We start from the raw sequence: 115343 nt of genomic DNA, 5'->3' as shown, positions 1-115343 counted from the left end.
GATCACCCGGATCACCTGTGGCCCGAGGTCCGACGCCTCACCGGCGGGCAGCTCGAGGATCACCACGCAGGTGCGCCGGCCGACCACGCTGGGCTCGCCGCCGAAGCGGCGCGACAGATCGATCACTGGCACCACCGTGCCGCGCAGATTGATCACCCCGCGCATGAAGGCCGGCATCATCGGCACCAGGGTGATGGGCCCGAATTCGATGATCTCCTTCACCTGCTCGATGCCCATGGCATAGACCTCGCCCTGCAGGGTGAAGCTCAGGTACTTGTGGGTGCCGGAGAGGGCCCCGCGGTCACGTTCGGCCAAGGCTGTACTCATCGCAACCCCTTGTTCAGAAACGCACGAAGTCAGGGCCCGGCGAGGTGATTGCCACCGCATTCCGGCGCAGCGCAGGCACCACGGCCGGGCGGGGCGTAGCGCGGTTCTCGGGCGGCTGTGCCGCAGGCGCGACCTCGCTGGCACCGAGCTTGAAAAAGGCCATCAGGCTTTGCAGTTGCTCGGCCTGGGAGCTCATTTCCTCGGCTGTGGCGGCCAGCTCTTCGCTGGCCGAAGCGCTTTGCTGGGTGGTCTGATTGAGCTGGTTGACGGCGGTGTTGATTTGGGCGACACCGGTGTTCTGCTCTTCGCTGGCTGCGGCGATCTCTTTCACGAGGTCCGAGGTCTTGCGGATCGATGGAACCATCTCCTCCAGCAGCTTGCCTGCCCGTTCGGCCTGCTCGACCGAGTTGGTGGCCAACTCGCCGATCTCTTGTGCTGCCTCCTGGCTGCGCTCGGCGAGCTTGCGCACTTCGTCGGCCACCACGGCAAAGCCCTTGCCATGTTCACCGGCCCGCGCGGCCTCGATGGCCGCATTCAGTGCGAGCAGATTGGTCTGGTAGGCAATGTCGTCGATGATGCCAATCTTGCCGGCGATGCTCTTCATGGCGCTGACGGTCAGCTTCACGGCCTCGCCGCCCTCACCGGCATCCCGGGCCGCGTGGGCCGCCATGCCGTCCGTGACGCGCGCGTTCTCTGCGTTTTGCTGGATCGAGGCGCTGGCCTGTTCGATGGTGGCCGACATTTCTTCCACGCCGGCCGCCTGTTCGGTGGCACCCTGAGACAGCGACTGTGCGGTCGACGAGACCTGTTCGGATGCGCTGGACAGGCTGTTGGAAGCGGCGCGCACCTCCCCGATGATCTGGGCCAGCTTGGCCACCATCTCGCCCATGGCCTGGAGCAACTGGCCCACCTCGTCGCGCCCACGCACCTCGATGCGGGCGCTCAGATCGCCCTCTGCCAGACGGCGCGCCGCTGCCGTGGCTTCGCCCAGCGGGCGCGTCACGCTGCGGGTCACGCCATACGCCACGGCCAGGGCCACCAAGACCGAAGCCAGCGCGAGGATGGCCATCAGCTCGCGGGTGGCTTGGTACTGGGCATCGGCCTGCTCGCCGGCCTTTTTCACCATGCCCACCTGGTATTGGATCATTTCATTGACCACCCCTTCGTACTCGCGCTGGGCATCGCGCATCTCGGTCACCATCAGCACGGTGGCTGCGTCGAATTTGCCGGCCTCGACCAGGCTCAGGTACTGAACCAGGCCTTGGCCGAACTTGGCGCGTTTCTCCTTGATGCGCGACAGGAGCATCTTGCCGGTCTCGGTGCTGATGCCCTTGTCGAGGGTGTCCAGCAATTCGGTGAAGTTGCTGCGGATCTTGGCGATCTTCTCCAACTCGGCCTTGACCACCGCGGGCTCGCGCGACAGCACGATGTTGCGCATGGCCAGGTTGGCCACATTGAGTGAATCAATCAGCGCGTTGGCTGTGATGGTGTTCGGAAAGCGTCGGTTGACGATGGTCTGCATATCGTCATTGATCTGGCTCATCTTGAAGACGGCCATGGCCACCGTGGCCAGCAACACGGCGATCACCAGGAAGAAGCCCAGGCCCATGCGCAGGCCGATGCGAAAATTGTTCAACATAAGGAATGCTCCGAGAATCAATGGGTTGAAAACACGGAGCGGGCCTCTTGCGAGGCGCTCCATGAGGCCTGGTTGACCAGGGCCGGTATGTCCAGCATCAGCGCTACTTCGCCGCTGCCCAGGATGGTTGAGCCCGAGATACCGGGCAAGCCCTCCATCAAGGGCCCGAGAGGTTTGATCACCGCCTGGAATTCGCCCTTGAGCTGATCCACCACCAGGCCGGCCTTGCGGGTGCCGAGTTGAACCACGACCACGTTCTCGCGCCGCGTCGCCCGGCCCGGCAGCCCGAAATGGCGCCTCAGCCGCAGCAGTGGCAGGACCTCGCCGCGCAGGTTTGTGTAGTCGTGCGCTTCGGCGCCGAGTTGCACGCACTCCAGCACCGCATCCAGTGGCACCACGTAATGGGCTTCGCCCACGGCCATCAGAAAGCCGTCGATGATGGCCAGGGTGAGCGGCAGGCGGATGCGGAACAGCGTGCCCCGGCCCGCCACGCTGTCGATGTCCAGCGTGCCGCGCAAGGCCTCGATGCTGCGCCGCACGACGTCCATGCCAACACCTCGTCCCGACAACTTGCTGATCTGCTCGGCAGTCGAAAAACCAGGCTCGAAGATCAGCGCCCAGACCTCGGCGTCGCTGAGGTGGGCCTCGCTGGTGACCAGGCCCTTTTCGCGTGCCTTGGCCAGGATGCGTTCGCGGTTCAACCCGGCACCATCGTCCGCCACCTCGATCACGATGCCGCCCGCCTCATGGCGTGCCCGAAGCTCCAGCCGGCCGGCCGCAGGCTTGCCGGCCGCCAGTCGGTCCAGGGGGGCTTCCAGGCCGTGGTCCATGGCATTGCGCATCAGGTGGGTCAAAGGGTCGCCCAGGCGATCCACCATCGACTTGTCGAGTTCTGTGTCGCCGCCACTGATGTGCAGCTCGATTTCCTTGCCCAGGTCCTTGGACACGTCGCGCACCACGCGGCGGAACCGGTTGAAGGTGTCGCCGATCTCCACCATGCGCAGGCGCATCGCGCCGTCGCGCACGTCTTCGGTCAGGCGCGACATCACCGACACCGCTTCGCGCAGTGCACGGTCCTGGTTGCGTGTGGCCTGCACACTCACCGAAGCGCTGGCAATGATCAGCTCGGCCACCCGGTTGATCAGCGCGTCGAGCTTGTCTGAGTGCACGCGGATCATCTTGGCTTCTTGCGACTGGCGTTGGCGCAGTTCGTTCTGGCGCCCGATGGCGCCTTGCACCAGTTCGGCTTGCACCGCGCGCTCCTCGACCAGGATCTCGCCCAGCGGGGCCCGCTCTGCGTCGGGCTCTGCCTGTTGCTCCGCCAGCGCCCGACTCAGCTCGTGGGCAGTCAGTGCACCGCAGGCCTGCAGGATTTCGCCCAGGCGCAGCCGGTCGGCCGGCAGGGCCTCGATCAGGCGCAGGTAGTCGTCGACCCGGCTGTCGGGCGGCAGGATGCGAAGCTCGCAGTCCTGGCTCACGAACTCGAACACCGACTCGATCTCAAGCTTGCTGGCGGCGCTGGCCAGACGGATCTCGAAACCGAGGTAGCAGGACTCTGGGTCCATCGTCTCAAGCGCTGGCAACTGGGTGCTGAGGGTGCTGATGTGCACCACGCGACCCAGGGTGCGCAGGTGATGAATGAAGGGGGCGGGGTCGAAGCCTTCCTGGAACAGGCCGGTCGAGAAGCGCAGCGACAGATGCCACAGGTCCTGGTCATTGCGGGTGCTGGCTTGCGCCACGGGGGGGGCGGTGCAGGTCGGCGAGGCGGCCGCGTCCAGCGGGGCCAGGGCGTGCAGCCGTTCGACCAGGGCCAGGCCCAGCATCGGCAGACCGTCGTCGCGTTCACCGGCCGTGTCGCCAGCAACGTCGATCAGGCGGTGAATGTGGTCGCCGCACTGCAGCAGCAGGCTGACCATGTCACCCTGCAGGTTCAGACTGCCTGAGCGCACCCGGTCCAGCAGGGTCTCCACGTGGTGGGTGAAGCCGACGATATCGTCCAGCCCGAACAGCCCAGCCGAGCCCTTGATGGTGTGGGCGGCGCGGAACACCGCGTGGATCGCCTCCGCATCGCCGGGCTCGCGCTCCAGGCTCATCAGCGCGCTTTCCATCTCGCCGAGAAGGCCGCGACTCTCGGCGAAGAAGGTGTGCAGCACATCGTTGAATTCCATGGGGTCCCTTTCTCAGCGCCGGCCAACGGCCTCGCCATCGGTGCCCGCCAGTGGGTCGCCAAGCCAGTCTGCGAGGTCGTACAGGGCGATCAGCGAAAGCACGGCCGGGCTATGCCCACTCAGGCGCAGTGACTGGCCACCCAGGCGGGCGAAGTTCTTGGCCGCCATCAGCACCTGGAGCCCGGCAGTGTCGAATTCGGTCACCGCCGACAGGTCGAGCTCCAGCTCCGCCTGTTCGCGCAGGCGTTCCAGCAAGGTGCTGCGCAGTTCACCAGCGCTGTAGATGTTGCAGTCGCCCTGCAGGCGCAGGCGCAGCGTGTCTGCACCGGCTTCGGCAATGATGTCCATGCCGCGCTCCTCAGGGCAGGATCAGCTTGGCCACGGCGGCCAGCAGCTGATCGGGGCGGAAGGGCTTGACCACCCAGGCCTTGGCGCCACCCTGCTGGCCTGCCTGCTTTTTGGCCGCATCGGTTTCGGTGGTCAGGATGATCACGGGTGTGAACTTGTAGGCGGGCAGCGCCTTGATGTGGCGCAGCAGGGTCAGCCCGTCCATCTGGGGCATGTTCACGTCGCTGATGACGAGGTGGATCTTGCGACCGTCAAGCTTGCGCAAGGCGTCGTGCCCGTCGGTGGCCTCGACCACCTCGTAGCCTGCGCCGCGCAGCGCCATGCCAACCACCTGGCGCACGCTGATGGAGTCATCCACGATCAAGACTGTCTTTGCCATTGCCTATCCGCTCCCTCAGAAAAAAGTGATCTCTTCGCCGGCCGGTGCGGACGCGACAGCGCCGCCACCCTGGCCGTGGTTGTCCAGTTGGTCCTGCATCGTGTAACTGCTCCGCGATTGGTCCAGCCAGGCCTGCGGGTCCAACCGTGTGTCGGGGTGCAGGGCCCGGGACTGCAGGTCAGACTCCAGCCGCTGCAGGTCGCCTTGCACGTGGCGCAGGATCTGGCCCGTGCGGTCCTGGAACTGCAGCGCCACCATCACCTCGCTGATGTCGCCGTCGATGGCCGAGGTCTCGTGCTGCAGCACGTCGTTGCGCTGCTCCAGTTGTTGAACCGCGCCACGCAATTGGGTCAGCACGCCTTCGATCGTGGCCTCGGAGCTTTGCAGCAATTGCTTGTCCCGTTCTGCAAATCGGTCCGAGGCCTCGATGATCTGGCCAATGGCCTGGCCCACCGAGCCGACCTTGCTGGTGATCTGGCGGCCGGTGTCCGCCGACAGGGCTGACAGGCGCCGCACCTCGTGCGCCACCACCGCGAAACCTCGCCCCTGCTCGCCGGCGCGGGCCGCCTCGATGGCCGCGTTGATGGCCAGAAGATTGGTCTGGTGGGCGATTGAGCCGACCAGTTCTGCCATCTCGCGCAGCTCGGTGGCAATACCGCCCAGGCCTTGGATGCCTGAAAGCATCTCTTCCTTGGCCTGCATCGCCAGTTGCAGGCCGCTGGCCATCTGGCGCAGTTCGCTCTGGGCTGAGGCGAACACGGCCGCGCTGCCCCCGTCTTCGCCACCGGTCTGGGTAAACAGGCCCAGTGTCTGCTGCAGGCGCTCCTTGATGGCGCCGAACTGGCGTGCCAGTGCGCCGATGGCCACCTCGCTTTGCGAGGCCGAACTGTCGATCTGTCGGCTCCAGATCGGCAGGGCCTGCGCACAAAGGGATTCCAGGTCCCGCAAGAGCTCTTGTGCCAGCGGGGGCGGTGGGGGTTGGCGCAGCACCCGCCAGCCTCCGCCCACGCCGAGCAGGCCCATCAGCACGAGGCCCCCTGCCCACAGCGGCCGGCCCAGTTGCAGGCAGGCCAGGGCGCCGATGGCGCCCACGATCAGGGGCCAGGCCAGCCAGGCCAGGGCGCCCGCGCCCAGACCGGGCAGAGTGTTTCGAGAAGGTTCTGGCTTCATGCAACCGATGCTAGGGAGGACCGGTTGGCGGCGCTATAAGGCGAGGGCTGCTCATGTCCTCAGAGCGCGCTGAAATCGCGTCAGTAAAACCTGACCCCGGACCGGGCGAGATGCCGGCCCGGGGCCTCGGGCATCAGGCCTTGTCGCGGCCCAGCATGTCGGCGAGCTTTTCCAGCAGTTCGTGTGAGTCGAAAGGTTTGCGCAGAAAGTGGCGCACTCCCATCTGGCGCGCCGATTCGGCGTCGATGTACTCGCTGTAGCCGGTGCAGATGATCACGCCCAGCGAGGGACACAGCGCCTGGGCGGCCTTGAACAGCGCCACCCCCGACATGCCGGGCATGGTCTGGTCGGTGATCAATGCTGCCGGCGGTGCCGCGCCCTGCCCTGGGCGCAGTGCCTCGCCCAGTGCCGCCAGCGCCTGGCGTGGATCGGCAAAGGCCGACACGGTGAAGCCGTGTTCGCGCAACAGCTCGCTCAGGAACACCAGCACTGCCGGATCGTCGTCGACCACCCAGATAGCCTCGCCGGACACGAACTCGAGTGTCGGGCGTGGCGCCACTTCGTCCACTGGCACATCCTGCGCCGCCGGCAACAGCACCCGCATGGCGGTGCCATGCGGCGTCCTGTCATGCACCTGGATGTGGCCGCCGGCCTTGTGCACCAGGCCCACCACCGAGGACAGCCCCAGGCCGGTGCCTTTGCCCACGCCCTTGGTGGTGAAGAAGGGGTCAAAGATCTTGGGCAGCACCTCGGGTGCAATGCCCGGGCCGTCGTCGGTCACCTCCAGTACCACGAAGCGGCCGTGGGCCATTCCCTGGCAGTTGCTGCAGGATTCCGCGGCCAACTGGGCGTTGAGCAGGCGGATGTCGATGTGGCCGCTGGCCCCCAGCGCATCGCGCGCGTTGATCACCAGATTCATCACGATCTGTTGCACGTCGACCGCCGAGATGCGCACCGCGGGCAGGGAGTGATCGGCCTTGTAGCTCAGCAGGATGCCACTCGGAATGGAGGACTTGAGCATGTCGAACATCTCGCTGACCATGGCGCCGAGTTGGCGCGGCGCCACGTCCTCGGGTTCTTCGGTGCGCACGTAGGCCAGCATCTTGGCGACCAGATCGCGCCCGCGCTCGCTGGTACGCACGATCTCGCGCAAGTAGCCGGCCAGCTTGCCACCAGGATCGCTGACATAGCGCTCCAGCCCCAGACTGGCCAGGCCCATGATGCCAGCCAGCATGTTGTTGAAGTCATGTGCGATGCCGCCCGTGAGGTGACCCAGCGCCTCCAGCTTTTGCGATTGCATCTGCTGCTGTTGAACAGCCTGGCGCTCGGCTTCGATGCGGCGCTGCACCGTGAGGTCTTCGCTGATCGACCACAGATAGGCCTGACCGCCGAGTTCGATGCGAACACCATTGAGGCGTACCGGGACGCGACTGCCGTCGGCGCGAACGTATTCCTTGTCGTAGGGGCCGTAGCGTCCGATGCGTGCCACCATCTTCAGCTGTTCGGCCTCGGCGCGCATGTACTCTGACGGTGTGAGGTCCCAGTACGAAAGGCTTTGCAAGGCCTCGGCGCTGTACCCGGTCAGGGCTCGGTAGGCTTCGTTGAACTCGACCAGGTTGCCGTCGAGTGTGCACAGCGCAATGCCCAGCGGCGACAGCTCGAACAGCGAGCGCAGCTTGTCTTCGCTCTCGAACAGGGCCTGCTCCGCACGTTTGCGCTCGGTCAGGTCGCGCACGGTTCCAATCATGCGCACCGGCGTGCCCGCGGCATCCCGCAGCAGTTGGCCCCGCGACAACACGTCGACCCAATGGCCGTGCTTGTGGCGCAGCCGGGTTTCGATCTCGAAGCGTTCATCGCTGCGCCCTGCCACCACGTCGCCCAGCGCCAGGTGCAGTGCGAGTGCATCGGCGGGATGGATCAGGCGCGAGGCGGTCTCGGCGTTGACCCTCAGTTCGCCCTCCTGGTAGCCCAGCATTTCCTCGCAGCGTGGCGAAAGGTAGACGCTGCCGTCGATCAGGTTGCGGTCCCACAGTCCGTCATTGGTGCCGCGCAATGCCAGTTCAAAGCGCTCCTCGCTCTGCCGCAGTGCCTGTGCGGCAGCACGGCGCTCGGACAGATCGCGCACAAAGACAAAGAAGTGCCCATCGCCCAGCGGCGAGCGGCTGGTGGTGATCTCTACCGGCCAGTGCTCGCCGCTTTTGCGCCGGTGCTGGGTCTCAAAGCGGTCATGACCCGACACCAGTGTGATCTGGATGTGGCGGCTCACATGGCCGGGCTGGTCATCGGCATTGACGTCGGGAATGCGCATGCGCAGCAGTTCGGCGCGGCTGTAGCCCGACATCTGCACATAGGCGTCATTGACCTCGAGAAAGCGGCCGTGTTCGTCACAGATCCAGACGCCATCGAGTGCGGTGTCCATCAGCGCTCGATAGCGCGCCTCGCGCTCGGCAAGTGCTTTTTGTACCTGCACCCGCTCGCTGATGTCACGCATGAAGCCGATGAACACCGAGCCTTCGCTCAGGCGTGCCTCGCCGACGGTGAGTTGCACGTGCAGTTCGCGCCCGTCGCGCCTGCGCGCTTGCATGTCACGGCCCACGCCAATGATGTGGCGTTCACCCGTGTCCATGTAGTGCTGCACAAAGCCGTCATGCTGGCGCGCCACCCCGTCGGGCATCAGCAGGTTGACATTGGCGCCCAGCAGTTCGTCGCTGCTGAAGCCAAACATTCGTTCCACCGCGTGGTTGACCATCTGGATGTGGCCCTGCGCGTCGATCACCACGACGGCGTCGGGGGCCGAGCTCAGGAGGGCTCGCATGCGTTCTTCGCTGGCGATCAGTTCCCGCTCGACCCGATGCCGCTCGGTGATGTCGTCGCCCAGGATCACAAACCCGTTCAGGTGGCCTTGTGAGCCCCGCATCGGTGTCACGCTGCGATCATCGAGGTAGATGCTGCCGTTGTGGCGCCGCACCTGAACCTGTCCCTTCCAGGGCTGGGCCTGGATCATCGCCTCACGCATCTGGGCCCAGGCCTGCTCGTCGCCAGCCACCCGCAGCACGTCGAACTCGCGACCCAGCAAGGCCTGTGCTTCGTAGCCGGTGACCTGTGCAAAGGCCGGGTTCATCCAGACGATGGTGCCGTCCTCATCACAGATCAGGGCCGGGTTGAGTGTGGCTTGCAAGGCGTCGGCAATGCCGCCGGCCGCTTGCAGCGGCTGGCGCACGGCCAGCAGGTAGGCCGCGCGGGTCAGGTAGCCATAGGCCGCGATCTTGGCGATGTGCCCCAGTGCATTGAAGATGTCCGTCGGGCTGCTGTAGGTGGCAAAGCAGCCTTCGGCGATGGCCGAGAGGACCGCCGCGATGGCCATGGCCGTCATCGGTACGCCTGCGCCGCGGCGGCCGAGGTATTCCAGGCGCAGGGCCGTTGCCAGCAGCAGTGCGATCAGGGCCATTTCGCTGCCGACCTTGGCGGCGGTCAGGCCCTGGCCGGATTCGAAGGTGTGCGGCAGCAGATCGGGCCAGAAGAGGATCAGGGCGCTGCTGAGCGTGACCAGACAGGCCACCAGGCCCAGCGACAGGCGTGGGTATCCGCGTTGCGCGCGTGTGGCTGGCGGGGTGATGGCCATCACCACCAGGCCGAAGGCCACCAGCGCACGCCCGGCCAGCCAGAAGGCGATGCTTTTTTCCACCCCTGAAGGGGTCACCAGAGGCGGCATGCCGTCATAGGACAGCATGTGAAGGAAGTCCAGCACAGCTGCTCCACCCATCACGGCCGCCAGCAGCACGGAGGCAGGCCGGCGGGGGCTGTCGGGGGCCATCCAGAGCAGGCCGAAGCTCAGCGAGGCCAGGACCACCGCCGCAACTTCCGCGCTGGTATGGGCGGCCAGAAAGCCCATTCGGGCAAATTGGGGCAGGGCACTCAGCGAGGTCTGCTCCAGCAGCCAGACCAGGGGGATCAGCACCAGCAGGGGCAGGGCGCGCCGCCATTCGGCACGGGAGTTGGCAATAAAGACTTGGAAGGTCGGCATGGATGGCTAAAAGTCGAGGAAAGCGGGCCGCACGGGCTTCAGTTGCGGCGTGTCATGCTGGCATACAGCCGCACACCCAGGTCGTCGTTGGCCGGATCGGCCTGTGGCGTGCTCATGCTGGCCAGTTCGGGGTGCCGCTGCACCAGGTCGAGGAAGCGGCGCGTCATGTAGGGGTCACGCCAGCCGCGTTCGGCCTCCTCAGCCAGGATGGCCGATGCGTGCTCGGAGCTCATGCCCTCTTTGTAGGGGCGTGGCGATATCAGCGCGTCGTGGATGTCGACCAGTTGGAACACCCGCGCCAGCAAGGGAATGGATTCACCGGCCAGGCCGTCGGGATAGCCGCTGCCGTCCCAGCGCTCGTGGTGGTGCCGGATGATCGGCGCGGTGAGGCGCATGCTCTTGAGCTGCGACACCAGTTGGTGGCCGATGGTGGTGTGTTCCCGCATCACAACCCATTCTTCTGGCGTGAGGTGGCCTGGCTTGAGCAGGATCGCGTCCGGGATACCGAGCTTGCCAATGTCGTGCAGCACGCCGCCGCGGCGCAGCGCCATCAGCTCGGCCGCTGACAGGCCCAGCTCCAGTCCCAGCAACACGGCCTTGTGCGCCAGGCGTGAGCAGTGATCGCCGGTGTTTTCGTCCTTGGCCTCGACCATGCGGGCCAGGGCGAACAGGGTGGATTCCGTGCTGTCGAGCTGGTCGGTGATGCGCTTGCGATGCACCGCAGCCTGCACGCGGGCGCGCAACTCCATCGGGAGGTAGGGCTTGCGCAACAGGTCGTCAGCACCTGAAGACAGGCCGCCCATCAAGTCTTCGGCCGCCGTGCTGCCGGTGATCATCAGGATGGGCTGCACCGCCAGGCCGAGCTCGCCACGGACCCGGCGGCAGAACTCGTCGCCGTCCATGCCGGGCATGCGACGGTCGGTCAGCACCACGTCGAATTCGGCCCGGCGCAGCCAGTCCAGGCCATCCAGGCCGCCCGGTGCATAGGTGAGATGGTATTGCGGCGGCTCCAGGATCTCCTCGATCAGCAGTCGTTGCAGCGGATCGTCGTCGATCATCAGCACCCGATAGGGATACTCGCCCGACAGCCGGCGAATGAGTTCGTTCTGATCCATGGGCATTCCTGGGGTTAGGGCTGGGGACCTGATGTGCGCACAGGGCCGCCATGCGGCACGCTACAACATCCGATGCTGCCTGAGCCTGCCGGGGTGGTCTGTCGGGGCTGGCCTCACGCCCCGTTCAGTCATGCCGGATTCGCTGTCGGGAAATCCTGACCCCGGCCTCAGTGGCTGGTGATGCCATGGCGCAGGGCGTACTTGAGCAGGTCGGCATTGGTCTGCAACGCCAGCTTCTGCATCAAGCGCATCTTGTGGGTGCTCACCGTCTTCGGGCTCAGGTGCAGCGCGTCGGCGATCAGGCCCAGGGGCTGGCCGGCGGCAATGCGCTCCAGAACCTGCAGTTCGCGCGGCGACAGCTGTTCATGCGGAGAGTCGGAGCCCGGGTTGAGGGCGCCGTGGAAGACCACAGAATCGACCAGGGCCGGATCAATGTAGCGGCCTTTGGCCGCCACTTTGCGCACCGCGCCGATCAGGGCGCTGGGCTCGCAGTCCTTGGTCACGTAGCCGGCTGCGCCGGCGCGCAGCACCCGGGCCACGATCTGCGCCTCAACGTGCATGGACAGCACCAGCACCGGCAGGTCCGGGTGATCGAGCTGAAGCCGCTTGATCAGGTCAACCCCGCTCAGGCCGGGCATGGACAGGTCGAGCAGCACCACGTCGGCACGGGTGTGGCGCAGCAACTCCAGCAGCGCATGGCCATCGGCGGCCTCGCCGGCCACCCGCAGGTTGGGGGCACTGCTGAGGAGCTGGCGCAAACCGCTGCGCACGATGCTGTGGTCGTCGGTGACGATGACGTCGATCGGGTTCATGAATCCAGACTCCTGCCGATGTTGTAGCTGATGTCGATGAGGGTGCCGCCGGAGCCGGACTCGATTTGCAGCCGGGCGCCCAGCGCGTGCATGCGCTCGCGCATGCCCAGCAGGCCCAGGCCGCCGCCACGGCGCGCAGCCACCTCGGCCAGGTCGAAGCCGCAGCCGTTGTCGCTCACGGACAGGCGCAGTTGTCCCGACTCGCAGGACAGTGCAATCACCACCTCAGTGGCGCGCGCGTACTTTGCGATATTGGTCAATGATTCTTGCACGGCCCTGAACAGGGCCAGTGAGGCTGCCTCGGACAAGCTGCTCAGGTCCCCTTCCTCCGCGCGCGGCAACTGCAACTCGCACCGGGTTTCCCAGCGCAGCGAGAAGTCTTCGGCCAGCCACTCGATGGCGGCCACCAGGCCGAGGTCCAGCGCCGCCGGTCGCAGATTGGAGGCGATGTGGCGCACCACCTCGGTCATGGTGACCATGGTCTCGCGCATCTGGGCGGCGCGCTGGGCGCTGGCGCCCCCGGGTTCCAGCTGGCCGCGCAGCATCGACAGGTCCATTCGCAGCGCCGTCAGCAACTGGCCCAGCTCGTCATGGACCTCGCGCGCGATGCGCTTGCGCTCCTGCTCGATCACCTCGCTCTCGTAGGCCACCAGTTCGCGCAGCCGCTCGCGCGAATCGCGCAGTTCAGATTCGATGCGCTTGCGCTCGCTGATGTCCTGCATTGTTCCGCTCATGCTCATCGCCCCTTGTGCGCGCTGTACTGTGCCGTGCATGTGCACGATCAACTCGGGGCCTCCGCTGCGGATCAGGCGCATGTCCAGTGCCAGGCCCCCACCATGGCGCCACGCCTGATCCAATGCCTTGGCCAGGCTTGTTCGGTCATCCGGGTGCACGTGGGCCAGCAATTGCTCACGCGAGAGTTCGCGGGAGGCGGCCAGGCTCTTGTCCAACATGCGCAGCATCTGATCCGAGCAGCTGAACTGGCCACTTTCCCTGTCCCACTGCCAGTCACCGATGCCGGCCAGCTTCTGCGCCGCTGCCAGGCGCAGGTGGTTGCTGGCCAGCTCTTCGGCATTGCGGCGTCGCTCATCCACATCGAGCACCTGCACCAGCACGCGGTCTTCCTCGCCCAGGGTCGCTGGCAGTCGGCACACGATCAGCAAGGTCCAGCCCAGGCTGCCCCCCACCCGGTGCATGCGATGTTCGCTCACATAGGTCGGCAGTTCACCACGCGCTACGCGCGCGATCAGGTTCTTCTGCAACAGCGCATCGTCGGGCTCCAGGCAGCTGTGCAGCACATCGGCCCCAGCGTCCGGTCCGATCAACAGGTTCCAGGCCAGGTTGTGGCGGAGCACCCGGCCAACGGCATCACACAGTGCCACGCCGACCACGCCAGCGTCCAGGATGCGCTCCAGCAGGTCATGTGCGGCGCGGGCTGCCAGCTCGCTGCGGCGTAGCGAGCTCAGGTCCTCGTCGATCGCGATGGCGCCGATCACCTCGCCTTGCGGGTCGAACATCGGGCTGGCGGTGGTCAGCAGGCTGCGCCGTTCGCCCGGTGTACGGTCAAAGTCGACCAGTCCGCTGTCAAGCGTGCCGCGCAGCACCACTGCGCGGCGCATCAGCGAGTCGTGTTGTATCGGCAGCGCTCCGGAACCGCGCCAGTCGGGCGTCTGCTGTGCCGAGTCGCCCAGCCACAACTGCCGGGCGGCCGGGTTGGTCTGTGTTGTCTGGCCGTGCAGATCGCCGATCCACACGCCCACCGGCAACGCGTCCAGCACGGCGCGCAGGTGCAAAGCGTGGCGAGTGGCGGTCTGCTCTGCATTCTTGAGCGCGCTGATGTCTTGTACGCTGACGACGAAGTGCAGCAGTGCGCCCGAGTCATCCCGCACCGCCGAGATGCTTACCAGGGTCGGGATCTCGCTGCCGTCACGGCGCAGGTGGCGCATTTCACCCTGGACACTGCCTCCCAGCTCGGCCCCGCGCCGCAGGCGTGTCATGGTTTCCCAGTGCGAAACCGGCACGTGCTGGCGCACTGGCTGGCCTACCAGTTCCTCGGGGCGGTAGCCCAGCATGCGGGCATAGGCAGGATTGACCAGTTCCAGCACCGGCCTCGGGCCGACCGAGCCAATCACCACGCCCCAGCCCGAGTCCTCGAACACGCGAGTCCAGCGCCGCATGGTGCGCGCAGCGTCCAACTCAGCGCGAAGATCGCGCAGCATGACCAAGATGCCGCGCCGCCCGAGCAAGGTGTAGCTTGCCAGCAGCACCTCAACCGGAACACGCTTGCTGTCTGCCGTCAGCAGATCCAGGTTGTGGCTTTGTGAGGTGCCGTCTGCCAGGGGGCTGAGGTCGATGCGGCGTGGCCAGTCGGGCAGCAATCCAGCCACCGGCAGGCCCAGCCAATGCGACGCCGGCGTTCCGAGCAAACGCTCGGCCGCCGGATTCACCCGGATCACGCGCTGTTGGGCATCCAGCACCAGCGTGGCCAGTGGCAGGTGGTGCAGCGTGGCCTGAGACTGGGCATGGGACAGGTAGAGCTGGCGCAGCCGCGGCAACTGACGCCAGTAGCTCCATGCGGCTCCGAGCAATGCCAGGCCACTGAGCAGCAGCATGGCCAGCAACATGGGCCCACCCACAGAGCGGAACAGGCTTGCGGCGCCGACACGCAGCATCAGGTAGCTGCCTTCGTCGCCGATCGGCGCCAGTGCCCCCAGGCCCAGTCGCTGACCCTCACTCGACAATTCGACCAGGCGGTGGCCTTGCTCGCGCCAGCCTGGCGCTGCAATGGTGAAGCGTTCGGCGGCAGCCGGTGCACCATCGCTGCCCGGATCAAACTCCGAGCATAAAAGAAGGTCTTGCTCACCGGCCTGGCAGATCAGCAAGGGCTGCTGCAGCTGTCGATCACTCTCCGTTCGGCTTTCACCCGTTTCGGACCACAGTTGCAGCTGCACTTGCAGACCACTTTGGCGCCCCTTGGCGGGCAGCTCGATGCGCACCCGGCCATTGGTCAGTACGCTGGCCGTGAGTTCCGCCGTGCGCAGAACCGGTGCTGCGGTGGCCCAGTGTCGACGGACTGCCTCTCGGGCGTCTGCTGCCAGTTCGATGTGCTCACCCTGGCTCTGCAGCGTGCGGAGAAAACCGCCCCGATCCCAGCCCAAAGTGGTGGTGGCGGCTGGTTGTGCCCAGGCTTGCTGGTACGCCCCCGAAACCAGGGCGGCGGCTCGCCCCACGTGGCGTTCCAGCACCCGGGCCTGGCGTTCGGCCCGGGCTCGCAGGCCCTCGGTCAGCAGGTCGGCCGACTGCGCCGACACCACCGCCGCGGCGGCCAGGCCAGCCAGCACGCTGGTGGTCAGCAACAAGCCCAGATTGCGCGCGAACACCCAGCGGTAGCCCTGGTCGGGCGCGGACCGGCCTTGGCGGTCGATTTCGCCCAAGGCGATCATCACCAGCGCCAGACCGAACCACAGCAGCGCCAGCAGCACCGGCAGGCTGAACAGCAGCGAGGCCCCGGGGACGTCGCCGAAGACCAGCCAGCAGGTGAGGGTGAAAACGGCCAGGGCACTGTCGCCCATGCTGAGCAGGGCCAGCAAAGACAGCGCCACGCTCAGCCGGGTGTGGCCCGGGCGCTGCAAAGCCCAGGCGGCCAGGCCACTGAGCAGCAGCCAACCTGCCAGCACATAACGACCGGCCATCGAGACCCCATCGACCACGCTGTTGGAGAGCAAGACGGCGCTGTCCAGCCGCAAGCCCCATTCCAGCAACATCAGCCCGACCAGGCCCAGGCCAGCCTGGATCGCAAGGGCCGCAAGGCGCGGCGCGTGCGGGCGCAACACCTGGGCCAGCGGAGGCAGGCCGAGCGCCAGCAAGGACACCGGATTCAGTTCGGGTGCCGCCAGCGCGGGCCACAGCGCGCGCAGCGACGTGCTCAGCTGGAGCAGCATCAGCACCACGATCCAGAGCAACGCGGCCCAGGCCCCGATGTGACCGAGCCGGCCCAGCAGGGACATCTTTCGCAGGTCGAACACTCGCGCCACTCGCTTATCTATTTGTTAGCAAAAGTGTCAATTATGTCGCCCACCTGAGCGACTGAGTGACCCCATGCTCAGGCTTTCCTGAGTCGGGATCAGAGCGGGCTGAGGCTCGAATCAGTGCCGCACCGATACCGTTCGCCAGCGGGTGTCCCTAGGATGCTGTCATGTTTGATCCATCTGCCGCCCCCCGGCCCAGCCCGGCCCGGGCTGCCCAGGCCCCTGACCTGCCGACGGCGGACAGCCAGCGCCGGCTCGAGGCTGTGGTGCAGCTTGGCCTGTGCACCCAGCGCGTGGCTGAAGGTGCTGCCGCGGTCGATCTGGCGGCGCTCAACGCCATGCTGAGCGCGCATCAGGCCCGTCGCAAGGCACGCGGCTTTCGCACCGCGGCCGCACAGATGCGGGTTTTCTCGACCGAATTGGCCAGCCTGATGTTGCGTGTGGCCGCCGCCGTGGCCGAGTTGAGCGACGAGGTAGGGCGGCTGTGCCAGCGTGGGCGCCTGGAAGGCCAGTTGCGCCAGGCCGCGGCTGGTCTCGAACGGCCTGATGCGCGGCTGGTGGCGCTCGTGAGCGTCATGAACCGCGACGCGGCCCTGACCCGCGAGCGCCTGGGCCGACAACGTCAGGGCCTGAACCATGCGGTGGCTCGGGCCCTGCACTTGTGCGACGCCGGACGCAATCTGGCGCGCTGCGCCCTCATCGAAGCGGCCCATGCCGAAGACATGGCCCCCCAATTGACCCAGGTGGCGATCGACCTGGGCCAGGCCGTCGCCGGCATCATCGACGTGCTGGGCGGCATGAAAACACCTCTGGAGAATCTGGCGTCATGAAGCGAATGGAAACCCTTTTTGAGCAAGGCCCGCACCGCTGGGCGGTGATCGCGCGAGATCCGGAGCGCGCTTCGGCCCTGATCGACACCAACGAATACCTGTTCAGCCACGGGCGCGAGTCCTTGCTGACCGACCCGGGTGGCATGGAGATCTTCCCGGCCGTGTTCGCAGCGCTGGCCAATGGCGCTGACGCCAGCACGTTGCGCTGGATCTTCTCTTCGCACCAGGATCCCGACGTGGTCAGCTCGCTGGCCTTGTGGCTGGAGTTCAACCCGGCGCTCAAGTGCTATGCCTCGAAGATCTGGCATACCTTCTTGCCGCATTACGGCGGTGATGCGGACACTTTCATCTGCCTGCCAGACGAGGGCCAAACGCTGCAGCTGGGCACCCTCACGCTGCAGGCAATGCCGGCGCACTACCTGCATTCGTCTGGGAATTTCCATCTGCATGATCCGGTGGCCCGCATCCTGTTCACGGGTGACGTGGGTGCGGCCATGCTGCCGCCCGAGGAAGACACCCTGTTTGTGCAGGACTTCGATCGACACTGCCGCTATGCGCGTGGCTTCCACCAGCGTTGGATGGGTTCGCGCGAAGCTGTGCTGGACTGGTGCGAGCGTGCTAGCGCGCTGGGCCTGGACATGCTGTGCCCGCAGCACGGTTCAATCTACCAGGGCGCTGATGTACAGCGCTTCATCAACTGGTTTTCCGAGCTTGAGGTTGGCACCGGGCTGGGGCGACGCGCTCTGGCGTCAGCCTGAGACCCCAATCCTGACAGGGGTGCGGGTCGGGATTGCTGAATTGCCCGTGCCGGCTTGGGTTGGGGGCGCCCCGAATGCGGCCCATTCGATACCGTACAGACGAAAAAATACCCCTGCTAGAGGGGTATCTTCAATTCACAGGCCATAGGCCTAGTGTGAATTAGTAGCTGTTGCCGCCGCCGTAACCGCCGCCGCCGCCACCACCGTAGCCGCCGCCACCGCTGCGGCCACCGCCGTAGCCGCCGCCACCACCGCCGCCAAAGCCACCGCTACGGGGCGGGCGGGGTTCCATCGGACGGGCTTCGTTCACAGTGATGCTGCGGCCACCCAGGGATTGTTCGTTCATGCCGTTGATGGCGGCTTGCGCTTCAGCGTCGCTGCCCATTTCGACAAAGCCGAAGCCCTTCGAACGGCCGGTGTCACGTTCCATCATGACCTTGGCGCTGGTGACAGTGCCGAATTCGCTGAAAGCTTGTTCCAGATCGTTGTCACGAACCTGATAAGGCAGGTTGCCGACATACAGTTTGTTGCCCATTTTGGGACTCCTAAAAAACACATTGACAAAGCGATGGAGTCCCGAAAAACGCACAAATCAGACGAAAACCTGGCCATTCACCGCAAGCTGCTTGGATTAAAAATCCGCGCCAACCGATTAAACGCGCATACGGCACCAAAAAACCATCAACCGGGGGTCGCACACCTTTTTTTTTTTCATTCCATGATTTTCAACAGGGTTTGTGGATGGAAAAAGACGAAAACGCACTGAATTGGGGCGGTTGGGCTTGGCAAGGCCACGGCGTGGGGGCCCCAATCCGCCGTGTTGGCCGCCTCAGGCGCTCAGCACGGCCCGGAATGCGCCCTGTTGGACCACCACCCGAAACGCCAGGCCGTTGCTTACTTGCAGGGCCATCACCTTGATGGTGTTGGCGGTTGGGTCGGAGTCGCCTGAGCGGTGCCGCACGCCATGTGGCCTTGAACTTGAGGCCCTGGCGGTTCAGGCCGCCGCAGATGACCCGGTCGAAGTGGTGGCCCGCCACCAAACAGATCAGTACCGAGACCCATTGCGGGGCGCGGCTGAAGTTGCCCAGGAACGACCCGTTGGCCGAAACGGTGGTGGTGTCCGCCAACAGATCCGCCAACAGTCCGGCGATCTGCGTTACGATCAACAACCCGAAGGTGAGGATGATCTTGGCTCGGATGGTGAGGCTCATGTCAGCACCTCTGCGCGTGAACGAATGGCAAGACGGCCATGGGGAGGAGGCGTTCGTTTACTCAGGCCCGGCCAAGACCGCCCGGCGTGCGGGAGGTCATTCTTTGGGCCACCCAAAGGGCCACAGCAGCCAGCAGAATGGGGGCCACCGGCAGCAGCAACCACTGCGGGGCGGGCAGTTCGCTGGCCACAAAGGCGCCCATCAGGCCCGGGCCCAGCACCGATCCCAGGCGGCCGATGGCCGCACTCCACCCAATCCCTGCCGTGCGCAGGGCCGGGGGATACAGGCTCACCGCCAGCGCGACCTGTCCGATGGTGCCCGCAATCAGGCAGGTGCCCACTACCACGATCAAGGCCAGAAGCAGGCCTGGCGTTGCGGCCTGAGACCAGGCCATCACCAAGGCGACGGCGCCCAGCAGCGAGCAGGCCAGCAGGATCTTGCGCACATGGAAGCGAAAGCTCAGCGGGATCAAGCCCAGTGCGGCCACCACGCCACCGATGCCCATGGCCGCCGAGCCGAAGGCCACGCCCGAGGTGTCAAAGCCCAAGCGATGGAGCATGGACGGAACCCAGAAGGTCAAGGCATAGACGGCCGTGAAAATCAAAAATGAAAACGCCCACAGCAGCAGCGTCTGGGGCGCCAGGCCCGCTCCGAACAAGGCGCTGAGTCGCGCGGCGTGGGGGTGCCCCGCAGAGCCAGCCGGGGTCGGGGCATCTGCGGGCAGGTGCGCCCAGAGCGCTGGCAGCAGCAGAAAGGGGGCGATGCCGCCCAGCATGAACACCGAGCCCCAACCCCAACTCAGGATCAGTTTGCCGCCGATGGCGCCCCCCAGCGCAGCGCCCAGGGACAAGCCGGACGTGACGCCCACCGTCACGGATTCTCTGCGCTCAGGTGCCGTGCTGTCCACGGCCAGCGACACGACCGCCGGGATGGCCGCGCCCAGACCGATCCCCGACAGCAGCCGTATGGCGGCCAGAACGGGCACCGATCCGGCCAGTGCGGCCAGGCACGAGCCCAGCGCAAACAGAAACACCGCGCCGAGCACGATGTCACGCCGCTGCAGGCTCACGGCCAGGCGGCCACTGAGTGCATAGCCCAGGGCCGCGCCCAGGCTGGTGGCCACGAAGACCGGGGTGAAGGCCGACAGCGGAAGCTGCCACTGAGCTGCCAGGGTCGGGACGACAAAGCCGATGGATGTCGTGTCGAAGCCATCGACCAGGATGGTCAGGAAGGCCAGCAAGCTGATCTTGCGCATGGGTACTCCGCAGAAGGAAGGGGATGGGGGTCAGGGGGCAGGGTGGGCAGGCACCGGGGTCATGGCGACCCGGCAACCTGCTGCAGCCCCGTGTGGGGGGCGAAGTGCAGGCGTTGGATCGGCTGATCCGCTTGCACTGCAGGCCAGTCGGGCAGGGTCTCGGCTGCGGGGCGCCCATCGCGGATGAAGCCGAGGAAGGCCTGACGCATCGGGCGGGAGATCTGCTCGAACGCTTCTTCCTCCAGTCCCCCCAGCATCGGTGCCGTCGCAAAGGCCTCGCGGTTGCCGAACACAAACGGCAGTTCGATGCAATGCGTGGCACCCACCGTCTCACCGCCGGGGGTGTGGTCGAAGCGGTAGACGTAGGCCCCACGCCCGGCTTCGGCTGCCTGGCGTGCCCACAGCAGGGACGGTGCTTCAAACACGTGCTGGGTCATGGCGTCGTGCTGGCCGCGCGCAAAGAACGCCGTTGATTCATCGCGCGTGGTGCCGATCATCACGTCGACCCGGGTGGCTGCTTGCGCCAGCGCAGCCTGGAGCCCGGACGGTGTGGGCAGGAGGGCGCCATCGGCCACCGGAACAAATGGGGGTGCCACATCGCCCGCCTTGGCCTGGTTCTCGATGAAGAATTGGGCTGCAGCACCCTGCGCCGCCATCAACTGGCCGGGCTGCAAGTCCGACTGCAGCCGAAAGGGTTCAAGCGACCGCGCATAGGCCGCAGCCATGGGCGCTGCGTCCTGGGGCGTACCCAGTTCCAGGCCCAGGGGGGCACTCATCATGATGGCGCGCTGTATCGGCAACTGGGGGTAGGCACACAACAGCAGGGCGATGGATAGCCCGCCAGCCGATTGCCCCATCAGCGTCAGATGTTCGGGGTCTCCGCCAAAGGCCGCGATGTTGTCCTTCACCCACGACACCGCCAGGGCCTGGTCCATCAAGCCCAGGTTGCCGGGTGAGACGCCGGGGCCGCACAGAAAGCCCAGGGCGCCCAGGCGGTAGTTCACACCCACCACCACGATGTCGCCTTCGCGGGCCAGACGGGCCCCGTCGTACCAGGGCAGGTCGCCTGCCCCCGTCATGAAGGCGCCGCCATGCAGCCAGATCATCACTGGGCGCCGTTTGCCATCGGCCGCCGGGGTCCACACGCTCAGGCGCAGGCAGTCTTCGGAGGCCGGGCTCTGAAAGTCACCCATGACCCGGCTGAGGCGGGAGGGCGCTTGCAGCGAGATGGCGCCCGCGGCGCAGGCCTGTGCGGGCAGGATGCCTGCAGGCCGCGGTGCCGGCGGCTGAAAGCGCAGTGCGCCCACAGGGGCTTGGGCGTAGGGCAGGCCGCGGAAGGCCTGAACGCCCTCCAGGGCCAAGCCTTCAAAGGTACCGCAAGGGGCGTGGGCAAGGGGATGGTCAACAGTAGACATGGGTGCAGGGCGGTGATGTGTGATGGAGAAACCGGCCGGCCCGCAAGGGCCGGACGCAGGGAGATCAGAAGGTGTGCCGCATGCCGATCAGCACCGAGGTGCCGGGGTTGATGCCTGTGACCCGGTCACGCAGCAGCGCCACATAGACGTCGGTGCGTTTCGACAGCCACTGGTCGTAGCCCAACGACACCGTGGTGCGGTCTTGGCTGGCTTTGGCGCTTTGTGTCTGGGCGGTGCGTGCCACGGAGAACAGCACCCGCCCGGGGCCTGCGAGCACGGAGGTTCCGAGCTGCGAGGTGTTCAAACGGGCCTCGGCCCCACTGGCGGCGTCGATGCGTGATTTCAGGTTCTGGGCATACAGCTTGGCCGGCCCCAGGTCGTAGCTGGCCCCGGTCTGGAGGTTCTGCACGCTGCTGGCTGTGATCAACGGACGGGCCGCGGTGGCCAGCGGTGCCACAGGGGCACCCCAGTTCATGCTCATCTGGTCCATCTTCTCGTAGACCACCCCACCATAGAACGCACCGTGGGTGTAGCTCAGGCCCGCTGTGTTGCGCTTTCCTGTGGTGCCACCCTGGGCCAGGGCGCTTTGAACGGTGAAGCGCCAGCCGCGCATGTCACTGCTGGTGAAGGCCACGCTGTTGGACCAGGCCGAATCGCTGGCGCCTTCACTGGTCATGAAGGGCTGGGTCACGCTCGGCAGGTAGGTGTGCATGATGAAAGGACCCAGACCCGACGCCGAACCAAAGGGGTTCAGTCGGATGGCCATCAGAAAGCCCGGCGTCACGGCACGCCCCAACTGGAGCACACCCCAAGGGTTGGAGAGCCCCACCCAGGCGGTGCGGGCCCAGTAAGGGTCTGCGCTGCTGCGACCCGCCGAGCCGTTGTTCACCCGCATGAACGACTCCATCTGCGAGAGGGCGCCCCAGCCGCCGCCCAGATCCTCCTGGGTCTTGATGCCCCAGAACGAGGTGGTCATCGATCCATTGAACACACCGGCCGTCTTGGCGGCCCCCGCCAATTGCGTGCTGCCTGCGCTGACATCCAGCAAGCCATATATTTGAGCCTGCGATTGGGCCTGGGCGGGGCTGAATAATCCACCAAGAGCCGTGCCAGTAATGATTCCCAGAGTCAGTTTCTTCAGAGGGTATTGCATGGTTTGTTTTGTGATTGGGGGTGACGGCTGAATATAGTTTCAGTATTTGTCGAGCGTCGATGGGGTTTCGTGGAACGCTCCGTCCCAAAGCAAACTTGTCATTTTCTTGTGATGTCGGGCCGTTTATCTGGCATGAAAGCACCGCACTGGGTTGGGGCTTTGTATTGGGGTTTTCACGGACTGAGCTGCCCTTGAAGTCTTTTTCTGGTCAGTCTGGTGTACGCTCACCAACGGCTCCAAAAGCCGCGCCAGCTTTGAGGATGGCCGTGGTCGGCCTGTAAATCAGGCCTTTGCCGGGTTCCCAATCCGGGTAATCCCCAGTTTTTTGGGGCCGCAGTGTTTCAATTCCCTGATGGGGCAGTGGTTAACCGGCTTCTGATCATTGCGAGTGAGCCGGGTCTGTCCGCTGGTGAATGCCACACCTTGGGGCGTGAGATGCACGATTTTGGAGTCCGCTGCCATTCAAATATAAATACTGCGCTGAATTGGTGCGGTAAGCGAGTGCTTTTTGGCGATTTTCGAATGCTTGGGTTGATTTTCAGATGGCACGAATTTGGCTCGGTGTCTTTGAATAGGGCGGGATAGGCCTGTTGACATCAGAAACCCGATTTTGAAAATGCTCTTACTGGAATTGAACGTACATGAATGAGCAAAATTCCGTGTTGCACCACCGCCTGTGTGGCGCATTCACCGATGTGTCCGGCGCTCAGGATTGGATGCGGCGGGTCTGTGGCCCGCATGATCTGATGGTGCAGCCAGGGCGTTCCCTGCGTTTTGTCCATGCGGGCGACCGCCTGGGCGCCCTGTCCACGGCCATTGGCTGCATCGAATACGGGGCCGATGTGCGCATCGGCATCAATGACAGCCGCCCCCTGGACAGCTACAGCATCAGCCTGCCTCTGATGGGCGACCAGGAGCTGCGCATTGGCAGCGCGGTGTTCGGCTCCGACCCCGAACGCGGCCTGATCATCGACCCCTCCGCCTACCAGGAGCTTTCGATCAGCGGCGATTGCCGCAAGCTGCTGGTGGCCATCGATCGCGGCGCCATGCGCACGGCCCTGGAGCAGATGCTGGGCCGGCCGGTGCAGTCACCGATCACCTTTGAGCCCAGCATGGCGCTCGACCAGGGGGCGGCGCTGACCTGGTGGCGCTGGGTGCGATTGCTGTGGGAGGACATGGGCCATAACGGGAACCTCCTGCACTACAACGGTCTGGCCCAAGGGGTTGAGACCTCTTTGATCCGCGGTCTGCTGAGCTTTCAGCCGCACAACTACTCGGCCGAACTGGCCCATCAGGGCTCGCCAGTGCTGCCCCGGCATGTCGACAACCTGAAGAACGCTCTGATGGAGCGCGCCCGCGAGGCGGTGGACGTCGACGCCCTGGTATCTGCCCAGGGCCTCAGCCCACGGCGCATGGTGGCCGACTTCCGCACCCACCTGGGCCTGACGCCAATGCAGTTCCTGCGCCAACACCGTCTGCAGCAAGCCCGCCTCGACATTGTCCGCAACGCTTCCACGCGTTACATCTCTGAAATTGCATTGGCCTGGGGCTTCAGCCACCTGGGCCGCTTCGCCGAGGCTTACCGCGAGACGTTTGGAGAGTCACCATCGGCCACGGCGGAACGGCACCGGGCCAAAACCTGAGGCCTGACCCAGCTCAACTCTGGGATTCCGTGCGGCCGTCCACCAGCGCCTGCAAGGCCGGTTTGGCCCACTTCAGGAACTCCTGTCCTGCCAGGCTGAGCCGACGTCGCGAAGGGTACAGCGCATAGATGGTCATGGGCGCCAGTGACCACCGCGGCAGCACCTGGCGCAGGCTGCCTTCTGCCACGCTGACCGCCGCGAGTGCCGTCGGCAGCCGGGTGATGCCCAGGCCCGCGACAGCTGCCTCCTTGACGGCCAGCAGGTTGTCGGTCACGAAGCGCACGGACAGGCGCAGTTCCTCGGTGCGGCCTTGCGGGTCTTGCACGGTCCAGCAAGTCTGGGATTCGCCCGAGTTCCAGCCGATCGACTCCAGCCCGGCCAAGGCCGAGGGTTCGTCACTTGTTTCCCGGCCCTGCAGCAGCTGAGGCGATGCATACAGGCCATAGGGCGCCTGGATCAATTGCTGGGCTACCACGTCCGAGTCGGGTAGCCCCTGGGCGCTGGGGTGGATCACGATGTCGAAGTTCTGCGCCAAGGCCTCAGGCGTGCCCCGGGTGGTGCTCAGGAACAGGCGCACGCGTGGGTACTGGCACCCGAACTTGACGGCCACCGAGCACACTAGCAGCGTCGACAGCGCCATGGGGCAGGCAATGCGCAGATCCCCGGCCGGCTCCTTGGCGTTGTCCTGCGCCACCGAGACCGCCGCATGGGCCGCCTCGCGGATCTTGAGGCCCTGCTCAAACAGCTGGCGACCGATGTCGGTCACTTCGAAGCGCCGCGAATTGCGCATGATCACGCACACGCCCAGGCGATCTTCGAGTGCCGCCACGCGCCGGCTCATGCTGGACAGCGGGATGCCGGTGCGCTCGCTGGCGGCCCGGTAACCCCCGGACTCCACCACTTCGACCAGCAGCAGCAACTCCTCGACCGTGGCCATCAGGCCGGGCGCGTTCTTGGCCAGGTCGGTGCCGCCGGATTTTTCTTTTGCAGCCATGGGGTTCATGCAGAACATACCGGTTGACGGACCGTCCGCGCCCAGCGTTGCCAGGCGCTTTCACTATAGGGGGCAAACAGGCCTTGGTGCAATGCAGGGCAGCAGGGCTTCTGGGGGTCAGGCACCCGGCGTGAAGCGCTCGATGTGAAAGCCGGCTGGTTGGCACGGTGCGGTGGCCAGCCAGTCGTTCAGGGCCAGCACCATTGGTGGCGGACCGCAGACATACATGTCCACATCGCCCTGGTTCAGCAGGGTCGGCTGCAGATGCGTGACCAGATGCCCGCGCAAGCCCTGCGTGGATTGCGGATCCGACACGCACACAGTGAGCGTCAGTTGCGGCAATCGCGCTTTCAAGGGGGTCAGCAGGTCCAGCACGGGCAGGTCCTTGTCGTCGGCCAGGCCCAGCACCAGGTGGCAGGGCGGCACCTTGTCCGGCGCCTGGGCCAGCAGCTCCAGCATGGCCAGCATCGGGCCCAGGCCCGTGCCACCGGCCAGCATCAGCAAGGGCCGCTGCGGGGGGCGCAGGTAGAAGCTGCCATAGGGGGCCGTCAGCTTCAGGGGGTCGCCCACCTGCGCCGTATCGCTCAACCACTGGCTCATGCGCCCGTCCGGCAACAGGCGCACCAGCAAGTCGACCTGGCCGGGTTCGCGCACCAGCGAGCTGAAGGAGTATGCGCGGCTGGCGCTGCCGTCGGGCAGCCACAGGCGCAGGTACTGGCCGGGCAGAAAGCGCAAGGCCATCAGATCCGGGTGCTCCAGCGTCAACGAGACCATGCGCGGGCCCAGGCGCCTCAGTGCGCCGATTCGCACGGTCTGCTCAAGCGGCTTGTGCAGGCAGGCCGATGCGTCGACGGGCACGTGCACGACACCGCTGGAACGGGGGCGCATCTGGCAACCCAGGGCCCAGCCGAGTCGGGCGTCTGCGGTGGTCAACGCCTCTTCGGCGCAGTCCCCCGGGTCGTAGCTGCCGGATTCCACCTTGCAACGGCAGGTGCCGCAGGCACCCTCGCGGCAATCCACCGGGAAGCGCACCCCCTGGCGGATGGAGGCGTCCGCCAGGGTCTCGCCCGAGCGCACCTGGATGAAGCGTGTGGCACCGTCGTCAAAGCGAAGGCCAATCTGATGTTCCATGGTCTCGCCCTTGATCACAGGTGGTAGAAGTCCAGCACCGCATTGATCCGATCATTGAGCAGCAGCACATGCTTGCGCAGGATGCTGAAGCCGGCGCCAAGCTGGCGCAGCTCGTAGCTCACTTCGCCGAAGTAGCAGTCGGCCTGGCCGTGGCGGGTGTAATGCGTGTTCCATTTGGCACCGACCTGAAGCAGCCCCTGACCGCGGTCCTGGATGCGCACATTGCTGATCTGGTGAAGCGTGCGCGGCATGGGTTGGCTGGCGGCTGATTTGCCGGTGCGCAGACGGAAGATGCGGTCTTCCAGGCCGCCCCGGGTGGCGTAATAGATCATCGACATCTCGCGCTTCGGATCGGTGGTCGCCACGTGCTCCGAGTCCCATTGCGGCACATGGAATTCGGCCGTCGGGTCGAAGCAGGCCAGGTACTCATCCCACTGCTGGCGATCGCACAGCTCAGCCTGGGCATACAGGAATTGTTCGACAGCGTGTTGCAGCTCGAGGGTGTTCATGCTTGCACCTCCTTCTGGGCGGATGCCTGCTGGGACAGTCCATCCAGCATCAGCTGGCGCCAGGCACTGTGCTGGTTCACGAACAGGCCCTCGTGGGTGATCTCGGTGCCGGTGAGCACAGGCTGGATGCCCAGGCTCCTGGCGTTGCCGGTCTGTTCGCGGGTCCAGGCCTGGCAGCCCCGTGAAATGTCGTTCCAGGGCTCGGCACGGCCCTGGAAGCCGCGTTGCGCTTCGCGGAACTCGACCAGGTCGTCAGGCGTGCCCATGCCGCTGACATTGAAGAAGTCTTCGAACTGGCGGATGCGGTTTTCGCGATCCGCGGCCGACTCGCCCTTCACGCCAATGCACTGGCTGATGATTTCGGTCTTGTTCCAGGCCACCGGGCGGATGATGCGCAGTTGCGAACTGATCTGGTCCATGAAGAACAGGCTGGGGTACAGGTTGAGGTTGCGCAGGCGGTGCATCATCCAGTGCGCTCTTTCGGTGCCGTATTCGGCCTGCGCCCGGGGCATCACGCTGGCATAGCCGGGGCGCACTTCGGGGTTGGGCATTTCGCTGAAGAGCACCGAGTGCCCGTGCTTGAACGAGAACCAGCCGTCGTCGGTGGTGGCGTCGCCGGCACCGAGCTTGCGGTAGTCCAGGGTCTTGAAGTCGGTGCTGCCCTGAGCGCTGTCAAGCTCGTGCCGGTGCACCACCGTGGCCACGTAGTTGTAATGCACGGTGCTGACGTGGTAGCCGTCCAGGCCGTTCTCGGTCTGCAGCTTCCAGTTACCGTCAAAGGTGTAGGTGGAGCGCCCGGGCAGCACTTCGAGCTCGCCGGTCGGAGACTGCTCCACCATCAGGTCCAGAAACACCTTGGCGTCGCCCAGGTAGTCTTCCAGGCTCAGGCGAGTGTTCAGATCGAGGTTGACGAACACAAAGCCCTTGTAGCTCGCGACCTGGGCCTTCTTCAAGCCATGCTGATGCAGGTCGAAGCCCGGGCCGTATTCGCCGGGGGCCTTTACCTTGATCAGGCGCCCGTCGGGCTTGTAGGTCCAGGCGTGGAAGGGGCAGGTGAAGGCGGCCTGCCGCCCCTTGCAAACCCGTGTCAGCGTGGTGCCCCGATGGGCGCAGGCGTTGACCAGGGCGTGCAGCTCGCCCTGCGCATCGCGGGTCACGATCAGGGGTTGGCGACCCGCGTTCAGGGTGATGAAGTCGTTGGGCTGACGGATCTCGCTTTCGTGGCAGGCATAGATCCAGGTCTTCTCGAAGATCAACTCCATTTCGAGATCGAACAGCTCGGGCTCGGTGAACATCGAGCGACGGACTCGGTAGACCTCGTCTTCGGGTCTGAAGTCCAGACAGCCGTCGATGAAGTCGCGCCATTGCTGGGGGCTGCGTGAGGTATTCATGGGCAATTCCTGTGGGGTGGATCGATGAACTCGATTAGGCCCAGCCCGCCCGGAATCAGCTATCCACATTTCGCGCGTTCTTTATCCAGTTGCCGCGCGCAGGCGACCGGCCCGGCGATCAGATGGAGCACGCAACAGCCCATCAGCCCATCAGCGTGTCAGCGCCTCAGCTTGCCCGCAACTGCGGCAGGCCGCCGATCAGGCGTTCAAGCTCGGCGTGCCCCAGGCACGGCACCGCATCGATCAGCCACCGGCCCTGGGGCGTGCCAAATAGAAAAGGGCGGCCCGCAGTCATTGCGTGGCCGCCCTGGTGTGGGGGTGTTTGATGGGTTCTGCCCCGGAAGGGCCCGAGATCAGGCCCCCGAGTTCAGGCCCCGACGGCGCGCGCGATCCGGGTGCGCGGATCGGTGTCGCGTTCCGTGACGGCTTGCTGCATCACGAAGTCGAATCGGGCGCGCTCAAACGGAGCCCCCACGCCCAGGGATTCGTAGCCGGCCGGGGCAACGTCGTGTTCGATCTTCAGCACCAGGCCGTCGCGGGTGGCAAAGGCAAAGTCGTCATCGATGTAGGTGTCGCCCGGGATGTTGATCTGGGTCGTCAGGGTGCGATGCCCTTCCTTGACGATGTGGAAGTGGATGTGGGCCGGGCGGTGGCCATGGCGGCCCAGCACTTCGAACAGCTCGGAGGTCGGGCTGTTCGGTGGGATCGCATAGCCCGGCGGCAGCGTGGTGCGGAAGCGGTAGTTGCCTTGGGCATCGGTTTCGATCTTGCGACGCAGTTCGAACTCTTTGAGGCCCGGGAAGAAGTGCGAGTAGCCGCCGCTCTTGTTGGCATGCCAGGCATCCATGATGGCGTGGGCCACAGGCTGACTGGCGTGGTCCAGCACCCGGCCCTCCATGACCAGCACCTTGCCGGTGCCACGGGTGTCGCTGTCGTCGTCGAGCACGGCCTCGCCTTGGAACAGCGGGGCGCCTGCGACGTACAGCGGCCCTTCGATGGCGCGCGGCGTGCCGGCCGCGATGCCGGCTTTGGCATCGGCCTCATCCATGCGGATGTCCAGCAGGCGATCAAAGCCCAGGCCGGCGGTGATCAGACCGATCTGGCCCGCGGCCCCCAGGCGGCTCAGCCAATCGGCGGCGGCCCAGAACTCGTCAGGCGACACGTCCAGCTCGTCAATCGTCTTGAACAGGTCGCTCACGATGCGGGCCACGATGGCGCGGGCGCGCGGGTTGCCCTCGGCCATCTTCACGCTGTTGACGCGCTCCAGCAGACTTTGCTGGGTGAATTCATTTTTTGAGGTGCTCATTTTTGTCTCCGTAGGTTGGGGGAAGGGGTAGAGGCCAGGGCTCAGGCGATGGCCGAAGGGTGTTGCGCCAGCGGGGTGACCGAGATCTTCATGTACGGGAACAGCGGCAGTTGCGACAGCAGGGTGTGCAGCTCGTCGTTGGACGCCACGTCAAAGACGCTGTAGTTCGCATACTCGCCCACCACGCGCCAGAGATGACGCCAGCGCCCATCGCGCTGCAGCTCTTGCGAGTAGGCCTTCTCTCGGGTCTTGATGGCGTCGGCCTGCGCAGGGGGCAGGTCGGCGGGCAGGTTCACGTCCATGCGGACCAGGTACAGCATGTTTTGTCTCCTCAGGGGTGGGGGCGTTGGCCCAGGTCGATGTGCACGGCATTCAGGCCCGTGCGTGCACGGTCGAATCGTTCAAGTTGGCCCAGGTCGACTTCGACACCGAAGCCGGGCCCATCGGGCAGTTGCAGTTCAAAGTCGATGATGGGCATGCGTTCAGTCACGATGTCGTCCACCAGCAATTGAGGGCCGAAGAGCTCGCAGCCATGGTGCTGGTCGCCGAGGGTGGCAAAGACATGGGCGGAGGCGGCGCTGCCGATCGAGGTCTCCAGCATGGTGCCGCCATACCAGCCGATGTCGGCGGCTTCTGCGACCGCGGCCACCTGAAGCGTGCGCAACAGGCCGCCATGCTTGGCCACCTTCAGAGAAAACACCTGGCTGGCCTGATCGCGTGCCAGTGCCATCGCATCCTGGGGGGTGCACACCGACTCGTCGGCCATGATGCAGGCCCGCGAACCCAGCGAAGCGCTCAGCACCTTGAGGGCTTCCCGATTCCACTTGGCCACCGGCTGCTCGATCAGGGTCACACCGGCGTCGATCAGCTGCGGCAGGAAGCGCCTGGCCGTGCTGCCGTCCCAGGCCTGATTGACGTCGACCGTCAGCGTGGCCTGGCCTTCCAGGCCGCGGGCGATCTGGCTGACGTGGGCCACATCTTCCGCCGGGCTGCGCGCCCCGATCTTCATCTTGAAGATGCGGTGACGCCGTTGTTCCAGGCGCCGTTGGGCCTCTTCGAGGTCCTTGCGCACATCCCCGCTGGCCAGCGTCCAGGCCAGCGGCAGGCTGGCGTGGCGTTTGCCTCCCAGCAATTGGTAGGCCGGCAAGGCCAGGGTGCGACTGACGGCGTCGATCAACGCCATCTCGACCGCGCTCTTGGCAAAAGCATTGCCGCGGCAGAAGGTGTCCATGCGGGCCAGCGCCTGGCCGAAGGCGGCGCCGTCCTGCCCCAGCAGGCAGGGCGCCAGGTAGGCTTCGATGGCGTGTCGGATGCTTTCCGGAGATTCTTCGTTCCACGACGGCCCGCCAATGGTGGCGGCCTCGCCGAACCCGCAGGCGCCGTTGCGCAGCCACAGCTGCACCACCACCGGACTCTGGCGGTTGATGGCACCGAATGCCAGCTTGTGTGGCCGGATGGTGGGGATGTCCAGAATCCTCGCCTCAATGCGCTCAACCACGAAACGACTCGACATGAATGACCTTTGATCTGTGCTTTTGTGCGATAGGTGGGCCAAGGTTACGAGGAGGCTTCAAAGCATTCCAATGAAGTATTTATGTTCAAATGTTCGATCTCATCGAATGATTGACCTGGGGCACGCGCATGGAAATCCGGCAGCTTCGCTACTTTCTCGACATCGCTCAGACCGAACACCTGACGCAGTCGGCGCAGAACCTGTTTGTCACCCAGTCCACGCTGTCGCACGGCTTGAGGCAGCTTGAGGAAGAGCTGGATACCGCCTTGTTCGACCGGCTTGGGCGGGGGCTGAAGCTGTCGCAGGCGGGGGCGGAATTCAGGGCTTATGCCACGCGAGCCCTCAAGGAGATCGAGGCCGGCCGCATGGCCCTGGCCGACCTGAGCGGCCTGCAGTCGGGCCGCCTGACCATTGGCGCCATCCCCACCTTCCTCAATACCGTGCTGCCTGCCACCGTGGCCGCCTTCTGCGAGAGCTACCCCAAGGTGCAGCTCGAGGTCCGGGATTTGCGCGCCGGCCCGATCGAGGACCAGTTGATGAGCGGTGCGCTGGATCTGGGCATCGCTTTTCACCCCACCCGCCATGGTGAGATCGAAACCGAGCCGCTGTTCGAGGAACGCATGATGGTGGTGCTGCGCAAGAACGCCCCGCAAGCCCATGGCCAGCAGATCACCCTGCAGCGGGCGGCCCAATTGCCCATGGCCCTGCTGCCGCGCAGTTTTGCCACGCGGCGCATGCTCGACGAGAAATTCAGGCAGGCCGGTGCCGAACCCCTGGTGCGGGTCGAGATGGAGTCGGTCGAGGCCTTGCTCGGCGTGTGCCGGCACGGCCCCCTGGCCACGATCGTGCCCGAGCGGGCCGCCCTGCAGATGCCCGATCTGCATGCGATGGCACTCACCGCGCCAGAGGTGGTGCGCCATGCCGGCCTGCTGTGGCGGCGCTCCGCCTCGCGAAGCGTGGCCGCGCGCGAGTTTGCCGCCCGATTGCGGGCCACCCTGGTCACCTGAGTTGGCGGCCCGCGCCGTGCCGGCGGGGGTGGCCCACCTGGGCGGCGGGCTGCGACACCTTCAAGGGGGGGCGGCATCAAGCGACCGTTTCGAACAGTGGATCAAAGATATTTCATTGGTGTCAGCGCCCCGGGGGCGCTATGGTCGTCTTCGTTCACTGATGCCTTTCCCGATTTTTCTTCAGTCACTCCTTGATGCCATCCATTCACTTTGTCCGCCAGGGCCGCGGCCCCGAAATTGTGCTGAGCCATGCGCTGGGTTGCGACCTGACGATGTGGGACGAACTCGCCCAATGCCTGCAACAACGCTTCACCGTGCTGCGCTATGACCACCGCGGGCACGGTCGGTCGCCCGCCCTGGCGGGGCCCTTCAGCATGGACGACCTGGCCGATGATGCGGCGCAGTTCATCGCGCAGAACGCCAGCGGGCCGGTGCATTTTGTCGGCCTTTCGATGGGCGGTATGACGGCGCAGGCCCTGGCGGCGCGGCACCCTGGCGCGGTGCGCTCGGTCTGCATTGCGAACTCGGCCAGCCACTACGGCGAGGCGGCCAGAGCCCTGTGGCAGACCCGGGTCGACACCGTGCGGGCCTGCGGCATGGAAGCGATTGCCGACGGCGCCCTGCAGCGCTGGTTCACGCCCGAGTTCCGCTCCGACAGCCTGGGGCGCGAAAGGGTGGCGGCCCTGCGTCAGGTCTTGGTCGGCACCGAGCCTGGCCCGTATGCCGAAGCCTGTCTGGCCGTCGCCGACATCGCCTTGGATGAAGGCAATCGCACCATCACCTGCCCCACCCTCGTCATCGCGGGCGAGCGCGATGAGGCCACGCCTCCGGCCTTGTCCGAGGCGATCGCGCAAGCCATTCCGGGTGCGCAGCTGAAAAGCCTGAATGCCGCCCATTTGAGTGCGGTGGAGCAGCCACAGGCCTTTGCCGCGCTGTTGGAGGGCTTTGTGCCGGGTTGATCAGAGCGGGGGCTTCAGAGCGGCGGGGCGGTGGCCGCGCCCTGTTGCTGCCCAATCACTGCCCCGGTGCGGCCTCAGTGCAGCCTCAGTGCGGCCCCAGTGCCGCGCCATGGCGGCCGCCGTGCTGCACGCCGGGCAAGCCTGTACGGCAGGCCCGCCACCCCGTGGTCCACTGGTACGTCAGCGGTATGTGGCGCGGGATTTGGCGCTGGACGCGTTGATACCCGTCTACGCACGCCGCTGCCAGCGCGCCATCCAGCGTGCCAGGCGCCCCCAAGGGGGCCCCAGGGTTTCGAAGGGGTTGATGGGCCCCACCCGGTGCACACCGCGGGCATGGCTGAAGCGCAAAAAGCCGGCATGGCCGTGGTACGCACCGGTGCCGCTGGGGCCGATGCCGCCAAATGGCAGGCTGTGCTGGGCAATGTGCAACAAGGTGCCATTGAGGGTGACACCGCCCGAGGGGGCTGCCGCCAGCACCTGTTGACGGGTGCTGCGCTGGTGGCTGAACAGGTACAGGGCCAGCGGGCGTTCATGGCGGGCCACCAGGGCCAGCGCCTCGTCCAGGTTCTGGTAGGGCACGATGGGCAGGATGGGGCCGAAGATCTCCTCTTGCATCAGCCTGAGGTGGCGCCCGGGGGCCAGCACCACGGTGGGGGCCACATGGGGGTCGTCGCGCGGCAACTCGGCGCTGCTCAGCACGCGGGCTCCGCTGGCCCGGGCTTCGTCCAGCAGGGCGTGCAGACGGGCCCGGTGGGCGGGGCTGACGATGGCGCTGTAGTCGGGGTTGCGGCCCGGGTCGGGCAGGGTGCGCCGGGCCTGCTGCAGCACGGCCTCGGCAAAGGCCTCCAGTTGCTGGGCGGGGACGAGCGCGTAGTCGGGTGCGATGCAGGTCTGCCCGGCGTTGACGAACTTGCCGAAGGCGATCGAGCGGGCTGCGGCCGCCACGGGGTAGTCCGGGGCGACAATGGCCGGCGATTTTCCACCCAGCTCCAGGGTCACAGGCGTCAGGTTGGCGGCGGCGGCCAGCATCACCTTGCGTCCCACGGCGGTCGAGCCGGTGAACACCAGGTGGTCGAACGGCAGGCTGGCAAAAGCCTGGCCCACGTCGACCCCGCCGGTCACCACCGCCACCTCGGCTGCGTCAAAGGCCTCGGCGATCAGGCGCTGCAGCAGATCTGAAAACGCCGGCGTCAGCTCAGAGGGCTTGAGCAAGGCCCGGTTGCCCGCGGCCAGGGCGTCGCACAGCGGCCCCAGCGTCAGCAGCAGGGGGTAGTTCCAGGGCGCCATGATGCCGATCACGCCCAGCGGCTCGTGGCGCAACTGGTTGTGGCCGGGGCGGAACAACCACTCCACCGGCTGGCGCCGAGGGCGCATCCAGCGGCCCACATGGGCCCGTGCATGCCGCAGTGCGCGCAGGGTGGGCAGCATCTCCAGCAGCTCGGTCTCGGTGCGCGAGCGGCCGCCAAAATCGGCATCGATGGCGCTGATCAGCGCCTCGGCATGGCGGCTCACCAACTGCTCCAGGCGCAGCAAGGCGGCTTGGCGTGCCGGGGCATCGGGGGGCGCCTCGCGCCGCGAGGCCTCGTGCTGGCGCATGAACAAGGCGTCGAGGGTCATGCCCGGTCTTTCAGGATCAGGTCGGCCGCGCGCTCGCCGATCATGGCGCTCGGGGCCTGGGTGTTGCCGCTGACCAGGGTAGGCATGATGGACGCGTCGGCCACGCGCAGGCCGCTCACGCCGCGCACCCGCAAGGCCGGGTCCAGCACCGAGCCGGGGTCGGACCCCATGCGGCAGGTGCCTACCGGGTGGTAGATGGTGTCTGACTGGGCCCGGATCAGCGCGGCCAGCCGGTCGTCGCTTTCGTCCTCCAGCGTGCCATAGAGGGGCCGCCCGCCCAGCTTGGCAAAGGGCTCGCTGCGCAGAATGCGCCGCGCCAGGCGCACGCCCTGCACCAGCAGCGGCAGGTCGTCGGGGTGCGACAAAAAGGCCGGGTCGATCCGCGGCATGCGGGCGGGGTCGGTGCTGGCCAGGCGCACCGAGCCACGGCTGTGCGGGCGCAGCGCACACACATGCAGCGCCACCCCGGTGGCCAGGTGTTTGCGGCGGCCGTGGTCATCCACGTTGCTCACGCAGAAATGCAGTTGCAGGTCCGGTCGGTCCAACCCGGGTGCGCTGCGCACAAAGCCGCCGGCTTCGGCCCCGTTGGTGGTCAGAAACCCATGCCCCTGGCGGTAGGCCGGCAGGGCCGCCAGCGAGCGCAGCGTGCCGCGTGGCCCCCAGCCAAACAGGCCCGGGCCGTTGAGCCGCAGGTTCAGCGAGTAGTCGAGGTGGTCTTGCAGGTTCTGCCCCACCTGCGGTGCGTCGGCCACCAGGGGGATGCCCAGGCGGGCCAGCTCATCGGCCGGCCCGATGCCCGACAGGCACAGCAGTTGGGGCGAGGCAATCGCCCCGGCACACAGGATCACCTCACGCCGAGCGGCCAGCGTCCGCACACCCTCGCGGTCAGCCACCTCCACCCCGGTGGCCCGGCGCCCCTCGAAGCAGACTCGGTTCACGCGCACCCCGGCCAGCACCTGCAGGTTGGCGCAGGGCGCCTGCCCCCGGTAGGCCCGCGAGGCATCCAGCCGGCGGCCGTTCTTCTGGAACACCTGGTAAAGCCCCACCCCCTCTTGTTGGGGCCCGTTGAAGTCGGCATTGGCCGGCAGGCCGCAGGCCTGGGCCGCGGCCACAAAGGCCTGGCTCACGGGGCTGGGCGAGGCCAGGTCGCTCACCGCCAGCGGGCCCTGGCGGCCGTGCAAGGTCTCGTCCAGGGCGCCTTGGCGCTGGTTGCCCTCGCTGCGGCGGAAGAAAGGCAGCACATCGGACCAGGCCCAGCCCGGGCACCCCTGGGTGGCCCAGCCGTCGTAGTCTTCGCGTTGGCCGCGCACGTAGATCATGGCGTTGATCAGGCTCGAGCCGCCCAGGCCGCGCCCGCGAGGCACATAGCCCGTGCGCCCGCCCAGGCCCGGCTGCGGCACGGTCTGAAGCGCGTAGTTGTGCTGGTTGCGGCTGGGCACCAGCAGGGCCAGGCCGGCGGGCATCACCGACAGAAACGAGGGCTTGGCCGGCCCGGCCTCGATCAGCAGCACCAGGGCGCTGGGGTCGCCTTCGGCCAGTCGGGTGGCCAGCGCGCTGCCGGCGGGGCCTGCGCCCACCACGATGTAGTCAGCCTGAAGCGATGTTGTTGGGGGGGTGGTCTGCGCCATGTTTGTCTCCGTGTCGGAGTGCGCAGTTTAGGATATTTGACGAATTCGTCAAATATTTGTTCGGCAGCCCGGCCACTGGCTGGCACCGTGGGCAATCAAGGTGGCCACGCCTTGGCACAGCCCCTCCAGGTCGACCGAATCGCCCCGGCTCATCAGCATCAGCGCCTCCAGGCCAATGGCCACCACCACCGAGGCCAGCAGGGCCAGCTCGCCATCGCTCAGGCCCTGGCCCGGCAGGGCGCGGCGCAGGTCGGTGCGCAGATCGTCGAGCAGGCCGCTGGTGTCGGCAAAGCCGTGCAGGTAGGCGCGGATGTGGTGCTGGTTGCGCAGGCAGAAATCGGTGGCCCCAGGGCGCTGCAGCACCAGCTCAAAAAAGGCCCGGAACGACTGCACCATCATCCCCACCAGCTCGGGTTCGCGCTGCCGTGCGTCGCGCGTGGCGCCGCGGATCTCGCCCAGCAGTTCGCCCAGCAATTCAGCAAACACGGCCTGCTGGGTGCCAAAGTAGTTGTAGAAGGTGCCGTTCGAGGCCCCACTGCCGGCCACGATGGCCGCCACCGTGGCGCCATCCAGCCCCACTTCGGCAAACACCTGCCAGGCATTGGCCTTGAGTTTGTCGCGCAGCTCGGCGCGCAAGGCGTCGCGCTTGGCCGAGGGCTTGTATTTGCGGGTATCCGGGAGGGCGGGGGAGGGCGTTCGGGGCACGGCGCGCAGCAGGCTGAAAACAGAGTGAGCCCCAGCGGGTCAGGGTGGGGCGGGGGCTTTGAGGGTACCTGAAATCGATGCCTTCGCGCCGCTTCAACCAACCCGGGCAACTGCTGGCTGCGCGCTATATTCGCACCCGTGCCGGCGGCCTGACCGGCAGGCCAGAACGAAAGACACAACATGGAATTGAGACAGCTGCGCTACTTTGTCCGCGTGGTGGAGCTGGGCTCGATGGGGCGCGCTGCGCTCGATCTGAACCTGGTGCAGTCGGCCCTGAGCCAGCAGATCAGCCGGCTGGAGGGCGAGCTCAGCACCCGCCTGCTGCAGCGCAGCCCGCGCGGTGTGCAGGCCACCGAGGCGGGCCTGGCCTTCTTTCGCGAAGCCCAACTGACCCTGCGCCATGCCGACCAGGCCGTGCGCGTGGCCCAGCAGGCAAGGCTATCGGGCACGGTCAGCGTGGGCCTGGCACCCACCACGGCGGCCTTGCTGGGCCTGCCATTGATGCGCGCCATGCGCGAGCGCTACCCCGATGTGCGCCTGCACATGGTCGAGAGCCTGTCGGGCCATCTGGCCGGCATGCTCAATGCCCGCCAGCTCGACCTGGCCGTGCTGTTCGATTCGCGCCTGGTCGCCCATGGAGATGGCTCTGGCGCGCGCCGCTGGCAGATCCAGCCCCTGATCGAAGAGGCCCTGTTCTTGATCCGTGGCGGCCCCCGCGCCGGCCGCCCACCCCTGCCCGCCGAGATGAGCCTGGCCGAGCTGGGCGACCTGGGCCTGATCCTGCCCACCGGCCCGCACGGCCTGCGCAGCACGCTGGACACCGCTTTTGCCCAGGCCCGCGTCACCCCGAACGTGGTGCTGGAGGTGGATTCGCTCTCGATGCTGATGGCCGCGGTAGACGCCGGCCTGGGCGCCACCCTGCAGCCCTGGGCCGCGGTGGGGCGCTTTGCCGACGCGGCCGAGCGCTTTGAGCTGGCGCGCATCACGGGCCCGGCCGTGAACCGCGTCAACCTGTTGTGCAGCCTGGCCGAAGACGAGCTGTCGCCCGTGGCGCTGGCCACCCGCGTGGTGCTGGCCGACTGCGTGCGCGAGCTGCTGCGCCAGGGCCTGTGGGTGGGGGCCACGCTGGGGTTTTGAGCCGCGCCAGGGCCTGTGAACAGGCCCTGGTCAAAGGCCCTGGTCATCACAAAAACTGATGACCCCATGCGCCCAGGGGCCTGCACGGCAGGGCGCTGTCTTCCTAAAGTGGCAACTCATCGCGCAAGCGAACGTTTTGCAAGGAGACAGCCATGGACCTGGACGTCCTGGTCATCGGCGGCGGCAACGCTGCCCTGTGTGCCGCCCTGATGGCACGCGAAGCAGGGGCCAGTGTGCTTCTGCTCGAAGCCGCACCGCGCGCCTGGCGCGGCGGCAACTCGGGCCATACCCGCAACCTGCGCTGCATGCACGATGCCCCGCAAGATGTGCTGGTCGACGCCTACCCCGAAGAGGAGTACTGGCAAGACCTGCTCAAGGTCACCGGCGGCATCACCAACGAGAAGCTGGCGCGCCTCACCATCCGCGCCTCTTCCAACTGCCGCGACTGGATGCGCTCGCACGGCGTGCATTTTCAGCCGCCGCTGTCGGGGGCGCTGCATGTGGCCCGCACCAATGCCTTCTTCATGGGGGGCGGCAAGGCCCTGGTCAATGCCTACTACCGCAGCGCCGAGAAGCTGGGCGTGCAGATCCGCTACGAAGCCCCGGTAGACCGGCTGGAGCTGGAAGACGGCCGCTTTGTGGCGGCCTGGCAGGGCGGCCAGCGCATCACCGCCCGGGCCTGCGTGCTGGCCGCCGGCGGCTTTGAATCGAACCGCGAGTGGCTGCGCGAGGCCTGGGGCCAAAACCCCGACGGCAGCTGGCCGGCCGACAACTTTCTGATCCGCGGCACGCGCTTCAACCGCGGCGTGCTGCTCAAGCACCTGCAAGACGAGCAGGGCGCCGACATGGTGGGCGACCCCTCTCAGTCGCACTGCGTGGCCATCGACGCCCGCGCCCCCCTGTACGACGGCGGCATCTGCACCCGCATCGATTGCGTGAGTTTGGGTGTGGTGGTCAATCAGCAAGGCCGCCGCTTTTACGACGAGGGCGAAGACTTCTGGCCCAAGCGCTACGCCATCTGGGGGCGCCTGGTGGCCCAGCAGCCGGCCCAGATCGGCTACTCGATCATCGACGCCAAGGCCGTGGGCCGCTTCATGCCGCCGGTGTTCCCGGGCGTGCAGGCCAACACCCTCGAAGACCTGGCCCGCCAGCTGGGCCTGGACCCGGCCACCTTCTTGCAGACCCTGGGCGACTACAACGCCGCCTGCCGTCCAGGCCATTTTGACCACACCGCGCTCGACGACTGCCGCACCGAGGGCGTGACCCCGGCCAAAACCCACTGGGCCCGGCCCATCGACACGCCGCCCTTCTATGGCTATGCGCTGCGCCCCGGCATCACCTTCACCTACCTGGGCCTGAAGGTGGACGAGCAGGCCCGCGCCCATTTCGGGGGGCAGCCCAGCAGCAACCTGTATGTGGCCGGCGAGATGATGGCCGGCAACGTGCTGGGCAAGGGCTACACCGCCGGCGTGGGCATGTCGATCGGCACCGCCTTCGGGCGCATCGCCGGCCACCAGGCTGCCCTGGGCGCCCTGGCCCACAAGCAAAACCAGAAAGGCGCCGCCCATGCAAACGCTTGACGAACTCACCCGCCAGGCGCGCGCACTGGCCAACGGCGAGCCCACGCCGGCCGAGGCCGAGGTGGCCCGCCAGATGCAGATCTGCAACGCCTGCCGCTACTGCGAAGGCTTTTGTGCCGTGTTTCCGGCCATGACACGCCGCCTCAGCTTCGAGCCCGTGGACGTGCACTTTCTCGCCAACCTGTGCCACAACTGCGGCGCCTGCCTGCATGCCTGCCAGTACGCACCGCCGCATGAGTTTGCCGTCAACGTGCCGCAGGCCATGGCCGTGGTGCGCGGCCAGACCTATGTCGACTACGCCTGGCCCCCAGCACTGGGGCGGCTGTATCAGCGCAACGGCCTGACATTGGCGGTGGCACTGGCCCTGGGGCTGGCCTTGTTCATGGCGCTGGCGCTGGCCGCCCGGGGCACCCTGTGGATGGTGCCCGAGCAGGGCTTTTATGGCTTGTTTCCGCACAACCTGCTGGTGTCCTTGTTTGCCCCGGTGTTCTGCTTTGCCGCTCTGGCCCTGGGGCTGGGGGTGCGGCGTTTTTTGGGCGAGTTGCGGCCCGGCACCAGCAACGCCCCGGCCAGCGTCGGCCCCGGGCTGGAGGCGGCCCAACAGGCCCTCACCCTGCGCTACCTGGATGGCGGCCATGGCGACGGCTGCCACAACGAAGACGACGCCCACACCCATTGGCGCCGGCGCTTTCACCACCTGACCTTCTACGGCTTCATGGCCTGCTTTGCCGCCACCTCGCTGGCCACGCTGTACCACTACGGGCTGGGCCAGGCCGCCCCGTATGGCTGGTTCAGCCTGCCCAAGCTGTTTGGCGTGAGCGGCGGGCTGGCCCTGCTGGCCGGCACCACGGGCCTGGGCTGGCTGCGCCTGCGCCGCCACCCGCTGCATGGCGACGCCGCGCAAAAGCCCATGGACATGGCTTTCATCGCCCTGCTGTGGCTGGTGGCGCTCACCGGCTTGGGCTTGCTGGCGGCCCGTGCCACCCCCGCCCTGCCCAGCGTGCTGGTGCTGCACCTGGGCGCCGTGATGGCCTTGTTTGCCACCTTGCCCTACGGCAAGTTTGCCCACGGCGTGTTCCGCAGCGCGGCCCTGCTGCGCAATGCGGTCGAAAAGCGGCAACCCAGCCGCCTGCAACTGGGTTCGGACTGATCCCTGTCGCCCGGGGCTGCCCCAGCCTGCCCCGATGCCCAAAGCGGCGTCAGGGGGGCCGATCACTTTCAATCAACGGAGACCTGACCATGAACAAAACACCCACGTCGCGGCGTTGCCTGCTGCAAACCGGCCTGCTTGCCACGCTGGCCGCCCTGGCCCCTCTGGCCCCCTCTGGCGCCGCCCAGGCGGCCGACTGGCCCACCCGCCCCATCACCCTGGTGGTGCCCTTTGCCGCCGGTGGCACCACCGACATCCTGGCCCGCGTCATCGGCCAAAAGCTGTCTGAGAACCTGGGCCAGCCCGTGGTGGTCGACAACCGCGCCGGTGCAGGCGGCACCCTGGGCGCCGCCGCCGTGGCCCGCGCCCCGGCCGATGGCCAAACCCTGTTTTTGGCCACCGTGGCCCACGCCATGGCCCCGGGCCTGTACAAAAGCCTGTCGTACGACTTCATCAAAGATTTCGAGCCCATCGGCCTGGTCGCCACCACACCCAATGTGCTGCTGGTGCACCCCTCCATGCCTGTGAAGACGGTGCCCGAGTTGCTGGCCTACATCAAGGCCCACCCCGGCGAGGTCAACTACGGCTCGGCCGGCCCCGGCAGCACCGAGCACCTTTCGGGCGCCCTGTTCAGCGCCCGCATCGGCACCCCCATGACCCACGTGCCCTACAAGGGCGGCGCCCCGATGATGGGCGACCTCATGGCCGGCCAGATCCAGATGGCCATCGAAACCAGCCCCTCCGCCTCGCAACCCGTGCGCTCAGGCAAGGTGCGGGCCCTGGCCGTCACCTCGCTCAAGCGCTCGGCCCTGTACCCCGGCGTGCCCACGCTCGACGAGGCCGGCGTCAAAGGCTACGAGGTCAACACTTGGTTCGCCCTGATGGCCCCCCGCGCCACCCCGCAGCCCATCACCAAGCGCCTGCGCGAGGCCCTGCAGCGCGTGCTGGCCCTGCCCGACGTAACCCACCGATTTGAAGAGCTGGGTGTGAGCGCGGGGGAGCTGGAGGGGGAACGGTTGGGGGCCTTTATCCGCAGTGAGACGACGAAGTGGGGGCAGGTGGCTAAGGAGTCGGGGGCTCGGGTGGATTGAGGCCCCTGTGCGATGCTTGGTGGCCTTGCAGGAAATGCAGGCGCTCGGTGAGCAGGATGCGCTCACGTTCGTTGTTGGTCCATGCGATTGCCTGACCTAAGGCGTGGCAGGCTTCCTTGGTTCGATTCAGGCGCTGGAGCATTTCGGCCCGGGCACTGGCCCACCATGGGTAGCCGGCCAGCGGAAGGCCATCCATGATGGCCAGGGCTTGTGCGGGCCCGACCGAGTGGCTTAGCGCCACTGCGCGGTTTAGCGCAACCACGGGACTCGGTTGCAATGCAAGCAACTGGTCGTAGAGCTGAACCAACTGGGGCCAGTTGGTGTCTTCGGCCCGCCTGGCGCGGGCATGGACGGCAGCCAACTCGGCCTGCAAAGCCAGCGGTCTGGTCCCTCTTGAATCCAGCGCGCTCAGTTTGCGGCATCGGTTCAAGGCCTCCAGGCCGCGCCGCAGCAGCAGGCGGTCCCAGCGGCTCCGATCCTGGTCCAGCAGCAGCACTGGGCGCCCCAGGGCGTCGGTGCGTGCCGGCAGGCGCGAGGCCTGCAACTCCATCAGGGCTTGCAGCGCCTGGGCGTCTGACTCCGTCGGAAGCAAGGCGGCCAGGTGCCGTGTCAGGCGCAGGGCTTCGTGGCATAGAGGCGGTCGTGTCCATTCCGCGCCGCTGCTGGCGACATAGCCCTCGTTGAACATCAGGTACAGCACTGTGCAGACGGCGTCCAGACGGGCAGCGCGCTCGGAGGGCGGTGGCAACTCGAAGGGCTCGCCGGCGAGCTGCGCCTTGGCGCGAGTGATGCGCTGCGCGATGGTGGCTTCTTTGGCGAATAGGGCGCGGGCAATCTCTGCAACCGACAGTCCGGCGATCAGGCGGAGGGTGAGGGCACACTGCGCCTCGCGCGGCAATTTGGGGTGACAGGCAATGAACATCAACCGCAGGTCATCGTCCCCCATTGGATCGGCCTCGTCGGCGAGCAACAAGTCCAGCGGGTCGGGCGCAAGGTGGGCCTCAATGGCATCGACGTCATGGCCTAGCGCTTGCTGTTGTTGTGTGGCCATGCGGGTGTGCCGCACCTGATCCAGCAGTCGGTTCTTAGCCACCGTCATCAGCCAGGCTCCTGGACGCTCAGGCCAGCCATTGGCTGGCCAGTGCACCATTGCAGCCACCAGTGCGTCCTGCACGCAGTCCTCGGCCTGTGCCAAATCAGCACCAGCTCGCATCAATGCCCCATTCAGGCGCGACGCTTCCAGGCGCCAAATGGCCTCAATCGATGGCGTCATTCGCCTTTTTTGATGGCGGCCAGCTGCTCTCGGATGATCCTCTCGGCATCTTCTGGGGGCAGGTCGATGCCCCCCATCAGCGGTCGTACCTCGATGCAGCAAGGTTGTCCTGGGAAAGGTGCTGGAAACCGCCGTGCCCATGCCAGCGCTTCGTCCGCGGATCGAACTTCGATCAGTGTGTAGCCCGCAATCAGTTCTTTGGTCTCGGCAAAGGGGCCGTCGACGATGCCTGCCTGGCCGGTGGCGTCGTAGTGCACGCGAAAGCCCTGACTGCTTGGCTGCAAGCCAGCACCATCGAGCAGAACACCAGCTTTGGCCATCTCGTCGTGAAACGCCATCATGCGTGGGACGAGCGTGGGGTCGTCGGGAAAGTCACCGGCTTCGCTCATGGGGGTAGCGCGAACCTGAATCATGTAACGGGGCATGTTTGTCTCCAAAAGAGCTATTGACCTTATACGACGAACGGCATTGGCGTATTTCGACAGCCCTTCTGGCTTCGGGGTGTGGGGCCGGGGTGGCCTTAGGTTTTGATTGTTACCAGGTCGGCTTGGGCTTCCCCCTGTTTCCCGGACACTTTGCCTAGCCCCCTAAGCGCGGCCGCTCCTCAAAGTGAATCGGGCTGAGGTGGTCCAATTTTGAGTGTTTCCTGAACGCGTTGTAGAACCGCTAGATGTAGTCGAAGACATCGGCCCTGGCCTGCTCCCTTGTACGGTAGACGGTACGAGCGCAGCGCTCGCCTTTCAACGTCGAGAAGAAGCTCTCCATGGCTGCGTTGTCCCAGCGTTCGCCGCGACGGCTCATGCTGCAGGTGATGTTCTGGCTCTTGAGTAGTTGCTGGAACTCGTCACTGGTGTACTGCGGCGATGACATCCAGCGGACACTCGCGCAGTGGGGCATTCGCAGCTCAATGAGTCGCAAGGGAAATTGCTGGGATAACGCCCCAACCGAGAGCCTGTTGGGGCACTTGAAAACGGCATGTGTCCACTGTCAGAAATTCGCTACGAGAGACCAAGCACGGCAGGCGATTTTGGATTGGATCGGGTTCTACAACCATTCCCGGCCCAATTCGACATTGGTCTACATGAGCCCCATGCAGTACGAGAATCGCTGGTTAGCTGCGCAGCGCAGATCTGCCGCTTGAAGACCGGGTTATGCACTCCGGTTTTCTGGGGCAACCTCAGTTTCACGATTGACCTTGAACTTGGCGCACCACTTTTGATGGGTAGGCCTTCGGGGGCAGGCAATCCGGACGATCACTGCAATTGACCTCGGAATGATCGGCCGCGCTGATCGGGAGTTAGTTCAGTTCGACGTGTTGAGCACCAGGTAGGGGCTGTCCTTCTCCTGATCGAGCGCTTCAATGTATTCACCGCCGTCTATTCTTCTTGTGCGCAGATAGTCGATCAGGTAGGGCTTACTGGAGGCAGCATCGCTCGCGTCACGAAGTACCCTGACTGCAGACAAGCCCTTGGTGACATCCGGACCAAACGACATCGGCGTCAGGTGTGTGAAGAGGCTTTCGTAATCGGAGGCAACGGACTCGGAAACGGCCAACGCATGCTTCAGTTCATTGGTGCGTATCCGGCAATCGATGCGAACACTGTTGCATAGCGTCAGCATTTGAGCCATCTGCTGGAACGCATCCAGGTCGATGGGTCCATTGGCTTTGACAATGAATGCGATTTCACCCTCGAAGTAGGCTGCCTGATCTGCAAGTCCAGCGGCGACTTCCGAGTACTCCGGCCTTGGATCAGAAAGGGTCGGTGCCTGTTTTGCACGCTGCAGAAGGCTTTTGGTGAAGTGCAGTTGCTTCCGCAAGTCCCGATGACCGAGTCTCTCGAAACCAACCTTGATCGTCTCTGAGAGTTCATCCATGCGGTCCTCCACCGAGTTGAACCGCTTGTGCATGTAATAGAAACCCGCGACGCTGACCCCGACGCCGGCTAGAGAAACGCCCAATGTCGCCACTTGCAGGGTTTGCAGCGTTTCTATCATGGCCTTGAGTTGATTTATCTTGACTCCCGCGTAAATGTTCGAACCAGCATTGACTAGGTTAGCCAGTGCCGAAACGGTGGCGAAAGGGCCTGAGGACAGGTTTGACAAGACGGCCTGAGCCACGCCGGTCTCCTGAAGGTGTTTGACGATTTGGCCGGTCCCTGCGTCTTTCAAGATCGTGCCGTATCGGATCAGTTCACCGGACGCAACGCGGCCCATGAGCTTTGCCGGAATTTCGAAGGGTATGGTGCTGATCATGATGCTCGGGTATCCATCAGTTTTCTGGAGAGTTGAAGGCCCTGGTCGCGAAATACGGCCGCTAGGCCCGCAGACCCCAGGACCAGTTCTTGGCAGCGGGAAATGATCTGGTCTTTGTTGGATGGCTTGAATCCGATGTCGTGGAGGCTGGCGCACTCTGCGTTCAATGCCGAAATGTCAAAAGACATGTCTGCTTTCACAAATGCCCCCCACTTGATTGCGCAGGTATTCAGCTTTCCTTCTTCATTGCGCAGCGTCGCAATCAGTGGCAATCGCACCAGTTGCGTGAAGCTGTCCTGTAAGACTTGGTCAGACTCTCGGGTTACCAATGTTCTGAAGAGACTGGTATTTGCTAACTCAGCGTGCACCTCTTGCGCAAAGGTGTCGTACAGCGATGACAAGGTGAGCGTTAAGTTGACGTGAAAGTTGTCTCGCCAGTCGAGTGCGTCACGCCGAAATGCCATTCCGGTCAGTTTGCTTTCATCGACAAGAGATTCGATGCTGGTCCCGGTCGGATCGGTACCCGTTGTCTTTGAATCCTTGGAGGCAGCCCCACCTTGCTCAGTCGACTCCCCTTCTTTGTCGCTGCTTGGAAAAAATGATTTGATGTCGCGCTTCAAGAAGGCGACGGTGGAGCGCAACAGGTTGTCAGGCTTGGGCGCCCTATCGGGATTCAGTGCGAGCCCTGGCTCGTATCGGGGTTCGTTCATGATGATGGAAGTTGAGCACCTCTTGCGCCAAGAGGGCCGCCAACGTTCAAGTAGTCGGAAAGTTGGTTGATCAATTCGTCGTTCCAGGCAGCAGGGGACACAATTCGCACACTGGGAATCCAGTAGCGAACGATTGGCAGTATCTGGTTCTGATGTCCCACAGTTGTCTCAATCGTGAGCGTACCGTCCATCGACTCAGCAAGGATTTTCTGGTGTGGGATCAGTTGTCGACGTTTGAAGTAGTCGGCTACCGCTGGCGAGACGCTAAGCAGCACCTGCTGAGGCTGTGATGAGTGCCAGATACCTTCTTCGGTCTGGACAGATGCATCGACGTTTGCATCAGGGGTAAAGGTCTCCGCGTGGGTCTGAACGGAGCGAATCTTGCCAACGCCAAATGTCTTGAGTTTGCCGTCATGCACCGCAGCCAGATACCAGATGCCTTTTGTGTTGATCAGACGGTAGGGGTTGACGGCCTTGTATGTCTTGATCCGCCCGTCCTTGAGCATGTCCAGGGTCAGCACACGCTTGTGGATGACGGCGGCCTCCAACTGATCGAACGCGTTTTGCAGGGCAGAGAGGTCTTCGTAGTGGTGACCGCGAACCAGCCACGGTGCTTGCACCTGTTCGCTCAGCAGTTCTTTCAGAAAATCCCTGTTCAACGAAGGGAACAAACCCTTGATGCCTGTCTTGGTTGCAAAGCGCTCAATGTCCTTGAAATTCAGTTTGCCAAGATAAGCCGGATCCAGGTGGTACCGGCCTTTTGTTTTGAGCAGCGGCAGAAAAGCCAATCGGACGTTGAGGTCCCGCTGGATGGTCCTGAGATGCGTACCAAACTCCTCGGCCAATGCCGCAGGGTCGAGGTGATCGCCTTGATTCAGTTTGAGGAGTACCTGTGACAGTCGGTACGCAATGGTGTCGTGTTGGCCTTGCGCCATAAAGTCGTTTGGTGCCTGAATGCTTGGCGAGGTCTTGTTTTTGATGTGACCTCGAGTTTGACGGTGTGAGTGCACCATACACGATGCCGACTCACTGCTTATTCTCAGAAATTGAAGTTTTTTTGCCGAGCCACAAAATCATGGCCATGACAGACCCGATCACCAAGATGATCAGCAACACTTTGATCACCAGAGTCAGTATTCCGACCTTTGCAGACAGGAACCCGAGTTTGACCAAAAACCACGACAGCGACATACCGAGAAGCGCAATCCAGAACATCTGAATCCTCCAATGAGTGAATGAGGAGGTCAGTGTGATCAGTTGCTTGGACAGGTGGTGTCGTTTTGGAATGGCAGTTGTCGCCGACGGGGAATCATTTGTGAGCGCTATTTTTTCGATTGGAAAACTCGCGTGTGATGGGCCAATGGCTGATCACCCAGACCCGCAGTTGCAAGACACTGGGCAAACAGCTCAATTTTGACATCTGACATGTCACCAGACCTGGCGTGCATCTGCAGGGGCAAGCGTCTCAACCCCTTCGAATTGGCTACGCGCCCGCGCTGAAGGCGCGGCGGTGCTGTATGCAGCTGGGCCTGCAGACAGATCTGCCTCAAGATCCGCAAAGATATCTGCAAAGACAGCGATATCTATTTAAAAGTCATGGACTTATGTTGACCTGAACATCGGCAAATGCCTCCGCAATTCATTGGTGATCCTGTCCACCTCGAGTCCCTTCTGCCCTGCGACGGCGTGTCTGATCTGTGGACTGCAGGCACGGCGTCCGTGCTCCATCGGCGCGGACCAGAAAGGATGGGTAGGTGGCTGATCCTCCAGCACTCGGTATCACCAAACAATACCGACGGGCTCATGGCCGCAGACCGGCGAAAGCCAAAGCAGCCATCGGTCTCACCGGCCGCTGAAATCGGCCGGTCCCAACTCACTTTGCACCAAGGTATGAGAAAACGTTCAAGCTTTGCCGCCTGGCTCACGCCAGGAAGGGCCTTCACCTGCAGCCTGCTGTTGGCGATGGGATCTGTGCTTGTGCCAGCGGCCTGGTCTGGTGCCGTGCAGGCGAGAGCCATGGCACGGATCGCGCCCCACCGCTTGTCAGATCGTGTCGGGGTCACCAGCCAACTCCAGGTCGAAGACATGGTGGCGGTGGGGCGCCGCTACCGCATGGTGGTTGACCTTCGGCCCGATGGCGAAGCGCTCGATCAGCCCTCCTCGCAGGCGATGGAACATGCAGCCAGGATGGCAGGCCTTGGGTTTGCCTATGTGCCGGTGCCGCATGGAGACATCCCCGAAGATGCAGCCGCTCGCCTGCAGTCCGTGCTCTCGGAGCAGGGAGATGTGCTCCTGTATTGCCGCAGCGGCAAACGCGCAGCCCGCACCTGGGCGCTGGCCGAAGCAAGGCGACCCGGTGGGCTGTCGGCTGAACAGATCCAGGCCTCGGTTCAAGGCGCGGGTCAGGATGCGGCTGATTTGCGCGATCGCATTGACTTGGCGATCAACGCTCGCCCAAAGGTGAATCCATGAGTGCCACGTCAAATCTCACGGGGACTTCGAAGTGCGCAACACCCGCGCAGCCGCACACCAGGTCTGCCGCGTGCCACTGGACGCTGGTCGTTGTGAATGTGCTGCTAGGTGCTGGCGTGGGCCTGGTCCTCGGGCTGATCGTGGGTGTGATGACGGGCTTGATTCCGTTTGCATGCTGAGGCAGCTTGAAGGCCCGCGGGCAGCCAGCCGGATCCGCTCTACAGGGCCTGCTTTCCACCCGGCGCCGGTGGATAAAATCGGCGGTTTGCCCAGAGACTGACGCAAAGATGCCGCCCGCTCGCCCACCCACCCTCCGTGCTGCGTCGCTACCCCTGCTGGTGTGGCTGCTGGTGCTTCTGCTGCCGGCAGCCACCTCGCAGTCGGCATGGCACGACTGGGACATTGCGCCAGTTTCGCTCTGGCTGGCGTCGGCCTGGAGCGTTGTCGCTCTGAGGCTGCTGCTTCCCGGGCGCGCATTCTTCGCGCTCACCTACCCCATCGCCGTTGCCGCTGTGGCCTGCGTTGCGGCGGACTTGATGCGCAACGTGAATCTGGCCGAGCTGGCGCTGCACTGGCGCACATTCAGCAGTGAAGAGGTGCGCTCGGCGTTGGGCCCCTACCTGGGATGGCTCGTATTCGGTGCTGCATGCTTGGCGGCACTCGGTTGGCTGGGGATGCGGGCGGATGTTGGTCGGGCGCCGTGGCCGCTGCGTCGGCGGCTGGCGGTCGTGGTTGCCGGTAGCCTCGCGTTGGCACTTGGGACGCCGACTGCTGCCTGGGCTCGTGCTTGGCCTGTCAACGGCCTGCTGCTCGTGGTGGCAGCGGCGGTAGACACGCCATGGCTGGCTTTGCAGGCCGCACCGCCGGACGCCTCTCTCAGCCCACGCGATCCTCGCGCGAGCTGGCAGGCGACAAGGGCTGTGGCCCCCAGGTCGAACGAGGCCTACGTGCTGGTGATCGGTGAGTCGATGCGCAGCGATTTTCTCTCCGAATGCGGCGGCCCGCGGGGCGTGCGATCGCTGCCGGCAGGGGCTCTCGTCGCCTGCGACGTCAGCGCTGGGTCCAATGCCACGCACACCTCGATGCCGTTGTTGATCTCGCGCGAGATGCCGGGGCACTCTGTGCGCGTCTCGGCCGATGCGACATTTCAGCGTGCGTTCTCCGAAACAGGGTTCGAGACCTTTTGGTTTGACGTGCAGGACGAGGCGATTGCCTGGCCCGATGCATCGGTGAAGCGATTTCCAACTGGGCAGGATCGTGCCGCGTTGTTGCCGTTGCTCAACGAGGCGCTGTCGCACGGCAGCCGACGCGTGTCCGTGGTCCTGCACACTTACGGCTCGCACGAGCCATATTGCTCACGCTTCGACCGGCAGCGTGCCCCGTTCGGGGATCTTTGTGACGGCCTCGTGGGCCTTCCGAACCAAGACTCGATTGCCTCGTGGCGGGCGATGTACGCCAATGCCGTCGACAACTCGATCGGGCTGCTGCACGAGATCGCCGGGCGGCTGGAGCGGCAGCCCGGACCGGTGTTTCTTGTCTTTACGCCGGACCACGGCGAGAACCTGCTCGACGACCGGCGCCAGTTGTTCGGCCATGCTCTGCGCCACCCAACACGTTGGGACATTCAGGTGCCGGCGATTTTCTGGGCCAATGGGGCCTGGCGTGAGGCGCATCCGCGGCAGTGGGCCCAACTGGTGCGCAACGTCCACCAGCCGCTGATGCATGCCGACCTGGTGCCAACACTGCTCTCCGCCGCCGACATCCGGTACGCGGAGCGGCGCCCCGAGGTCGTCGACTTGCTGTCGCGTGAGGTACCCGACCGCCAACGCACGGTGCAGACCGGAATCGGCGACAAGCTGGTTTGGCAGGACCTGCGCGCTGAAGCACGCTGAACCCGGCGGCTATGCGGCGCACTGGCATCGCGCCGAGACGGCAGCCACCAACGGCTTACGCGATAGCTGGAACCCTCTTCCCCTACTGTCTTCAGCGCTCCGTATCCATACCTGACCACCCTATATCAGGATGCTGTGGCTTGCAGGCCCTGGGTAGTCGCGCGAAGTCACGCGAACCCGGACCCGTGTGTGCCTGGTCAACCGGAGCGCCCCCCAGCCATGCCTGCCGGGCGATGGCTGATTTCTCCGATTGACCGCTACCGGGATGCGTCTGCCGAACCTAGAGTCTGTCGGTCTGGCCCGCTTCATTGAAATGCGGTGCAGGCGGCGCAAGCCCTGCATCAGGCCGGAGAACCTCAAAAAAGACTGGAGACAAAATTGAAAAGATTCGCAATCCCGATGGCGCTGTGCGGGCTGGCGCTCAATGCGGCCGCGCAGAGCTCGGTCACACTGTATGGCGTTCTGGACACCACCGTGCAGCGGGCCTCGCAAGGCAGTGCCAGCATCACCAGGGTTTATGGAACGGGCGGAAACCAGTACAGCCGCCTTGGCGTTCGCGGTACGGAAGACCTCGGGGGCGGCCTGTCGGCTGGGTTTGTGCTGGATGCCGGGCTCAATATCGCCAGCGGCATTGGCGGTGCGGCCAGCACCGACAACACCACGGCGGGCACGGCCGGCGGGCTGGTGTTCAATCGCCGGGCCTCGCTCAGCCTGATCTCGCGCGACTGGGGTGAAGTGCGGTTGGGGCGCGGCTTTGTGCCCAGCTATTGGAACCTGATCGTGTTCGACCCCTTCGGCACCGCAGGGGCGGGCGGCATCATCAACACCGCCCAGAGCGCGCTGACCCAGGTGGCGACGGTGCAGACAGCGGTGCGGGCCTCCAACTCGGTGGGCTACTTTCTGCCAGAACTCCATGGCGTCTACGGCGAGTTGATGAAGGCGGTGAACAACACGCCCTCGACTTCGACCACACCCGACAACGGCAACTACCAAGGCATCCGCCTGGGCTATGCCCGCGATGGCCTCAATGTGGCCGTGGCCTCGGGGCGTACGGCGCTGGCCAATGGGGCGGTCAGTGCGAGCAATGTGGGGGCCAGCTATGTGATCGGGCCGGTCACGGCGTCGGCCCTCTATTTCGCAGACCGCAAGAATGCCGTGGCGGGGCCCAACCGGTCCAACGGCTGGATGCTGGGGGCCCAGGTCAAGGTGGCCACGGGCTACATCCCGCTATCGCTTTCGAAGATCTCCGACAACTCGGCCTCTGGGCGTTCGGCCCAGCAACTGGCGGTGGGCTATGTGCATGAGCTTTCCAAGCGCACGGCTGTGTATGGCACCTATTCGCAGATTCGCAACCGCAATGGGGCCGCGCTCAGCGGAGGGGGCGTGACAGGGGTGGCCAACGCGACCTGGACCGGCATGGACTTCGGTATTCGCCATTCTTTCTGAGGGGTGCAGCCACCCAGGTTTCAATGCGAGTGGCTATTGGCATGGCGTTCCGCCCGCTTGGCCCGTTTTGGCCCGACCTTCATGAGGTTGGGCCATTTTTTATGCCACGGCGCGGCCACACCACAGTCCTTGAAAGTTCGAGCAGCGTCATCCAACCGCGTTTGAAGCGTTCTGGTTGTAGCCCAGCACGGCGCCCTTTTCCTTGATGATCTTCGAGACCGCACGCAGGGCCTGCGTCAGCTGCCCCTGTTTGGGCAGGGCCAGGGTGACATAGCGCTTGAGTTCGGGGTCGATGATCTTGGCTGCCTGCAATTTGCCGCAGCGCAGTTCCTCCTGCACCGCAAACGGCCCGAGCAGTGCGTACAGGTCATTGTTCTCGGCCAGGATTTCCTTTTGCATGCGCAACGAGTCGGCCTCGATCTCGGCTTGTAAAGAGAAGCCCTGGCTGCGCGCCGATTCATCGAGGATGGACCGCCAGTGAGAGGGGCGCCTGGGAAGCACCAGCGGCAGGCCATTGAGTTGCTGGAACGAGACCGTGCCGGCCTGGGTGAGGGGCAGACCGGGGCGTGACACCAGGTAGGTGTCTGCCGTGGCCAGGTGAATCTCTTCCTGGCCGCGGGGCGGCTCGTAGCGGAACAGGATGGCCATGTCCACGGCGCCGGTGTCGAGCATGGCGTCCAGCTCGCCGCCCTGACCCTCGCGCACGTTCAGGCGGATCTGCGGGAAGGACCGGCGCAATTCGCTGAACACCTGGGTCATCAGCGGATGGGCCGCCGAAGGCAGGATGCCGATCTTGACGTCGCCCATCGGCACCCGGGACAGCTGCTGGAAGTCGGCAAACATCTCCTCACTGTCGCGGATCCAGATGCGCACCCGGCGCTCCACCGATTCGCCAAACTCGGTCAGCACCACCCCCCGCCCGGTGCGGCGGAACAAGGCGCCGCCGCATTGCTTTTCCAGCTCGCTGACCTGGCGGCTGATGTACGACTGGGCGGTGTGGCGCTGCGCCGCCACCTTGGTCAGGCTGCCGGCCTCGACCACTTCAAGGAAGAGGCGAAAGTCCTGGATGTTCATCGGTGGGTCCCTTGCCAGCCCCTTGGGGCCAGGCGCAATGCCATGGGTTGGACGGGTGAAGCTCGGGCGTGCGCCGCCCGGCAACCCTGCCTGCCTCGTGGGTGGCTTCAGTTCAGGGCGCCCGGCGTGCCTCTGCCGAACAGTTCAACGGCCCGATTCTGGCGGCATGGAGGCGCTTTTGGGTATGACTATATAGAGATATCTGAAAGACATAAATTGCATCTATCTGGATTTCACGGTGAAACCTACAGTCTGTCGTCATCGATGTACCGCAAGGAGACCCCGTGAAACTCGTGAGCTTTATTCAAGACGGCCAAGCCCGTTATGGCCTGATTCAAGGCGAGGCCTATGTGGCCCCTTCGGCCGGCTTTCTGGCCCGCTTCCCTGATCTGAAGGCCGTGCTGGCGGCGAACGCCTTGGCCGAACTGCAGGCGGATGTTCAGCAGGGTGGCCAGCGTGTCGCCCCGGCCCAGGTCCAGGCCCAAGCCGTGATCCCGGCGCCGGGCAAGGTCATCTGCGTTGGCCTCAACTACAAGACCCACGTGGCAGAAACCAAGCGCCCCGACAGCGAGCACCCCTCGCTGTTCCTGCGCTTTGCCGATTCCCTCGCGGCCCACGGCGACGAGGTGCTGCGCCCCGAGTTCTCGGAGCGCTTTGACTGGGAGGGTGAGCTGGCCTTCGTGATCGGCAAGGGCGGGCGCCACATCGCCGCAGCCGACGCGTTCGACCACATTGCCGGCTACACCTGCTTCAACGACGTGAGCGTGCGGGACTGGCAGCGCCACACCCACCAATTCACGCCGGGCAAGAACTTTCCGGGCACCGGCCCGTTGGGCCCCTTCCTGCTGACGCGCGATGAAGTGCCCGACGTAGCCCAGCTCAGCCTGCAGACCCGGCTCAATGGGCAGGTGGTGCAGCACGCCAGCCTGGCCGACCTGATTTTCGACATTCCCACCATCGTGGCCTACGTGTCGCGTTTCACCCCGCTGTCGCCCGGCGACGTGATCGCCACCGGCACGCCGGGGGGGGTGGGGGATCGGCGCGAACCCCCGCTGTACATGAAGGAGGGCGATATGGTCGAGGTGGAGATCACCGGCCTGGGCGTGCTGCGCAACCGAATCGGCACTGACCGCTCTGCCGGCTGAACTGGAGACCCCATGACATCCAAACCCCAATTGCGCATTGCTGTCGACATCGGCGGCACCTTCACCGACATGGCGGCCTTTGACGAAGCCAGTGGCCGCCTGCTGTTCGGCAAGGCCTTGTCCACCCACGGCGAGCTGGTCACCGGCATTCAGGCCACGATCGACAGCGCCAAGATCGATTGGCGTGACGGCCACCTGTTTCTGCATGGTTCCACCATTGCCATCAACACGCTGCTGGAGCGCAACGGTGCCAAGACGGCGCTGCTGATCACCGAGGGCTTCCGTGACATCTACGAGATCGGGCGCGTCAATCGCCCGGACGCCTACAACCTGTTCTTCAACAAGCATCAGCCCCTGGTCAAGCGCTCGCTGCGCTTTGAGGTGGCCGAGCGCCTGCGTGCCGACGGCAGCATCCACAAGCCGCTGGACGAGGCGGCCGTGCGTGAACTGGCGCGTGAGCTCAAGGGCGAAGGCATCGAGGCCGTGGCCGTGCTGTTGCTGCACAGCTACCGCAACCCGGCGCATGAGCAGCGCGTGAAGCAGATCCTTCAAGAGGAACTGCCAGGCTCCTTTGTCTGCGCCTCGCATGAGCTGAGCCAGGAATACCGCGAGTTCGAGCGGGTCTCGACCGCCGTGGCCAATGCCTATGTCGGCCCCCGGGTGTCAGAGTACCTGGGCCAGCTCGAAAGCCACCTGGGCGAGCAAGGCTTCGAGGGCGATTTCTACATCGTGCAATCCACCGGTGGGCTGTTCCCGGTGGAGCACGCCAAGGTGGGCTGTGTGCGCATGCTCGAATCGGGGCCGGCCGCCGGGGTGATCGGTGCCCAGGCCATCTGTGCCCAGTTGGGCATGGGCGATGCCATTGCCTTCGACATGGGCGGCACCACGGCCAAGGCCGGCGTCATCAGCGAAGGCCGTCCTTTGACCACGGGCTCGGCCCTGATCGGTGGCTACGAGCGTGCCCTGCCGATCCAGATCCCGATGATGGACATCCATGAGGTGGGCACGGGCGGCGGTTCGATCGCCCGGATTGAAACGGGTAACGCCCTGCGCGTGGGCCCGCAAAGCGCCGGCTCCATCCCCGGGCCGGTGGCCTATGGGCGTGGGGGCACCGAGCCCACGGTGACCGATGCCAATCTGGTGCTGGGCCGTCTCGACGCCGACAACTTCCTCGGCGGTGAACTCAAGCTCGATCTGGCCGGTTGCCAGCGCCAGATGCGCGAGCGCATCGCCACGCCGCTGGGGCTGGATGCCACCAAGGCGGCCGACGGCATTCTGCAGATCGCCGTGACCCAGATGTCGCATGCCGTGAAGGCCGTCACGACCGAGCGCGGCCTGGACGCGGGCAGCTTCACCATGGTGGTCTACGGTGGCGCGGGCCCCTTGCATGCCTCGGCGATCGCGCGCGAGATCGGCATTCGCAAGGTACTCATTCCGTATGCCCCGGGCTATTTCTCGGCCTACGGCATGTTGTTTTCTGACCTGCGCTACGACTACGTGCGCTCGGTGTTCCGCAAGCTCAACGACGTCTCGTTTGACGAGATCGAGGCGGCCTACCAGAAGATGGAAGACGAGGGGCGCGCCGCGCTGGCCCAGTCCGGGGTGCAGGCCGATGGCGTGGTGATCGAACGGGCCGCCGACATGCGCTACGTGGGGCAGGAGCATGCCGTGACGGTGGACTTGCCGCTGGCCTTTTTTGAGGGCAAGGACCGGGCCGCCATCAAACAGCAGTTCGATCAGCTCCACCAGGTGCGCTACGGTACCTCGGCCCCCCAGGAGCCTGCTGACCTGGTGAGTTTGCGCGTAACCGTGCTGGGCACGATGAAGAAGCCGCCCAAGCACAGCGTGGCGCAAGGCGCTGCGAGGCCCGAGCCCGCGGCCGTGCGGTCCATCAAGCCGGTTTACTTCCGATCCTCGGGTTGGGCCGACACACCGGTGTACCTGCGCGATCGCCTGCTGGCGGGCAACGAGATCGTGGGCCCGGCCCTGATCGAGGAGCACGCCTCCACCACCGTGGTGCAGCCGGGCGACTCGCTGCGCGTCGACGAACTTGGCAACCTGCAAATCGAGATTGGGAGTGACCGGACATGAACACCAGCGCTGAGCTCAAGACCGTGGACCCGGTCACCGTAGAGATCATCCGCAATGGCTTGTATGCCGTGACGGAAGAGATGAAGACCAACCTGACCCGAACCGCCTACAACCTCATCATCTATGAGGCCCTGGATTTCACGGTCGGGCTGTTCACCAAGGAGGGCGACACCGTCTCGATCGGGCTGGGGCTGCCGATGTTCATCCGCGGGATGTCCGAGACCGTGAAGGCGAAAATCAGGCACTTCGGGTACGAGAACATTCGCCCCGGCGACATCCTGGTGACCAATGATGCCTACACCACGGGCAGTCACCTGAACCACTTCACGTTCACGATGCCGGTGTTCCATGAAGGCCGTCTGGAAGGCTTCACCTGCTGCATGGCGCACTGGCTGGATGTGGGCGGCACGCTGGGCAATGTCACCACCGACATTTTCAGCGAGGGGATCCAGATCCCCATCATGAAGTACCAGCGAGAAGGTGTCGTCAACCAGGATCTGGTGGACATCATCGCCATGAACGTTCGGCTCGCCGAGCGGGCGCTGGGCGATCTGCGGGCCCAGATCACGGCCATCACCACGGGTGAGCGCCGCTATGTCGAACTGCTGCAGCGCTATGGACCCCAAGCCGTGAACGGGGCCATCGCACAGATCATGGACTCGAGCGAGGCCGTGGCCCGTCAGAACACCTTGTCGATTCCCGATGGCGTCTACGAGGCTGAATCGTTCATGGACGACGATGGCCTGGAGATCGGCAAGCGCATTCCGATCCGCGTCAAGGTGACGGTGTCCGGCGACGAGATGACGGTGGACCTGTCGGACGTCAGCAAGCAGGTGCGTGGCTTCTACAACTCAGGTTTTACCACCGGCATCGCCTGCGCCCAGGTGGCCTACAAGTGCCTGACCACGCCCACGGATTACCCGGTGAACGATGGCTCGTTCCGACCGCTCAAGGTCATCATGCCGATGGGCACGGTCATCAGCGCGGAGCGCCCGTACCCGATGCGGGTTTGGATGACCTTCCCGATGACGGTGATCGACACCATCTTCAAGGCGCTGGCACCGGCCATTCCTGATCGTTCGATTGCCGGCCACCATGCCGATCTGGTGTTCCCCAACATCCATGGCATCAGCCCGGAGGATGGGCGCCTGTTCATTGTCGGCATCGGCCCACTGGGCGGCGGCTGGGGCGCCAAGAGCAAGGAGGACGGCGTATCGGTCACCGTCTGCATCAACGATGGCGACACCCACAACAGCCCCACCGAGCAGCTGGAGGCCAAGTACCCGGTGCTGGTCGAAAAGTACGAGATCCGCCGTGACTCAGCCGGTGCTGGCCAGTACCGGGGGGGCCTGGGGGCCGAGATGGTGGTGCAGGCGCTGTCGCCCTTCACCGTCACCACCCGGATCGACCGCGTGCATTGCAAGCCCTGGGGCCTGGACGGGGGCGGCGACGCCATGGGCAACGGGCTGGCCGTGCGCCACAAGGGCGAGTGGAAGACCGACCACCCCAACGCCAAGATCTTCAACGTGCGCCTTGAACGTGGCGACGCCTACAAGATGCTGTCGGGTGGCGGGGGTGGCTTCGGCAACCCGCTGGCGCGCGATCTGGAGAGCGTGGCCGAGGATGTGCGCGAGGGCTATGTGAGTGCCGAGGTGGCGCGCCAGGTCTATCGTGTGGCATTGGATGCACGGGGCCAGGTCGATGCCGAGGCCACCCGGGCCTTGCGCGCGCAGCCTCCCGGCGAGGTGGCGACCACCGACCCCGTGGCCTGGGCCGGCCAGTGAGCCTCGCCATGGCCGAAGAGCAGCGGATGCAGGCGGCCAGGCTGGTGAGCCTGTGGAGCGAGCTGGCGATCCGTCACGTGGCCCTGGGCATGTCCTGTGGTTGCGGGGCGGGGGGCATCAGCCTGCGCCTGGAGGACTTCGAGCTCGACATCGTCGACTACCTCGAGGATGCCGCGTTGCGCAGTGATCTGCCCGCGGTGGCCGCGTACTTCCGCAGCCATCAGGCTGCGGGCTGGCCGCCTTCACCCCTGCTGGTGCTGTTGCAGCAAGCCAGCGAGGGCGAGCTGCCTGCGCCGGTGTGCGACTGGGTGCTGCCCCGCATCGACAAGACCCTGACCTCGTTCAAGGCGCTGCATGGCGGGGGGACCGGAACATGAACGGGCACTTCTCTGCCCTGCTGCAGGCCCAGGCACAGCCTTTGGGGCCTCGGGTGCCGGTCAGCGTGCTCACCGGCTTTCTGGGCAGCGGCAAGACCACGCTGCTGAACCGACTGCTGTCGTCTGCCGACCTGGTGGGAACCGCCGTCATCGTCAATGAGTTTGGTGAAACCGGCCTGGACCATGAACTGCTCACGGCTGCCTCAGCCGACGACGTGGTGCTGCTGCCCAACGGTTGCCTGTGTTGCGCTGTTCGGGGTGACTTGTTGAAGGCACTCGGAGCCCTGCTGGACCGCCCTGGCCACACGATCCAGCGGGTGGTGATCGAGACCAGTGGGCTGGCGGAGCCGGGCCCGATACTGCGCACCCTGATGATGGACCCTGTGCTGTCGCAGCGCTACCGATTGGGCACGGTGCTCTGCACCGTCGATGCCGTGCTGGGCATGCAAAGCCTCGAACAGCATCCCGAGGCCCTGGCCCAACTGGCGGCCGCCGATGAGGTGTGGCTCACCAAGCTGGACCTGCTGCCTGACCCGAGCGCTACAGCGCCCTTGCTGCAGTGCCTGGCACAACTCAACCCGGCAGCCCGCGTGCGGCAGGCTGACCGAAGTGATATGGAGTACCTGCTGGCGCTCTTGCGCAGGCAGCTGCTGGTGCCCGGGCCCGATTCCGCCGAACCCGGCAGTCCTCACTTCTACCACCCGGTAGCGGCAGAGAGCGACCCGCCTGCGCACCTGTCGGATGTGCAGAGCTTTGTGTTGGTGCGCCATGAGCCGCTCGACCTGGAGGGCTTTGCCCAATGGCTGGATCTGGTAGTGGCGTCGCAGGGCGAGAAGCTGTTGCGCTTCAAGGGCCTGGTGCAGACGGCGCAGTCGCCTGGTACGCCGATGGTGGTCCATGCCGTGCAGCACCTGTTCCACCCCCCCGAATACCTGCCGGCCTGGCCTTCTGAAGACCACAGCACCCGCCTGGTGTTCATCACACGAGGCATGGACCGCGAGGTGCTCGAAAGCACCCTCGACGTGATGGCCCGACGCCGCAGCCGGCGCAGACCGGTGTGAACAACCGGCTTGACCTGATAGCGTGACAACCCTGGAGACAAGAATGAAGACATCAAGAAGACAGATGCTGGGCGCCTTGGCGGGCCTGGCCGGCCCGATCCTGGCCCAGGCGGCCACCTTTCCCGAGCCCGACCGCCTGTTGCGCATCGTCGTGCCGTTTGCTGCCGGTGGCGGTGTGGATTCCGCAGCCCGCCTTCTGGCCCACCAACTGGGCAAGCAATTGGGCTTGCCGGTGATTGTTGAGAACCGCGCCGGCGCCAGCGGCACCCTGGGGGGCAAGTATGTCCAGACTGCCGCTGCCGACGGATACACCCTGTTGTTCTCAGCGGCCACCCACATCTACGCGCGCCAGGTGCTGAAAAACCCGCCTTACGATCCGCAGGCCGACTTCGTGCCGATTGGCCGCGTCGGCGAAGCGCCCCTGATGCTGGTGATCGCCCCCGACCTGGAGGCCAGAAAGCTGTCAGACGTGCTGGCGGCTGCTCGCGCCAAGCCGGAGGGGTGGACAGCCGGCATACCCGCAGCGGGCGCACCCAGCCATCTGGCCACCCTGCTCATGGCACGCATGGGGCAGCTCAAATTAACGTATGTGGCCTACAAGGGCACGCAACCGGCTCTGGTGGATGTGGCCGGGGGCCATGTGGACATGCTGTTGGATTCCATGATCTCTTTGCTGCCTTTGGCCAAGTCGGGAAAGGTCAGGCCCATTGCGGTCACGTCGAGCAAGCGCAGTGCACTGGCCCCTGAGGTTCCCACCCTGGCTGAGAGCGGGCTGGGCCAGTATGCCTATGCCTCCTGGTATGGCGTCTGGGCACCTCGCGGTACGCCGCCTGAGCGGGTGATGAGCTTGAACAAGGCCATCAATGCGGCGGTGGCCGAGATTGGCCGATCAGGCGGCTACAGCGCCTTGGGCATTGAGCCGGTCAGCGAGACGCCGGAGCAATTCAAGCGCTTCATCGCCTCAGAAGTGCTGCAAGGAAGCGAGCTGCTCAAGGCCGCGGGTTTCAAGCCTGAGTGAGCGCGCGGCCTGGCGCAGCTGAGTGGCTTGGCGCCCAGGGCGCAAGCCGAGTGTTGGCTGGTGTGGCCCCGGGGGCACAACGCGGGCCCTGGGGCGGCCTCACCTGACCTTCACCACCACCTTCCCTTTCGCCCGCCCCTGCGCAAGGTAGTCCAAAGCCTCCTTGGCCTGGTCAAAGGCAAACACCTTGTCGATCACGGGCTGGATGTGCCCGGCTTCGAGGAGCGCGCCGATGTCTGCAAGCTGGTGGCCGTCAGGGCGCACGAACAGAAAGCCGTAATCCACGCCCTGTTTTTTGGCCAGCTTCCGGATCTTGCGGCTCATCAGGCTGAACACGAAGCGCAGGATGAAGTTCAGCTTCTTGGCCTTGGCAAAGGCCACATCCAGGGGCCCGATGAGCGAGACGATCCGCCCCCCGGGCTTCAGGATGTTCAGTGATTTTTCGATGGCGTCGCCCCTGATAGTGCCCAGCACCGCGTTGTAGCCGCTCAGCACCTGGTCGAACGCCTGCTTCTTGTAGTCGATGATCTCGTCGGCCCCCAGGTTGCGAACGAGTTCGACGTTGCCCGTGCTGACGGTGGTACCCACCTTGGCGCCCCAATGGTGGGCCAACTGGATGGCCAGGGTGCCGATGCCGCCAGAGCCTGCGGGGATGAACACTTTCTGGCCGGCTTGCAGGTTCATGCGCTCTTTCATGGCTTGCCACGAGGTGAGCGCCACCATGGGGATGGAGGCCGCCTGAACGAAGTCGAGGTTGGCTGGCTTCAGCGCAGCGGCGCTCTCGGGCACGGCGGCCCACTCGGCGAGGCTGCCCTTGCCTGTGTCGAACAGGCTGGCATAGACCTCGTCACCCGGTTTGAAGCGGGTCACGCGGCCGCCGACCTCGACCACCACGCCTGCCAGATCGCTGCCCAGGGTGGCCGGCAGCTTGAAATGCAGCACGGGCTTGAAGGTGCCGGCAGGCACCATGTTGTCGATGGGGTTCAGGCCGGCGGCGTGAACCTGCACCAGGATCTCGTCGGGCTGCAGCGCAGGTTGCGCCACATGCGAGAACCCGATGTCGGGCGATTTGCCATAGCGTTTGAAGGTAAGTGCTTTCATGTTGGCTGGGGCCGCCGTGAGGGCGGGCCGTGTTCCGGTGATGCTTGTGGTGAGGGGCAGGTGACTGGGTGGTGGGGGGCAAAGCCTGCGGCCTCAGTTCGCCAGAAAGGCCAGTGCCTGGGTCACGAAGTCTTCGTGGTACTGAAAAATACCACCGTGCCCCGCATCCGGGCAGATGATCAACTGCGCATGGGGCAAGCGCTTGGCCAGGTCGTAGGTGTTGCGGGTGGGCACCATGCGGTCGTCGTCACCGTTGACCACCAGCACCGGTTGCTGGATGGCCGAGAGGTCGGCCGGCCGCTTCTGGCCCCAGGTGGCCAGGGCCTGCAACTGGGCCACATAGGCCCCAATGGCGATGTCGGCGTCACGCTGCTGGCTGCGCTCTTGCAGGCGGGCCAGAAAGGCCTGGCCTGCTTCGATGCCTTTGGCGCTGCGCGTGAAGAACAGGTATTGCTTCGGATCCTGGCCGGTGAGGGTGGCCCGGATCAGGTCGTAGTTGGCCACCCCGGCCACGGCACTGATGCCCTGGCCCCCGGCCGGGCCTGTGCCCGCCAGAATCATCTTGCGAACCCGCTGCGGCGCTTTCAGCACGATTTCTTGCGAGATCATGCCGCCCATCGAGAAGCCGAGCAGATCGACCTGCTGGAGGCCTTTGGCCTCGATGAAGCGGATGGCGTCGTCGGCCATCTGCTCGATGGTGTTGGCCGGGGCGCCGGTGGAGGCGCCCACGCCCCGGTTGTCGAAGGCAATGACGTGGTGCCTCGCGGCCAGCCCGTCGACGATGCGCGGGTCCCAGTTGTCGAGCACGGCCGCCAGGTGGGCGAGCAGCAGCACGGGCGTGCCGCCGTTTTGCTGGCCGAGTTCACGGTAGGCAAAGCGCACGTCGCCGGCCGTGAGGGTTTGCGTGGGCACGGTCTTCCAGGTGGGCTGCTGCAGCTGCCGGGCTGCGGCTGGCGTCGCGGGGCTGGGCTGCGCTGGCAATGATGCGGGTGCGGCCATCACGCTGGTGGCAGCCAGCACGGCCGACAGCGCCAGTGCCTGGAGGGGTGATTTCAATCGCTGGTTGGACATGACGCTGTTCCTGGTGGCCAAGGCTGGCGTGCTCAGGCCTGGGGCTGGTAGCGGTCGGCCGCGCGGGCCTGCCGGATGTCGGACAGCAGCCCTTGACGGGCGCCTTCCAGCGCGCTCCAGCGTTCGGCCACATGCAGCGGCGGGATGGTGATCAGCTCGCGGCGGTCGTAGCCGATCAGGGCGGCGGTCACCAGCTCGTCCACCTCCATGACCTCGGGCAGGGTGTTGACGTCGATGCCGGAGCGCTGCCAGATCTCAGTGCGCGTGGCGGCCGGCAGCACGGCTTGCACATACACCCCCTTGGGCGACAGCTCCAGGTGCAGGCCTTGCGACAGGAACTGCACAAAGGCCTTGGTGGCGCCATAGAGCGTCATGCCGAACTCGGGGGCCAGGCCCACCACCGAGCCGATGTTCACGATGGCGCCGGTGCCAGCCTGCACCAGGCGCGGGGCGATGGCGGCGGCCAGGCGGGTCAGGGCGGTGGTGTTGAGGGTGATCAGGCGCTCGATGTCTGGCGCGGTTTGCTGCAGAAAGTGGCCCGTCTGGGCCATGCCCGCGTTGTTGATCAGGATGCCGATGCGGCTGTCGTCGCGCAGGCGGGATTCGACCGCAGCGAGATCGCTCTGCTGGGTGAGGTCGGCCTGGATCACGTCCACCGCCACCTGGTGCGCCGCGCTGAGCTTGGCCGCCAGCGCATCGAGCCGGGCTTTGTCACGGGCGACCAGAATCAGCGGGTGCCCACGCTGGGCAAAGCGTTCGGCGTAAACCGCGCCGATGCCGCTGGAGGCACCGGTGACGAGGACGGTGGGCAGTGTGGTGGAGAGTGCGTTGCTCATGTTCGAAGGCTCCTGGCAAAGAAGGCCGGGGGTTCACGAATCCCGGCGGGGTTGGGTTGGCAGTCATGGTTCAGTGCCTGTTTTGGCGCTGCCATGCGTCAATGATGACGGTCGTAATCTAAAAAGTCAATATTTTGATGATGTTCGACATCAATATAGAATTGCCGCCATGCAGTACCTCAAGGCAGGCCCACGATGAAAGTCTCCAAAGCACAGGCGCAGGCGAATCGGGCGCGGGTGGTTGAAACCGCGTCTCAGCTGTTTCGTGAGCGCGGTTATGACGGTGTTGGGGTGGCCGATCTGATGGCCGCGGCGGGGTTGACCCACGGCGGCTTCTACAAGCAGTTCGCCTCGAAGGCCGAGCTGATTGCCGAATCGACGGCTTGTGGCATCGCGCGCACCGTGGCCTTGACCGAGGGCGGTGTGGATCCCGCGGACTTCGTCCGCTCCTACGTGTCACGTGAGCATCGCGACGGCCGAGGCGCCGGCTGCACCATGGCCGCCTTGGGGGGTGATGCGGCACGTCAGCCTGACGCCGTCCGGGCCGCCTTTGCAAGCGGGATAGAAAGCCTGGTGGCGGCGTTGAACGGCGGCCATGGCGCCACGGCAGAAGCCCACGACGACGCGGTCGCCCCCACACCAGCGTCACGGGCCAAGACCTTGAACCTGCTCTCGCAAGCGGTGGGCGCCCTCATCATGTCGCGCGCCTGTCCGGACGATTCAGCGCTGGCCGAAGAAATCCTGAGCGCCAGCCGAGACGCGCTGCTGGCATCGCTGGCCGCCACACCGCTGGCTAAGGCGCCGCACCCTTCAGCCTGACGGCCGGCCCGGCATCGGTGGCTGCGCCGGCAGGTTTGCGGTTCAGCTCACTTGCAGCAGCGGCGCCACCAAGCGCGGATCACGCAGCTTTTCAACCCACCATTGCAGAGCGGGCCCGGCCCGGTTCGAATGCCAGCCCACAAACAGCTGGTTGGGCTCGCGTGGGTCTTGCGTGCTCAGTGCGACCAGCGTGCCTTGTTCAAGGTGGGGCCGTACCTTTTCAAGGGGCAGCCAACCCACGCCCAAGCCCGCCACCTGGGCCGCGATCTTGGCGCGCATGCTGGGCAGGGCGAGCCGATCCTGGCTGGCTTGCACGCCGTAGCTGCGGGCGATGGCCAGGCGGGAGGTATCTGCCACCACCACGTGTCGATGGGCGCCAATGGCCTCTGTGGAGAGGGGCTGTTGTTCGTCAGCCAGGGGGTGCCGTGGCGAGACCGCGAACACCCACTTCAACTGAGCCAATTCAAACCACTGCAAATGCGCCATCGCCGGGGGCTCGTTGGTGGCGGCCACCACCAGATCGGCTCGGTGGTCCAGCAGTGCTTCCCAGGTGCCGCCCAACACCTCGTGGGTGATGCGCAGGGCCACGCCGCTGTTCAGTGCGTCGAAACCACTCACCAGCGGCAGCAGCGCCTCGATGTTGGCCAGCTCATCGGTCACGATGCGCAGCTCGGACTCCCAGCCCCGCGCCACCTGCTTGACGCGATCGGTGAGGCGACGCGCCTGCGCATGCAATTGCGCACCTTGCTCTACCAGCAGCAGGCCGGCGGGTGTCAGGGCAATGCGGTAGCCGGCCCGGTCAAACAGCAAGGCATCCAGCCGTTACTCGAGTTGGCGCGCGGCATAGGACACGGTGGACGCCGCCTTGCCGAGTCGGTCAGCAGCGCGCGACAGGCTGCCGGTGACTCGCACCGCCTCAAGCAACTGAAGATCTTCCAGGCTCAATATGTTCGAAATTTCCGCAAGAGCTCATCGAACTGGTACAGCCTGTCGTCATTCTCTTGGCGAGACACTGGCTCTGTCAGTCGCGAAGGGGTGCTAAAGCCCTCTGAAACATCAACGAACCATCTGAAGGAACCCCCCGGGGCGATTCAAGGACGCTTTGACCTCGGCGGCTATGTGGTGGACTACTCAGTTGTTCAACACGAGGGCAGCAGTTACGCGGATTTGTTGGTCATCGGCGCGGACGGACAAATTCGCTACTGACATACCCGGGCCGCATGTGCATCCTCGGAATGTTGCGTCAATTTGGCGTCGTGTTATTCATGGCAACGCTCGAGCTGCCACGGTACTGATCGCGGTGCACCATGAATCGGTGGTAGGACATGCGCAAGTGCAGTCGCATGACTTGTCGAGCCAACTCGCCATCGCCAGCTTCTGCGGCCACCGTCAGATCTTGGTGGTGGTGCAAGCTTTGCTCCAACTCGCTGCGCGTGGACAGATAGAACGATCTCACGATGATCGGCATGTCGATCATTGTCTCCAAAATGGTCTGCAGCCGTGGAGCCGCACAGGCATCCAGCAAAGCTCGGTGAAAGCTTCTGTTTGAATCCTGGATTTGAGCTATGGATTCGTCTCCGTTTGCTGCGATTGCGGCAGCCATCTGCTCATTGCTTGCTTTGAGCTTTGCCACCAACGCGGTACCTCCTCGCTCGGCTGCCAGGCAAGCGGCGTAGGGCTCCAGCAGCATGCGCAGTTGAAAGGTCTCTTCGATGTCCCAGTCGCTCCATTGAGCGACATGAATGCCTTGCCCGGCATCCGCTGTAGCCAGTCCGTCGACAACCAGGCGCTTCAGTGCGGCTCGGACAGGGGTCCTGCTCAACCCAAACTCTCGGGCCAGCGGCTCTTCCTTGAGTTGTGTTCCTGGCTTGTAGTGCCCACCAACCAGTCGTTGGCGTAGCACTTCATATGCCTTGTCTGAGCCTTGTTTCATCGTCGCCTTTTCTTTCGTGAGCGTGTTCGGAGTCCATTTTAGAAGGCCACAGATCAGCGTCGTTTGGCGTCAGAAATGTATAAATAATGTTCTTAAATCGGGATTTATAGGTGTAAACCCTGGTGCAAGTGGACTACTTTGTACTTTTTTTGTATTCTTGCGCCATGAATCAGAAACGTACTCGAATGGCCATCATTGGCTTGGGTGAAGTGGGCCGCTGCTATGCCAAGCCTCTGCACGAAGCGGGCTTTGAACTTCTGCTGTGCGAGGCAAGACCCTCAGCCGCAGCTCATGAGCTATCCACACAATTGGGTTTGTCCCTGCATCCTGGGGTTGGGGATTGGCTGAGTTCCGCCGACTGGGTCCTTTCATGTGTCACCGGAGCGCAAGCTTTGAATGTCACGTCACACGTTGTGAAGTTCGCTCGCCCAGCTGCAGGATTGGCAGACCTCACTACCGCAAGTCCAGAGGTCAAGCGCAATGCGGCAAATCTTGCCTCTCGGCATGGCTTGCGTTATGTCGACACAGCCATCATGGGGGCCATCAGTTTGAATTGGGTGCGCACGCCACTGTTGGCAGCAGGCCATGGCGCTGTAGAGCTCAAGGCCTTGCTAGAGGCAGCTGGGGCACGCGTGCAAGTCATCCAAGACGGCCGTGCAGGCGATGCGATCTCTCTCAAGATTTTGCGCAGTGTCTTCACCAAGGGGATGGAGGCTTTGAGTGTGGAGTTGCTAACCAGCGCCGAGAAGCAGGGGGTGCGCGAGCAACTGTATGCACAGCTCAGCGACATCGATCAAACCCCCTTGCGAAGTTTCATAGACATGCTGGTTCGTACACATGTCATTCATGCCAAGCGCCGCGCCCATGAGGTTCACGACGCCAACAACGAGTTGAACGCACAGGGCCTGACGTCCCTTGTTCTTCCTGGGGTGGAGCAGCGATTCCTGGATACCGCCCAAAAGCTCGAGGCCCATCCTTTGGAGATACCTGATCCCAATATCGACCAGGCACTTCAATGGCTCTTGACACACAACAAAGCTCAAGCCTGAACCCCATTCACCTACTTACCGACATCAAGGACAGACATGATTTCCAAAGACAAGCTCACCCAACTGCGTGACCTGGGCACCGCCACCATTTACGAAGCACAAGGAGCCAAAGGGGCTCTCGATCACGGTATGAAGCCCATCGATCCGACCGTGCGCATGGCAGGCCCCGCGCTGACCGTCGATGTGCGTCCCGCAGACAACCTGATGCTGCATTACGCGGTCCTTCAGGCCAAGCCCGGTGATGTGTTGGTGGTCGACGCCAAAGGCTTCATGGAGGCTGGTCCATGGGGCGACGTCCTGACTTTGCAGGCCATCAAGCTGGGTATTGCCGGATTGGTCATCAACGGTTGTGTACGTGATGCCAATCTCATCATCGACTTGGGCTTCCCCGTTTTCTGCCGCGGGCTCTCCATCAAGGGCACTGGCAAGAATCAGCCTGGCAAGGTGAATGTCCCGATCAGCATCGGTGATGTCGTGATCCGCCCGGGCGACATCATCGTCGGTGACCGTGACGGCTTGGTCGTGGTGGCCCAAGATGAAGTCGACTCTGCCATTGCCAGCAGCCTTGCCCGAGAAGAGAAGGAGGTCAAGCAACGAGAGGCCATCGAAGCTGGGGCATCCAACACTCTGGAGTTACTCAATTTGGGCGAAACCCTCAAGCGATTTGGCATCGTCTGATAGGCACACCAAATACAACACGGAGACAAATATGCGCAATCTCTCGAAAGTCGCAGTGGCGTTCGGCCTCTCGCTTCTCGCGGCACTACAGGTCACGCATGCGGCGGAGCCGAGCTATCCCAATAAGCCGATCAGGATGGTCGTGGCGTTCCCACCCGGTGGCTCCGCTGATATCAATGCACGCTCTGTCGCCCAGCAACTTGGGAAAGAGTTGGGCGGGACGGTCATCATTGAGAACAAGGGGGGGGCCGGCGGGAACATTGGTGCGATTGAGGTCAAGAAGTCTGCGCCAGATGGCTACACGGTGTTTTATGCGACGTCGGCAGTGGTGCTGGCCCCGTCGTTGTATGCCAATCCCGGATTCGACCCCTACACGGATTTCGTTCCAATTTCTCTGACCGCAACCATCCCCCTGGTCCTGGTCGTGAACAACGCTGTTCCAGCGAAGACGCTCGCGGAGTTCATCACTTGGGGCAAAGGCCGCGAGGGACGAGCTAATTTCGGGTCATCCGGAACTGGGGCTCTGCTTCACTTGGCAGGCGCCTTGTTTCTCAAAGAAGTGGGCGTCAGCGCAACACACATTTCATACAAGGGAAGCGCACCAGCGATCACGGATTTGATCGGTGGTGCAACTGATTTCATGTTCCTACCTGTCAATGAAGTGACGCCCCACATCAAGAGTGGCGCGCTTCGACCGCTGGCTGTGACCAGCGAGAAGCGTTCGTTGCTGCTACCCGAGGTGCCGACAATGCGCGAAGTCTCTGGCAAAAGCTCCATGGACATGGGTGCTTGGCAAGGGTTGATGGTGCCTAAGGGGACCCCGGCAGACGTGGTCGACAAGCTGCAAAACGCATTGCAAAAGTCGTTGGCTGACCCTGGTCTCCGTGCCCGCCTGACCGAGAAAGGGTCTGTGATCCTGGGCGGCACCCAGAAGCAATACATCGACTACATGAAATCCGAAGGTACCCGTTGGGCAACAGTGGTACGCGAGACCGGTGCCAAGGTTGAGTGAGCTCAGTCTAGAAAGCCCGACAAGGAGACAAGCATGAAAAAAATAATGATCGCACTATTCGCCGGACTGGCGATTGGAACCAATGCCTGGGCACAAGAGTTCAAGAGCCCCATCAAGATCGTGGTGCCGTTCGCCCCGGGCGGTGCAACTGACGTGGTGGCCCGTTTGTTGGTTCCCGGATTGTCAAAGCAATTGGGGCAACCGGTTCTGGTGGAGAACAAGCCGGGAGCAAGTGGTCAACTAGGCACGGCTTACGTCAAAACTGCACCCGCGGATGGAACTACGTTCTTGCTGGCACTGGATCATTCTGTGGTGGTGGTGCCACTCATGACGCCGTCTGCTAACTACGACGCCCTCAAGGACTTTGTTGCAGTAGGGCAGGTGGCCCGATTCCAGTGGACCTTTGCAGTGCCTCTCAGCAGCCAAGCCAAGACCTTGAATGAATTCGTTGAGCTGGTCAGAAGGGATTCAACTCAAGGCAACTATGGCGTTCCTCTGCAAGGTGGTGTGCCCGACATCATTGGCTCTGCCCTATCCAAAAAGGCCAACATCAAGATGGCCTCCGCCGCGTTCGGCGGCTCTGCAGCTCTGATGCCGCAACTGATCGGAGGACATCTCGCCGCCGGGGTCACGGGCGAACCCGAAGGCCTGCAAATGCTCAAGGGCGGAAAAGTTCGCATCCTTGCCATCTCTGGCGGCAAGCGCTCGGCATTCATGCCTCAGGTACCGACTTTCGAGGAGCAAGGCTTCCCTGGAGTGAGTGTCAACAGCTTCAACGCTTTCTTCGCTCCGAAAGGCTTGCCTAAGCCTTTGGCGGAAAAGTTCAACGCAGCGTTGCGTGCAACATTGGCGGACAAAGACGTCCAGATCAAGGTGGCGGATATGTCGCTCGAAATCGCTCCAGCTGATCTGGATGAGTCAGCCAAGGAAGTGGCTGCGTCCTATGAGTTTTGGCATCGCGCCGGAGTAGTTCCCAAGTAACTGAAACGAGCAGGCCATGTCTCATTCTGTTCCCTATTCAGCTGGCACCGACAGGCCTGCATTCACACCCCCAGAGAATGCATGTGACTGCCACATGCACTTGTTCGACAACCGGTTTCCGTTTATCTCGCCCAATGCACTAACCCATCCGGACGCCACCGTCGAGGACTATCGGAAGCTTCAGGCACGACTCGGATTGCAGCGATGCGTGGTGGTCCAGCCTTCTAGCTATGGTCTTGATCACCGTGTGCTTTTCAGTGGTTTGGACCAAATGGGGCAAGCTGCGCGCGGGGTTGCGGTTGTTGACGCGACTTTCAAAGCTGAGACCCTAGCTGAAATGAGTGCACGAGGTGTGGTTGGCACCAGGTTCAACCTTGTTCAAAAAGGCGCGACGCACGACGAAATGCTGGAGTCAGTAGCGCAGCAGATCAAGGATTTTGGTTGGCATATTCAGTTGCACATGAGCGCTGACGTCTTCTTGGGATTGGTGGATCGCCTTGCCGCGTTGCCTGTTCCTATCGTGATAGACCACTTGGCCAGGATCAACACGGCGCCGTTTATTTCCCAAGACGTAGAGAAACAGCTTTTGAGATTATTGGATCGAGGCCAAGCCTGGATCAAGCTTTCAGGCGCTTACGTCGCATCCAACGATCACCCTCTGTACTGTGATTTGGATGCGTTTGTGCAGCGCCTACTCAAGGCTCATCCAGAGCGTGCGGTGTGGGGATCAGACTGGCCTCATGTGACCGAGTCAGATAAGCCCAACGACGCAGCCCTGTTCGACCTGATGGCGCGTTGGGCACCGGAAGAAGGTCTCAGACGCCGGATATTGGTGGACAACCCGACATCCCTGTACAAATTTTGAGGCTCATGGCGTTGGAAGATGCCACTTTGTTCCCGATACAACCCGGGCATTTGCCTTAGGCGAATTCCAGTCAGAGCTTTTGGTGGCGCCGCAGAACGCTGGTGCCATTGCGACGGTTTTTAAACTCTGAGTGTCTTCTTTCATGAAACAACGAACCCTCCGGTCCATCCTGATTGCCAACCGAGGAGAGATCGCCATTCGCGTCATGCGCGCCGCCACAGAGATGGGTATGCGCACGGTCGCGATCTACTCCCATGAAGATCGATTTGCTTTGCATCGCTTCAAGGCCGACGAGGCTTATCTGGTTGGTGAGGGGCAAAAGCCGATTGCCGCGTATCTCGACATTGCTGAGGTGATCCGCGCAGCCACACTAGCGGGTGTGGACGCTGTCCATCCGGGCTATGGCTTTCTCTCCGAAAACCCCGACTTTGCTGACGCATGCGAGGCCGCTGGCATCGCCTTCATTGGCCCCAAGGGCGATGTGATGCGAACTCTGGGTAACAAGGTGGCAGCGCGCAACTTGGCACAGTCGGTAGGCGTACCGGTGATGCCAGCCACGCCGCCACTTCCCTTCGATGCCGTTGAGGCATGCGCAATGGCGGCCCAAATCGGCTACCCCGTCATGCTCAAAGCCAGTTGGGGTGGGGGCGGTCGCGGCATGCGCATCATCCAGTGCGAGGCTGAATTGCTCACCCAGATGCCGGTGGCTCGGAGCGAGGCAAAGACCGCGTTTGGCAATGACGAGATTTACCTGGAGAAACTGGTCCAGCGGGCTCGCCACGTTGAAGTGCAGATCCTTGGTGACCGCCATGGCAACCTGGTTCATCTGTATGAGCGCGATTGCTCGGTACAGCGCCGCAACCAGAAAGTTGTTGAGCGTGCGCCGGCACCTTACTTGAGCGAATCGACCCGCCACGCTCTGTGCCAGGCGGCTCTCAAGCTGGCCCATGCCGTCAACTACACCCATGCTGGCACGGTTGAGTTCCTGATGGATGCCGACACCGGGGCCTTCTACTTCATTGAGGTCAACCCTCGCATTCAGGTTGAACACACCGTGACCGAGCAGGTCACAGGGATCGACTTGGTCAAGGCTCAGATTGCGGTGACTCAAGGTGCAAAGGTTGGGGTCGACGGTGGGTTCGTGCCTATCCAGGACGACATTCGCTGCAATGGTCATGCTCTGCAATGTCGTGTGACGACTGAAGACCCAGAGAAGAACTTCACACCTGACTATGGTCGCCTCTCGACCTACCGATCCAGTGGCGGATTTGGCCTTCGCCTGGACAGTGGCACTGCGTATTCGGGAGCGGTGATCACTTCGTTCTACGATAGCTTATTGGTCAAGGTCACATCCTGGGGCAGCAACGCCGACGATGCCATCTCGCGCATGGATCGGGCACTGCGTGAGTTCCGCATTCGGGGTGTGGCTACCAATCTGGCCTTCCTGGAAAACGTCATCGCTCATCCATTGTTCAAGAGCGGCGAGTGCACCACACGCTTCATTGACCAGACACCTGAACTGCTCAAGTTCAAACCACGTCGAGACCGAGCCACCAAGCTGCTCAAATACCTGGGCGAGGTGAGTGTCAACGGCCATCCAGAAATGAAAGGCCGCACTCTACCGACATTGCCCGTATCGATGCCGGTGAAGCCGGTCTGCGATCTGACCGCTATGCCCGCTGAGGGCACTCGTCAGTTGCTGAAGAGCCTGGGGCCCGATACCTTCAGTCAATGGGTACTGGCCCAGCAGCGCGTGCTCTTGACCGACACAACGATGCGTGATGCCCACCAGTCTCTGTTGGCAACTCGGATGCGCAGCAAAGACATGGTGGACATTGCCCCGCATTACGCCCGGTTGATGCCCGACCTGTTCTCGTTGGAATGCTGGGGTGGCGCCACCTTTGACGTGGCACTGCGCTTCCTCAACGAAGACCCCTGGGATCGGCTGGCCCAATTGCGTCAAGCAGTGCCCAATGTATTGCTGCAGATGCTCCTGCGTGCCTCCAACGCGGTCGGTTACACCAACTACCCCGACAACGTGGTGCGCTTCTTTGTGCAGCAGGCGGCCAAGGGGGGGTCGACGTGTTCCGTGTCTTCGACTCACTCAACTCGGTGGACAACATGCGGGTGGCGATGGAGGCGGTGTGGGAGACAGGGGCCTTGTGTGAGGCGGCCATCTGCTACACAGGAGATCTCTTTGATGAGAAGCGCGCGAAGTACAACTTGGCGTACTACGTCCATTTGGCCAAGGAGCTCAAGGCAGCCGGTGCTCACATATTGGCCATCAAAGACATGGCCGGCGTCTGTCGCCCACATGCGGCAAGCGCGCTGGTACGTGCCCTGAAGGAGGAGGTGGGGCTGCCCATCCACTTCCATACCCATGACACCAGCGGGCTGTCAGGTGCCAGTGTTCTGGCTGCGATTGAGGCGGGGTGCGACATCGTCGATGGCGCCATGGACGCCATGAGCGGCCTGACGTCTCAGCCCAACCTGGGCAGTATCGTCGCGGCCCTGGAGGGGCATCCCCGCGACCCGGGCGTTAGCCAAAAGTCCCTGAGAGGACTGTCTCATTACTGGGAGGGGGTAAGGCGCTACTACCTGCCCTTCGAGAGCGACATCCGCAGCGGCACCTCCGACGTTTATCGCCATGAGATGCCTGGTGGTCAGTACACCAACCTGCGCGAGCAGGCGCGATCCATGGGCATCGAGCACCGCTGGCCAGAGATCGCCGAGGCCTATGCCCAAGTCAACCAGCTGTTTGGCGACATCGTGAAGGTCACCCCGACCTCCAAGGTGGTGGGCGACATGGCCTTGTTCATGGTGGCCAGCGAACTCTCGCCCAAGGACATCCTACATCCGGACAAAGAGATCGCATTCCCCGAATCAGTTGTGCAGCTCATGCGCGGTGAGCTGGGCTTCCCGGCTGATGGCTTCCCTGCTGCCTTGCAGCGCAAGGTGCTCAAGGGTGCCACCCCTCTGGAGGGGCGCCCAGGTGAACACCTGCCTGCGGTGGACCTCGAGGCTGAGCGCGAGAAAGCCCGCAAGCTGGTCGGCCATGCAGTCGATGATCAGCAACTGGCCTCCTATCTCATGTACCCCAAGGTTTATCAGGGCTACGCGAAACACCGAAGCCAGTATGGCGATGTGAGCCGCATTCCGACCCCGGCCTACTTCTACGGCTTGCGGGACCACGAGGAGATTGCCGTCACCATCGACCAGGGCAAGACTCTGCAAGTGCGCGTCGAGGGCCGGACGCCGGCAGATGACCAGGGACAGTGCCGTCTGTTCTTTGAACTCAATGGTCAGCCGCGTCTGGTGCGAATCGCCAAGGCCGGTGCATTGGCCAGTGCTAAGGCCTTGCCAGAAGCTGAGGAGGGCAATCCCCATCACGTAGCTGCGCCAATGCCCGGCTCGGTGGCACGCATCGCCGTCAAGGCAGGTCAAAAGGTGTTGAAGGGGGATGTGTTGGCCAACATCGAGGCCATGAAGATGGAGAGCCTGCTCATGGCCGAGCGCGATGGTACTGTGGCCTCGGTTCACGTGAAGGTCGGAGACACGGTGCCTGCCAAGGCGTTGCTGATGGAGCTCAGCAGCGTTTGAGCCTGTGCGCCATAGACATGAGGCTTGTCACATGAACCAGCAGAAAAATTAGACCCCTGTTTTTGCTTCTAGCGAACCTGATGTCTAGGGTTGTTGACTTTTTCGGAGTGCATTTCATTGGGTAGTCAGGCCCAGCGCACGCTTTGTCAGAAAGCTTCTCAAGCCATGGCGAAGAGTTTTCTTGCGCATCACCAGTGCTTCAATGGCGATAGGCGCTTGAGTCAGGCATCTGTAGCCGTGTTCGGTTACGAGAACGGTATCTGAGTGCCTGTAACCGCCGACGCCCGTTGTGTAAATCCCAGGCTCGACTGAGATCAACATGTTCTTTTTGAGCACGTGCGGGCTCCCCACTGCAATCCATGGCGGTTCATGATTTCCCAGCCCGAAGCCGTGCCCACAACGATGGAGTCGTGTGCGCCAGTCACCAAAGCCCTCGGCTTTCAAGAACACGTTGACCGAAGCGTCGATTTCCTGGCAAGGCACGCCGGGCTGGATCATCTGGAACGCAAGTTCCCGAGCACGTGTCATGATCGCAAACACCTCTCGCTCCTCGGCAGTTGGCCCGGTAGTGAAAAAGGTGCGTTCGCATTCCGCAGCGTACCCATTGACTCGAGTCAGCACCATCGCCACATGGGGCCCCGCACCCAGACAGTCATCCATGCGCGGAATGGAGTGAGGTTCAGCACTCAGCGGTGCTGGCCATGCGGCTGCAATCGCCTTGGTTGCAAGTGCATCCCAGTCTGGGACCTCTCTGATGATCTTTCGCATCAAGGCCTGGGTGGGCGCGTATGTTTCCGCCACGGAGCCGCCGTTCCAAGCGGCACGCATGACCTGCAGAACACCCCAATCGGCATAGCGTGCAGCCCGCTCAATCTGCTCAATCTCCCACTCCGACTTCACCATTCGAATGTCAGCCAGAAGGTCTGATGGGTGACCTCCTGCTTTGCGCAGTACCTCACCGATCATGAATGGCGTGCCGTCATCGAACGAGAACGAACCTGAGAACAGCTGGCCCTCCAACAGTCGCTCCGACCATCCCTCACCTGGCGGCGCCGGATACTCCCTGTAGAAATGGATGTCTTCGCGAGTCAGGCCCCAGGCTTTGTGCATGTGATCCACTTCGAGCATGGGCACCAGCATTGCGCGCGATCCATTCGCGCCAACGATGAGAAAAAACGGTCTCTCTAAAGGGTCGAAGGTTGCTCCTGTGAGGTAAAAAATGTTCTCCGAACCGGTGACGACGTGGTGCTCGAATCCGGCTGTGCGGATTGCGTCGACAAGGGCCCTGTGGCGGCGGCTGTATTCAGCCTGCTCGCGGGCATCAAATTGGCGCTCCATGGTTGGGTCCCTTACTGCGCAATGCCCAGGCGCTCAATGATCGGCCCCCAGGCGGCAGAGTCACGCTTGGTCATGAGTAGAACGTCTGCAGGCTTGGATTTGACGGCTGTCAGCATCTGACCACTCAAACGGTCCTTCATTTCGGCACTGTCGAGCGCTTTGTTGACCTCTGCGTTCAGCCGGTCGATGGCCTCTGATGGAGCCCCTGCCCTAGCTACCAAGGAATACCATCCTGGCACATCCATCTCGATGCCCAGTTCCTTGAATGTGGGGACGTCAGGCAACTGTGGAAGGCGCTTTTCGCCCGTCACAGCGAGGGCAACCAGCTTGCCGGCTTTGACCTGGGGGACCAGCCCCACCGGAACAGTGGTGATGACGGGCGTGTCACCGGCCATCACGCTGGTCAATGCATTGGGTCCGCCTGCGCCACTGATCGGAACATGCTGCAGTTGGATGCCCGTACGAGACTTCAGCAACTCTGTGGCAAGGTGGGTTGAGTTGCCGATACCCGCAGAGGCATAGCTCAATCGATTCGGCTCGGCCTTGGCCATTTTGATCAGGTCAGCCAGGGTCTTGACTCCGAGGCTTGAGTTGACCGCAGCGATGAACGGTGTGTTGGCGATGACGGCGACACCGGCGAAGTCGCGTGCCGGTTGATAGGGCAGCGCCTTGTAAAGATGCGGGTTCCAAGACAAATTGGACACGCCTGCTAGAAACAGGGTGTATCCATCAGCTGGTTGCGAGAGCACGTAGTTGGCCGCTAGCGACCCATTTGCACCTGGACGGTTCTCAATCATGACCGGTTGCCCCATGTTTTTTGAGAGCACGTCGCCAAGCGTTCTGGCCAGCGTATCGGGTCCCGATCCCGAGGGTTGAGGGACCACGATCCTGATGGGCTTGTTCGGAAAGCCCTGGGCATACCCGGTGACCGAAGACAAAAGTGTTGATGCGCAGAACCCGAACAGGGCGATTCGACGAGACAGCATGGTGATGCCTTTGTGTTGCATGATGAAGGGGCCCTCGCTTTAGCCAACGATGGCGTATTCGAGTGATTTAGGCGTGTTCGTGAGTACGCGAGGCGTGGCGCCGACGACGACCGTGTCATCCAAGCGGAAGCCCCCGACGCCGTACATGTACAGACCGGGTTCAGCCGAATAGACCTCGTTGTCCAACAAAGGACGTTGGCTGAACGCCATGTCTTCGGGGTATTCGTGGTGCACGATCCCGATCGCGTGACCGGTGCGATGGCGAATGCAGGCGGCGTATCCAGCCCGCTCGATGACCGCCTGGGCGGCTGCATCGATACAACACACGGGGTTGCCCGTGACGGCTGCGTCAATGGCGGCCGCAGTGGCGTCACTTGCAGCCTTCCAGAGTGCCTTCTTTTGTTCATCCGGAGCACCACAAAACCAAGTGCGCTCGTTTTCGATCGTCAGGCCGTTCAAGCGTGGGATCACGATGTTGACCAGGACGTCACCCTCCTTGATACGTGCACCGCATGACGCTCCATCGCCGTGCGGTGACGCAGATGCTGGTCCGCTCAGGGTCCAGCAGCGCACCACTTCAAACTGCTCGCCAGGAAAGCGTTCAGCGGCCTCCTGCACCAACAGACTTGCCATGGCACAGTCAAGCTCCTGCACCAGACGCCCCGGCCTGATGTTTTCGCGGTAGCGGTCCTGGATCCAGTCAGACAGGCCAGCGATGGCATGCATCACCGCCAGCTCTTCGGCATGCTTTTGCCAACGCAGGCTGCGGCACTCCAACGTTGCAACGCGGATGTGCAACTCGGGCAGCAAGCGCTGGGTCGCGGCCAACACTCCGCTTGCGCCATCCGTTGCAATGCGTGCGCGGTGAAGGCCGGCCTGCTTCAGCCGGTCCGCCAAAACTTCCGGGAGCTGGGAGATCAGCGGTAGCCGGTTTTGCACCATGGGGTGCTCGGCGTAGAACGTCACGTCGGTGACCCACACCTTTTCCGCCTCCTTAGAGAAGCGCATGTGGTGAGTCGACAGCTCGTTCATGATCAAGAAGCCATCGCCGTGCCGGGGAATGACGGCAAAGATCGGGCGCTCCCACGGCTGGACGTCTGTGTGGAAATTGGTCGCGTATTGAAAGAAGTCTGCTGTGGTGAACATCAGCGCATCCACAGCCAGTTCGTCCATGAGTCGAAGCATCTTCTCGCGTCGGTGGCGCCACACGGCTTGGGTCAATTGAGGCATTTGGATTCCATTGATCGAGGGGTTTCGGATGCCTGGTACGGCTTCCAGGTTGCCATTCTACAAACCGACCAGACGGTTTGTAAATGTGTGAGGAAAATTCCATGTCAGCGCTGGGAACGCCTGAGACAAAGATGACAATTCGACTGATGGACAGGAACCTCACGGAATCAGCGGAATTGAAGGCCAAGCAGAGCAAGCCCCCTCGACGCAGTCACGCGGAGCGCAGTGGAGAGACCCGCCAAAAGCTGTGCGAGTCGGCTTTGCAGCTCCTGTCGGAAGTGGGTTATGAGCGTGTCACGACAGCTTCAATCGCACAGCACGCCCAGGTCTCGAAGGGCGCGCAAACCCATCATTTCCCAACCAAGGTCGACATCTTGGCCGCTGCGTTCGAATACTTGCTCGACGGCTGGAGAGAGCGTCGGCTGCAGTTGATGAGCCAAAACGACGGTACTCCCACGCTGGAGGACACTGTGCGCTACCTGTGGCGGGAAGTCTTCAACCGACCCGATTACATTGCTGCCATCGAGCTCATGCTTGCTGCCCGGCACGATGGTCCTTTGCGCACCAAGCTTCAAGAATTGCTGGCCAACTGGACTGTGGCACGCGATGACATGTTTCGCCGCGTTGCAGGGCTGGACGGAGATCTGGACAAGGCTTCCACGTTTTTGAGACTCAACTTTTGTGTGCTGCGTGGAATGGCGCTTTACGAGGGATTGAACGAAACATCTGATCTCAATGAGCCTGTGCTCGAACTCTGGATCTCGATGGCAAGGCAACACTTGACAGCACAGGGGTGAGCAAGGAGCAAACCTATGCCTATCAGCAGGCCGTCCTGAAGTCCAGACGTGGATCGTGATGTCAAAACCCTGTGGTGCAGAGGGGAAATGTATGCATCGGAAGGCAAGCTGAGAGCTGTTTACGACTTTAGCGTCGTGAGCGGTTGGCGCTATGCTGCTGCAGCCCGCATGAACATTGACTCAGTGTTTACGACTTTAATTTGCAGGAATAGCCGCGGCGGCCATCGCCTTCGCCCGTGAGGGCGCTCGCGTGGCCATCACCGGCCGTGACGTCGAAAGCCTCGACCGTGTGAAAGCCGAGTTGGGGCCCGACGCGCTGGCCTGGGTCAGCGATGCCGGTGAGGTGTCGGCGCAGGCGGCGCTGGTGGCCCGCCTGCAATCGCAGATGGGTGTGATCGATGGCGTGTTCATCAACGCCGGCGTGGCCCAATTCGGGCCGTTCGCGCAAATCGACGAGTCTTTGTGGGACCGCAGTTTCGACACCAATGTCAAAGGCCCGTATTTCCTGATCCAGGGCCTGGCCCCCTTGATGACGCGAGGCGGGTCCATTGTTCTGAACGGCTCAATCAATGCCCACATCGGCATGCCGAATTCCAGTGTCTACGCGGCCAGCAAGGCTGCGCTGGTGTCATTGGCCAAAACCCTGTCAGCCGAGCTGCTGCCGCAAGGGGTGCGGGTCAACGTGGTGAGCCCGGGCCCGGTGACGACACCGCTGTATGGCAAGCTGGGCCTGGCGGCGAACCAGTTGCAGGCCATGGCCACCAGCATCCAGACGCAGATTCCGCTGGGTCGCTTCGGCCGCCCGGAAGAGATTGCGGCCACCGTGCTGCACCTGGTGTCGCAGGAGTCGACCTTCATCGTGGGCACCGAGATCATTGCAGATGGCGGCATGAGCCAGCTTTGAGATGGGTGTTTTGCAGGGATCAACATGGCAGCGGAGACACGGGGCAGGCGGGCCCCGGTCTTGAGCCAGGGCCTGGATCCCCTATGCGGCCGTGTTCAAGGCACCGTCGTGGCCGCCCTGGCCCTCACGATGCCGAGGCACCGTGATGACGAAACCTGCGTCAAGGATGTGCTGGCTGCCGCCAGGCCGCTCAGCCTGGTCATGGTTGGCCTGCCCGCAGGCGGTCATCAACCCAGTTGGGCGGGTCTGATCCTTTCAAGGAGGGCCAGCGGTCAGCGTCATGGGCTGCGCCAAGGCTTGGGTCAGCCTTGATCTTGAATGCCCCATCCCGTGGCAGTGCCCTTGAATCTCACAAGCCTTCGTCAATTTGCCAAAATGATATTTTTGGATTCGTCACGGGCCTGCTTTGCTCTCGTCTTTCTTCTATTTCGGCCCTGCCGACGCGGGTCTTCTGCAAGGGCAGCATGAGCCCTGGCTGGTGCTGTTGTCGGTGCTGGTGGCCATGCTGTCGTCGGCCATGGCCTTGCAACTGGCGGGTATTGCGCGGCGCAGCAGCCAGTTGGGGCTGGCGCGCATCGCCCTGGGCACGGGGGCGCTGTCCTTGGGCGCCGGGGTGTGGGCCATGCACTTCATCGGCATGCTGGCTTTTCAGCTGTGCACCACGGTGCGTTACTCGCCGGCCATCACCATTGGTTCGATGCTGCCCAGCCTGGGGGCCTCTTATGTGGCGCTTTGGGTGCTGTCGCGGCGGCAGGTGCGGCGTGGGCAACTGGTGTTGGGCGGGGCGCTGGTGGGGGCCGGCATCGGCCTCATGCACTACGGCGGCATGGCCGCACTCCAGATGGCCCCGGTGCTGCGCTACGACCCGCTCTGGTTTGCTGCCTCGCTGGGGGTGGCCGTGGGGCTGGCGGTACTGGCCTTGTGGATCCGTTTCGAGTTGGCACGGCGCCGCCGGCTGACGGCTGGGCAGGCCATCGCGCTGGGGGGCGGGGTCATGGGGCTGGCGATTTCGGGCATGCATTACACCGCCATGGCGGCCGCCCGCTTTGTGGGGCAGGACGAGCCCGGCTTTGTGGCGGATCTGGGCAGAAGCAGCAGCCTGGCGCTGACCATCGCCCTGATCACCCTGCTCATCTGCGCGATGACGGCGGCTGTCAATGCGGCGTTGCGTTATCGCCAGGTGTACCGGCACCTGGCCCGCAGCCAGGCCCGGCTGCTGGCCATTCTGAACACGGCCGCCGATGGGGTGATCAGCATGAACCCGCAAGGGGTGATCCTGACGCTCAACCCGGCGGCTGAGCAGCTCTTTGGCGCGCCGGCCGCCCAGTTGACGGGGCTTTCGATCAACGTGTTGCTGCCCGAACTGCGTGGCGCTGGCGATCACCCGGAGGGGCCGGCGCACCCAGGCCTGGTGCCAGGGGTGCGTGAGTTGACCGCGCAGCGCATGGACGGTCGTCTGCTGCCCATCCGGCTGGCCCTGGGCCAGGCCCCCGATGCCGATGAATCGCTGTGGGTGGCCTTTGTGACCGACCTCACCGAGCGCCAGCGCATCGAAAACGCCCTGGCCGAGAGCGAGCACCAGCACCGCAGCCTCATTGCCAACATTCCTGGGGTCACTTTCCGCTGTGCTTACCAGCGTGAGCGGGGCTGGGGTGAGTTGGTGTTCATCAGCGATGCCGCAGAGCCACTCACCGGGTGGCCGGTGGTGGCTTTCATGGCCGGCGAGGTGCAGCTGGAGGCACTGATCCACCCCGCCGATCGTGAGCGGGTGCAGCGCCTGCGCCAGCAAGCGCTGGCGGAGACGGGTGCTTGCGCCCTGGAGTACCGCCTGCTGAGCCGTGGCGGCGTTGAGCACTGGGTGTCTGAAACCTCGGCCGCGGTGCGCGACGCGCAGCGCCGGCAGCGTTGGGTGGACGGTATCCTGATGGACATCACCGATGCCAAGCTGCGCAACGCCGACTTCGAGAGTGTGGTGCAGGCCATCAACCGGGCGCTGGTGGTGATTGAGTTCGACCTGGAGGGCCGCATCCTCAATGCCAGCGACAAGTTTTTTCACCTTGTGGGCTATTCACCGCACGAACTGATCGGGCAACACCACCGTCTGCTGTGTCTGCCCGAAGAGGTGGCTGGGCCGGCCTACGCCGAACATTGGCAGGCGCTGCGGCGCGGCGAGTTCCGCGGCGGCGAATACCGCCGCCTGGGCAAGCACCGCAAGGACATCTGGATCCATGCCACCTACAGTCCCATTTTGGATGCCGACGGGGCGCCGCGGCGCATCATCAAGTTCGTCAACGACCTGAGCGAGCGCCACGCCATGGAGCTGGCCCTGCGCCTGGCCAAGGACAAGGCTGAGCAGGCGGCCGCCAGCAAGAGCACCTTCCTGGCCAACATGAGCCACGAGATCCGAACCCCCATGAACGCGATCATCGGCTTCACCGAGGTGGTGCTGGAAAGCCAGCTCAGCGAGGCCCAGCGCCAACACCTCAACATCATCAACCGGTCCGCCCGATCTCTGCTGAGCCTCCTCAACGATATCCTCGACACGGCCAAGATGGAGCATGGCTCGGTGGTGCTGGAGCCACGGGACTTTTCGCTGCGCGAACTCTGCCGCGATCTGCTGGCCACCCTGCGCCTGGGAGCGTCCGCCAAAGGCCTGGGTCTGACCCTGGACTACCCTGATGAACTGCCCGAGTTCTTTGTGGGCGATGCGCTGCGGCTGCAGCAGGTGCTGCTGAACCTGCTGGGCAATGCCATCAAGTTCACCGAGCAGGGGCAGGTGCGGCTGGTGGTGCACTACCTCGGCCAGACTCAGGCTCAGGCCTTGCAGGTGCAGGTCTGCGACACCGGCATCGGCATCCCGGCCGATCGGCTGGAACGCATCTTTGACCCCTTTGCGCAGGCCGATGCCTCCATGACCCGCCGCTTTGGCGGCACCGGCCTGGGCACCACCATCGCCCGCCAGCTGGTGCAGCTGATGGGCGGTGACATCAGCGTCAGCAGCACCCTGGGGCAGGGCAGCACCTTCACGGTGCAGGTGCCGCTCCCGTTGGGCAAGGCGCCTGCCCCAACGAATGACGCAGGCGGCGGGCTGAGCCTGCCGCCATTGCGCATCCTGGTGGCCGACGATGTGCCGCAGAACCTGGAGCTGCTCACACTGCGCTTGGGCCGATTGGGGCATCAGTTGGCCACCGCCTCGGACGGTGAGCAGGCGCTGGCCCTGGCGCAGAGCCAGTCTTTTGACGTGATCCTCATGGATGTGCAAATGCCCTTGCTGGACGGCCTGGCCGCCACCCGGCGCCTCCGGCAATGGGAGCGTCAGAGCGCGCGCCCCCCGGTGCCGGTGGTGGCCCTCACGGCCAGTGTGCTGGAGGAAGACCGCCGCGCCACCCTGGATGCTGGCATGAATGGTTTTGCCGTGAAGCCGGTCGAACTGCCGCGTCTGCTGGCTGAGATCGCGCGTGTCACGGGTCTGGCCATCAACCCCCAGGCCGCTGCGGCCGTGCCGGCCTCGGGTCCGCAGGCTGAAGACGGCCAGGCCGAGGGCGTGGACTGGGCCCGCGGCGCGGAACTCTGGGGCGATGTACAGACCCTGCAGACCCGCATCCGCCAGTTTCTGACCGAGGCCCTCAAAGGGCTGCCACCGGGGGTGCCACCGGGCGATGAACCGGTCCAGCGGGCCACAGCGCATCGCCTGCAGGGCGCCGCGGCCAATCTGGCCTTGCCCCGCGTGCAGGCCCTGGCCGCCGAATTGGAGCAAGGCGCCCTGGCCCGGCCCCAGGCGCAGTGGGCCGCCCTGCGCGCCGAGATGCAGGCTCTGCTGGACCGTTTGCCTGCAGCTCCGGTCACAGCCTTCGAGGCCCAGGGCAGTCCTTTGTTGCAGCCCGACGACCTGCGCACCTTACAGGCACATCTGCAGCGCGGTGAGTTGGCAGAAGACGCCTTGCAGCGTGTGTATGCTGCAGTGGATGCTGATCGACGCGAGGCCTTGCAGGCCGCCGTCGACAGCTTTGATTTCGACCAAGCCCTGCACCAGGTTGATGCCTTGTTGAAGCACTTGACCCCCTCCGAACCCGGAGCCCCGACATGAACTCAGGCCCTGCCCCTGTCAGCCCATTGCCAGACCGGCGGCCCCGCCTGTTGCTGGTGGACGACGAGCCGACCAACCTGCAGGTGCTCAAGCAGATTCTGCAGGCCGACTACCGCCTGCTGTTTGCGCGTGATGGCGAGAAGGCCCTGCAATTGGCCCAGCAGGAGCAGCCCCAGTTGATCCTGCTCGATGTGATGATGCCCGGCCTGAGCGGGCTGGAGGTCTGCCGCCAGCTCAAGGCCCAGCCCGGTACCGCCGCCATTCCGGTGATCTTTGTCACCGCGCTGGCCGACGAAAGCCACGAGGCCGAGGGCTTCGAGGCCGGGGCGGTCGACTACGTGACCAAACCGGTCAGCCCGCCCATCGTGCGGGCCCGGGTGCGCACCCACCTGTCGCTGGTGCGGGTGGAAGACCTCAAGCAGAGCCGGCTCGAAATCGTGCAGCGCCTGGGCCGTGCGGCCGAATACAAGGACAACGAGACGGGTCGCCACGTGATCCGCATGAGCCACTATGCCCGCCTCATGGCCCTGGCCCTGGGCTTCTCACCCGACCACGCGGATGAGTTGCTGCACGCAGCGGCCATGCACGATGTGGGCAAGATCGGCATCCCCGATGCGGTGCTGTTGAAGAACGGACCGTTGGACGCCGAGCAATGGCAAATCATGCGCCGCCACCCTGAGATGGGGGCCGCCATCATCGGCGAGCACACCTCCACGCTGCTGCAGATGGCCCGCCGTGTGGCCCTGACCCACCACGAGAAGTGGGACGGCAGCGGCTACCCGCAAGGCCTTCAGGGCGAGGCCATCGCCCTGGAGGGCCGCATTGTGGCGATTGCCGACGTGTTTGATGCCCTGACCAACGAGCGTCCTTACAAGGCGGCCTGGCCGGTCGAGCAGGCCATCGAGCTGCTGCAAAAAGAGTCGGGCCGGCATTTTGATCCTGCGCTGGTGCAGTTGTTCATCGACCTGCTGCCAGAGATCCTGAAGGTGAAGGATCAGTGGCCTGAGCAGGGCGCTGTACCGCTTGGGTAAAGTTGCTGGAAAGGACGGGGCGCACCGCCTAGGCTGAACAGGGTAGGGGCCTGCATCAGTGTGCGGGCCCACCCTTCCTTCTGCTGCCATGAGCCTGTCTTCTGCTTTCTCACCAGCCGCCTCGTCAACGGCCACCAGCCAGTTGCCCTACCTGCAGTCCCTGTACCAGTCAGGGCTGCTGACGCTGGGGGCGGCCGGCAAAGGCAGTTCGGCGGCCTCCGGCACCTCGTCCGGCACCTTGTCCAGCACAGTGGTGCAGATTTCCGATCAGGCCCTGGCCTTGCAGGACAACGCCACCCTGCTGGGCAGCGCCACCGGTACAGGGGCAGATCTGCAGCAGTCTCTGCAACAGCTTGATGCGCTGGCCCTGCAGGCCTCAGGCCAGGGCAGCAACAGCGGCAGCCAGGCGCTGGCGGATGCGGCCAGTGCCGCGCTGGGCCTGTCCAGCAGCAGCAACCTTGCCTTGCAAAACACCGATCTGGCCGGCACCTCCACCCTGCTTGGCTCGCTGGGGGGCGACCCCGGCAGCCTGCTGAGCAGCCTGGCCGATCTCTCCACCCAGTACCAGAACCAGCTGTCGCTGAGTGATCTGGGCCTGGCCGGAGGCACCGCATCATCGGGTGACACCGCCTCGTCTGCGGCGTCCTCATCCACGTCTACATCGACCCCCAGCGCCACCCAGCAGGCGCTCTCGCTCTATCAGACCCTGCAGCAACAGGGTTTGGGCCAGCTGTTGGCCAGTGCGTGAGGTCGGGGGCGGAGGGCGCAGTGTCTGAGCGTGGGTGACAGTCGGTGATGGCGGGCGACCCGTGCGCTTCAGAAGACGTGTTCGAATTCCGCCTGCAGTGTCCGGATCAGCTCGGCCACCGGGGGCAACGATTCCACGCCAGACACGGTGTGCCCGGCGCTCCAGAGATCTGCCCATCGTTGAATCACGGCACCGTCGGCGCCACCGCCAAATTGGCGCCGGGCTTCATGGACCGAAATGCCTTCATCCAGCTGCTCGGGGTCCAGGCCGACGCCCGTGATCGACGGCCGGAGAAAATTGGCAGGCAGGCCTGTGAACGCCCGTGTGGTCATGATGTCGTCGATCGAGCTTTGCAGCAGCATCTGCTTGTAGGTCGGCGAAGCCAGGCTTTCCTGGGTGGCCATGAAGCGGGTTCCGATGCAGCCCAGATCGCAGCCCAGCACGGTGGCGGCCCGCAGCGCGACACCGTCTGACAGACCGCCCGAGAGGACGATGGGCCCGTCAAACAGCTTGCGAACGGCCCTCACAAAGGCGAAGGGATTGGCCCATCCGGTATGGCCACCTGCCCCCGCAGACAGCAGGACCAGCCCATCGACGCCAGCCTCGATGGCCCGTTGCGCGTGGTGCAGCGAGGCGACATCTGCGAACACCAGGCAGCCGCCCTCATGCAGCATCGGGATGACGGCTTCGGGCGAGCCGACACTGGTGATCACCAGCTCGGTCCGGTGCTTCACGATCAGCTTGACCTCTGCCTTCAGTTTGGAGGGGTCGCGTCGCATGATCAGGTTGGGGCAGTGGGGCGCGCGTTGGGGCGATGCCCTGGTTTCGGCGCTGAGGCGCTGCAGCCAGCTTTCGAATTCGTCCAGCGACCGGCAGTTGGCGGTCGGAAATGCACCAATCACGCCTGATTCGCATGCAGCCGACACCAGTTCGATGCCCGAGACGCGCAGCATGGGCGCCGCGATGGCGGGCACGGTCAGGCGATCCATGAAGGGCAGTTTCTTTGTCATAGGGGTTCCATGGCGCAAAGCCGTTGAATTGATTCTCTGGCCGCCTGGCGATCCATTGAATCGCCGGGAGGCCGCGGCATAGCTCACCGGGTCAGACTGCCCAGCTTGGGTGCCCCGTCCATCTCGACGGAACTCAAGCCGGCCATGGGAACAGGAAATTTCACGAGAGGCATCACGTCTCCCGCCGCGAACTTCTCCCGCAAGGTGAAATGCGGCAGCGATGAGAGTTGTGACGGTGCGACGACCGGGGCGACTGGGATGTCATGTTGTTGCAACAAGCCGAACAGCGCCTGGGCGTCCCAGCGCTCGACCGCTTGCGCGATTCTGAGGTTGATGGCATCAGCCTGTGCTTTTCTGGCCTCGTGATGGCGATGCGCCTCCCCGTCGAAGGGGGCCAGGTCGAGCACCGTGCAAAGGCGCTTCCAGAAATGGTCCTCCAGTGCCGCGATGGACAGGTAGTGGCCATCTTGGCAGCGGAACGCGCCGTAGGCCGCCTTCACCAGGGTTGAATGCCGTTGTTCCGCCAACGTGTGGATTGAACCGGCCCGGTAAGCACCCAGGCGCGGGTTCATCCAGTGCATCACGCAGTCGGCCAGCGCCACGTCCAGGTGCTGCCCTTGGCCCGTGGTGGCGCGTTGCAGCAGGGCCGCGAGCGTGGCACTCAGGGCGTACATGGCACCACACAGGTCGGCCACCGGCAGGCCAAAGCTCTGCGCCGGCGAGCCGTCTGACGGGCCCGACACCGCCAGAACCCCGGCTGCCGCCAGGTAGTTGATGTCATGTCCCGGCAAATCGGCCCAGGGCCCTGACTGGCCGTAGCCACTGATGGACACGTAGATCAGTCGAGGGTGGGCCTGGCGCAGCGATTCGGCGTCCAGCCCCAGGCGGGCCATGACCCCGGGCCGGTACGACTCGACCACCACGTCGGCATCCGCGATCAGGGCCCGGACCTGCTCCCTCTGGGCCTCGTCCTTGAGGTCTGCCAGCAGGCTCTGCTTGCCCCGATTGACGGCCTCAAAGCCCCCTTTGCCCAGCAGGCGCGCGTTGTCGCCGTGTGGTGGGCGCTCGATCTTGATCACGCGCGCGCCGAGTTCGGCCAGGTTCTGGGTCAGGAAGGGGCCCGGCAGCAATTCGCTGAAGTCGATCACGGTGATGCCGTTCAGCGGCGAGGCCTCGGCCTGCGTCGTCATGCCGAGGCTCCCGGCTCTGCGCGTTCGATGATCACGGCGTCCAGCGGCAGCACACCCTCGCCGGCAGCGCCGATCCACACCGGGTTGAGATCCATCTCTTCGATCCGGCTTGCGTTCTGGACAACAAAGTCCGACATGCGTTCGAGCAAGTCTTCCAAGGCGGCCAGGTCGGCCATGGGCCGGCCCCGGGCACCGTCGAGCAGGGCAAAGCAGCGCATCTCGCGGACCATGGCCTTGGCCGCACCGGTGGGGAGGGGCAGGGTGCGCCGCGTCACGTCGCGCAGAATTTCCACGTAGATGCCCCCCATGCCAAAAGTCAGGACATGGCCGAACACCGGGTCGCGCGTGACCCCGATCATCAGTTCCAGCCCGCCCTGCGGTGCCATCTTCTCGATCAGAAGACCATCCACGCGGGCGTCGGGGCGATGCTGGCGGACCGATTCCATGACGTCCTGCCAGGCCTGTTTCAGTTGTTCCTCGTTTTGCAGGCCTACTTTCACGCCACCGATGTCGGATTTGTGGACGATGTCCTCGCTGGCAATCTTGGCCACCACGGGGTAGCCCATGGCGGCTGCCATCGAGAGCGCCTTGTCCGCCGTGCCCGCCACGCCACGGGGCAACATGCGGATGCCTGCTGCTTCCAGCTGTTGCTTGGCCTCGGCTTCAGACAAGGAGCGCGTGGATGCCGCCGGGGACAGTCCGGGCGTGATGCTCATCGGTGCGTCGGCCCCGTGTTCACGCCGCCAGCGGCCATATTCCACCCAACGCTGAATGGCCTTGATGCCCTTGCCCACCGAGCGCGGTGGCGCAAAGCCCGCTTCGACCAGCATGCGATAGCCTTCGCCGAGGCGATCACTCATCCAGATGGGGACAATCGGGGTTGGACACCCCTTTTGTGCCGCGATGATGGTTTGAGCCAGTTGGATCGTGGTGTTGCCGTAGTCCAGTGCGATGGGCACGATGACGCAACCCAGATTGGGATCGATCGCCACGGCACTCAAGGTTTTTTCAATCAGCGCCGCGTCACTCAACACCGCCGCGGTCGTGTCCACCGGGTTGTCGATGGCCGCGTAGTCCGGGAGTTCGGTGCCCAGCACTTCAAGTGTCGAAGGGCTGAACTGGGCCAGCGTCAAACCTGAAGTCCCCACGGCGTCCGCCGTCAGTGCGGCCGTGCCACCCGAGGAGGTGTAAATGGCCACCCCTTCACTGGGGCCAGGCGTGGCGCGGGCAAACAGCCAGGCGGTATCGACCAGTTCGTCGATGTCGTCGACCTCGATCACCCCGCATTGCCGGAACACCGCGCTGTTCACTTCGGCCGAGCCGGTCAGTGAGGCTGTGTGAGATTGGGCCGCTTTCTGGCCGTAGGCTGATTTGCCCACCTTCAGGGCGATGACGGGTTTGCCGTTGGCGGCGGCCCTTTGCACGGCCGCGACAAACTTGGCGCCGTCCTTGATGCCTTCGAGCAGCGTGACAATCACCTTGATGTCGGGCGCATCGGCCATGTAGTGGATGAAGTCGGCCACCTGCAGATCGACCTCATTGCCGGTCGACGCCCACAGCCCGATGCCGATGCCCCGGTCCATGGCCTGCATCACGTTGCGGCCCAGGCCGCCGCCCTGGGTGGCCAGCCCGATGGGCCCCTTGACCAGGTCGTGCGGGAACGAGGGCGAGAAGGTCAAGCCCAGCCGGTGGTTGACGTTGGTGAGGCCAGGGCAGTTGGGGCCATAGAGCCGCATCCCACCCGCGTCTGCGATTTCCTTGAGACGAATCTGGGCTCGCTCACCGTCCTCTCCAGCCTCTCCGAACCCCGACGTCAGCACGATGGCAAATGCAACGCCACGGGCAGCACACTCCTCGGCGACTGTCAGCACACCCGAGGCGGGTACGACGATCACCGCCAGATCGGGGGTGGCGGGAAGGGCTGCGACGCTGGGCCAGCAACGGTGGCCTCGAATCTCCGCCTTGCCTGGATTGACCAGGTAGATCGGGCCGTCGAACTCGGAATGGTCGAGCAAGTTGCTCAAGGTGCGTTCGCCGATGCTGTGCTCGCGGTCAGAGGCGCCGATCAGGGCGATCGAACGGGGGCGGATGAGTCTTGAAAGATCAGTCAATGGTGTCTCCGGGTCTTGTGTTTCGATGCGGCTGCTGCCAGGTGTGCCCGTGCTTCAAGCGATGGCGGAGATGCCGAGGATCTCGCGGCCTGCAATCAAGGTCTGGACCTCGGTCGTGCCCTCTGGAATGGTGCCGCCCCGGGTATCGCGGAAGATGCGTTCGATCGGGTAGTCGGTGGCATACCCCAAGCCTCCGTGCACTTGCATGGCCATGCTGGCCACCTCGTGGGCGGCTTCGGTGGCGTACAGCTTGGCGATCGAGCAGGCCATGCGGGCGTCGGCATTGGCATCCAGGGCCGCCGCGGCGCGCAAGCTCAATGCACGTGCTGCTTCGACGCGGATGGTCATGTCAACGATGAGCTTCTGCACCAGTTGGAAGCTGCCGATGGGCTTGCCGAACTGGGTGCGTGTGCGGGCATAGTCGATCGACAGGTCCAGGGCAGCCTGGGCCGCCCCGACCGCCCCCATGGCGATGTTGACGCGGGCACCGTCCAAGCCCATCAGCATCTTCTTCAGTGCGTTGCCTTCTTCTCCCAACAGGTTCTCGCGCGGGACCTTGACGTTGTCGAAACCCAGTTCTGCCGTGCCGGTGCTGCGCAGGACCATGGTGTCGACCTGACGCACCTCATAGGGGGACACATCACGCTCCACCAGAAAGGTGGACAGCTGCCCCTGGCAGTTGGGGCTGAAGGTGCGGGCCACCACAATCCCGAAATCGGCACTGACCCCATTGGTGATCCACAGTTTGCGGCCGTTGAGCACATAGTGGTCGCCCACCAGATCCGCGCGGGTCTGCACTTGGGCGATGTTGGACCCCGTGCCCGGCTCGCTGATGGCATTGAAGACGCGGCGTTGCGAGCTCAGCAGCGGATGCAAGAAGCGCTGCTTTTGTTCTTCATTGGCCTCCGCTGCCAGCTTGTTGATCGCCGCGTTGGTGATGTTCACCATGGTCCGCAGCGACAGCCAGGTGTAGCCGGCCTCTTCCATGAGCATGGCCCAGGTCATCTGATCCAGGCCCATGCCGCCTTCTTCTTCAGGCAAACGACCCCCGATGTATCCGAATTGGGAGAGCTGTTCGAGCAATTCAAACGGGAACGACTTGTCCCTGTCGTGCTGCGCGACATAAGGTGCGACCTCGGATTTCATGAAGCGGCGCACGCTGTCGCGCAACATTTCCTGCTCGGATGTCAGAACTGAATACATGGGATGTGTCTCCTGTAGGTGAAATGAAAATGACTGGGTTCTAGGTTGGACTCGTGTCCTTGGTGCCTGCGCCTCGGCGCCCTGGGGCCGATCGCAGTGCCGGTGCTGGACTCACAGGGTGCAAGACAAGGGCTTGCACCTCTTTCAATGCCTGCAGGCAGGCCTCCTGGTTTTGACGCAGTCGCTCCGTGGGCCCGGCAATGGACAAGGCCAGTGGCTCATCCCCGACGTAGCCCGCCACGGCCAAGGCGGCAAGACCGTCAAAGCCCTCGTTCTCGACCCAGCTCCAACCGAGGGTCCGCGCCTGTGCCACTTGGTCTTCGAGCGTTTTCAGGTCGGTGATCGTGCCTTTGGCGATCTGCTTGAGCGGCTTCAGTCGAAGCTGGCGTGCCGCTTCTTCAGGCGTTCCCAGGGCCAGCTCGGCCTTGCCGAGTGCCGAGACATGAAGGGCGATCTTGTTGCCGACGTTGTCCACGTAGCGCAGTGGATGGGTGCCTTCGGCAAAGGCCAGCACTTTCACGACACCGCCTTCGATCCGACCACACAGGCCCGTCTCGCCGGTCTTGTCGCGCAGCAGCTCGCAGGCTTCGGTGGCGACCGCAAACAGTGAATCCCCGGCGGCGATGCCTTTGGCCACGGTGAGCAGGCGAGCGGTCGGATAGAAGCGCCGGGTTCGGGCGGTGCGCATCAGGTAGCCCAGCTCATGCAGGGTGTGAAGCAGGTCTGAGCAACTGCTTTCGGGCAGGTCCATCAAGCGCGCGAGGTCCGAGTTGGACAGCTCCCGACGCTCACGGGCAAAGACTTCTAGCAAGGACATGGTTCTGGCTGCGGCTGGAACGATCGTAGGCATGAATTTCTCCGAAATTTCGTAGTAACCAACGAATGATATCTGCGGGTATGGCGATCAGATTCCCTTTGTTAAGTCATTTGTTGTGATTTGTGCCTGCTGATCTCTGTAAATTTGCTGTTGCTGTTCTACGATATGTCGGTGTATTCTACGATCCATCGAATAAATTTAGCAAGAAACAGGAGACATCGATGGCCCTTTCAAAACGAAATCTGTTTGCCATGGCGCTCGCTGCGCTGGCCAGTGGAGGCCTGCACGCAGCCAGTGATGCCTGGCCCAGCCGGCCCATCACCTTGGTGGTGCCCTTTCCCGCGGGGGGCATCACGGACAGCACCTCGCGGCTGATCGCCAAGCTGCTGTCGGCCCAGTTGGGGCAGGCGGTTGTCGTGGACAACCGACCCGGAGCGGGGGGCTCCATCGGGGTGGAGTCGGCGGTGCGGCAGCCAGCGGACGGCTATACCTTGATCTACGGAACCCAAGGCACCCACGCGGCCAACCTGGCGCTGTACAAGAACGTGCGCTATGACCCGCTGAACGACTTCGTGCCGGTGCACGCCTTGTCGGAGGCGCCGTTGATGCTGGTGATCAACCCGGCGCGCCCGTTCAAAACGGTGCCCGAGCTGATCGCCTACGCCAAGGCCAATCCGGGCAAGCTCAATTTCGGCTCTGCCGGGCCGGGGACCGGGACGCACCTGACCGCCGAGCTCTTTCAATCCGCGGCGGGGATCAAGATGACCCACGTGCCCTACAAAGGGAGTGCGCCGGCCTTGAGCGACCTGATGGCCGGCAATCTCGACCTGATGTTTGACTACCCGGCGGTGGTGCTGCCCTTTGTGCAGGCGCAGAAGTTGAAGCCGCTGGCCGTGACCTCAAAGGCCCGGTTGTCGGGTTCGCCTGACATCCCCACCGTGGCCGAACTGGGCCTGGCCGATGCGGAGGCCAGTGTCTGGTCTGCTGTGTTTGTGGCGGCCAAGACGCCCCCCGCCATCGTCAAAAGACTGGCCGATGAAATTGCCAAGGTCATCGTCCACCCCGAGATGCTGCAGAGCGGCGAGAAGTTCGGCACCGTTCCGCTCTCCGGCCTGCGAGAGGCCAAGTTGGCCGCCTTTGTGAAGTCAGAACTGACGCGCTGGCGGGCCGTCGTTCAGCAATCCGGCGCCAAGCTCGATTGACAGGTCCGACCTCTCATCCATTCCCCAAGCATCCTGAACACATGACAGAACCCCAAATCCTCTACAAGTCATTGCATCCGTCGCTGTACACCCTGGCCGACGATGGAAGTTCGTTGAACTTCTATTTCGCGCGTTGCAGCCATTGCGGCGGCTTCAGCTTTCCGGCCAATGCGCCGGGCTGCATGCACTGCGGTGCCGTGATCGACGAAGCCGACAAGCTGCTGCTGCCCGGGCAGGGCACCTTGCTTGAATGCGTCACCCTGCATGTCCCCCTGGTGCCAGGCATGCCGACCCCCAGCATTGCTGGCGACATCCTGCTTGCCGAAGGGGTGGTCGAAGAGGGCGTCATCGCAGTCTCGGATGAGCGCGTCCTGAAGCCCGGCATGCGCTTGAAGGCCGTGGCCGAAATGGAGCCTGGCGAGGGCGTCTATGCCTGCCGCTTCGTGCCCATGCAAGAGGAGGTGTCGCAATGAGCACGACTTCGAACCAGGCGGGCAATTGGCTTGATGCCAACGGTGGCGTCTTCATCGCCGGCATCGGGCTGCATCCCTATCAGTTTCCTTCAGAGACACCCTATACCGCGCTGGGTCTCACGGCGGTCAGGGCGGCCCTGGCAGATGCAGGTCTGAGCTGGCCTGCCGTGCAGAGTGCTTATGTGGGAACCACCTCCATCGGCATGGCTGCAGGCCGGGTGATGTTGCGGCACCTCGGCTCCACGGGGCTCAGTGTGACCCAGGTCGAGAACGCGTCGGCCTCCGGTTCATTCGCGTTTCGTCAGGCCTGCATGGAAATCGCCACGGGTGTCAGCGATGTGGTGTTGGCGGTTGGGGTCGACAAGCATGGTGACGGCCGCCGCGCCGCCAACAAGGACGGCCTGGAACGGTTGAGCGAAACCGCCACGATCCCGGCGGTCAAGTTCGGCATGATGGCTCGCCAATACCTGCGCGAACGGGGGGCCAGCGTGGCCGAGATGGCGAACGTCGCAGTCAAGAACCACGCCAACGCCGCGCGCAATCCATTTGCTCAATTTCGCAAGCCCCGCACGCTGGAGCAGGTCCTGGCCTCACCCCGGGTGGTGGGCGACCTCACCGTGCAGCAGTGCTGCCCTCGTGGCGAGGGCGGGGCGGCGCTGATCTTGGTGTCCGGGCAGGCCATCCGCCGACTGGGGCTGGATGCGCGTCGCTGCATCCGGGTGCGGGCTTCGACCGCGGCCAGCGAGCGACCGGAGACCCGCTATGGCGAGTCGGCCGTCGATCTGGTGCAACTGTCGGCCCGTGCAGCCTGCGAGCAGGCCGGTATCTCGGCCAAGGAGCTGGACCTGCTGGAACTGCACGACGCCTTCTCGGTCGAGGAGCTGCTCTACAGCGAAGCCATCGGTGTCTGCGATCCCGGCGAAGGGGCCCGCTTCCTGGCCCAGGGGCATTCACAGATCGGTGGCCGATGCGCCATCAATGCCTCAGGGGGGCTGATCGGCATGGGCCACCCCCTGGGGCCGACCGGCATTGGCCAACTGGCGGAAATCACCCGGCAGTTGCGGGGCGAGGCCGAAGGCCGACAGCAACCCCAGGCCCGCTGGGGCATGGCCCACATGATCGGGCTGGGCTCGGTGTCGATTGCCCACGTGTTGTCTGCAGGTTGAAGTGTTCCCACCCCCTTTTTCGAGAACTCAGCATGAAAAACGACGACATTCAAGATCTGGGCACCCTGCTGTACGAGGTGCGCGAGCGGGTCGCCATCATCACGCTCAATCGGCCCGAGCGCATGAACACGCTGGGCGGCACCATGAAGCAGGACCTCGCCCACGCGTTCTTCGGGCTGGCCCGCAACTATGAGCAGGTCCGCGCCGTGCTCATCACCGGCCAGGGCGACAAGGCCTTCTGCGCCGGGGCCGACATCAAGGAGCGTGCCAACGAGGTGGTGAGCGGGCCGGAGCACTTCGTGCGTCAAAAGGCCACGCACGACCTGTTGCGCAACATCGAGGAATTCGAGAAGCCCGTCATCGCGGCCATCAACGGTGTGGCCCTGGGCGGCGGGCTTGAGGTCGCCATGTGCTGCGACCTCCGGATCGCGGCGTCCCATGCCCGCTTCGCACTCCCTGAGATCAAATTGGGCGTCATCCCGGCCGCCGGTGGGACCCAGCGTCTGCCCCGCCTGATCGGCGAGGCCCGTGCCAAAGAGATGATGTTCATGGCCGATCTGATCGATGCCGCCACCGCCGAACGCTATGGGTTGGTCAGCCGTGTGGTCGAGCCCGCCGATCTGATGCCGACCGCCCTGGCCTGGGCGCAGCGCATCGCCCGCCATCCGCCGCTGGCGGTCCTGTTTGCCAAGCGAGCCATCAATCGAGGCATGCAGACCGATCTCGACTCGGGCCTGGAGTACGAGCGCTATGCCTCCGCCATGGTCGTCGACAGCGAGGACCGCATCGAAGGCATGCGTGCCTTTGTTGAAAAGCGCGAGCCTCAATTCAAAGGGCGTTGAGCCCACCCACCAACCTCATGACAGGAAATCAAAAATGAAACTCGGACTGAACGGACAAATCGCGCTGGTCACTGGAGGCGGCCAGGGGGTCGGACGACAGATCTGCCTGGAACTGGCCTCGGAGGGCGCGCGGGTCGTCGTGAATGATCTGTTCGCTGAGCGAGCCAACGCCGTGGCTGCAGAGATCCACGCTGCTGGTGGTCAAGCCTTGGCTGCCCCGGCTGACATCACCCAGCAGGAAGAGGTCGCGGCCATGGTGGCCCAGGCTGCCCAGCATTTCGGGGGGGCGGTCACCGTGCTGGTGAACAACGCCGGCATCATTCCCGAGCGACGCGAGAAGGGCGGACGCACCCCCCCATTTGTCGACATGCCCGTGGCCGACTGGGCCAAGATCGTCAATCTCAACGTCTACGGCACCCTGCATTGCTGCCATGCCGTGTTGCCAGGCATGGTCCAGTCCAGGCACGGCCGCATCGTCAACATCATCTCTGAGGCCGGCCGCATCGGTGAGGCCAACATGGCGGTCTACTCCGGGGCCAAGGCGGCCATTGCAGGCTTTGCCAAAGCCCTGGCGCGTGAGCACGGTCGCCACGCCATCACGGTCAATTCGGTGGCTTTGGGCGCGGTCTCGCACGAGGGCATCAAGGACGGTCCGCTGAGCATCCACGCCACCGTCGAGAACAACGAACTGCTGGGCAAGATGCTCAACGCCTACCCCATCTCCAAGGGCGTGGGCCGGCTCTCGCGACCCGACGATGTGTCGGGTGTGGTCGCCTTCCTGGCCTCGGAGCGGGCGCTTTTCATCACCGGTCAGACCCTGGGCGCCTCTGGCGGCTTCGCCATGGTCTGAGCCCCCACTGTGGGGCTCGGTGGCGAGCCCTTGTGTCAGGCGCACGCCCCGCAGAGGGCGTGCTCGAAAAAAGGAGACAAACCCATGATCAATCGCCGTGCCACGCTGCTTTCGTTGAGCGCGATGGCCCTCTCGCCCAGGTCGCAGGCTCAGGCCGACTACCCCCAGCGGCCCATCACCCTGGTCGTGCCGTTTTCGGCCGGCAGCGTGGTCGATGTGCAATCACGCCTGGTCGCGCGTGAGCTGAGCGCCCGATTGGGTCAGCCCATCATCGTCGACAACCGCGTGGGTGTCAGCGGCTCGATCGGTGCCGAGTATGTGGCCCGGGCGGCGCCTGATGGCTACACCCTGCTGATCGGTACCCAGGGCACCCAGGGAACCAACAGTGCCCTTTACAAGACCATCCGCTACGACCCGGTCAAAGACTTTGTGGCCGTCCATGGCCTGGCCGGCAATCCCAATGTGCTGGTGGTCAACCCGGCGCGCAAGTTACGCAGCGTGTCCGACCTGATCGAGTACGGCAAAAGGAACCCGGGCAAACTGAATTTCGGCTCGGGAGGCAACGGGACCTCGGGCCATCTGTGTCTGGAGCTGCTCCAGACCATGACCGGCGCACGTTTCACGCACGTGCCCTACAAGTCCACCTCGGCGGCCATCATCGACCTCATCGCGGGCAACGTCGATGCCATGTTCGACTTTGTCCAGACCTCGCGTGCCCACATCCGTGATCAGAAGATCAATGCGATCGCCGTGACCAGCCCCAGCCGGGTGCGGGCGCTGCCGGAGGTTCCCACCATGATCGAATCGGGTTATGCGGCGGTGGAGGCCCTCAGTTGGGGGGGCGTATTTGCCCCGGCCAACACGCCAGCCGCTGTCGTCCGGCGCCTCTCCGACGAGGTTGGCAAGGTCATGGCCATGCCCGAGGTCCAGGCCGCCTTTGACGCCGTCTCCAGCGTGCGCCTTGGCATGCCCCACGAGGCGTTTCAGGCCTTTGTGATCAGTGAAGCCAGCAAATGGACCGAGATCATCCGCCGGTCCGGGGCGAGCCTCGAATGAGCCACTTATCCGTCGCCGTGGTCACTGGCGCAGGAAGTGGCATCGGGCGCGAGCTGGCGTTGGCCTGCGCGCGCAAGGGCATGGCCGTCGTCATCGCCGATGTCGAGCCCGCCCCGCTGGCCCAGACCCAGGCCCTGCTGGACGCGCTGGGCACGCCTTGCCTGGCCCGCCTTTGCGATGTGGCTCAGGCCCACGAGGTTGAAGCCCTGGCCAACGCCACCTGGGATCGGTGGGGTGGTGTGGACTGGCTCTTCAACAATGCCGGGGTGGCCGTGCTGGGACGTGCGTGGGAGGCCACTGAGGCTGACTGGCATTGGCTCTTGAGCGTCAACCTGCTGGGTGTGGTCCATGGCGTGCGCAGCTTCGTTCCACGCATGCTGAGCGCTGGTCGGGCTGCCCATGTGGTCAACACCGCCTCGGCCGCAGGCCTCGCGTCGGTGGCGGGCTCGGCCGTGTATGCCGCCAGCAAGCATGCGGTGGTCGGCTTTTCGGAATGCCTGGCCAAGGATCTCGAATTGGTCGGCGCGGCCATCGGGGTCTCGGTGCTGTGCCCTTCGCTGCTGCCGACCGGCATCCATGCGTCGGGCCGCAATCGACCGACTGACCTGGGGCCGGCCGGCCCCACCCGTGCCCTGCACGAGGAGCGTGTGCGAGCCGGCATGGCGGCCTCGCCCATCGGCGCGGCCGATGTGGCCCGCCTCACGCTCGAAGCCATTCGGAGCCGGCGCTTTTATGTGCTGCCCCATGCACACACCGCCGCGTCTGTGGCGCAGCGTGCCGAAAAAATTCTTGCCGACCATCGACACATCCACCAGGAGAACCTGCCTTGACCCACCCGACCAACGCCACCCCGTCAGAACCTGCCGATCGCTATGCCATGCTGCTGGCCCGACTGGAGCGCCTTGAAAGCATCCAGGCCATCCAGGCCCTGCGCGCCCGCTACCACGAACTGGTCAACGAAGACCAGGGACCCAGGCTCCATGAGCTGTTCGCCCCCGACGCCACCGTCGCCTATGGCGGTCGGCCTGCCGTCCAGGGACGGGACAACATCCAGGCCTTTTTTGCATCCTTTCCAGTTCAGACCGCCCGCCAGTTCATTCACAACCACATGGTCGAGGTCGATGGCGACCGCGGAACCGGCTACAGCTACCTCGATGGTCGCCCCGTGCGCGATGGCAAGAGCTTTTATGTCGTGGGTCGTTTCGACGACGAGTACGTACGCTTGCAGGGCCAGTGGTTCTTCCAGAGCGTCACCTTGCACGTGCACTACATGATCGAGGCCGCCGAGCACTGGGAAAGCCTCATTCCTCTCAAGAAAAACTGAACCGGAGCCTGCCATCATGCGTTTCCCTTCTCTTTTTGATCTCAGCGGCAAGCATGTCCTGGTCACCGGCGCCGCCAGTGGCCTTGGCCTGGCCATTTCGGAGGCGATGCTCGAAGCCGGGGCCCAGGTGCTCATGTCGGACATGAATCTGGATTTGCTGCAGGCCCAGGCGCAGCGTTTGAAGACCCGTCATCCAGACCTGAGCTGTGTCGGCCTGGATGTCGGCGATGCTGCCGCCGTGGATCGGGTCGTCGACAACATGGCGGCCGAGGGGCCCATCGACTGCGTCTTTGCCAATGCCGGCATCAGTGCGGGCCGGGGTTTCATCGTGAGCGCCGGCCAGTTGGAGAACATCGATCTGGCTGCGTGGGACCGTGTGCTTCAAGTCAATCTGCAAGGCGTCATGAGCACCCTGCGCGCCGCCGTCCGGCACATGAAGCCTCGCAAAAGCGGGCGCATCATCGTCACCTCGTCGATCGCAGGCCTGCGTTCGGAGTCGCTCTCGGGTTACGCGTACATCGCGTCCAAGGCCGCCGTCAACAACCTGGTGCGCCAGGCCGCGGTCGAGCTGGCACCGCACAACGTGCTGGTCAACGCGATTGCCCCGGGCCCGTTTGCCACCGAGCTCAATGGTGGCCGCCTGCGGCTGCCGGAAAGCGTCGAGCGCATGCGCACGCACATTCCCATGGGCCGGATGGCCGACCCGCAGGAGATCAAAGGGCTGGCCCTGCTGCTGGCGTCGCCAGCGTCGAGCTACATGACCGGTGCGGTCATCCCGATTGATGGGGGTGCCAGCGCGCGTTGAGGGCGTTCGCCATGTGATTGGCTCGGTCGACGAAGCGACCGATGTTGACATCAGCCGCTGGGCCGGGGGACTGGGTGAGGCTCGTGGAGGTCATGAACCCCGCCATGCCCTGATGGCTGGGCAGCCCTTGGCCAGCGCCGAGCAACTGGCGTTGGCGGTCCTAACGCCGTTTCCTCATAAGCGGTCGTTGTCCGTTTGAGGCTGCGTGGGTGTCTCAGAATGTGTGTTTGATACCCGCGGACAAGCCGGTGCTGCTGCTCTTGAGGCCAGCGCCCTGATAGGCATTCTTCCACTGCGTGCTGTCGGCTTCAAGGTAGACCAGGGACCGATTCGACAACTTGTATTCGAGGAACGCGATGGTGCGGTTGTAGCCGTCGTCGGCATTCGCTGTACGCGAGCGGTTCACCCGGTAATGGCTGACCAGCAGGTCCAACTGCGGCGTGAGTGGCCAGGAGCCGCCCAGGCCCAGAATCTTGTTGGTCGTCTTCGCGGTGGTCGATGTGTCAGCTGTGTGGCCGCTGTAGGTGATGTTCAGCTTGCCGGCTGCCACAGGCACGGCAATCCCGCTGACAAAGCCATTGAGCGTCAGGTTGGTGGCTGTCTTGAACTGGTGGTAAGCCACGGTGGCCTGAAGCACGTTGCTCCTGTAGTCCAGGCTGGCCCCATTGGAAGACAGCTTGCTGTTGCTGTCGGCCTGGTTGCCGAACGCGTGCATCACGCGGGCCGTGGTATTGCCAAAGCTGTAGGCGTATTTCGCCGAGTTGTCGAGGCGATAAGTGCCCGTGCTGGAACCCGAGGCGCCGTACTCGGCACCCAGTTGGTGGGCGCTCAAGGCCGACAGCGCCACGTTGGGGTTCAAGCCTGCAAAGCGGGTGGCCAATGGGTCGACCGGGAAGATGGCATCGGACAGCAAGGTATTTTGTCGACCGACAGTCAGTGTTCCCAGGTCACCCTTCAGGCCCGCAAACGAGCCTCGGTCAAAGAACTTGCTGGTGTTGGAGGTGGTGCCGTTGTTGATGTTCAGGCCCGACTCCAGAAAGAACAGGGCGGAAAGCCCGCCGCCCAGATCTTCGGTGCCGCGAAAGCCCAGACGGCTGGTGGTGTTGATACCGCTGTTCACCATGTTGGCGTTGCCGGCGGAGCGAACGTTGGATGGATCCAGGCCGGAAGCCGTCCGAACACCTGCATCCATGATCCCGTAAAGGGTCACCGAGCTCTGTGCATGACTATGCGGGGCGGCCAACAGGCATGCCAGCAGCGAAGCTGTTTTGAGGCTGTTTGGGCTTTTCATCTGTTTATCTCCTTGGATCCATCGATCTCGGTTTTGGGTTGGTTCGGTCACGGCGGGTTGGTGCTGTGCACTGCACTGAACCCGGCACAGGCACAGGGTGCAGAGCCGGGGGCGCAAGCCCTTTGCAGTGGCTGCTCAGGGCTTGAGTAGCTTAGGTGCTGGTCTGTTTCTGCACCATGCCGTATTTCCATTTGATGGAAATTGTGGGGGTGAATGAAAAACGGATTCTGGGCCTCCGCTGCCAGGGGCTGAGCGGCCTTTGCATGGGCGCAATTCAATCCAATGTGACCTTGCCTTCGACAACCACTTTCCGCCATCGGGCGATGTCCGCTTCCAGAAAGCGCTGGGTTTGCGCCGGTGGGGCCATCGCAAGCCGAAGCCCTTCCTTGGCCAGTTTGGCCACGTAGGCTGGAGTTTGAGCGGCCTTCTGCAATGCTTCGTACACGCGGTTGAGGGTGGCCTCCGGGGTGGCGGCCGGCGCCAGCAGGGCGTACCACACCTCGGCTTCGAAACCTGGCAGGGTCTCCGCGACCGTGGGGACTGATTGGTAGAGGGGTGTGGTGCTGCGTTGCACCGAGGTCACCGCCAAGGCCCGCATCTTGCCCGCCTCGACAAACTTGGCGACCCCTCCGGCAGTGCCGAACAACAGGTCGACCTGGCCGCCCATGAGATCGGTGTACGCCGGGCCTGCGCCTCGGTAGGGCACGTGGGTGATGTCCACGCCTGCCATGCTCTTGAACAACTCTGCAGCCAGGTGGACGGCCGAGCCGTTGCCGGAAGACGCGTAGCTCAACTTTCCAGGGGAAGATCGAGCGGCCGATATGACATCAGTCAAGGTCTTGAAGGAGCTCTTTGCGTGTGTGACCACGACATTGGGGCCGCGGCAGATAAGGCTGATGCCTTTCAAATCGTGCTCGGTGCTGTACGGCAACCTGGGCACCAGGGAGGCATTGATCGCCACGGCCGAGGTGGTCATCAACAAGGTGTGGCCATCCGCGGCCGCCTTGGCGACCAGGTCTGAGCCAATGACCGTGCCGCCGCCCGGCTTGTTCTCCATGAAGACGGGCTGTCCCAAGGCTTGCTGCATGCCCTCCAGCAAGGCACGCCCAATGACGTCGGTGCCACCGCCCGGCGCAAACGGCACCACGATGCGCACAGCCCTTGTCGGATAGGGCTCTACGGCCCGGGCGGGTGGGCTGTGCAACGCAGCCCAAGCCAGGGTGCTTGCGCCGCTCAGGCCCGAGCCCAGGCGGATCAGCACTCGGCGACGGGCATTGTCGGCCGACATTCTCTGCGCAGGCCGCGATGCATCGGTTGCCGCCATCTCTGGATTTGAAGCTATGTTCATGAGGTGCTTTGAGGGGGCTGCAAGCAAGCGATCCGGCGTGGCTAGGCAGATCGCGTCGCGGGCTGTTGCAAGGCGATGGGGAGGCGGCCGCTCAGATCGCCTGAAAGCCAGGCTTCGGGCGCATGAGCTGGCCCGGTGGCATGGGGTTCAGCGTGGCAGCACGGCCAACTCGTCCAGGCGCCAAAGTTGCGTCAGCAGGGCCTGTGCGCTGGCCTGCCCGATGACGGGGCTGGCCAACTCCAGGTACTTGTCGTTGAGTTCCTGGTCGCTCAAAGGCAGCTCAGGGTCGCCCTTGCGGTTGGCTTGCAGGTGTTCAAGGCGTGTGCCGTCCCGCATGACCAGCGTGACACGGGCTGCGCGCTGGGCCGGAAAAGCTGCGTCCAGGGCCGGGTCCACGCTGACCGTGGTGCGTTGCATCAGCGCCCGGGTCTCGGGGTGGTCGACCCGATCGGCCTCGTAGGCCGCCAGACGCACACTGCCATGGGTGAAGGCCGTGGCGACGACATAGCTCAGGCTGAACCGGGCCTCGTTGAGCGTGGTAGGCTGCAGGTAGCACGCAATGTCCAAGGCCGGCTTGTAGGTGGCCACATGAACCTCGGCGATCTCGTCGGGCCGGCAGGCGTGCTGTTGCCTGAGTTCCAGCGCCGCATCAATGGCCGCGAAGGTGTGCCCACAGCCGATGTGGTTCTTGAAGGTCAGCCGGGTGATGTGGAAGTCCTGGCCCAGCGTGCTGGCCACCAGCGACCAATCCACCCCTTCGCTCATGGCGGCCCCCAGGCCTGCCTCGCCATCGAGCACGTCCAGCGATCCGGTGACGCCCCGGGCCGCCAGCTGTGCTGCCAGCAAGCCGGCCTCGGCGGCGCGTCCGGCGTGCAGGGGTTTGGACATCGAGTCCATCCTGAACGCCTGCTGCAGCCCGGCTGCAAAGGTGGCCGCGGTCGCCAGCGCATGGGCCATGCCGGCTTCGTCGAGTTGCAGCAGGGTTCCCACTGAAGCAGCGGCACCGAAGGTGCCGATGGTCCCGGTGTTGTGCCAGTGGGTGTAGTGGGGACGGCCCATGGCAACGCCGATCCGTGTCGAGACCTCGTAGCCCGTGACCACCGCGCGCAGAAACTGCAGGCCCGTGGCATGGCGCTCATGCGCTGCCGCCAAAGCGCCTGCAATGGTGGCCGCGCCGGGGTGGTACATCGCTTCGCGGAAGCTGTCGTCGACCTCGGCGGCATGGGCGGCTGTGCCATTCAAAAGGCTTGCCGCTTTGGCGGTGGCGCTGCGGCCGACCCCCACCCAGGATGAGCCTCGGTCCAGGTCTTCGCTGAGCACATCGACCAACTGGGGAACAGGCGCCACGCTCAGGCCTGGGTACAGGGAGGCATACCAGTCAATCACAGCCCGCTTGGCGTGGTGCAGCACGTGGGCGGGTAGTGGGTGCAGGTGCAGCGACACGGCTGCTTGTGCAAGCCGTTGGGTTGCGTACATCTTATTTCTCCTGAAGGGTGGGGGCCTGCAGCCAGTCGTTGAGCAAGCCGTTGCATCGTTCTGCAGCCTCGAACTGAACCCAGTGGCCCACCCCTTCCAGGGTGTGTGCAGTGCAGGCTGAGCGGCGGGTGTTGAGCCGTTCCATGACGGTCAGTGGATCGGCGGTCACATCGTGTTCGCCCCAGACCAGCAGCAACCTGCCGCTGTAGCTGGCGAGCAGATCCGACAAGCCAGCGGCTCGGGACAAGGGCTTGCTGCGCAAGCGTGTGTGGGTACAGGCGTTGGTGTGAATCGTCAATGCCAGATCGTCGACCTGCGAGGCTTGATGAACCATGTGCATCAGCAGGTTGTGGCGCATCACGGCGCTAAGGGCCTCGTGGTCCTGGGTCTTGAGCGCTGGCCGCCAGGGCAACAGGTCGCCCTTGGGGCGCCTGGGGCCGCCGTGGCCGGCAGGGCCCAGCAGGGCCAGCCGAGGGACGGCAGGCCTCAGGGCCGCCACCTGGGCCGCGACCAGGCCACCGAACGAGAACCCGACCAAGGTGATCGGCGTGGACTCGGGGAGCAGAGCGCCCAAAGTCTGCCGGGTCATCTGTGCTACCGCCTCCAGCGAGGGTTGCGCGGGCAGATCGGATTCCCCAAAGCCCGGCAGGTCGGGAACCCACACCGTGTGCCGGGTGCCCAGCGCGATCACATTGCGTGCCCAATGCATCCAGCATCCGTGGCCACCGTGCAGCAACACCGCAGGGGGGCCGCTGCCCCAGCGGCGCCAGATCATGGCGCGGCCATCCAGCTCGACGCGATGGCGTTGCCCGATGGCGGCCAGAGCATCAAGCCATGCCCGGCTGGTGAGTGCGTCGCCTGTCATGGCTTGAAGGGCACGACAGGCGCCAGGTTGCTGGCGCAACACAGGCTCCATGGGCTCCAGAGAGGCCAGAGTGGCCCCGCTTGGGCTGCGGCCTCGGGGGTCATGCTGCCAGCACGACCACGCCATCGGCCGCCCTCACCCCCTGGCCTTGGGGCAGGACGAAGAGGGGATTGATCTCGGCCTCCAGCAGGCGATCGCCGAGTTGGGCCGCCATGTTCGAGAACGCCACAATCGCCTCCACCAGGGCTTCGACGTCTGCCTTGGGGCGTCCGCGGTAGCCATCGAGCAGCGGCCAGGTCTTCAGTTCACGGGCCATGCTCAGGGCTTCTGTGCGGCTCAAGCCGCCTTGCGGGGGCAGCAGACGCAGGCAGGTGTCCTTGAAAAGCTCCGCCGTCACCCCCCCCATGCCCAGCAGGATGGCGGTGCCCAGGGCGTCGCGGCTGGTCCCCAGAATCAGCTCGGTTCCCCCGCTGACCATTTGCTGGACGAGAAAGCGCTCGGGCTTCTTGTGGGTGTGGGCCAGTACCTGCTGGGTCATGGACGCCAGGCGCTCGCCAATCGTGTCGGGGCTCAGGTTGGTGGCCACGCCGCCCACGTCGCTCTTGTGAGTGATTTCGGCGGAGAGGATTTTCAGCACCACCCGGCCGCCCAGCTCCAGGGCCGCGCTTTGCGCCTGTGCCGGTGTGCTGACCACTCTTTCTGGTGCGCAGGGGACCCGGAACCGGGCGAACAAGACCTTGGCTTGCGCTTCATCCAGTGAGCCGCCGGGCAGGTCGTCCACGGGCACCGGCGCTGCGGCCACCGTGTTCGCATCCGACGCCTGCCACATGGTTCGGTGGAGCAGGGCGGTCAGTGCCGAGGTGCAGCTCTCTGCCGCGGCAAAGGCCGGCACACCGCGCTGGGTGAGCAGGGCCGCCACGTCCGGCGCATGGGGGCTGACGTAGGCCATGATGGGCTTGTCAGACAGGGGCAGGCAGTCTTGGATCGCGCCGGCCATCAGTTCGGGCATGGCCAGGCTGGACGAGCCAACGATGATCACGAGGGCGTCATAGCTCGGGCTGGTCAGCAGTGTCTTGATGGCGCCCCGCAGCAGATCGGGGCGCAGTCCGGCCAGGGTCACATCGATCGGGTTGCGGTCCAGCACCGCATGGTCGCCTGTTTGCAGGTCACGCAGGGCTTGTGCGGTGGCTGCATCGGGGGCCGGTGTCTCGAAACCCGCCATGCCCAGATCGTCGGATACCAGGGTCCCGGCGCCACCGGTGGAGGTCAGGATGGCTACCCGCCGGCCAGCCAGCCGGCGCCCGGTCTGCAAGGCTGCTGGGATGTCGAGCAGGTCAGCAAAGGTGTCGGCACGGATCACCCCCACTTGTTTGAACAGTGCGTCGTACATGCGATCGGCTCCTGCCATGGCGCCGGTGTGCGACACCGCGGCCTGGGCACCGGCTTCGGAGCGTCCGATCTTGAAGGCCACGATGGGCTTGCCTGCCGCCGCGGCGCGCAAGGCAGCCGCCCGAAACTTGGCCGGGTTGCGCACCGTCTCGATGTACAGGGCGATCACCTTGGTGGCCTCGTCGTCCACCAGGTGGTCGATGAAGTCGGCCAATTCGAGGTCCACCTCGTTGCTGGTCGAGATCAATTTTGACAAGCCGATGCCCCGTGCCGCGGCCCGTGACAGCAGCGACCCCAGGATACCCCCGCTTTGTGAAACCACACCGATCGAGCCCACGGGAAACGTGTCCATCTCCAGCGCACCGGTGGCCGACAGCACGATCTTGTCCGTCAGATTCACCAGCCCGATGGTGTTTGGTCCGAGCAGGCGCATGGGGCCTGCGGCCTCCAACAGTTCTTGTTGACGACGTGAGCCCACAGCCCCTGTTTCGGTGTAGCCGCTGGCCAGCACAATGGCTGCCGCGGTGCCGCGTGCCGACAACTCGCGCACGGCCAGATGGGCACGCTCCGCGCCCAGCAGCACGATGGCCACATCGGGTACTTCGGGCAGCGAGGCCACATCGGGGTAGCACTTGAGTTCACCGATGTGGCTGACCTTCGGGTTCACGGGGAAGATGCGGCCGGCATACCCGTGCTTGAGCAGGTAGGACACCGGCCTGCCTGCGGTCTTGCTGGCATCGGCCGAGGCACCGATGATAGCCACGCTGCGCGGTCGAATGAGTCGTGCGATAGCGCTCATGGGTCATTCCTTCACGGCGGATTTGGTCAGGAAGGCCTCCACCGAGGCCCGGTGCTCGGTGCTGGTGTAGCAGATGCCCTGGGCCTGGCTGCCCTGGGCGAAGACCTGCTGCGCAGTCATCTCGAAACTCTGGTTCAAGATGGTCTTGCCCAGGGCCAGCGCGGTGGCCGACCCCTGGCTCAGTTCGGTCGCCCAGGCCTGGGCTTCTTCCAGCAGTCGCTCAGCGCTTGTCTTGCGATCGACGATGCCCAGGGCCAGTGCCTCGTCCACATTCACCTTGCGGCCGGTGAAGATCAATTCCTTGGCCTTGGGCAGTCCGATGCGGCGCGGCAGGAAGTACATGCCACCGCCATCCGGGATGATGCCCCGGTGGATGTAGGACCAGCTGAAGTCGGCCCACTCGTTGGCGATGATGAAGTCACAGGCCAGCGCCGTATCGGCCCCCAGGCCCGATGCTGCGCCATTGACGGCTGCAATCGTCGGCTTGGGCATGGTGTGCAGCAGCGCTTGGGTATGGTGCACACGCTGCTGGCGCTTCCAGCCATTGAAGCCCACTTCGCCAGCGGGCGCGTTCATGCGCCGCTGCATGCCTGCGATGTCGCCGCCGGCGCAAAAGCCTTTGCCATTTCCGGTCAGCACCAAGGCGCGGATGGACGGCGTGCTGCTGACGTATTCCAGGGCCTCGATGAATTCGGAGCGCATGTCGTCGCTCATGGCGTTGCGCTTGTCGGGGCGGTTCAGTGCCAGGGTCGCAATGCCGTTGGCTTGCTGCATTTCAAGGTATTGGAAGTTCATGGGTGGGGTCCTCGAAGCTGGTTCTCAATCTGCGGTGATGTTGTTGTCTTTCACAACCTTGCGCCAACGGATCTCTTCGCGTTTGGCGTAGGCATCGAAGTCCTGGGGCAGGCCGCCTTTGATGACCAGGCCCTCGTTCTCGAGTTGCTTCTTGAAGGATTCAGTCTGTACAGCCTTGTTGGCGGCGGCATTGAGGCGGGTGATGACGTCCTTGGGCGTGCCTGCCGGGGCAAACAGGCCGTACCAACTGTCTGCCACGTAGCCCGGCACGCCACTCTCGGCAATGGTGGGCACATTGGCCAGGTTGCGGGCCTTGGACCGTGTTTCGGTGGTCACTGCAATGGCGCGCAACTTGCCGCTTTCGACCAGGTTGCCGACGGCGGAGGCCGTGGCAAACATCATGTCCACCTGCCCGCCCATCAAATCTGTGAGCGCGGGCCCGGCGCCGCGGTAGGGGATGTGCAGGATGTGGGTGTTGCTGAGGTTCTTGAACAACTCGCCCGCAAGATGCGCCGACGTTCCCGCCCCCTGTGAGGCGAACGACAGCTTGCCAGGGCTGGCTTTGGCCGCGTTGATGATGTCCTGTACGGTCTTGAAGGGGCTCTTGGCGTTGACCACCAGCACGTTGGGTGACACCCCCACCAGCATCACCGGCGTGAACGCCTTCTCGTACACATACGGCAGCTTCGACTGGATGCTGGGGTTGACCACGTGGGCCAGAGTGGCCATGACCAGGGTGTAGCCGTCGGGGGCGCTCTTGGCCACGGCATCGGTTCCGATGATGGTGGCGCCGCCAGGCCTGTTGTCGATGATCACTGATTGACCGAGGTCCTGCCCCATGGGCACGGACATCGAGCGAGCCACCAGATCCGTGCCGCCGCCGGGCGCGAAGGGCACCACGATGCGTATCGGGCGCTCAGGGTAGCCGGCCCAGGCCAGGGCGGGCACCAGGCAGGCAATGGATGCCGTGAGGGCCAGCGTCATGCTGCGTCGTTTGGCGACGCAGAACAGGGGTTTGTTCATGTCTCTTGTCTCCTTTATAGGCCCTGTGCCTGGCGTTCCGGGAGAGGGCGCACAAGCGGGCTGATGGCTTTGAAGCGTAGCTGCATGGGCTTAGAATTGCACCCACCAATTTCCAATGGTTGGAAATAATGGAGGTTCTGAGATGACGACTGACCTGCCCATGGAGGGTCGCAAGGGCCACCATGAAGACCCAGTTCTCAACCGGTCGTTGGAGCGGGGCATCGAGATCCTGCGTGCCTTTCGGCCCGGTGCGGACCTTCTTGGCAACGGCGAAATCGCTGAACGCACCGGTCTCTCGCGTGCGACCGTGAGCCGGCTGACCCAGACCCTGGTCTCAGGGGGGCTGCTTCAGCATGATCGTTCGCAGCGCGCCTACCGCCTGGCCCCTCTGGTCTTGAGCTTGGCCCATGCCATGCGTTCGGGCTCCCTCGCCATGCAGGTGGCCGCCCCGTTGATGCGCAAGACGGCAGAGCACCTTCGGATCAATGTGGGCCTGGCCGTGCCTGATCGCGATGAGATGGTCTACCTTGAGTCTGTCCGGTACAACAAGAAAGTCGCCTTGCGCAGCGTGGTCGCAGGGCAGCGGGTGCCTATCGAATTGACCTCGCTGGGGTTTGCCTACCTGTGCTCGCTGGAAAATGGCGCCCGTGAGGGCGTCTTGCAGCGCATTTCCATGCTCCGACCTTCGTCCTGGCAAGAGGCCAGCCAGCAGGTCGATCGGGCATTGAAGCATCATGAAAAACATGGCTTTTGTGTCGCCTCGTGGCAACCCGAGGTGGTGGCGGTGGCGACACCTCTTGCGGTAGAGGGGTACCAGGTGCTGGTGTTGAACATGAGCCTCTCCACCTCCAGTTCCATGCGGGAAGTTGCCAAGGAGTTTGGCCCTTGCCTGATGCGTTTGAAGGAAGAGATCGTGGCGGCCTTGGACATGACGGGGCCTGACGGCCAGTGAGAGGCGCTCTGGCTTGTGCCACCCGGTGGTGAACCATCCACACAAGCCCACGCCCCCTGGCAAGCGGCCCAACGCCGGCCAGGGTTACTGCCTCTCCAGTACCACGGCGATGCCTTGCCCAACCCCGACGCGCATCGTGCAAAGCGCATACCGCCCGCCCGTGAAATGCAGACGGTTGATGGCCGTCGCCACCAGGCGCGCACCGGAGGCCCCCAAAGGGTGACCCAAGGCAATCGCACCACCCCAGGCATTGACGCGGGCATCCTCATCGCTGATGCCAAGCCCGCGCAACACGGCAAGGCCCTGTGCCGCAAAGGCTTCATTGAGCTCGACGACGTCCATCTGTTCCAACGTCAACCCGGTCTGAACGAGCACCCTCTGCACCGCGGGGGTGGGGCCGTAGCCCATGATGCGCGGGGCGACGCCCGCCGTGGCCATGCCGATCACCCTGGCCCGAGGGGTCAAGCCGTGCAGCTTGGCGCCCATTTCGCTGGCCAGTAGCAAGGCGCAGGCCCCGTCATTGACCCCGGAGGCATTGCCGGCCGTCACGGTGCCGTCGGGCCTAACCACCCCCTTGAGCCGGGCCAGCGCTTCCAGGCTGGTCGAGCGAGGGTGTTCATCGTGCTCGACCATGATGGGGTCGCCCTTCTTCTGAGGGACCTGCACCGGACAGATCTCCCGTGCCAGGTGCCCGGCTTGCTGGGCCGCCACGGCGCGCAATTGGCTGTTCAGGGCCATTTGGTCCTGGGCTTCGCGGCCGATCTTGAAATCGGTGGCTACGTTTTCGGCGGTTTCCGGCATGGAGTCCACGCCGTACAGCTGCTTCATGAGCTTGTTCACGAAGCGCCAGCCGATCGTGGTGTCATAGACCGCGTTGGCCCGCGAGAAGGCCGACTCGGCTTTGGGCATCACAAAAGGCGCGCGGCTCATGCTCTCCACGCCGCCCGCGATCATGAGCTGGGCTTCGCCCGACTTGATGGCGCGTGCCGCAGTGCCGATGGCATCCAGGCCCGAGCCGCACAAGCGGTTGATGGTGCTCCCTGGCACCGCCATCGGCAGGCCGGCCAGCAGGCTGGACATGCGCGCCACGTTGCGGTTGTCTTCGCCGGCTTGGTTGGCACATCCAAAGATCACATCGTCGATACGCGACCAATCCACCGTCAGGTTTCGGCTCATCAGCGCGCGCAGCGGGATCGCTCCCAGATCATCAGCACGAACGCTGCTGAGGGCGCCGCCATAGCGACCGAAAGGGGTGCGAATCGCATCGCAAATATAAGCTTGGGTCATGGGGTACCTTGTTCAGTGGCTTGACGATCAGGCCTGGATGGGCAGGCCGATCAGGCGCTCGAGCTCGGCGTGCGCCAGGCCCGGCACCATGTCGATCAGCTTCAGCCCCTGGGGCGTGCAGGCCAGCGTGGCCAGGTCGGTGTAGATGCGCTTCACGCAGGCCACGCCGGTGAGCGGGTAGGTGCAGGCCGGCACGATCTTGCTGGCCCCCTGCTTGGTCAGCAGGTCCATCATCACCCAGGTCTGCTTGGCGCCCACGGCCAGGTCCATGGCCCCGCCCACGGCCGGAATGGTGCCGGCCTCGCCCGTGCTCCAGTTGGCCAGGTCGCCGTTGGCCGACACCTGGAAGGCGCCCAGCACACAGATGTCGAGGTGGCCGCCACGCATCATGGCAAAGCTGTCGGCATGGTGAAAGAAGGCGCCGCCCGGCAGCAGGGTGACCGGCTGCTTGCCGGCGTTGATGAGGTCGTAGTCCTCCTGACCAGGGGCCGGTGCCGGGCCCATGCCCAGGATGCCGTTCTCGCTGTGCAGCACCACCTCGATGCCGGCGGGCAGGTGGTTGGCCACCAGGGTGGGCTGGCCGATGCCCAGGTTGACATAGGCACCGTCGAAGATGTCTTGCGCCACGCGGCGGGCGAGCTCGTCTTTGCTGCGTCGTGTGTAGGGGCTCATGGGGGATGTCCTCGGGTTCAAAGGGCGGCTTTGAAGCCACCGGCCTGAGTGGCGGTGCGCTCGATCTTCACGATGTGCGAGACGAAGATGCCGGGTGTGGCGATGGCCTCGGGGTCCAGCTGGCCCAGCTCGACGATCTCGTGCACGGTGGCCACGGTGCGTTGGGCGGCGGTGGCCATCACGGGGCCGAAGTTGCGCGCGGCCTTTCTGAAGCAGAGGTTGCCCCAGCGGTCCCCACGCTCGGCCTTGATGAGGGCCACATCGCCATGGATGGGGTACTCCAGCACATAGGGCTTGCCGTTGATCACGCGGGTCTCCTTGGGGCTGCCGTCGGGGTTCCGGGCCAGTTCGGTGCCGAAGCCGGTGGGGGTGAAAAAAGCGCCCACGCCAGCGCCTGCGGCGCGCAGGCGCTCGGCCAGGTTGCCCTGGGGAACCAGTTCGAGCTCGATGCGGCCGCTGCGGTAGAGCTCATCAAACACAAACGAGTCGGCCTGGCGCGGAAAGCTGCAGATGATTTTGCGCACGCGACCGGCCTTGAGCAGGGCGGCCAGGCCCGCATCGCCGTTGCCGGCGTTGTTGTTGACCACGGTGAGCTCACGAGCGCCATGCTCGATCAGGCCGTCGATGAGTTCGTTGGGGATGCCGGCGGTGCCAAAGCCGCCGATCAGAACGGTGGCGCCGTCCTGGACCGTGCTCAGTGCCTCGGCAACGGAGGCCGCAATCTTGTTGATCATGGATGTCTCTTCTTTGGGATGTGCCCAGGCACGAGGCTGAAGCTGGGTGGCAAGTGGGGACGGGCATGCCACGAAGGCCGCGCCACACCATGGCGGCCCCTTCGCTGAGCCCTCAGGGCGCGCGCCTGAACAGGGTTCTTTGGGTGTTGCGAAACGCAGGCCGGACCCGGTCGCTCCATGGGGTGGCCCGCACCTTCAACCAGGCCGGGCTGCCCAGCACTTCGGCGTGAATCAGGTCGTAGCAGGCAAAGTAGCGTGGCCGTCCGGACTCCTGTCGATAGCGCACGGCCCTGACGGTGCCGGGTACCGAGGCCAGGCCGGGCAGGTGCTCCTGCTCATACCAGGCATTGAATTCGGCCTCCATGTCGGGCAGCACATCGGTCTCCACCACGTAGTGAAAGCCTGCCACCTGCTGGCCAGCGCTGCCCAGCAGTGTTTGCAGGGTGTGCAGCGAGAACACGCTGTTGTTCGTGTCCTCCTGTACCCATTGCGGCAGTTCATTCAGGTAGCGGTAGCTCAGATCCTGCTCCAAGGCGTTCCAGGCGCGCACGATGGGCGTTGCAAGCCCTTGGGACGGCCATTCACTGGAGTGGGGGCGTTTGACAAGCCAGAGCTGTGACATGGGAGGGCCTTTGCCGGGTTCAGTGTTCGACGTTCAGGGCCACCAACAAGCGCGAGACCATGTTGTAGGCCGCCACAGTGGCCACCAGCTCCACCGTGCCCTGGGCGTCAAAGTGGGTCTGAATGCGCGCCATCAGAGCGGCCGGCACAGTGATGTCGCGGGTCATGGCGTCGGCCAGTTCCAGCACCAGGTGCTCCAGGGGGGTGAACACCCCCGACAGAACAGGGCTGCGGTTGGCCGCGATTTTCTCGCTGCTCACGCCGGCCTTCTCTGCGTGGGGAATGTGGGCATCGAATTCAAACGTGGCCTGGTTCAAGACTGCCACGCGCAGGATGATCAGCTCGCGCAGGTCGGCGGGGATGCTGGTTTGATTGCGCACGGCGGTCAACATGCGCTCCCACCCCGAGGCGATGGGGCCGCTGTTGAGCAAGACCTGGTACAGCAAGGAGATGCGCCCGCGCTCGGCCAGGATGCGGCCTTCGACTTCGGCCAGCTCAGGGCGGGTGCCGGGGGTGACCAGGGGAACTCGAATGTGGGTCATGGGACAGTTTCTTTCAGTCTGGCGGCGGTCAGTCGGGTTTGATGTTCTTGGCCTTGATCAGCGCGGCCCATTTGTCCGCGTCTTTCTTCTGCAGGACGGCCAGCTCCTGAGGCGTGGAGGGGGCCGGTTCGGTGCCGGCCTTCAGCAACTTGTCTCGGATGGCCGGGTCTGCCAACGTCGTGCGCAAGGCCTTGTTGATCGCATCAACCACCTCGGGAGGGGTCTTGGCTGGCGCAAACAGGGCGTACCAATTGTTGGTGTCGATGCCTTTGATGCCTTGCTCTTCCAATGTCTTGACATCGGGAAGGGCCGGGTGCCGCTTGCTGGACGCCAGCCCCAGGGGCTTGAGGCGGCCGCCCTTGATGGCCGGCAGCAGTCCAGCCACGTCGCCAAACAGGCCGCTGACCTGGGCACCCATCAGGTCGGTGATGGCGGGCGCGGCCCCTTTATAGGGCACGTGAAGCAGCTTGGCGCCGGTGGCATCCACCAACTGTTCGATGGCCAGGTGCGGGATGCTGCCGGTCCCGGTCGAGGCGAATGGGGTGGGGCTGGATTGACGCTTGCTGTTGGCGATGAATTCGGCGGCGTCCTTCGCCGGGTTGTTCGCGTAGGTCACCATCAGCTCGACGTTGTTGGCCACCAGAGACACGGGGGTGAAGTCACGTGCCAAGTTGTAGGGCAGCTTTTCATACAAGCCGCCATTGATGGCGGCGGCCCCCACGCTGGTGAACCAGAGCGTGCTGCCATCGGCCGGTGATTTCATCACGTCGGTGGCGCCGATGGCGCCATTGGCACCGGGCTTGTTGTCCACCAGCACGGTTCGGCCCAGCTCTTTGCCCAGGCGCTCGGAGATTGTGCGTGCCACGGCATCGACCGGCCCGCCGGCCGTGAACGACACCACGATCCGGGTGGTCTTGTTCTGGGCGTGGGCTGGCCACAGGGGTGTCAGTGCCAGCAGCACCGCCGTGACGGTCATCATCTTCTTGAACATATCGATTTGTCTCTTTTTATGCGGTCATGCAGGGGTCAGTCGCAACGAGCCGTCATGCCGCCGTCGACCACCAGTTCGGTCCCGGTCACAAAGCGGGCGTCGTCACTGGCCAGGAACAGCACAGCGCTGGCCGTGTCGCGACCATCGCCCATGAAGCCCAGTGGAATGCGCTTCAGGCGCTGGGCCAGCAAAGCGTCCACGTCGCCACCGGTGCGCTGTTTGGCCAGCCGGGTTTCGACCATGGGCGTGTGCAGCTGACCGGGTACAACCGAGTTGACGCGCACACCGTCGGGGGCATGTTGAACCGCCACCACTCGCGACAGGTGGATCACCCCGGCCTTGGTGGCTGCATAGGCGACCTGGGCACTGCCCGTGAAGCGAAGGCCGGAGGTCGAAGCGATGTTGACGATCGAGCCACTCTTCTTGGCAATCAGGGTCGGCAGCACATGCTTGCAGGTCAGGAACACGCTTTTGAGGTTGATGTCGATTTGCAGGTTCCAGGTTTCCTCTGCCAGTTCAACCGGTCCGCCGGCAGCCGATCCGCCCACGTTGTTGACCAGAATGTCGATGCTGCCGTAGGTGTCGATGCAGGCCTTGGCCATGGCGGCCACGCTGTCGCTGCTGGTCACGTCGCACACCCAGGGGGTGATGGAGGCGCGGGCATCGCCCGCCAGCTCCAGGGTTTCGTCCAGGCGGGCGCGGTCACGGTCCACCGCCAGCACTTTCGCGCCTTCTTCGGCCAGGCGGACCGCGATGGCACGGCCATTGCCCCAGCCTGCGCCCACGCAGCCGGCGCCGGTCACGATGGCTACTTTGTTTTCAAATCGACGGCTCATGTCAGGTCTCCAAATTGA

The 115343-nt window shown here is 64.3% G+C and carries 96 protein-coding genes and 5 pseudogenes (1 of these 101 running past the window's edge); 41 read left to right on the top strand and 60 right to left on the bottom strand.

Annotated elements, in window-relative coordinates:
* The 10 genes from AC07PT_RS20925 to AC07PT_RS20880 form a co-directional block, all read right to left on the bottom strand.
* A protein-coding gene (locus AC07PT_RS20925) for a chemotaxis protein CheW (protein ID WP_494657966.1) crosses the window boundary here: on the bottom strand, positions 1–327 show its 5' portion. Its footprint begins 207 nt before the window's first position; 327 of the gene's 534 nt are visible here — the first part of the coding sequence; the start codon lies at positions 325–327; its stop codon lies off the left edge, out of view.
* Between the two features lie 13 nt (positions 328–340).
* Positions 341–1966 (bottom strand): methyl-accepting chemotaxis protein, encoded by a 1626-nt coding sequence (locus AC07PT_RS20920; RefSeq protein WP_494657965.1) that lies wholly within the window; start codon positions 1964–1966, stop codon positions 341–343.
* Positions 1967–1983: 17 nt separating this feature from the next.
* Entirely contained in the window at positions 1984–4134 is a 2151-nt protein-coding gene (locus AC07PT_RS20915; RefSeq protein WP_494657964.1) for a chemotaxis protein CheA, read from the bottom strand.
* Positions 4135–4146: 12 nt separating this feature from the next.
* Positions 4147–4482, bottom strand: coding sequence for an STAS domain-containing protein (locus AC07PT_RS20910; RefSeq protein ID WP_492347488.1), 336 nt, complete (start codon positions 4480–4482; stop codon positions 4147–4149).
* Positions 4483–4492: 10 nt separating this feature from the next.
* Complete coding sequence (locus tag AC07PT_RS20905) at positions 4493–4861, bottom strand: response regulator (protein ID WP_492347489.1); 369 nt, start codon at positions 4859–4861, stop codon at positions 4493–4495.
* A gap of 15 nt (positions 4862–4876) precedes the next feature.
* Positions 4877–6031 (bottom strand): methyl-accepting chemotaxis protein, encoded by a 1155-nt coding sequence (locus AC07PT_RS20900; RefSeq protein ID WP_492347490.1) that lies wholly within the window; start codon positions 6029–6031, stop codon positions 4877–4879.
* A 133-nt stretch (positions 6032–6164) separates the two neighbouring features.
* On the bottom strand, positions 6165–10055 hold the full coding sequence (locus AC07PT_RS20895; RefSeq protein WP_494657963.1) for a PAS domain S-box protein: 3891 nt from the start codon (positions 10053–10055) through the stop codon (positions 6165–6167).
* 38 nt (positions 10056–10093) lie between these two features.
* Positions 10094–11170, bottom strand: a complete 1077-nt coding sequence (locus AC07PT_RS20890) for an HD-GYP domain-containing protein (protein WP_494657962.1) — start codon at positions 11168–11170, stop codon at positions 10094–10096.
* 167 nt (positions 11171–11337) lie between these two features.
* Complete coding sequence (locus AC07PT_RS20885; protein ID WP_492347493.1) at positions 11338–11982, bottom strand: response regulator; 645 nt, start codon at positions 11980–11982, stop codon at positions 11338–11340.
* Positions 11979–16007 carry a PAS domain-containing sensor histidine kinase gene (locus tag AC07PT_RS20880; protein WP_494657961.1) on the bottom strand — a complete coding sequence of 1343 codons (4029 nt, stop codon included), beginning with the start codon at positions 16005–16007 and terminating at the stop codon, positions 11979–11981. The genes AC07PT_RS20885 and AC07PT_RS20880 overlap by 4 nt, the downstream gene beginning before the upstream one ends.
* 170 nt (positions 16008–16177) lie before the next feature.
* Here AC07PT_RS20880 and AC07PT_RS20875 point away from each other — a divergent pair, with 170 nt between their 5' ends.
* Together AC07PT_RS20875 and AC07PT_RS20870 are read left to right on the top strand one after the other, a co-directional pair.
* A complete protein-coding gene (locus tag AC07PT_RS20875) occupies positions 16178–16840 on the top strand; it encodes a hypothetical protein (RefSeq protein ID WP_494657960.1) in 663 nt (220 codons plus the stop codon).
* On the top strand, positions 16837–17598 hold the full coding sequence (locus AC07PT_RS20870) for an oxygen-binding di-iron domain-containing protein (RefSeq protein ID WP_494657959.1): 762 nt from the start codon (positions 16837–16839) through the stop codon (positions 17596–17598). Before AC07PT_RS20875 ends, AC07PT_RS20870 begins: the two co-directional genes overlap by 4 nt.
* Before the next feature lie 172 nt (positions 17599–17770).
* Here the strand turns inward: AC07PT_RS20870 and rbp are convergent.
* The 5 genes and pseudogenes from rbp to AC07PT_RS20845 form a co-directional block, all read right to left on the bottom strand.
* Positions 17771–18133: pseudogene (gene rbp / locus AC07PT_RS20865) on the bottom strand (RNA-binding regulator); the annotation flags it as partial.
* Between the two features lie 294 nt (positions 18134–18427).
* Positions 18428–18559, bottom strand: a complete 132-nt coding sequence (locus AC07PT_RS20860; RefSeq protein WP_494657958.1) for a hypothetical protein — start codon at positions 18557–18559, stop codon at positions 18428–18430.
* 311 nt (positions 18560–18870) lie between these two features.
* A complete protein-coding gene (locus AC07PT_RS20855) occupies positions 18871–20064 on the bottom strand; it encodes an MFS transporter (protein WP_494657957.1) in 1194 nt (397 codons plus the stop codon).
* Positions 20065–20123: 59 nt separating this feature from the next.
* Complete coding sequence (locus tag AC07PT_RS20850; RefSeq protein ID WP_494657956.1) at positions 20124–21479, bottom strand: carboxylesterase family protein; 1356 nt, start codon at positions 21477–21479, stop codon at positions 20124–20126.
* A gap of 64 nt (positions 21480–21543) precedes the next feature.
* Positions 21544–22632, bottom strand: coding sequence for a porin (locus tag AC07PT_RS20845; protein WP_494657955.1), 1089 nt, complete (start codon positions 22630–22632; stop codon positions 21544–21546).
* A gap of 641 nt (positions 22633–23273) precedes the next feature.
* Here AC07PT_RS20845 and AC07PT_RS20840 point away from each other — a divergent pair.
* On the top strand, positions 23274–24275 hold the full coding sequence (locus AC07PT_RS20840; protein WP_494657954.1) for an AraC family transcriptional regulator: 1002 nt from the start codon (positions 23274–23276) through the stop codon (positions 24273–24275).
* Positions 24276–24288: 13 nt separating this feature from the next.
* Here the strand turns inward: AC07PT_RS20840 and AC07PT_RS20835 are convergent, their stop codons facing one another.
* The 7 genes from AC07PT_RS20835 to AC07PT_RS20805 form a co-directional block, all read right to left on the bottom strand.
* Complete coding sequence (locus AC07PT_RS20835; RefSeq protein ID WP_494657953.1) at positions 24289–25269, bottom strand: LysR substrate-binding domain-containing protein; 981 nt, start codon at positions 25267–25269, stop codon at positions 24289–24291.
* A gap of 117 nt (positions 25270–25386) precedes the next feature.
* Positions 25387–26400 (bottom strand): 2Fe-2S iron-sulfur cluster-binding protein, encoded by a 1014-nt coding sequence (locus AC07PT_RS20830; protein WP_494657952.1) that lies wholly within the window; start codon positions 26398–26400, stop codon positions 25387–25389.
* 14 nt (positions 26401–26414) lie between these two features.
* Entirely contained in the window at positions 26415–26909 is a 495-nt protein-coding gene (gene antB / locus AC07PT_RS20825) for an anthranilate 1,2-dioxygenase small subunit (RefSeq protein ID WP_494657951.1), read from the bottom strand.
* The gene (antA, locus tag AC07PT_RS20820) at positions 26906–28300 is read right to left on the bottom strand and encodes an anthranilate 1,2-dioxygenase large subunit (protein WP_494657950.1); all 1395 of its coding nucleotides are present in this window, start codon (positions 28298–28300) and stop codon (positions 26906–26908) included. The genes antB and antA overlap by 4 nt, the downstream gene beginning before the upstream one ends.
* Before the next feature lie 367 nt (positions 28301–28667).
* A complete protein-coding gene (locus tag AC07PT_RS20815) occupies positions 28668–29606 on the bottom strand; it encodes a dioxygenase family protein (RefSeq protein WP_494657949.1) in 939 nt (312 codons plus the stop codon).
* A gap of 41 nt (positions 29607–29647) precedes the next feature.
* The gene (gene catC / locus AC07PT_RS20810; RefSeq protein WP_279215169.1) at positions 29648–29926 is read right to left on the bottom strand and encodes a muconolactone Delta-isomerase; all 279 of its coding nucleotides are present in this window, start codon (positions 29924–29926) and stop codon (positions 29648–29650) included.
* A gap of 11 nt (positions 29927–29937) precedes the next feature.
* Positions 29938–31119 (bottom strand): muconate cycloisomerase family protein, encoded by a 1182-nt coding sequence (locus tag AC07PT_RS20805; protein ID WP_279215180.1) that lies wholly within the window; start codon positions 31117–31119, stop codon positions 29938–29940.
* 128 nt (positions 31120–31247) lie between these two features.
* On the opposite strand from AC07PT_RS20805, the gene AC07PT_RS20800 reads away from it, so the two are divergent.
* Positions 31248–32126, top strand: coding sequence for a LysR substrate-binding domain-containing protein (locus AC07PT_RS20800; RefSeq protein ID WP_279215167.1), 879 nt, complete (start codon positions 31248–31250; stop codon positions 32124–32126).
* Between the two features lie 194 nt (positions 32127–32320).
* Positions 32321–33085 (top strand): alpha/beta fold hydrolase, encoded by a 765-nt coding sequence (locus AC07PT_RS20795; RefSeq protein WP_279215178.1) that lies wholly within the window; start codon positions 32321–32323, stop codon positions 33083–33085.
* A gap of 228 nt (positions 33086–33313) precedes the next feature.
* Here AC07PT_RS20795 and AC07PT_RS20790 read toward each other — a convergent pair whose 3' ends face one another.
* Genes AC07PT_RS20790 through AC07PT_RS20780 form a run of 3 tightly spaced genes read right to left on the bottom strand, consistent with a single transcriptional unit; the run spans position 33314 to position 37035 of the window.
* The gene (locus AC07PT_RS20790; protein ID WP_494657948.1) at positions 33314–34702 is read right to left on the bottom strand and encodes a coniferyl aldehyde dehydrogenase; all 1389 of its coding nucleotides are present in this window, start codon (positions 34700–34702) and stop codon (positions 33314–33316) included.
* The gene (locus AC07PT_RS20785; RefSeq protein WP_494657947.1) at positions 34699–36330 is read right to left on the bottom strand and encodes a GMC family oxidoreductase; all 1632 of its coding nucleotides are present in this window, start codon (positions 36328–36330) and stop codon (positions 34699–34701) included. The genes AC07PT_RS20790 and AC07PT_RS20785 overlap by 4 nt, the downstream gene beginning before the upstream one ends.
* 48 nt (positions 36331–36378) lie before the next feature.
* Positions 36379–37035, bottom strand: a complete 657-nt coding sequence (locus AC07PT_RS20780) for a TetR/AcrR family transcriptional regulator (protein ID WP_494657946.1) — start codon at positions 37033–37035, stop codon at positions 36379–36381.
* 180 nt (positions 37036–37215) lie between these two features.
* Here AC07PT_RS20780 and AC07PT_RS20775 point away from each other — a divergent pair, with 180 nt between their 5' ends.
* The 4 genes from AC07PT_RS20775 to AC07PT_RS20760 all read left to right on the top strand — a co-directional run bounded on the left by AC07PT_RS20775 (position 37216) and on the right by AC07PT_RS20760 (position 41993).
* Positions 37216–38172 carry a LysR substrate-binding domain-containing protein gene (locus AC07PT_RS20775; RefSeq protein WP_494657945.1) on the top strand — a complete coding sequence of 319 codons (957 nt, stop codon included), beginning with the start codon at positions 37216–37218 and terminating at the stop codon, positions 38170–38172.
* A gap of 152 nt (positions 38173–38324) precedes the next feature.
* Positions 38325–39752: an FAD-dependent tricarballylate dehydrogenase TcuA gene (gene tcuA, locus AC07PT_RS20770; RefSeq protein WP_494657944.1), complete on the top strand. Its 1428-nt coding sequence runs from the start codon at positions 38325–38327 to the stop codon at positions 39750–39752.
* Positions 39739–40902 (top strand): tricarballylate utilization 4Fe-4S protein TcuB, encoded by a 1164-nt coding sequence (tcuB, locus tag AC07PT_RS20765; protein ID WP_494657943.1) that lies wholly within the window; start codon positions 39739–39741, stop codon positions 40900–40902. The genes tcuA and tcuB overlap by 14 nt, the downstream gene beginning before the upstream one ends.
* Positions 40903–40991: 89 nt before the next feature.
* Complete coding sequence (locus AC07PT_RS20760) at positions 40992–41993, top strand: Bug family tripartite tricarboxylate transporter substrate binding protein (RefSeq protein WP_494657942.1); 1002 nt, start codon at positions 40992–40994, stop codon at positions 41991–41993.
* Here AC07PT_RS20760 and AC07PT_RS20755 read toward each other — a convergent pair.
* The 3 genes and pseudogenes from AC07PT_RS20755 to AC07PT_RS20745 form a co-directional block, all read right to left on the bottom strand.
* Positions 41965–43266: an RNA polymerase sigma factor gene (locus tag AC07PT_RS20755; RefSeq protein ID WP_492347514.1), complete on the bottom strand. Its 1302-nt coding sequence runs from the start codon at positions 43264–43266 to the stop codon at positions 41965–41967. The two genes, AC07PT_RS20760 and AC07PT_RS20755, sit on opposite strands and share 29 nt — an antisense overlap.
* Positions 43263–43691 carry a YciI family protein gene (locus AC07PT_RS20750; protein ID WP_492347515.1) on the bottom strand — a complete coding sequence of 143 codons (429 nt, stop codon included), beginning with the start codon at positions 43689–43691 and terminating at the stop codon, positions 43263–43265. The genes AC07PT_RS20755 and AC07PT_RS20750 overlap by 4 nt, the downstream gene beginning before the upstream one ends.
* 154 nt (positions 43692–43845) lie before the next feature.
* Positions 43846–44124, bottom strand: a pseudogene (locus AC07PT_RS20745) (integrase core domain-containing protein); the annotation flags it as partial.
* Between AC07PT_RS20745 and AC07PT_RS20740 the strand changes: the two are divergent.
* Positions 44120–44407 (top strand): annotated as a pseudogene (locus tag AC07PT_RS20740) (IS3 family transposase); the annotation flags it as partial. The pseudogenes AC07PT_RS20745 and AC07PT_RS20740 sit on opposite strands and share 5 nt — an antisense overlap.
* 161 nt (positions 44408–44568) lie before the next feature.
* On the opposite strand, the gene AC07PT_RS20735 reads toward AC07PT_RS20740, so the two are convergent.
* From AC07PT_RS20735 to AC07PT_RS20720, 4 genes are read right to left on the bottom strand one after another with little or no spacing between them, the layout of a single operon-like run.
* Positions 44569–45519 carry a hypothetical protein gene (locus AC07PT_RS20735; RefSeq protein WP_492347516.1) on the bottom strand — a complete coding sequence of 317 codons (951 nt, stop codon included), beginning with the start codon at positions 45517–45519 and terminating at the stop codon, positions 44569–44571.
* On the bottom strand, positions 45516–46229 hold the full coding sequence (locus AC07PT_RS20730; protein WP_492347517.1) for a hypothetical protein: 714 nt from the start codon (positions 46227–46229) through the stop codon (positions 45516–45518). Before AC07PT_RS20730 ends, AC07PT_RS20735 begins: the two co-directional genes overlap by 4 nt.
* Positions 46226–47242 (bottom strand): helix-turn-helix transcriptional regulator, encoded by a 1017-nt coding sequence (locus AC07PT_RS20725; protein WP_492347518.1) that lies wholly within the window; start codon positions 47240–47242, stop codon positions 46226–46228. Before AC07PT_RS20725 ends, AC07PT_RS20730 begins: the two co-directional genes overlap by 4 nt.
* Before the next feature lie 13 nt (positions 47243–47255).
* Positions 47256–47444, bottom strand: coding sequence for a hypothetical protein (locus AC07PT_RS20720; protein ID WP_492347519.1), 189 nt, complete (start codon positions 47442–47444; stop codon positions 47256–47258).
* An 801-nt stretch (positions 47445–48245) separates the two neighbouring features.
* On the opposite strand from AC07PT_RS20720, the gene AC07PT_RS20715 reads away from it, so the two are divergent.
* The 3 genes from AC07PT_RS20715 to AC07PT_RS20705 all read left to right on the top strand — a co-directional run bounded on the left by AC07PT_RS20715 (position 48246) and on the right by AC07PT_RS20705 (position 52039).
* The gene (locus AC07PT_RS20715; protein ID WP_492347520.1) at positions 48246–48701 is read left to right on the top strand and encodes a protein tyrosine phosphatase family protein; all 456 of its coding nucleotides are present in this window, start codon (positions 48246–48248) and stop codon (positions 48699–48701) included.
* A 287-nt stretch (positions 48702–48988) separates the two neighbouring features.
* Positions 48989–50593, top strand: coding sequence for a sulfatase-like hydrolase/transferase (locus AC07PT_RS20710; RefSeq protein WP_492347521.1), 1605 nt, complete (start codon positions 48989–48991; stop codon positions 50591–50593).
* 378 nt (positions 50594–50971) lie between these two features.
* Positions 50972–52039 carry a porin gene (locus tag AC07PT_RS20705; RefSeq protein WP_492347522.1) on the top strand — a complete coding sequence of 356 codons (1068 nt, stop codon included), beginning with the start codon at positions 50972–50974 and terminating at the stop codon, positions 52037–52039.
* Between the two features lie 147 nt (positions 52040–52186).
* Here the strand turns inward: AC07PT_RS20705 and AC07PT_RS20700 are convergent, their stop codons facing one another.
* Positions 52187–53113 carry a LysR family transcriptional regulator gene (locus AC07PT_RS20700; RefSeq protein ID WP_492347523.1) on the bottom strand — a complete coding sequence of 309 codons (927 nt, stop codon included), beginning with the start codon at positions 53111–53113 and terminating at the stop codon, positions 52187–52189.
* Positions 53114–53397: 284 nt separating this feature from the next.
* Between AC07PT_RS20700 and AC07PT_RS20695 the strand changes: the two genes are divergently transcribed.
* The 6 genes from AC07PT_RS20695 to AC07PT_RS20670 are packed head-to-tail and all read left to right on the top strand — an operon-like array spanning position 53398 to position 60589.
* Complete coding sequence (locus AC07PT_RS20695; protein WP_494657941.1) at positions 53398–54258, top strand: fumarylacetoacetate hydrolase family protein; 861 nt, start codon at positions 53398–53400, stop codon at positions 54256–54258.
* A 12-nt stretch (positions 54259–54270) separates the two neighbouring features.
* A complete protein-coding gene (locus AC07PT_RS20690) occupies positions 54271–56349 on the top strand; it encodes a hydantoinase/oxoprolinase family protein (protein ID WP_492347525.1) in 2079 nt (692 codons plus the stop codon).
* Positions 56346–58133 carry a hydantoinase B/oxoprolinase family protein gene (locus tag AC07PT_RS20685; RefSeq protein ID WP_492347526.1) on the top strand — a complete coding sequence of 596 codons (1788 nt, stop codon included), beginning with the start codon at positions 56346–56348 and terminating at the stop codon, positions 58131–58133. The genes AC07PT_RS20690 and AC07PT_RS20685 overlap by 4 nt, the downstream gene beginning before the upstream one ends.
* A gap of 8 nt (positions 58134–58141) precedes the next feature.
* On the top strand, positions 58142–58510 hold the full coding sequence (locus AC07PT_RS20680) for a hypothetical protein (RefSeq protein WP_492347527.1): 369 nt from the start codon (positions 58142–58144) through the stop codon (positions 58508–58510).
* Positions 58507–59571, top strand: a complete 1065-nt coding sequence (locus AC07PT_RS20675) for a CobW family GTP-binding protein (protein ID WP_494657940.1) — start codon at positions 58507–58509, stop codon at positions 59569–59571. The genes AC07PT_RS20680 and AC07PT_RS20675 overlap by 4 nt, the downstream gene beginning before the upstream one ends.
* 43 nt (positions 59572–59614) lie before the next feature.
* Complete coding sequence (locus AC07PT_RS20670; protein ID WP_494657939.1) at positions 59615–60589, top strand: Bug family tripartite tricarboxylate transporter substrate binding protein; 975 nt, start codon at positions 59615–59617, stop codon at positions 60587–60589.
* A 99-nt stretch (positions 60590–60688) separates the two neighbouring features.
* Here AC07PT_RS20670 and AC07PT_RS20665 read toward each other — a convergent pair whose 3' ends face one another.
* From AC07PT_RS20665 to AC07PT_RS20655, 3 genes are all read right to left on the bottom strand, one after another.
* Complete coding sequence (locus AC07PT_RS20665; protein WP_494657938.1) at positions 60689–61690, bottom strand: NADP-dependent oxidoreductase; 1002 nt, start codon at positions 61688–61690, stop codon at positions 60689–60691.
* Positions 61691–61783: 93 nt separating this feature from the next.
* On the bottom strand, positions 61784–62761 hold the full coding sequence (locus AC07PT_RS20660; RefSeq protein ID WP_494657937.1) for an alpha/beta fold hydrolase: 978 nt from the start codon (positions 62759–62761) through the stop codon (positions 61784–61786).
* A gap of 32 nt (positions 62762–62793) precedes the next feature.
* A complete protein-coding gene (locus AC07PT_RS20655; protein WP_494657936.1) occupies positions 62794–63597 on the bottom strand; it encodes an SDR family NAD(P)-dependent oxidoreductase in 804 nt (267 codons plus the stop codon).
* A 195-nt stretch (positions 63598–63792) separates the two neighbouring features.
* Here AC07PT_RS20655 and AC07PT_RS20650 point away from each other — a divergent pair, with 195 nt between their 5' ends.
* A complete protein-coding gene (locus AC07PT_RS20650; protein WP_492347533.1) occupies positions 63793–64416 on the top strand; it encodes a TetR/AcrR family transcriptional regulator in 624 nt (207 codons plus the stop codon).
* Positions 64417–64458: 42 nt separating this feature from the next.
* On the opposite strand, the pseudogene AC07PT_RS20645 reads toward AC07PT_RS20650, so the two are convergent.
* Positions 64459–65364 (bottom strand): annotated as a pseudogene (locus tag AC07PT_RS20645) (LysR family transcriptional regulator).
* A 295-nt stretch (positions 65365–65659) separates the two neighbouring features.
* The gene (locus AC07PT_RS20640) at positions 65660–66349 is read right to left on the bottom strand and encodes a GntR family transcriptional regulator (RefSeq protein ID WP_492347536.1); all 690 of its coding nucleotides are present in this window, start codon (positions 66347–66349) and stop codon (positions 65660–65662) included.
* A gap of 164 nt (positions 66350–66513) precedes the next feature.
* On the opposite strand from AC07PT_RS20640, the gene AC07PT_RS20635 reads away from it, so the two are divergent.
* From AC07PT_RS20635 to AC07PT_RS20610, 6 genes and pseudogenes are all read left to right on the top strand, one after another.
* The gene (locus tag AC07PT_RS20635) at positions 66514–67398 is read left to right on the top strand and encodes an NAD(P)-dependent oxidoreductase (RefSeq protein WP_494657935.1); all 885 of its coding nucleotides are present in this window, start codon (positions 66514–66516) and stop codon (positions 67396–67398) included.
* A 36-nt stretch (positions 67399–67434) separates the two neighbouring features.
* Positions 67435–68076, top strand: a complete 642-nt coding sequence (locus tag AC07PT_RS20630; RefSeq protein WP_494657934.1) for a 4-carboxy-4-hydroxy-2-oxoadipate aldolase/oxaloacetate decarboxylase — start codon at positions 67435–67437, stop codon at positions 68074–68076.
* A gap of 31 nt (positions 68077–68107) precedes the next feature.
* Positions 68108–69088 carry a Bug family tripartite tricarboxylate transporter substrate binding protein gene (locus tag AC07PT_RS20625; protein WP_494657933.1) on the top strand — a complete coding sequence of 327 codons (981 nt, stop codon included), beginning with the start codon at positions 68108–68110 and terminating at the stop codon, positions 69086–69088.
* A 33-nt stretch (positions 69089–69121) separates the two neighbouring features.
* Complete coding sequence (locus AC07PT_RS20620; RefSeq protein ID WP_494657932.1) at positions 69122–70069, top strand: tripartite tricarboxylate transporter substrate-binding protein; 948 nt, start codon at positions 69122–69124, stop codon at positions 70067–70069.
* 94 nt (positions 70070–70163) lie between these two features.
* A complete protein-coding gene (locus AC07PT_RS20615) occupies positions 70164–70934 on the top strand; it encodes an amidohydrolase family protein (protein ID WP_494657931.1) in 771 nt (256 codons plus the stop codon).
* Between the two features lie 142 nt (positions 70935–71076).
* A pseudogene (locus AC07PT_RS20610) lies at positions 71077–74534 on the top strand (pyruvate carboxylase).
* Between the two features lie 114 nt (positions 74535–74648).
* Here AC07PT_RS20610 and AC07PT_RS20605 read toward each other — a convergent pair.
* Genes AC07PT_RS20605 through AC07PT_RS20595 form a run of 3 tightly spaced genes read right to left on the bottom strand, consistent with a single transcriptional unit; the run spans position 74649 to position 78088 of the window.
* Positions 74649–75872 carry a M24 family metallopeptidase gene (locus AC07PT_RS20605; RefSeq protein ID WP_494657930.1) on the bottom strand — a complete coding sequence of 408 codons (1224 nt, stop codon included), beginning with the start codon at positions 75870–75872 and terminating at the stop codon, positions 74649–74651.
* 11 nt (positions 75873–75883) lie between these two features.
* Positions 75884–76879: a Bug family tripartite tricarboxylate transporter substrate binding protein gene (locus AC07PT_RS20600; RefSeq protein WP_494657929.1), complete on the bottom strand. Its 996-nt coding sequence runs from the start codon at positions 76877–76879 to the stop codon at positions 75884–75886.
* 18 nt (positions 76880–76897) lie between these two features.
* Positions 76898–78088 carry a M24 family metallopeptidase gene (locus tag AC07PT_RS20595; RefSeq protein WP_494657928.1) on the bottom strand — a complete coding sequence of 397 codons (1191 nt, stop codon included), beginning with the start codon at positions 78086–78088 and terminating at the stop codon, positions 76898–76900.
* Between the two features lie 131 nt (positions 78089–78219).
* Between AC07PT_RS20595 and AC07PT_RS20590 the strand changes: the two genes are divergently transcribed.
* The 5 genes from AC07PT_RS20590 to AC07PT_RS20570 all read left to right on the top strand — a co-directional run bounded on the left by AC07PT_RS20590 (position 78220) and on the right by AC07PT_RS20570 (position 85655).
* Entirely contained in the window at positions 78220–78885 is a 666-nt protein-coding gene (locus tag AC07PT_RS20590) for a TetR/AcrR family transcriptional regulator (RefSeq protein WP_494657927.1), read from the top strand.
* A gap of 208 nt (positions 78886–79093) precedes the next feature.
* On the top strand, positions 79094–79789 hold the full coding sequence (locus AC07PT_RS20585; protein ID WP_494657993.1) for an SDR family oxidoreductase: 696 nt from the start codon (positions 79094–79096) through the stop codon (positions 79787–79789).
* 406 nt (positions 79790–80195) lie between these two features.
* Positions 80196–83876 carry an MHYT domain-containing protein gene (locus tag AC07PT_RS20580; protein ID WP_494657926.1) on the top strand — a complete coding sequence of 1227 codons (3681 nt, stop codon included), beginning with the start codon at positions 80196–80198 and terminating at the stop codon, positions 83874–83876.
* Positions 83873–84907: an HD domain-containing phosphohydrolase gene (locus AC07PT_RS20575; protein ID WP_494657925.1), complete on the top strand. Its 1035-nt coding sequence runs from the start codon at positions 83873–83875 to the stop codon at positions 84905–84907. Before AC07PT_RS20580 ends, AC07PT_RS20575 begins: the two co-directional genes overlap by 4 nt.
* 88 nt (positions 84908–84995) lie before the next feature.
* Positions 84996–85655: a hypothetical protein gene (locus AC07PT_RS20570; protein WP_494657924.1), complete on the top strand. Its 660-nt coding sequence runs from the start codon at positions 84996–84998 to the stop codon at positions 85653–85655.
* A 68-nt stretch (positions 85656–85723) separates the two neighbouring features.
* Here AC07PT_RS20570 and AC07PT_RS20565 read toward each other — a convergent pair whose 3' ends face one another.
* From AC07PT_RS20565 to AC07PT_RS20545, 5 genes are all read right to left on the bottom strand, one after another.
* Entirely contained in the window at positions 85724–86665 is a 942-nt protein-coding gene (locus tag AC07PT_RS20565) for an NAD(P)H-dependent flavin oxidoreductase (protein ID WP_494657923.1), read from the bottom strand.
* Between the two features lie 83 nt (positions 86666–86748).
* Positions 86749–87855, bottom strand: coding sequence for a CaiB/BaiF CoA transferase family protein (locus tag AC07PT_RS20560; RefSeq protein ID WP_494657922.1), 1107 nt, complete (start codon positions 87853–87855; stop codon positions 86749–86751).
* Positions 87852–89966 carry an acetate--CoA ligase family protein gene (locus tag AC07PT_RS20555; protein ID WP_494657921.1) on the bottom strand — a complete coding sequence of 705 codons (2115 nt, stop codon included), beginning with the start codon at positions 89964–89966 and terminating at the stop codon, positions 87852–87854. Before AC07PT_RS20555 ends, AC07PT_RS20560 begins: the two co-directional genes overlap by 4 nt.
* Positions 89967–90020: 54 nt before the next feature.
* On the bottom strand, positions 90021–91169 hold the full coding sequence (locus AC07PT_RS20550) for an acyl-CoA dehydrogenase family protein (RefSeq protein WP_492347552.1): 1149 nt from the start codon (positions 91167–91169) through the stop codon (positions 90021–90023).
* A 40-nt stretch (positions 91170–91209) separates the two neighbouring features.
* Positions 91210–92019 carry an IclR family transcriptional regulator gene (locus AC07PT_RS20545; protein ID WP_492347553.1) on the bottom strand — a complete coding sequence of 270 codons (810 nt, stop codon included), beginning with the start codon at positions 92017–92019 and terminating at the stop codon, positions 91210–91212.
* A gap of 188 nt (positions 92020–92207) precedes the next feature.
* Here AC07PT_RS20545 and AC07PT_RS20540 point away from each other — a divergent pair, with 188 nt between their 5' ends.
* The 9 genes from AC07PT_RS20540 (at position 92208) to AC07PT_RS20500 (ending at position 99704) form a co-directional block, all read left to right on the top strand.
* A complete protein-coding gene (locus tag AC07PT_RS20540; protein ID WP_492347554.1) occupies positions 92208–93188 on the top strand; it encodes a Bug family tripartite tricarboxylate transporter substrate binding protein in 981 nt (326 codons plus the stop codon).
* A 41-nt stretch (positions 93189–93229) separates the two neighbouring features.
* Entirely contained in the window at positions 93230–93661 is a 432-nt protein-coding gene (locus tag AC07PT_RS20535; RefSeq protein ID WP_492347555.1) for a Zn-ribbon domain-containing OB-fold protein, read from the top strand.
* On the top strand, positions 93658–94827 hold the full coding sequence (locus AC07PT_RS20530) for a thiolase family protein (RefSeq protein WP_492347556.1): 1170 nt from the start codon (positions 93658–93660) through the stop codon (positions 94825–94827). Before AC07PT_RS20535 ends, AC07PT_RS20530 begins: the two co-directional genes overlap by 4 nt.
* 32 nt (positions 94828–94859) lie before the next feature.
* Entirely contained in the window at positions 94860–95669 is an 810-nt protein-coding gene (locus AC07PT_RS20525) for an enoyl-CoA hydratase/isomerase family protein (RefSeq protein WP_494657920.1), read from the top strand.
* Positions 95670–95703: 34 nt separating this feature from the next.
* On the top strand, positions 95704–96519 hold the full coding sequence (locus AC07PT_RS20520) for an SDR family NAD(P)-dependent oxidoreductase (protein WP_494657919.1): 816 nt from the start codon (positions 95704–95706) through the stop codon (positions 96517–96519).
* Between the two features lie 84 nt (positions 96520–96603).
* Positions 96604–97575, top strand: coding sequence for a Bug family tripartite tricarboxylate transporter substrate binding protein (locus AC07PT_RS20515; protein ID WP_492347559.1), 972 nt, complete (start codon positions 96604–96606; stop codon positions 97573–97575).
* Entirely contained in the window at positions 97572–98405 is an 834-nt protein-coding gene (locus AC07PT_RS20510) for an SDR family NAD(P)-dependent oxidoreductase (RefSeq protein ID WP_494657918.1), read from the top strand. The genes AC07PT_RS20515 and AC07PT_RS20510 overlap by 4 nt, the downstream gene beginning before the upstream one ends.
* Entirely contained in the window at positions 98402–98899 is a 498-nt protein-coding gene (locus AC07PT_RS20505) for a nuclear transport factor 2 family protein (RefSeq protein ID WP_494657917.1), read from the top strand. Before AC07PT_RS20510 ends, AC07PT_RS20505 begins: the two co-directional genes overlap by 4 nt.
* A 16-nt stretch (positions 98900–98915) precedes the next feature.
* Positions 98916–99704, top strand: coding sequence for an SDR family NAD(P)-dependent oxidoreductase (locus AC07PT_RS20500; RefSeq protein WP_494657916.1), 789 nt, complete (start codon positions 98916–98918; stop codon positions 99702–99704).
* 214 nt (positions 99705–99918) lie between these two features.
* Here AC07PT_RS20500 and AC07PT_RS20495 read toward each other — a convergent pair whose 3' ends face one another.
* From AC07PT_RS20495 to AC07PT_RS20465, 7 genes are all read right to left on the bottom strand, one after another.
* Positions 99919–100995: a porin gene (locus AC07PT_RS20495; RefSeq protein ID WP_492347563.1), complete on the bottom strand. Its 1077-nt coding sequence runs from the start codon at positions 100993–100995 to the stop codon at positions 99919–99921.
* 274 nt (positions 100996–101269) lie between these two features.
* The gene (locus AC07PT_RS20490) at positions 101270–102283 is read right to left on the bottom strand and encodes a tripartite tricarboxylate transporter substrate binding protein (RefSeq protein WP_494657915.1); all 1014 of its coding nucleotides are present in this window, start codon (positions 102281–102283) and stop codon (positions 101270–101272) included.
* Positions 102284–102490: 207 nt separating this feature from the next.
* Positions 102491–103819 (bottom strand): MmgE/PrpD family protein, encoded by a 1329-nt coding sequence (locus AC07PT_RS20485; RefSeq protein WP_494657914.1) that lies wholly within the window; start codon positions 103817–103819, stop codon positions 102491–102493.
* A 1-nt stretch (position 103820) separates the two neighbouring features.
* Positions 103821–104735, bottom strand: coding sequence for an alpha/beta fold hydrolase (locus AC07PT_RS20480; RefSeq protein WP_492347566.1), 915 nt, complete (start codon positions 104733–104735; stop codon positions 103821–103823).
* Positions 104736–104784: 49 nt separating this feature from the next.
* Positions 104785–106872, bottom strand: coding sequence for an acetate--CoA ligase family protein (locus AC07PT_RS20475; protein WP_494657913.1), 2088 nt, complete (start codon positions 106870–106872; stop codon positions 104785–104787).
* A 3-nt stretch (positions 106873–106875) separates the two neighbouring features.
* Positions 106876–107667 (bottom strand): enoyl-CoA hydratase/isomerase family protein, encoded by a 792-nt coding sequence (locus AC07PT_RS20470; RefSeq protein WP_492347568.1) that lies wholly within the window; start codon positions 107665–107667, stop codon positions 106876–106878.
* 24 nt (positions 107668–107691) lie between these two features.
* Positions 107692–108690 (bottom strand): Bug family tripartite tricarboxylate transporter substrate binding protein, encoded by a 999-nt coding sequence (locus AC07PT_RS20465; protein ID WP_492347569.1) that lies wholly within the window; start codon positions 108688–108690, stop codon positions 107692–107694.
* Between the two features lie 142 nt (positions 108691–108832).
* Here AC07PT_RS20465 and AC07PT_RS20460 point away from each other — a divergent pair, with 142 nt between their 5' ends.
* Entirely contained in the window at positions 108833–109642 is an 810-nt protein-coding gene (locus tag AC07PT_RS20460; RefSeq protein WP_492347570.1) for an IclR family transcriptional regulator, read from the top strand.
* Between the two features lie 84 nt (positions 109643–109726).
* Here the strand turns inward: AC07PT_RS20460 and pcaF are convergent, their stop codons facing one another.
* From pcaF to AC07PT_RS20425, 7 genes are all read right to left on the bottom strand, one after another.
* Entirely contained in the window at positions 109727–110929 is a 1203-nt protein-coding gene (gene pcaF / locus AC07PT_RS20455) for a 3-oxoadipyl-CoA thiolase (RefSeq protein ID WP_494657912.1), read from the bottom strand.
* A gap of 27 nt (positions 110930–110956) precedes the next feature.
* A complete protein-coding gene (locus AC07PT_RS20450; RefSeq protein WP_492347572.1) occupies positions 110957–111601 on the bottom strand; it encodes a 3-oxoacid CoA-transferase subunit B in 645 nt (214 codons plus the stop codon).
* A 17-nt stretch (positions 111602–111618) separates the two neighbouring features.
* On the bottom strand, positions 111619–112335 hold the full coding sequence (locus tag AC07PT_RS20445) for a 3-oxoacid CoA-transferase subunit A (protein ID WP_492347573.1): 717 nt from the start codon (positions 112333–112335) through the stop codon (positions 111619–111621).
* A 112-nt stretch (positions 112336–112447) separates the two neighbouring features.
* Complete coding sequence (locus AC07PT_RS20440; RefSeq protein WP_492347574.1) at positions 112448–112885, bottom strand: hypothetical protein; 438 nt, start codon at positions 112883–112885, stop codon at positions 112448–112450.
* Between the two features lie 91 nt (positions 112886–112976).
* Complete coding sequence (locus AC07PT_RS20435) at positions 112977–113498, bottom strand: carboxymuconolactone decarboxylase family protein (RefSeq protein ID WP_492347575.1); 522 nt, start codon at positions 113496–113498, stop codon at positions 112977–112979.
* A gap of 28 nt (positions 113499–113526) precedes the next feature.
* Positions 113527–114489, bottom strand: coding sequence for a Bug family tripartite tricarboxylate transporter substrate binding protein (locus AC07PT_RS20430; protein WP_492347576.1), 963 nt, complete (start codon positions 114487–114489; stop codon positions 113527–113529).
* Positions 114490–114524: 35 nt separating this feature from the next.
* Positions 114525–115325: an SDR family NAD(P)-dependent oxidoreductase gene (locus AC07PT_RS20425; protein ID WP_492347577.1), complete on the bottom strand. Its 801-nt coding sequence runs from the start codon at positions 115323–115325 to the stop codon at positions 114525–114527.
* Positions 115326–115343: the final 18 nt, after the last annotated feature.

This window comes from Curvibacter sp. GW821-FHT09D12 (assembly GCF_059416245.1).
This window is presented reverse-complemented; position numbering and strand designations above follow the sequence as displayed.

Coding starts and splice junctions, on each gene's coding strand:
- AC07PT_RS20920 (WP_494657965.1), bottom strand. CDS start 1,966: ATGTTGAACAATTTTCGCATCGGCCTGCGCATGGGCCTGGGCTTCTTC.
- AC07PT_RS20915 (WP_494657964.1), bottom strand. CDS start 4,134: ATGGAATTCAACGATGTGCTGCACACCTTCTTCGCCGAGAGTCGCGGC.
- AC07PT_RS20910 (WP_492347488.1), bottom strand. CDS start 4,482: ATGGACATCATTGCCGAAGCCGGTGCAGACACGCTGCGCCTGCGCCTG.
- AC07PT_RS20905 (WP_492347489.1), bottom strand. CDS start 4,861: ATGGCAAAGACAGTCTTGATCGTGGATGACTCCATCAGCGTGCGCCAG.
- AC07PT_RS20900 (WP_492347490.1), bottom strand. CDS start 6,031: ATGAAGCCAGAACCTTCTCGAAACACTCTGCCCGGTCTGGGCGCGGGC.
- AC07PT_RS20895 (WP_494657963.1), bottom strand. CDS start 10,055: ATGCCGACCTTCCAAGTCTTTATTGCCAACTCCCGTGCCGAATGGCGG.
- AC07PT_RS20890 (WP_494657962.1), bottom strand. CDS start 11,170: ATGGATCAGAACGAACTCATTCGCCGGCTGTCGGGCGAGTATCCCTAT.
- AC07PT_RS20885 (WP_492347493.1), bottom strand. CDS start 11,982: ATGAACCCGATCGACGTCATCGTCACCGACGACCACAGCATCGTGCGC.
- AC07PT_RS20875 (WP_494657960.1), top strand. CDS start 16,178: ATGTTTGATCCATCTGCCGCCCCCCGGCCCAGCCCGGCCCGGGCTGCC.
- AC07PT_RS20870 (WP_494657959.1), top strand. CDS start 16,837: ATGAAGCGAATGGAAACCCTTTTTGAGCAAGGCCCGCACCGCTGGGCG.
- AC07PT_RS20855 (WP_494657957.1), bottom strand. CDS start 20,064: ATGCGCAAGATCAGCTTGCTGGCCTTCCTGACCATCCTGGTCGATGGC.
- AC07PT_RS20850 (WP_494657956.1), bottom strand. CDS start 21,479: ATGTCTACTGTTGACCATCCCCTTGCCCACGCCCCTTGCGGTACCTTT.
- AC07PT_RS20845 (WP_494657955.1), bottom strand. CDS start 22,632: ATGCAATACCCTCTGAAGAAACTGACTCTGGGAATCATTACTGGCACG.
- AC07PT_RS20840 (WP_494657954.1), top strand. CDS start 23,274: ATGAATGAGCAAAATTCCGTGTTGCACCACCGCCTGTGTGGCGCATTC.
- AC07PT_RS20835 (WP_494657953.1), bottom strand. CDS start 25,269: ATGGCTGCAAAAGAAAAATCCGGCGGCACCGACCTGGCCAAGAACGCG.
- AC07PT_RS20830 (WP_494657952.1), bottom strand. CDS start 26,400: ATGGAACATCAGATTGGCCTTCGCTTTGACGACGGTGCCACACGCTTC.
- antB (WP_494657951.1), bottom strand. CDS start 26,909: ATGAACACCCTCGAGCTGCAACACGCTGTCGAACAATTCCTGTATGCC.
- antA (WP_494657950.1), bottom strand. CDS start 28,300: ATGAATACCTCACGCAGCCCCCAGCAATGGCGCGACTTCATCGACGGC.
- AC07PT_RS20815 (WP_494657949.1), bottom strand. CDS start 29,606: ATGAGCACCTCAAAAAATGAATTCACCCAGCAAAGTCTGCTGGAGCGC.
- catC (WP_279215169.1), bottom strand. CDS start 29,926: ATGCTGTACCTGGTCCGCATGGACGTGAACCTGCCCGCCGACCTGCCC.
- AC07PT_RS20805 (WP_279215180.1), bottom strand. CDS start 31,119: ATGTCGAGTCGTTTCGTGGTTGAGCGCATTGAGGCGAGGATTCTGGAC.
- AC07PT_RS20800 (WP_279215167.1), top strand. CDS start 31,248: ATGGAAATCCGGCAGCTTCGCTACTTTCTCGACATCGCTCAGACCGAA.
- AC07PT_RS20795 (WP_279215178.1), top strand. CDS start 32,321: ATGCCATCCATTCACTTTGTCCGCCAGGGCCGCGGCCCCGAAATTGTG.
- AC07PT_RS20790 (WP_494657948.1), bottom strand. CDS start 34,702: ATGACCCTCGACGCCTTGTTCATGCGCCAGCACGAGGCCTCGCGGCGC.
- AC07PT_RS20785 (WP_494657947.1), bottom strand. CDS start 36,330: ATGGCGCAGACCACCCCCCCAACAACATCGCTTCAGGCTGACTACATC.
- AC07PT_RS20775 (WP_494657945.1), top strand. CDS start 37,216: ATGGAATTGAGACAGCTGCGCTACTTTGTCCGCGTGGTGGAGCTGGGC.
- tcuA (WP_494657944.1), top strand. CDS start 38,325: ATGGACCTGGACGTCCTGGTCATCGGCGGCGGCAACGCTGCCCTGTGT.
- tcuB (WP_494657943.1), top strand. CDS start 39,739: ATGCAAACGCTTGACGAACTCACCCGCCAGGCGCGCGCACTGGCCAAC.
- AC07PT_RS20760 (WP_494657942.1), top strand. CDS start 40,992: ATGAACAAAACACCCACGTCGCGGCGTTGCCTGCTGCAAACCGGCCTG.
- AC07PT_RS20755 (WP_492347514.1), bottom strand. CDS start 43,266: ATGACGCCATCGATTGAGGCCATTTGGCGCCTGGAAGCGTCGCGCCTG.
- AC07PT_RS20750 (WP_492347515.1), bottom strand. CDS start 43,691: ATGCCCCGTTACATGATTCAGGTTCGCGCTACCCCCATGAGCGAAGCC.
- AC07PT_RS20735 (WP_492347516.1), bottom strand. CDS start 45,519: ATGATCAGCACCATACCCTTCGAAATTCCGGCAAAGCTCATGGGCCGC.
- AC07PT_RS20730 (WP_492347517.1), bottom strand. CDS start 46,229: ATGAACGAACCCCGATACGAGCCAGGGCTCGCACTGAATCCCGATAGG.
- AC07PT_RS20725 (WP_492347518.1), bottom strand. CDS start 47,242: ATGGTGCACTCACACCGTCAAACTCGAGGTCACATCAAAAACAAGACC.
- AC07PT_RS20720 (WP_492347519.1), bottom strand. CDS start 47,444: ATGTTCTGGATTGCGCTTCTCGGTATGTCGCTGTCGTGGTTTTTGGTC.
- AC07PT_RS20715 (WP_492347520.1), top strand. CDS start 48,246: ATGGCACGGATCGCGCCCCACCGCTTGTCAGATCGTGTCGGGGTCACC.
- AC07PT_RS20710 (WP_492347521.1), top strand. CDS start 48,989: ATGCCGCCCGCTCGCCCACCCACCCTCCGTGCTGCGTCGCTACCCCTG.
- AC07PT_RS20700 (WP_492347523.1), bottom strand. CDS start 53,113: ATGAACATCCAGGACTTTCGCCTCTTCCTTGAAGTGGTCGAGGCCGGC.
- AC07PT_RS20690 (WP_492347525.1), top strand. CDS start 54,271: ATGACATCCAAACCCCAATTGCGCATTGCTGTCGACATCGGCGGCACC.
- AC07PT_RS20685 (WP_492347526.1), top strand. CDS start 56,346: ATGAACACCAGCGCTGAGCTCAAGACCGTGGACCCGGTCACCGTAGAG.
- AC07PT_RS20680 (WP_492347527.1), top strand. CDS start 58,142: ATGGCCGAAGAGCAGCGGATGCAGGCGGCCAGGCTGGTGAGCCTGTGG.
- AC07PT_RS20675 (WP_494657940.1), top strand. CDS start 58,507: ATGAACGGGCACTTCTCTGCCCTGCTGCAGGCCCAGGCACAGCCTTTG.
- AC07PT_RS20670 (WP_494657939.1), top strand. CDS start 59,615: ATGAAGACATCAAGAAGACAGATGCTGGGCGCCTTGGCGGGCCTGGCC.
- AC07PT_RS20665 (WP_494657938.1), bottom strand. CDS start 61,690: ATGAAAGCACTTACCTTCAAACGCTATGGCAAATCGCCCGACATCGGG.
- AC07PT_RS20660 (WP_494657937.1), bottom strand. CDS start 62,761: ATGTCCAACCAGCGATTGAAATCACCCCTCCAGGCACTGGCGCTGTCG.
- AC07PT_RS20655 (WP_494657936.1), bottom strand. CDS start 63,597: ATGAGCAACGCACTCTCCACCACACTGCCCACCGTCCTCGTCACCGGT.
- AC07PT_RS20650 (WP_492347533.1), top strand. CDS start 63,793: ATGAAAGTCTCCAAAGCACAGGCGCAGGCGAATCGGGCGCGGGTGGTT.
- AC07PT_RS20640 (WP_492347536.1), bottom strand. CDS start 66,349: ATGAAACAAGGCTCAGACAAGGCATATGAAGTGCTACGCCAACGACTG.
- AC07PT_RS20635 (WP_494657935.1), top strand. CDS start 66,514: ATGAATCAGAAACGTACTCGAATGGCCATCATTGGCTTGGGTGAAGTG.
- AC07PT_RS20630 (WP_494657934.1), top strand. CDS start 67,435: ATGATTTCCAAAGACAAGCTCACCCAACTGCGTGACCTGGGCACCGCC.
- AC07PT_RS20625 (WP_494657933.1), top strand. CDS start 68,108: ATGCGCAATCTCTCGAAAGTCGCAGTGGCGTTCGGCCTCTCGCTTCTC.
- AC07PT_RS20620 (WP_494657932.1), top strand. CDS start 69,122: ATGAAAAAAATAATGATCGCACTATTCGCCGGACTGGCGATTGGAACC.
- AC07PT_RS20615 (WP_494657931.1), top strand. CDS start 70,164: ATGCACTTGTTCGACAACCGGTTTCCGTTTATCTCGCCCAATGCACTA.
- AC07PT_RS20605 (WP_494657930.1), bottom strand. CDS start 75,872: ATGGAGCGCCAATTTGATGCCCGCGAGCAGGCTGAATACAGCCGCCGC.
- AC07PT_RS20600 (WP_494657929.1), bottom strand. CDS start 76,879: ATGCAACACAAAGGCATCACCATGCTGTCTCGTCGAATCGCCCTGTTC.
- AC07PT_RS20595 (WP_494657928.1), bottom strand. CDS start 78,088: ATGCCTCAATTGACCCAAGCCGTGTGGCGCCACCGACGCGAGAAGATG.
- AC07PT_RS20590 (WP_494657927.1), top strand. CDS start 78,220: ATGACAATTCGACTGATGGACAGGAACCTCACGGAATCAGCGGAATTG.
- AC07PT_RS20575 (WP_494657925.1), top strand. CDS start 83,873: ATGAACTCAGGCCCTGCCCCTGTCAGCCCATTGCCAGACCGGCGGCCC.
- AC07PT_RS20570 (WP_494657924.1), top strand. CDS start 84,996: ATGAGCCTGTCTTCTGCTTTCTCACCAGCCGCCTCGTCAACGGCCACC.
- AC07PT_RS20565 (WP_494657923.1), bottom strand. CDS start 86,665: ATGACAAAGAAACTGCCCTTCATGGATCGCCTGACCGTGCCCGCCATC.
- AC07PT_RS20560 (WP_494657922.1), bottom strand. CDS start 87,855: ATGACGACGCAGGCCGAGGCCTCGCCGCTGAACGGCATCACCGTGATC.
- AC07PT_RS20550 (WP_492347552.1), bottom strand. CDS start 91,169: ATGTATTCAGTTCTGACATCCGAGCAGGAAATGTTGCGCGACAGCGTG.
- AC07PT_RS20545 (WP_492347553.1), bottom strand. CDS start 92,019: ATGCCTACGATCGTTCCAGCCGCAGCCAGAACCATGTCCTTGCTAGAA.
- AC07PT_RS20540 (WP_492347554.1), top strand. CDS start 92,208: ATGGCCCTTTCAAAACGAAATCTGTTTGCCATGGCGCTCGCTGCGCTG.
- AC07PT_RS20535 (WP_492347555.1), top strand. CDS start 93,230: ATGACAGAACCCCAAATCCTCTACAAGTCATTGCATCCGTCGCTGTAC.
- AC07PT_RS20530 (WP_492347556.1), top strand. CDS start 93,658: ATGAGCACGACTTCGAACCAGGCGGGCAATTGGCTTGATGCCAACGGT.
- AC07PT_RS20525 (WP_494657920.1), top strand. CDS start 94,860: ATGAAAAACGACGACATTCAAGATCTGGGCACCCTGCTGTACGAGGTG.
- AC07PT_RS20520 (WP_494657919.1), top strand. CDS start 95,704: ATGAAACTCGGACTGAACGGACAAATCGCGCTGGTCACTGGAGGCGGC.
- AC07PT_RS20515 (WP_492347559.1), top strand. CDS start 96,604: ATGATCAATCGCCGTGCCACGCTGCTTTCGTTGAGCGCGATGGCCCTC.
- AC07PT_RS20510 (WP_494657918.1), top strand. CDS start 97,572: ATGAGCCACTTATCCGTCGCCGTGGTCACTGGCGCAGGAAGTGGCATC.
- AC07PT_RS20500 (WP_494657916.1), top strand. CDS start 98,916: ATGCGTTTCCCTTCTCTTTTTGATCTCAGCGGCAAGCATGTCCTGGTC.
- AC07PT_RS20495 (WP_492347563.1), bottom strand. CDS start 100,995: ATGAAAAGCCCAAACAGCCTCAAAACAGCTTCGCTGCTGGCATGCCTG.
- AC07PT_RS20490 (WP_494657915.1), bottom strand. CDS start 102,283: ATGTCGGCCGACAATGCCCGTCGCCGAGTGCTGATCCGCCTGGGCTCG.
- AC07PT_RS20485 (WP_494657914.1), bottom strand. CDS start 103,819: ATGTACGCAACCCAACGGCTTGCACAAGCAGCCGTGTCGCTGCACCTG.
- AC07PT_RS20480 (WP_492347566.1), bottom strand. CDS start 104,735: ATGGAGCCTGTGTTGCGCCAGCAACCTGGCGCCTGTCGTGCCCTTCAA.
- AC07PT_RS20475 (WP_494657913.1), bottom strand. CDS start 106,872: ATGAGCGCTATCGCACGACTCATTCGACCGCGCAGCGTGGCTATCATC.
- AC07PT_RS20470 (WP_492347568.1), bottom strand. CDS start 107,667: ATGAACTTCCAATACCTTGAAATGCAGCAAGCCAACGGCATTGCGACC.
- AC07PT_RS20465 (WP_492347569.1), bottom strand. CDS start 108,690: ATGAACAAACCCCTGTTCTGCGTCGCCAAACGACGCAGCATGACGCTG.
- AC07PT_RS20460 (WP_492347570.1), top strand. CDS start 108,833: ATGACGACTGACCTGCCCATGGAGGGTCGCAAGGGCCACCATGAAGAC.
- pcaF (WP_494657912.1), bottom strand. CDS start 110,929: ATGACCCAAGCTTATATTTGCGATGCGATTCGCACCCCTTTCGGTCGC.
- AC07PT_RS20450 (WP_492347572.1), bottom strand. CDS start 111,601: ATGAGCCCCTACACACGACGCAGCAAAGACGAGCTCGCCCGCCGCGTG.
- AC07PT_RS20445 (WP_492347573.1), bottom strand. CDS start 112,335: ATGATCAACAAGATTGCGGCCTCCGTTGCCGAGGCACTGAGCACGGTC.
- AC07PT_RS20435 (WP_492347575.1), bottom strand. CDS start 113,498: ATGACCCACATTCGAGTTCCCCTGGTCACCCCCGGCACCCGCCCTGAG.
- AC07PT_RS20430 (WP_492347576.1), bottom strand. CDS start 114,489: ATGTTCAAGAAGATGATGACCGTCACGGCGGTGCTGCTGGCACTGACA.
- AC07PT_RS20425 (WP_492347577.1), bottom strand. CDS start 115,325: ATGAGCCGTCGATTTGAAAACAAAGTAGCCATCGTGACCGGCGCCGGC.